This is a genomic window from Eubacterium sulci ATCC 35585 (assembly GCA_001189495.1).
In the GTDB taxonomy this organism is placed as follows: domain Bacteria; phylum Bacillota; class Clostridia; order Peptostreptococcales; family Anaerovoracaceae; genus Eubacterium_B; species Eubacterium_B sulci.
In genome coordinates this window covers 1,384,117-1,499,459 of sequence record CP012068.1, presented here as the reverse complement: position 1 = coordinate 1,499,459, position 115,343 = coordinate 1,384,117, and the positions used below count along the sequence as shown (strand labels likewise).

98 protein-coding genes, 1 tRNA gene, 1 other RNA gene, 8 pseudogenes and 1 other annotated feature (2 of these 109 only partly in view) are annotated in these 115,343 nt (G+C 38.1%); of the genes and pseudogenes, 83 read left to right on the top strand and 25 right to left on the bottom strand.

What is annotated here, in order from left to right:
* Both ADJ67_06960 and ADJ67_06955 read right to left on the bottom strand, forming a co-directional pair.
* Positions 1-522, bottom strand: the 5' portion of a protein-coding gene (locus ADJ67_06960) for a glutamine amidotransferase (GenBank protein AKT47395.1). It extends 96 nt beyond the left edge of the window; 522 of the gene's 618 nt are visible here — the first part of the coding sequence; its start codon is at positions 520-522; its stop codon lies beyond the left edge, outside the window.
* Between the two features lie 172 nt (positions 523-694).
* Positions 695-2,365 (bottom strand): recombinase, encoded by a 1,671-nt coding sequence (locus tag ADJ67_06955; GenBank protein AKT47394.1) that lies wholly within the window; start codon positions 2,363-2,365, stop codon positions 695-697.
* A 60-nt stretch (positions 2,366-2,425) separates the two neighbouring features.
* Between ADJ67_06955 and ADJ67_06950 the strand changes: the two are divergent.
* The 23 genes and pseudogenes from ADJ67_06950 (at position 2,426) to ADJ67_06840 (ending at position 20,232) form a co-directional block, all read left to right on the top strand.
* Positions 2,426-3,160, top strand: a pseudogene (locus ADJ67_06950) (ABC transporter).
* Between the two features lie 2 nt (positions 3,161-3,162).
* Positions 3,163-4,680, top strand: a complete 1,518-nt coding sequence (locus ADJ67_06945) for an ABC transporter (protein AKT47393.1) — start codon at positions 3,163-3,165, stop codon at positions 4,678-4,680.
* Entirely contained in the window at positions 4,670-5,374 is a 705-nt protein-coding gene (locus ADJ67_06940; protein AKT47392.1) for a cobalt transporter, read from the top strand. The genes ADJ67_06945 and ADJ67_06940 overlap by 11 nt, the downstream gene beginning before the upstream one ends.
* Positions 5,375-5,384: 10 nt before the next feature.
* Positions 5,385-5,969 (top strand): hypothetical protein, encoded by a 585-nt coding sequence (locus ADJ67_06935; protein AKT47391.1) that lies wholly within the window; start codon positions 5,385-5,387, stop codon positions 5,967-5,969.
* Between the two features lie 105 nt (positions 5,970-6,074).
* Positions 6,075-6,428: pseudogene (locus tag ADJ67_06930) on the top strand (hypothetical protein).
* Between the two features lie 135 nt (positions 6,429-6,563).
* Entirely contained in the window at positions 6,564-7,835 is a 1,272-nt protein-coding gene (locus tag ADJ67_06925) for an ATPase AAA (protein ID AKT47390.1), read from the top strand.
* Positions 7,836-8,239: 404 nt separating this feature from the next.
* Positions 8,240-8,530: a hypothetical protein gene (locus tag ADJ67_06920; GenBank protein AKT47389.1), complete on the top strand. Its 291-nt coding sequence runs from the start codon at positions 8,240-8,242 to the stop codon at positions 8,528-8,530.
* A gap of 36 nt (positions 8,531-8,566) precedes the next feature.
* A complete protein-coding gene (locus ADJ67_06915; GenBank protein AKT47388.1) occupies positions 8,567-8,986 on the top strand; it encodes a hypothetical protein in 420 nt (139 codons plus the stop codon).
* 109 nt (positions 8,987-9,095) lie between these two features.
* Positions 9,096-10,016 carry a hypothetical protein gene (locus ADJ67_06910; protein AKT47387.1) on the top strand — a complete coding sequence of 307 codons (921 nt, stop codon included), beginning with the start codon at positions 9,096-9,098 and terminating at the stop codon, positions 10,014-10,016.
* Between the two features lie 78 nt (positions 10,017-10,094).
* On the top strand, positions 10,095-10,637 hold the full coding sequence (locus ADJ67_06905; GenBank protein ID AKT47386.1) for an isochorismatase: 543 nt from the start codon (positions 10,095-10,097) through the stop codon (positions 10,635-10,637).
* A gap of 14 nt (positions 10,638-10,651) precedes the next feature.
* A complete protein-coding gene (locus ADJ67_06900; protein ID AKT47385.1) occupies positions 10,652-11,917 on the top strand; it encodes a hypothetical protein in 1,266 nt (421 codons plus the stop codon).
* A 36-nt stretch (positions 11,918-11,953) separates the two neighbouring features.
* Positions 11,954-12,442 carry a hypothetical protein gene (locus tag ADJ67_06895; protein AKT47384.1) on the top strand — a complete coding sequence of 163 codons (489 nt, stop codon included), beginning with the start codon at positions 11,954-11,956 and terminating at the stop codon, positions 12,440-12,442.
* A 61-nt stretch (positions 12,443-12,503) separates the two neighbouring features.
* Positions 12,504-12,920, top strand: a complete 417-nt coding sequence (locus ADJ67_06890; protein AKT47383.1) for a hypothetical protein — start codon at positions 12,504-12,506, stop codon at positions 12,918-12,920.
* Positions 12,921-13,165: 245 nt separating this feature from the next.
* Entirely contained in the window at positions 13,166-14,104 is a 939-nt protein-coding gene (locus ADJ67_06885; GenBank protein ID AKT47382.1) for a Fic/DOC family protein, read from the top strand.
* Between the two features lie 139 nt (positions 14,105-14,243).
* Complete coding sequence (locus ADJ67_06880) at positions 14,244-15,074, top strand: hypothetical protein (GenBank protein AKT47709.1); 831 nt, start codon at positions 14,244-14,246, stop codon at positions 15,072-15,074.
* A gap of 10 nt (positions 15,075-15,084) precedes the next feature.
* Positions 15,085-16,236, top strand: coding sequence for a hypothetical protein (locus ADJ67_06875; GenBank protein AKT47708.1), 1,152 nt, complete (start codon positions 15,085-15,087; stop codon positions 16,234-16,236).
* Between the two features lie 172 nt (positions 16,237-16,408).
* Positions 16,409-16,657, top strand: coding sequence for a hypothetical protein (locus tag ADJ67_06870; protein ID AKT47707.1), 249 nt, complete (start codon positions 16,409-16,411; stop codon positions 16,655-16,657).
* Positions 16,658-16,675: 18 nt separating this feature from the next.
* A complete protein-coding gene (locus tag ADJ67_06865) occupies positions 16,676-17,365 on the top strand; it encodes a hypothetical protein (protein ID AKT47381.1) in 690 nt (229 codons plus the stop codon).
* Between the two features lie 54 nt (positions 17,366-17,419).
* Positions 17,420-18,091, top strand: coding sequence for a 1,3-beta-glucan synthase regulator (locus ADJ67_06860; GenBank protein AKT47380.1), 672 nt, complete (start codon positions 17,420-17,422; stop codon positions 18,089-18,091).
* Positions 18,092-18,112: 21 nt separating this feature from the next.
* Entirely contained in the window at positions 18,113-18,454 is a 342-nt protein-coding gene (locus ADJ67_06855; protein ID AKT47379.1) for a hypothetical protein, read from the top strand.
* A 53-nt stretch (positions 18,455-18,507) separates the two neighbouring features.
* Entirely contained in the window at positions 18,508-18,828 is a 321-nt protein-coding gene (locus ADJ67_06850; protein AKT47706.1) for a hypothetical protein, read from the top strand.
* 29 nt (positions 18,829-18,857) lie between these two features.
* The gene (locus tag ADJ67_06845; protein ID AKT47378.1) at positions 18,858-19,235 is read left to right on the top strand and encodes a hypothetical protein; all 378 of its coding nucleotides are present in this window, start codon (positions 18,858-18,860) and stop codon (positions 19,233-19,235) included.
* A gap of 109 nt (positions 19,236-19,344) precedes the next feature.
* Positions 19,345-20,232 carry a hypothetical protein gene (locus ADJ67_06840; GenBank protein AKT47377.1) on the top strand — a complete coding sequence of 296 codons (888 nt, stop codon included), beginning with the start codon at positions 19,345-19,347 and terminating at the stop codon, positions 20,230-20,232.
* Between the two features lie 88 nt (positions 20,233-20,320).
* On the opposite strand, the gene ADJ67_06835 is transcribed toward ADJ67_06840, so the two are convergent.
* The gene (locus ADJ67_06835) at positions 20,321-21,907 is read right to left on the bottom strand and encodes a hypothetical protein (GenBank protein AKT47376.1); all 1,587 of its coding nucleotides are present in this window, start codon (positions 21,905-21,907) and stop codon (positions 20,321-20,323) included.
* Between the two features lie 552 nt (positions 21,908-22,459).
* Here ADJ67_06835 and ADJ67_06830 point away from each other — a divergent pair.
* The 10 genes from ADJ67_06830 (at position 22,460) to ADJ67_06785 (ending at position 32,956) form a co-directional block, all read left to right on the top strand.
* Positions 22,460-22,852 (top strand): hypothetical protein, encoded by a 393-nt coding sequence (locus tag ADJ67_06830; protein AKT47705.1) that lies wholly within the window; start codon positions 22,460-22,462, stop codon positions 22,850-22,852.
* A gap of 202 nt (positions 22,853-23,054) precedes the next feature.
* Entirely contained in the window at positions 23,055-23,687 is a 633-nt protein-coding gene (locus ADJ67_06825) for a membrane protein (GenBank protein ID AKT47375.1), read from the top strand.
* An 8-nt stretch (positions 23,688-23,695) separates the two neighbouring features.
* Positions 23,696-24,772 (top strand): teicoplanin resistance protein VanZ, encoded by a 1,077-nt coding sequence (locus tag ADJ67_06820; GenBank protein ID AKT47374.1) that lies wholly within the window; start codon positions 23,696-23,698, stop codon positions 24,770-24,772.
* 55 nt (positions 24,773-24,827) lie between these two features.
* Positions 24,828-25,178, top strand: coding sequence for an ArsC family transcriptional regulator (locus ADJ67_06815; protein ID AKT47373.1), 351 nt, complete (start codon positions 24,828-24,830; stop codon positions 25,176-25,178).
* A 229-nt stretch (positions 25,179-25,407) separates the two neighbouring features.
* Entirely contained in the window at positions 25,408-27,225 is a 1,818-nt protein-coding gene (locus ADJ67_06810) for an ATPase (protein ID AKT47372.1), read from the top strand.
* Positions 27,212-28,546 (top strand): hypothetical protein, encoded by a 1,335-nt coding sequence (locus tag ADJ67_06805; GenBank protein AKT47371.1) that lies wholly within the window; start codon positions 27,212-27,214, stop codon positions 28,544-28,546. The genes ADJ67_06810 and ADJ67_06805 overlap by 14 nt, the downstream gene beginning before the upstream one ends.
* A 227-nt stretch (positions 28,547-28,773) precedes the next feature.
* Positions 28,774-29,436: a membrane protein gene (locus ADJ67_06800; GenBank protein ID AKT47370.1), complete on the top strand. Its 663-nt coding sequence runs from the start codon at positions 28,774-28,776 to the stop codon at positions 29,434-29,436.
* Positions 29,437-29,722: 286 nt separating this feature from the next.
* Entirely contained in the window at positions 29,723-31,180 is a 1,458-nt protein-coding gene (locus tag ADJ67_06795; protein ID AKT47369.1) for a hypothetical protein, read from the top strand.
* A 99-nt stretch (positions 31,181-31,279) separates the two neighbouring features.
* On the top strand, positions 31,280-32,392 hold the full coding sequence (locus tag ADJ67_06790; GenBank protein AKT47368.1) for a hypothetical protein: 1,113 nt from the start codon (positions 31,280-31,282) through the stop codon (positions 32,390-32,392).
* A gap of 18 nt (positions 32,393-32,410) precedes the next feature.
* On the top strand, positions 32,411-32,956 hold the full coding sequence (locus ADJ67_06785) for a GNAT family acetyltransferase (GenBank protein ID AKT47367.1): 546 nt from the start codon (positions 32,411-32,413) through the stop codon (positions 32,954-32,956).
* A 119-nt stretch (positions 32,957-33,075) separates the two neighbouring features.
* Here the strand turns inward: ADJ67_06785 and ADJ67_06780 are convergent, their stop codons facing one another.
* The gene (locus ADJ67_06780) at positions 33,076-34,359 is read right to left on the bottom strand and encodes an O-acetylhomoserine aminocarboxypropyltransferase (GenBank protein ID AKT47366.1); all 1,284 of its coding nucleotides are present in this window, start codon (positions 34,357-34,359) and stop codon (positions 33,076-33,078) included.
* Positions 34,360-34,691: 332 nt separating this feature from the next.
* Here ADJ67_06780 and ADJ67_06775 point away from each other — a divergent pair, with 332 nt between their 5' ends.
* From ADJ67_06775 to ADJ67_06725, 11 genes are all read left to right on the top strand, one after another.
* Positions 34,692-35,546 carry a hypothetical protein gene (locus ADJ67_06775; GenBank protein AKT47365.1) on the top strand — a complete coding sequence of 285 codons (855 nt, stop codon included), beginning with the start codon at positions 34,692-34,694 and terminating at the stop codon, positions 35,544-35,546.
* Positions 35,543-36,220 carry a hypothetical protein gene (locus tag ADJ67_06770; GenBank protein AKT47364.1) on the top strand — a complete coding sequence of 226 codons (678 nt, stop codon included), beginning with the start codon at positions 35,543-35,545 and terminating at the stop codon, positions 36,218-36,220. Before ADJ67_06775 ends, ADJ67_06770 begins: the two co-directional genes overlap by 4 nt.
* A gap of 37 nt (positions 36,221-36,257) precedes the next feature.
* Positions 36,258-38,555, top strand: a complete 2,298-nt coding sequence (locus ADJ67_06765) for a homocysteine methyltransferase (protein ID AKT47704.1) — start codon at positions 36,258-36,260, stop codon at positions 38,553-38,555.
* A 207-nt stretch (positions 38,556-38,762) separates the two neighbouring features.
* Positions 38,763-39,875: a hypothetical protein gene (locus ADJ67_06760; GenBank protein AKT47363.1), complete on the top strand. Its 1,113-nt coding sequence runs from the start codon at positions 38,763-38,765 to the stop codon at positions 39,873-39,875.
* A 45-nt stretch (positions 39,876-39,920) separates the two neighbouring features.
* Complete coding sequence (locus tag ADJ67_06755; GenBank protein AKT47362.1) at positions 39,921-41,414, top strand: gliding motility protein; 1,494 nt, start codon at positions 39,921-39,923, stop codon at positions 41,412-41,414.
* 17 nt (positions 41,415-41,431) lie between these two features.
* Positions 41,432-42,169 carry a conjugal transfer protein TraX gene (locus ADJ67_06750; protein ID AKT47361.1) on the top strand — a complete coding sequence of 246 codons (738 nt, stop codon included), beginning with the start codon at positions 41,432-41,434 and terminating at the stop codon, positions 42,167-42,169.
* A gap of 30 nt (positions 42,170-42,199) precedes the next feature.
* Positions 42,200-42,832: a hypothetical protein gene (locus ADJ67_06745; GenBank protein ID AKT47360.1), complete on the top strand. Its 633-nt coding sequence runs from the start codon at positions 42,200-42,202 to the stop codon at positions 42,830-42,832.
* 65 nt (positions 42,833-42,897) lie between these two features.
* Complete coding sequence (locus tag ADJ67_06740; protein AKT47359.1) at positions 42,898-43,158, top strand: hypothetical protein; 261 nt, start codon at positions 42,898-42,900, stop codon at positions 43,156-43,158.
* A 54-nt stretch (positions 43,159-43,212) separates the two neighbouring features.
* On the top strand, positions 43,213-43,473 hold the full coding sequence (locus ADJ67_06735; protein AKT47358.1) for a hypothetical protein: 261 nt from the start codon (positions 43,213-43,215) through the stop codon (positions 43,471-43,473).
* 65 nt (positions 43,474-43,538) lie between these two features.
* A complete protein-coding gene (locus ADJ67_06730) occupies positions 43,539-44,273 on the top strand; it encodes a membrane protein (protein AKT47357.1) in 735 nt (244 codons plus the stop codon).
* A 47-nt stretch (positions 44,274-44,320) separates the two neighbouring features.
* Positions 44,321-46,420, top strand: coding sequence for a hypothetical protein (locus ADJ67_06725; protein ID AKT47356.1), 2,100 nt, complete (start codon positions 44,321-44,323; stop codon positions 46,418-46,420).
* A gap of 61 nt (positions 46,421-46,481) precedes the next feature.
* On the opposite strand, the gene ADJ67_06720 is transcribed toward ADJ67_06725, so the two are convergent.
* The 3 genes from ADJ67_06720 to ADJ67_06710 all read right to left on the bottom strand — a co-directional run bounded on the left by ADJ67_06720 (position 46,482) and on the right by ADJ67_06710 (position 49,850).
* Positions 46,482-47,975 (bottom strand): hypothetical protein, encoded by a 1,494-nt coding sequence (locus ADJ67_06720; GenBank protein AKT47703.1) that lies wholly within the window; start codon positions 47,973-47,975, stop codon positions 46,482-46,484.
* A 107-nt stretch (positions 47,976-48,082) separates the two neighbouring features.
* On the bottom strand, positions 48,083-48,541 hold the full coding sequence (locus ADJ67_06715) for a hypothetical protein (protein AKT47355.1): 459 nt from the start codon (positions 48,539-48,541) through the stop codon (positions 48,083-48,085).
* A gap of 37 nt (positions 48,542-48,578) precedes the next feature.
* Positions 48,579-49,850, bottom strand: coding sequence for a virion core protein (lumpy skin disease virus) (locus ADJ67_06710; GenBank protein ID AKT47354.1), 1,272 nt, complete (start codon positions 49,848-49,850; stop codon positions 48,579-48,581).
* A gap of 376 nt (positions 49,851-50,226) precedes the next feature.
* Here ADJ67_06710 and ADJ67_06705 point away from each other — a divergent pair, with 376 nt between their 5' ends.
* The 11 genes and pseudogenes from ADJ67_06705 (at position 50,227) to ADJ67_06660 (ending at position 61,766) form a co-directional block, all read left to right on the top strand.
* Entirely contained in the window at positions 50,227-51,588 is a 1,362-nt protein-coding gene (locus tag ADJ67_06705; protein ID AKT47353.1) for a pyridine nucleotide-disulfide oxidoreductase, read from the top strand.
* A 21-nt stretch (positions 51,589-51,609) separates the two neighbouring features.
* The gene (locus ADJ67_06700) at positions 51,610-52,968 is read left to right on the top strand and encodes a pyridine nucleotide-disulfide oxidoreductase (GenBank protein AKT47352.1); all 1,359 of its coding nucleotides are present in this window, start codon (positions 51,610-51,612) and stop codon (positions 52,966-52,968) included.
* A gap of 94 nt (positions 52,969-53,062) precedes the next feature.
* A complete protein-coding gene (locus ADJ67_06695) occupies positions 53,063-54,010 on the top strand; it encodes a transporter (protein ID AKT47351.1) in 948 nt (315 codons plus the stop codon).
* Positions 54,011-54,041: 31 nt separating this feature from the next.
* Positions 54,042-54,980: a glycolate oxidase gene (locus tag ADJ67_06690; GenBank protein AKT47350.1), complete on the top strand. Its 939-nt coding sequence runs from the start codon at positions 54,042-54,044 to the stop codon at positions 54,978-54,980.
* 255 nt (positions 54,981-55,235) lie between these two features.
* Positions 55,236-55,979 (top strand): annotated as a pseudogene (locus tag ADJ67_06685) (hypothetical protein).
* Between the two features lie 66 nt (positions 55,980-56,045).
* A complete protein-coding gene (locus ADJ67_06680; GenBank protein ID AKT47349.1) occupies positions 56,046-56,270 on the top strand; it encodes a hypothetical protein in 225 nt (74 codons plus the stop codon).
* A 286-nt stretch (positions 56,271-56,556) separates the two neighbouring features.
* Positions 56,557-59,136, top strand: a complete 2,580-nt coding sequence (locus ADJ67_06675) for a hypothetical protein (GenBank protein AKT47348.1) — start codon at positions 56,557-56,559, stop codon at positions 59,134-59,136.
* Between the two features lie 88 nt (positions 59,137-59,224).
* Positions 59,225-59,334: non-coding RNA, Hfq binding sRNA (locus ADJ67_08215), on the top strand.
* A gap of 3 nt (positions 59,335-59,337) precedes the next feature.
* A complete protein-coding gene (locus tag ADJ67_06670; GenBank protein ID AKT47347.1) occupies positions 59,338-59,802 on the top strand; it encodes a transposase in 465 nt (154 codons plus the stop codon).
* Between the two features lie 298 nt (positions 59,803-60,100).
* Positions 60,101-61,186 carry a membrane protein gene (locus tag ADJ67_06665; GenBank protein ID AKT47346.1) on the top strand — a complete coding sequence of 362 codons (1,086 nt, stop codon included), beginning with the start codon at positions 60,101-60,103 and terminating at the stop codon, positions 61,184-61,186.
* A gap of 1 nt (position 61,187) precedes the next feature.
* Positions 61,188-61,766, top strand: coding sequence for a hypothetical protein (locus tag ADJ67_06660; protein AKT47345.1), 579 nt, complete (start codon positions 61,188-61,190; stop codon positions 61,764-61,766).
* A gap of 124 nt (positions 61,767-61,890) precedes the next feature.
* On the opposite strand, the gene ADJ67_06655 is transcribed toward ADJ67_06660, so the two are convergent.
* On the bottom strand, positions 61,891-62,601 hold the full coding sequence (locus ADJ67_06655) for a hypothetical protein (GenBank protein ID AKT47344.1): 711 nt from the start codon (positions 62,599-62,601) through the stop codon (positions 61,891-61,893).
* Between the two features lie 8 nt (positions 62,602-62,609).
* On the bottom strand, positions 62,610-63,620 hold the full coding sequence (locus ADJ67_06650) for a hypothetical protein (GenBank protein ID AKT47343.1): 1,011 nt from the start codon (positions 63,618-63,620) through the stop codon (positions 62,610-62,612).
* A 242-nt stretch (positions 63,621-63,862) separates the two neighbouring features.
* Here ADJ67_06650 and ADJ67_06645 point away from each other — a divergent pair, with 242 nt between their 5' ends.
* The 7 genes from ADJ67_06645 to ADJ67_06615 all read left to right on the top strand — a co-directional run bounded on the left by ADJ67_06645 (position 63,863) and on the right by ADJ67_06615 (position 76,160).
* On the top strand, positions 63,863-64,516 hold the full coding sequence (locus ADJ67_06645) for a hypothetical protein (GenBank protein AKT47342.1): 654 nt from the start codon (positions 63,863-63,865) through the stop codon (positions 64,514-64,516).
* A gap of 160 nt (positions 64,517-64,676) precedes the next feature.
* Positions 64,677-67,322 carry a hypothetical protein gene (locus ADJ67_06640; protein AKT47341.1) on the top strand — a complete coding sequence of 882 codons (2,646 nt, stop codon included), beginning with the start codon at positions 64,677-64,679 and terminating at the stop codon, positions 67,320-67,322.
* Positions 67,323-67,513: 191 nt separating this feature from the next.
* Positions 67,514-68,401 (top strand): hypothetical protein, encoded by an 888-nt coding sequence (locus ADJ67_06635; protein AKT47340.1) that lies wholly within the window; start codon positions 67,514-67,516, stop codon positions 68,399-68,401.
* A 251-nt stretch (positions 68,402-68,652) separates the two neighbouring features.
* A complete protein-coding gene (locus ADJ67_06630) occupies positions 68,653-71,208 on the top strand; it encodes a type I restriction-modification protein subunit M (protein AKT47339.1) in 2,556 nt (851 codons plus the stop codon).
* A 1-nt stretch (position 71,209) separates the two neighbouring features.
* Entirely contained in the window at positions 71,210-72,406 is a 1,197-nt protein-coding gene (locus ADJ67_06625; protein AKT47338.1) for a hypothetical protein, read from the top strand.
* A gap of 18 nt (positions 72,407-72,424) precedes the next feature.
* On the top strand, positions 72,425-75,577 hold the full coding sequence (locus ADJ67_06620) for a DEAD/DEAH box helicase (GenBank protein AKT47337.1): 3,153 nt from the start codon (positions 72,425-72,427) through the stop codon (positions 75,575-75,577).
* Positions 75,578-75,602: 25 nt separating this feature from the next.
* On the top strand, positions 75,603-76,160 hold the full coding sequence (locus ADJ67_06615) for a type I site-specific deoxyribonuclease (protein ID AKT47336.1): 558 nt from the start codon (positions 75,603-75,605) through the stop codon (positions 76,158-76,160).
* Here ADJ67_06615 and ADJ67_06610 read toward each other — a convergent pair.
* Both ADJ67_06610 and ADJ67_06605 read right to left on the bottom strand, forming a co-directional pair.
* Positions 76,152-77,078, bottom strand: a complete 927-nt coding sequence (locus ADJ67_06610; protein AKT47335.1) for an integrase — start codon at positions 77,076-77,078, stop codon at positions 76,152-76,154. The genes ADJ67_06615 and ADJ67_06610 overlap by 9 nt on opposite strands.
* Positions 77,078-77,590, bottom strand: a complete 513-nt coding sequence (locus tag ADJ67_06605; GenBank protein ID AKT47702.1) for a restriction endonuclease subunit S — start codon at positions 77,588-77,590, stop codon at positions 77,078-77,080. The genes ADJ67_06610 and ADJ67_06605 overlap by 1 nt, the downstream gene beginning before the upstream one ends.
* Before the next feature lie 190 nt (positions 77,591-77,780).
* Here ADJ67_06605 and ADJ67_06600 point away from each other — a divergent pair.
* The 10 genes and pseudogenes from ADJ67_06600 (at position 77,781) to ADJ67_06555 (ending at position 88,124) form a co-directional block, all read left to right on the top strand.
* Positions 77,781-78,014 (top strand): annotated as a pseudogene (locus ADJ67_06600) (hypothetical protein).
* 20 nt (positions 78,015-78,034) lie between these two features.
* Complete coding sequence (locus ADJ67_06595; protein ID AKT47334.1) at positions 78,035-78,301, top strand: hypothetical protein; 267 nt, start codon at positions 78,035-78,037, stop codon at positions 78,299-78,301.
* Positions 78,302-78,629: 328 nt separating this feature from the next.
* The gene (locus ADJ67_06590; GenBank protein AKT47333.1) at positions 78,630-79,223 is read left to right on the top strand and encodes a TetR family transcriptional regulator; all 594 of its coding nucleotides are present in this window, start codon (positions 78,630-78,632) and stop codon (positions 79,221-79,223) included.
* A gap of 1 nt (position 79,224) precedes the next feature.
* Positions 79,225-80,961 (top strand): ABC transporter ATP-binding protein, encoded by a 1,737-nt coding sequence (locus ADJ67_06585; protein AKT47332.1) that lies wholly within the window; start codon positions 79,225-79,227, stop codon positions 80,959-80,961.
* Position 80,962: 1 nt separating this feature from the next.
* Positions 80,963-82,684 (top strand): ABC transporter ATP-binding protein, encoded by a 1,722-nt coding sequence (locus ADJ67_06580; protein ID AKT47331.1) that lies wholly within the window; start codon positions 80,963-80,965, stop codon positions 82,682-82,684.
* A 154-nt stretch (positions 82,685-82,838) separates the two neighbouring features.
* Positions 82,839-84,395, top strand: coding sequence for a heme ABC transporter ATP-binding protein (locus tag ADJ67_06575; protein AKT47330.1), 1,557 nt, complete (start codon positions 82,839-82,841; stop codon positions 84,393-84,395).
* 12 nt (positions 84,396-84,407) lie between these two features.
* Positions 84,408-85,094 (top strand): DNA alkylation repair protein, encoded by a 687-nt coding sequence (locus ADJ67_06570; GenBank protein ID AKT47329.1) that lies wholly within the window; start codon positions 84,408-84,410, stop codon positions 85,092-85,094.
* A gap of 23 nt (positions 85,095-85,117) precedes the next feature.
* Positions 85,118-85,960, top strand: coding sequence for a hypothetical protein (locus tag ADJ67_06565; GenBank protein AKT47328.1), 843 nt, complete (start codon positions 85,118-85,120; stop codon positions 85,958-85,960).
* Between the two features lie 197 nt (positions 85,961-86,157).
* Positions 86,158-87,207: pseudogene (locus ADJ67_06560) on the top strand (hypothetical protein).
* Positions 87,204-88,124, top strand: a complete 921-nt coding sequence (locus ADJ67_06555; GenBank protein ID AKT47327.1) for a LysR family transcriptional regulator — start codon at positions 87,204-87,206, stop codon at positions 88,122-88,124. Before ADJ67_06560 ends, ADJ67_06555 begins: the two are co-directional and overlap by 4 nt.
* A gap of 69 nt (positions 88,125-88,193) precedes the next feature.
* On the opposite strand, the gene ADJ67_06550 is transcribed toward ADJ67_06555, so the two are convergent.
* The 10 genes and pseudogenes from ADJ67_06550 to ADJ67_06505 all read right to left on the bottom strand — a co-directional run bounded on the left by ADJ67_06550 (position 88,194) and on the right by ADJ67_06505 (position 96,422).
* Positions 88,194-89,735: an iron hydrogenase gene (locus ADJ67_06550; protein ID AKT47326.1), complete on the bottom strand. Its 1,542-nt coding sequence runs from the start codon at positions 89,733-89,735 to the stop codon at positions 88,194-88,196.
* Positions 89,736-89,890: 155 nt separating this feature from the next.
* Positions 89,891-90,247 (bottom strand): hypothetical protein, encoded by a 357-nt coding sequence (locus ADJ67_06545; protein ID AKT47325.1) that lies wholly within the window; start codon positions 90,245-90,247, stop codon positions 89,891-89,893.
* Entirely contained in the window at positions 90,237-91,634 is a 1,398-nt protein-coding gene (locus ADJ67_06540; protein AKT47324.1) for an ATP F0F1 synthase subunit beta, read from the bottom strand. The genes ADJ67_06545 and ADJ67_06540 overlap by 11 nt, the downstream gene beginning before the upstream one ends.
* The gene (locus tag ADJ67_06535; GenBank protein ID AKT47323.1) at positions 91,627-92,577 is read right to left on the bottom strand and encodes a hypothetical protein; all 951 of its coding nucleotides are present in this window, start codon (positions 92,575-92,577) and stop codon (positions 91,627-91,629) included. Before ADJ67_06535 ends, ADJ67_06540 begins: the two co-directional genes overlap by 8 nt.
* Positions 92,570-94,084: an ATP F0F1 synthase subunit alpha gene (locus tag ADJ67_06530; protein ID AKT47322.1), complete on the bottom strand. Its 1,515-nt coding sequence runs from the start codon at positions 94,082-94,084 to the stop codon at positions 92,570-92,572. The genes ADJ67_06535 and ADJ67_06530 overlap by 8 nt, the downstream gene beginning before the upstream one ends.
* Before the next feature lie 12 nt (positions 94,085-94,096).
* A pseudogene (locus ADJ67_06525) lies at positions 94,097-94,321 on the bottom strand (hypothetical protein).
* Between the two features lie 220 nt (positions 94,322-94,541).
* Positions 94,542-95,063 (bottom strand): ATP synthase F0 subunit B, encoded by a 522-nt coding sequence (locus ADJ67_06520; protein ID AKT47321.1) that lies wholly within the window; start codon positions 95,061-95,063, stop codon positions 94,542-94,544.
* A gap of 27 nt (positions 95,064-95,090) precedes the next feature.
* Positions 95,091-95,306, bottom strand: a complete 216-nt coding sequence (locus tag ADJ67_06515) for an ATP synthase F0 subunit C (protein AKT47320.1) — start codon at positions 95,304-95,306, stop codon at positions 95,091-95,093.
* Positions 95,307-95,317: 11 nt separating this feature from the next.
* Positions 95,318-96,064 (bottom strand): ATP synthase F0 subunit A, encoded by a 747-nt coding sequence (locus tag ADJ67_06510; protein AKT47319.1) that lies wholly within the window; start codon positions 96,062-96,064, stop codon positions 95,318-95,320.
* Positions 96,048-96,422: a hypothetical protein gene (locus ADJ67_06505; GenBank protein AKT47318.1), complete on the bottom strand. Its 375-nt coding sequence runs from the start codon at positions 96,420-96,422 to the stop codon at positions 96,048-96,050. The genes ADJ67_06510 and ADJ67_06505 overlap by 17 nt, the downstream gene beginning before the upstream one ends.
* Before the next feature lie 312 nt (positions 96,423-96,734).
* On the opposite strand from ADJ67_06505, the gene ADJ67_06500 reads away from it, so the two are divergent.
* Both ADJ67_06500 and ADJ67_06495 read left to right on the top strand, forming a co-directional pair.
* Positions 96,735-97,748: a hypothetical protein gene (locus tag ADJ67_06500; protein AKT47317.1), complete on the top strand. Its 1,014-nt coding sequence runs from the start codon at positions 96,735-96,737 to the stop codon at positions 97,746-97,748.
* A 27-nt stretch (positions 97,749-97,775) separates the two neighbouring features.
* Positions 97,776-98,102, top strand: a complete 327-nt coding sequence (locus ADJ67_06495) for a hypothetical protein (GenBank protein ID AKT47316.1) — start codon at positions 97,776-97,778, stop codon at positions 98,100-98,102.
* 16 nt (positions 98,103-98,118) lie between these two features.
* Here ADJ67_06495 and ADJ67_06490 read toward each other — a convergent pair whose 3' ends face one another.
* Positions 98,119-98,718, bottom strand: a complete 600-nt coding sequence (locus tag ADJ67_06490) for a phosphoserine phosphatase (GenBank protein AKT47315.1) — start codon at positions 98,716-98,718, stop codon at positions 98,119-98,121.
* A 119-nt stretch (positions 98,719-98,837) separates the two neighbouring features.
* Positions 98,838-98,913, bottom strand: a tRNA-Lys gene (locus ADJ67_06485).
* Here ADJ67_06485 and ADJ67_06480 point away from each other — a divergent pair.
* The 4 genes and pseudogenes from ADJ67_06480 (at position 98,911) to ADJ67_06465 (ending at position 102,111) form a co-directional block, all read left to right on the top strand.
* Positions 98,911-99,141 (top strand): annotated as a pseudogene (locus ADJ67_06480) (hypothetical protein). The gene ADJ67_06485 and the pseudogene ADJ67_06480 overlap by 3 nt on opposite strands.
* A gap of 73 nt (positions 99,142-99,214) precedes the next feature.
* Positions 99,215-99,346, top strand: a binding site (FMN riboswitch).
* A 189-nt stretch (positions 99,347-99,535) separates the two neighbouring features.
* Positions 99,536-100,153, top strand: a complete 618-nt coding sequence (locus ADJ67_06475) for a membrane protein (GenBank protein ID AKT47701.1) — start codon at positions 99,536-99,538, stop codon at positions 100,151-100,153.
* Between the two features lie 218 nt (positions 100,154-100,371).
* Positions 100,372-101,640 (top strand): aminotransferase, encoded by a 1,269-nt coding sequence (locus ADJ67_06470; GenBank protein ID AKT47314.1) that lies wholly within the window; start codon positions 100,372-100,374, stop codon positions 101,638-101,640.
* A gap of 24 nt (positions 101,641-101,664) precedes the next feature.
* On the top strand, positions 101,665-102,111 hold the full coding sequence (locus tag ADJ67_06465) for a hypothetical protein (GenBank protein ID AKT47313.1): 447 nt from the start codon (positions 101,665-101,667) through the stop codon (positions 102,109-102,111).
* A gap of 323 nt (positions 102,112-102,434) precedes the next feature.
* On the opposite strand, the pseudogene ADJ67_06460 reads toward ADJ67_06465, so the two are convergent.
* Together ADJ67_06460 and ADJ67_06455 are read right to left on the bottom strand one after the other, a co-directional pair.
* Positions 102,435-103,364 (bottom strand): annotated as a pseudogene (locus tag ADJ67_06460) (hypothetical protein).
* Between the two features lie 373 nt (positions 103,365-103,737).
* Positions 103,738-104,988, bottom strand: coding sequence for a hypothetical protein (locus ADJ67_06455; protein ID AKT47312.1), 1,251 nt, complete (start codon positions 104,986-104,988; stop codon positions 103,738-103,740).
* A gap of 442 nt (positions 104,989-105,430) precedes the next feature.
* Here ADJ67_06455 and ADJ67_06450 point away from each other — a divergent pair, with 442 nt between their 5' ends.
* The 5 genes from ADJ67_06450 to ADJ67_06430 form a co-directional block, all read left to right on the top strand.
* Positions 105,431-110,068 carry a hypothetical protein gene (locus ADJ67_06450; GenBank protein ID AKT47311.1) on the top strand — a complete coding sequence of 1,546 codons (4,638 nt, stop codon included), beginning with the start codon at positions 105,431-105,433 and terminating at the stop codon, positions 110,066-110,068.
* 379 nt (positions 110,069-110,447) lie between these two features.
* Positions 110,448-111,626, top strand: a complete 1,179-nt coding sequence (locus ADJ67_06445) for an S-adenosylmethionine synthetase (protein ID AKT47310.1) — start codon at positions 110,448-110,450, stop codon at positions 111,624-111,626.
* 154 nt (positions 111,627-111,780) lie between these two features.
* Entirely contained in the window at positions 111,781-113,097 is a 1,317-nt protein-coding gene (locus ADJ67_06440; protein AKT47309.1) for an aspartate kinase, read from the top strand.
* 26 nt (positions 113,098-113,123) lie between these two features.
* Positions 113,124-114,470: a quinate 5-dehydrogenase gene (locus ADJ67_06435; protein AKT47308.1), complete on the top strand. Its 1,347-nt coding sequence runs from the start codon at positions 113,124-113,126 to the stop codon at positions 114,468-114,470.
* 11 nt (positions 114,471-114,481) lie between these two features.
* On the top strand, positions 114,482-115,343 hold the 5' portion of the coding sequence (locus ADJ67_06430; protein ID AKT47307.1) for a transporter. 608 nt of this gene lie beyond the right edge of the window; 862 of the gene's 1,470 nt are visible here — the first part of the coding sequence; the start codon lies at positions 114,482-114,484; its stop codon lies off the right edge, out of view.

The following is a 115,343-nucleotide window of genomic DNA, read 5'->3' as shown; positions in this document are numbered from 1 at the left end:
TAACTTTTCAAAGATATATTTTGCCCAAAGCAACGAACCAGCGGAACTTGCTGTTATTAAATTATCATCAGCTACAGCAGCGACATCTTTATAATATTGCTCTCCATTATAATTCGATGACATACCTGTTAAGAAAAACAAAGCATTACTTGTATGGTATTGTGTGTCTAATATTCCCACATTTGCAAGTCCCAAAGTTGCTCCGCAAATCGCTGCAACCAATACCCCTTTTTCTATTAAGCTTTTGGCTACTTCAAGAATAGCTGTCTGTTCTGTACTGCCCCAAGTATCTGCACCAATCAGCAACAATGCCGCTGCTTGATTTTCGTCTAATTCATCTAATGTAATATCGGGAATCAAAGTCATACCACCAGCAGTTTTTATAGGCTTCCTAGAAGTAGCTACGGTACATAATTCATATTCTTGTTTTGGCAACATTTTTTGTAGTGTAAATCCTTGTAAAAAGTAGCCATTCTCCCAGTCTGCCATCGTATCTAGTAAATACATATATATTTTCTTCATTTCTTACTTGTCTCCTTTAAAATTATTTTTAGTGAATAATTGAAAGGCTTCCTCTGTAATGAAAAATAATATACCATATTTTTCTAAACCTTTTAGAACATATATTTAACATGGCTATCTCCTCGTCAAATTCTAATTTACTTCACTCAATATTTATAATATTATACCACTTTTAAGCCATTTTTTCTATATCTACTTTCTGTGGCACTTGACAGTTACCTATAAAGTTAAAGTACACATCAACTTGTTGTTTTCTATATTTGCCTTGTCTTCCTCCTGTCGCTTCGTAGACTACAACTTTTTCTATATACTCATTTATCATTGGTACTGTAAGTTTTTCAATATCTGTATATTTTTCTATCATCTTTAAGAATTTATCGGTATCAACTTTTCTCTGATGATAGCTTTCTATTTCTTGTTCAAAATACTGTATTTGCTTTTCTAAGTCTTGTTGCTCCATATCATAGGTATTAAATAATCTGTCAAAATGTTTTACAGGAATTTTACCAAGTGCGTGGTCTTCATACAGCTTTGTAATGAGTGTTGTTAGCTCTGCATTTCTTGATGACAGTTTTTCTAACTTTTCTTTATCCTCTTGATACTTTTCTTCTCTTTTTTCGTCGGATAACTTGTTCATCACTTTTAGAAACTCTTGCTTTTCTTCTTTTGCAAAGTCTGTGATTTCTTTGATTGATTTTAGGAGAATTTCATTTACTGTTTTTACTTTGATGTAGTGCATACTGCAAGAGCCTTTTCTGTGTCTGTAATGTTGACATACAAAACAATAATCGCAATCGTACTTCTTTTCTTTATGTTCTGCCGGCTCTCTATAGCTTAGCTTTCCTCCACAGTCGGAACAGATTAAAAGCCCTGTGAATGGGTGTGAGGTTGTACCATACTTTGGACTTCTTCTCACTGTTTTTCTTAACCTTTGGGCGTTATTCCATGTTTCTTCGTCAATGATGGCTTCGTGGGTATTTTTGAAGATAATGAGTTCATTTTCTTTTGCCTTTCTTCTTTTTTTGGTTTTATAGTCTAAACTAATTGTCTTTCCTAATACAGTATGCCCCATATATTCTCTTTTTTCTAAGATATAACCTACTGTGGTCGGTGTCCAAAAATATGGGTCTTCTATTCCTCTTTTCTTTGAGCTATGGTTATTTTCGGGATAATGGGTTTCTGCATAGGCTGATGGGATAAGGACTTTGTCTTTGGTTAGTATATCTGCTATCTGTGTTACTCCATATCCCTCTATTACAAGCCTGTAAATGCGTTTTACGACCTTTGCACTCTCTTTATCGACAAGTAGCTCCTGTTTGTTCTTTGGGTTTCTGTAATAGCCGTATGGTACGCTTGGAGATACTCTTTTCCCCTCTTCCATTCTTGCCCTGAAGATAGATTGTATTTTTCTTGATGTATCTCTTGCATACCATTCGTTCATGATATTTAGAAATGGGGTAAAGTCGCTTTCTGCTTGTTTTTCACTGTCTATTCCGTTATTGATGGCGATAAACCTTACTCCCTTTTCTTTGAAAAGTATTTCGGTGTAAAAACCTACTTTGAGGTAGTCTCTGCCAAACCTACTCATATCTTTTACTATCACAGTAGATACTTTGTTTTCTTCTACTGCTTTTATCATTTTTTGAAATCCCTCTCTATCAAAGGTTGTTCCGCTTACTCCATCATCGGTATAGTGATAGATATTTACAAAGCCGTTTCTTTTGGCATAGCTTTCAAGTAGTTGCTTTTGATTGGTGATGGAATTGCTTTCTCCTTGCATTTCATCATCTCGACTTAAACGCTCATAAAGAGCTGTTTGTCCTGTTCTTTTCGTATTTGACATGAGAATTACCTCCTTTCCAAGTTTTTGTTATTTTCTCTGTCCCTAAAAGGTTAATCCTTTCCGAAAGATAATGATATAGCTTTTGAAAACATAGATTTTTCATATGAAAAAGATGAATTTAAAATGGAAAAATTGAGCTTTTCTATTGCTGAAAAACGGGTGACAGCCTTAGTTGGAGAATCAGGTAGTGGAAAGACTACTATAACCAACTTGCTTTTAAGATTTTATGATGTGCATAAAGGAAAAATTACACTCGGAGGAACTGATATAAGGGATATTCCTTATGATGAGCTTTTAGATCGTATTAGTATTGTCATGCAAAATGTTCAACTGTTTGATAACACGATTGAAGAAAACATTAGGGTAGGTAAAAAAGGAGCAACGAAAGAAGAAATCACCCTCGCTGCAAAGAAAGCAAGGATACATGATTTCATTATGAGTTTACCAAAAGATTATGAAACTGATATTGGAGAAAATGGTGGGATTTTATCAGGTGGACAAAGACAAAGAATATCTATTGCAAGAGCTTTTCTAAAGGATGCACCTATTTTAATTCTTGATGAAATGACAAGTAATGTTGATCCTGTAAATGAATCTTTGATACAAGATGCCATTACAGAACTTGCAAAGAATAGAACTGTACTTGTGGTGGCTCATCATTTAAAAACCATTCAAAAAGCTGACCAAATTCTCGTATTTAAAAAAGGAAATTTACTTGAAAAAGGAAAGCATGGGGAACTTCTTGAGAAAGATGGTTACTACACAAAATTATGGAAAGCTCAGTACGAGGTATAATCATGATTTTGTTAAAAGATGTTTCTTATGAATGGGAAGATGGACGAACGGCTTTAAAAAATATCAATCTTGAAATTAAAAAAGGTGAATTTGTTTTAATTTCAGGGAAAAGTGGAAGTGGTAAAAGCACTCTTGGAAGTGTAATGAATGGTCTTATCCCACATTATTACAAAGGCAAAATGAAAGGAGAAGCCTTTGCGTCAGGAAAAGATATAAGCAAATTATTACTTCATGAAATAGGGCATATTGTAGGAACTGTATTTCAAGATCCAAGAAGTCAGTTTTTCACGACAACTACAGATGAAGAGATAGCTTTTGGTCTTCAAACTATCTGCAAATCAAGAGATGAAATCAAACAGAGAGTAGAAGAAGTATATGTAGAGCTGGATATTGAGGAACTGAAAGGAAAATCTGTTTTTGAATTATCAAGCGGACAGAAACAAAAGATAGCTATTGCAAGCATCTATGCGATGAATCCGAAAGTTTTAATTTTAGATGAACCTTCAGCAAATTTGGATATGAAAGCAACATTTGACCTGTTTTTAATTTTGGAGAAATTAAAGAAAAAAGGAACAACGGTTGTTCTAATTGAACATCGTTTGTACTATGTAAAGTCTTTATTTGACCGTTTTCTTTTGATGAAAGATGGAGAAATTACGAAAGACTTGAGTCGAGAAGAAGTTATCCATCTTGAAGGGGAGTTTTGGGATGCAAATGGACTAAGAACTCTTGAATTAGAAGAATATAGGGTAAGTGAGAAGAAAGATTCTTATCACTTAAATGATGAAAGTATTAGTGGAAAAGGCTTAAAATTTTGTTACCCAAGTGCAACTAAGGTTGGAAATAAGCAAAAACAGTACATCTTAAATCATCTTGATTTCAATATGGAGTGCGGAAAAGCCATTGGTCTTATCGGCTTAAATGGTACCGGGAAAACTACCTTTGCAAGAGTGATTTCAGGACTTGAGAAGGTAAAAGAGGGAACAATATGGGCGAGGGAAGATAAGTCGCTTAATCATAAAGATTTAATGGATATGTCATATTTTGTCTTTCAAGATTCAGACTATCAGTTGTTTTCGGAAAGTGTACTTGATGAAATGCTACTTGGTATTTCAAGTAAAGATAAAAAAGAAAATACTCAAAAGGCAAAGTCTATTTTGAGTGTACTTGGCTTAGACAAATACATTGATAAGCATCCGTTTGCTTTATCAAGAGGAGAAAAACAAAGATTGACAATAGCTTGTGGAATGATGAAACAGGCAAAGATTTTCATCTATGATGAACCAACATCAGGTTGTGATAAAGACTCAATGCTTTCCGTCGCAAAACTGATTGAAGAACAATTGAAAATTGGGACAACAGTTTTGGTAATAAGTCATGATTTTGAGTTTTTAGCAAACACAGTGAGCAAGCTATGGGTAATGGGAGATGGAAAAATAGAAACTGTTTTAGATATGAGTGAAAGTAATAAATTTCTCATATTAGACAAAATGAGAGGAGGTAGAGAGCTTGTCAGATAGAAAAACTGTAGATCCGAGAATAAAACTTACTCTACTTCCAATTGCCTCCTTTACGAGCTTTTTTATAAGCGATACAATTCTACTTTTTGTACTAATTGTTTTTGCCTTTTTTCTATATTTATATAGCGGGATGTGGAAAAGAGCGTTACGCTTTATCTTGTTTTTTGTGCTTTTATACTGCATAGAGTTAGGGCTTGGAAAATTTTGTGAAGCAAGTATTGTATTTGCAATATATATGTTTATTTACTTTGCATCAAGAATGACCTTAATCGCTATGTTTGGTGGATATATAACAAAGACTACAAGTGTAAGTGAAATGCTGGAAGCGTTAAATAGAATGAAAGTACCAAGAAGCATTGGTATACCTTTTAGTGTTTTGCTTAGGTTTGTACCAACTATAAAAATAGAACTCAAGGCATTAAAAGAAAATATGAAGATTCGAGGAATCGTAACAAGCAGATTTTTCCCGTTGCTACATCCAATTAAATATATTGAATATACGCTTGTTCCACTTTTAATGAGAATGATTAAGATTTCAGATGAACTGTCAGCTTCAGCACTCATTAGAGGACTTGATAGTGATGAGAAGAGGGTAACATTAACAGAATTGCGGTTTAGGAAAACAGACTTAATGATTGGACTATTAGGAGCTTTGATGATTGCTCTTGTGATAGTAATACAGAAAATTTATTAGGAGGATTTTTATGAAAAACAAATTGAATGGTCGTGATTTTATTACAATCGGAATCTTTAATGCAATTGGAATTGTCATATACATGGCAGTAGCATTTGCTATGGCAACAACAGTTATTGGAGGATTTATTGCTTCAGGAGTTAGCTTTATGGTGGCTGCTACTGTTTATATTCTTATGGCTGTAAAAGTTAAAAAGAAGGGTGTATTTACAATATCAGGAACGCTTCTTGGTTTAATTGCGTTGTCGGGAGGACATTTACCTCATGCAGTCTTTGCTGTAATCGGTGGAATTATATGTGATTTGATTATAGGAAATTATGAGAGCAAGGGACGAATGATTATTGGGTATGGGACATTTGCATTAGCAGATTTTTTAGGAACAGTAATTCCTGTAATTTTATTCGGGACAGCTTCTTTTGTGGAAAGAGCATCAAAATGGAAAATGAGCGAAGCACAAATAAATGAAGCATTATCTTATTTCAAAGTTTCCTGGGCAGCAGGATTTGGCTTGATAACTTTTGTTCTTGCTTGCATAGGAGCATATGTTGCAACAAGGATACTCAAAAAACATTTTGAAAAAGCAGGAGTGATTTAATCAATCTTTCGTTTGTGATGGCAGATGTCACAAAAGCACGACTGTCGAATAGGGATTTGAGCAAAATTCAAAATGCTTAAATGGGGATTTAAGGCATATTACGCTTTACGTAAACGGGGATTTGATATTTATGATTTTGCCGACAGTTACAGAGAAGAAGAGATTGATACAGAGAGTTACACCATAATTGAACCTGCAATGAATTTCTTTGAGAATTTACAAGTTCCAAAGAGGCTTGCACATTACGTAGAAACAATCTATATGGACGGCGGTAATGATGTGTATATGAATATTATTCCGCAATGGGACGGAGAAGATGAAAGCTTTGATCTAAATGAAATAACCTTAACAGAGCTACAGCAATTTCCAAACCTAAAGGAAGCAACTCTTATGAGCAGCAATTTTGACAAGGTGAAGGATGTTTTTGATGTAGCAAACATAAAAGTGGAATTACTTTAATAAAAATTAGACAAATACTTTAATAAAAATTAGACAAATACTTTAGTAAAAATTAGATAAATACTTTAACAAAAATTGGACAAATACTTTAATAAGCGGTAAAATATATACAAATAATGGGTATGGGAGGAATTCATGAAGGAGTATTTACCTAGGATCGCAGATAAATTGTTAGAAGAACGATTATACGCAAAGGGTGCAGTTTTAATTGAAGGTCCTAAATGGTGTGGAAAGACAACAACAGCGAAACAAATGGCTAAAAGCTTTATATCTATGGATCGTCCTGATATGTCAAAACAATATCAGCAAATGGCAGAGCTTTCTCCCAATACTTTACTTGAGGGAGAAACACCAAGACTAATTGATGAGTGGCAAATAGCACCAAATTTATGGAATGCTGTGCGTTATGAGGTTGATAATAGGGATGAATTTGGTCAATTTATTTTAACAGGTTCAGCTGTACCTAATGAATTTGATGATTCTATGCATACAGGTACAGGAAGGATATCTAGGCTTTTGATGAGACCTTTGAGTTTATATGAATCAAAAGATTCGAACGGTGATATTTCTATCAAAGATTTATTCGAAGGCAAAACCATCTCAGCTATTAATGAAACAAGTCTTGAAGAAATCGCTTTTTTTATTTGTAGAGGTGGATGGCCAAAAGCAATCGGTTTAGATGAAAAGCCAGCTTTATTTCAAGCTATAGATTATTTTGATTCTGTTGTGTCTACTGATATTAGTAGAGTGGATTCTATAAAAAGGGATAAAGAAAGAGCTAAGAGATTACTTAAATCCTATGCAAGACATGTCGGTACGCAAAGTTCTCTAGAAACTATTAGGCAAGATCTGTTAGCGAATCAGTCAGATACATTTAATCAGGTAACACTTTATTCTTACTTAGATGCCTTAAGAAAAATATTTGTTATAGAAGATTCTCCGGCATGGAACCCAAATTTAAGGTCGAAAACATCCATACGAACAACAGATACAAGATACTTTTCGGATCCATCTATTGCAACTGCAGCATTAGGTATAGGCCCTAACGATCTTCTAGATGATTTAAACACTATGGGTTTTTTATTTGAAAACTTATGTGTTCGTGACTTAAGAATTTATGCAGACTATTTAGATGGAACAGTTTATCATTATAGAGATAGGTACGGATTAGAATGTGATGCAGTGATTCATTTAAGAAATGGAGCTTATGGACTTATCGAAATTAAACTTGGTGGCGATAAATTAATTGAAGAAGGTGCTGAAACTTTAAAAGATTTAGCATCTAAAATAGATACAAAAAATATGTCCAAACCGTCATTTATGATGGTGTTGTGTGCAAAAGCACCTTTTGCTTATAAAAGAAATGATGGTGTTTATGTTATACCTATTACGGCTTTAAGGCCGTAATGATTGCTAGATAAGAGACATCTAGGAGATATGCTAGCGCATACACAGTACAGCTGAAGGTTGAATAGGATACAGTAAATAATCACCTAAACTCTTAATAATCGCCTATAAGTTTGCTATAATTAGGCGAAATAAAAATGAGGTAGGCGAATGAGATTTTTTAACTATGAAAACCCAGCAAAAAGTAAGCTGGTTAGGTTGGCATGAAAACAAAGAAGATCCTGTGCCATTTATAAAATATATTCTTAGAACCATATTAGCTGCTTATACTGATTTTTAGGAAAGGCGACAATCGAAAATATGCTTAGGAAGTTGACTGTGGAAGGGTACATTGAAAGGCATGGCAAAGGAAGAGCAACCTTTTATGTAAAAAAGCTAAATAATTAGGTTTTGAAGGTGAAATAATGAGTTTATATGATAAATTATTTAATCAAATAAAGCAACTTTCTACTAATATTACAGAGGAAAATTATTGTGCATACCACGAGCAGGGATATGATATTTTGATTAAAATAAAAGATTTAGGTATTGAGCAAGAGCAGGCATTCAAGCTACTTTTAAAGTATCACAACAGTTTAGAGGATGGCTTGTCTAAAGAGTGGATTGCAGATCTGCTAGATTGTATATGCGGGTGGTGTGGTCCGCACAAATACATTTGGGGAAATAGAGAGAATAGCAACCTTGATTTGCGATAAATTCTAGTTTATTAATTTGAAATTATGAGGAATAATATGGATTTTATACACGATAGAACAAGCAATATACTTTTCAGCCTTCATGATAGTAGGGTGAAAAAAATCAAATATCACAACAAAACTTTGACATTAAAAGTTAATAAAATATATGAATTTGTGGAAGGCGAAGAAAGATCGTACCCAGGTGAAATATGTTTTAAAAAATGTGACATCGACATGTGCGATGTTTTGATATTTAATAAAACTTTGGGTGAAGGTCGTTTTTATGGAAAGGCTATCGAATTACAGCAATTTGTAAATGAGTACGAAGGCTCGGAGTTTGAAATAATCACAGAAGGCTATTTTGGCAACACAACAACATATACAGGCTGGCTTTGGGAAGAGGGTAAACCACCAGTGTCAGCAATTATGTATATTTGGAATAGCGGCGATATGGTGTACCGCGTCGAGAAGTAAATTATAGATTTATAAATTCTTGTATCATACACACAAAAAAATTATATAATGAGTTTAATCGCAACATCAAAGCAAAAATAACCATCTTGATGTAGGGGGGATTTATTTCATGTATATTATAGATTTTTTTAAACGTACGGTGAGGAAATCAAATATTCCAGTATTTATATACTTGGTACTAAATATTCTTGTTATCGCAGTAATACTAAGCATTGTCTTAGAAAATGGAACTATACCGTTTTGGAAGGCCCTGTTAATAGGAATTGTGTTATATCTAGTTTCCTTACTAATCGCATTATCACCAGTCGGAGAGTGGATCTTAAGATTACAGACGGGCTGTAAGAAAATCAAAAGCGATGAGCATAGAGACTTTATAGAACCAATTTTTAGAGAGGTCTATGATAAAGCGAAGAAGCTTGATCCATCGATTTCAGATAAGGTTAAGCTGTACATGAATCATGATGAAGAACCGAATGCATTTGCAACAGGAAGAAAGACCATATGCGTTACGGAGGGGATGCTATATATGCCGGTTGATCAGATTAAGGCGACACTCGGACATGAATTTGGTCATTTGGCACACAAGGATACTGATTTAATTCTAGTTGTAGCTGTCGGAAACCTTATTGTGAGTGCGTTCATCCTAGGATTTAGAATTGCCTTAGAGTTTTTCCATCTATCATTTGCCTTTTTTTCAATTTTTACTGGTGGAGCGAAAGGGGCATTTGCAGCTTTGATGAATACTATTTATCATTTAATGATGACTATAGTTGTAATAGGGTTAACATGGATTTGGACAAAGATTGGCGTTCTGCTTGTTATGAAATCCAGCCGTGCAAATGAATATGAGGCAGATGAGTTTTCATTTAGGCTTGGTTATGGAAATGAATTATGTGCCCTTTTGGAGTCGTTTAGTGGCACTAATGCAAATGGACTTTTTGCAAACTTAGTAAGCAGCCATCCTGATAAGAACGATAGGATTGCAAGGATTCAAGAGCTAATGAAAGCAGGTTATTCATCTTCGATATAAAGTTTACCGATTGATAGAATTTATTAAATACAAATCCAGTTTGAAGAAATAAAACATATAAAGGAGTATGAGTAAATCATGAAAAATATTCTTATCATTATTGATATGCAGAATGGTTTTGCAAGGACCGAACAGATGGTCAAACTTTCCGAACGCATTAAAGTTCTTTTAAAAAGAGATTTGTTTGACTCAGTAATAGCAACTCGATTTCTCAATAATGACAAAAGTATGTTCGAGAAAATGTTTGGCTGGTATAGGTTGAAAGCCGAAGATGAAAGACAGATCATTTCAGGAATAGAGGAATATGTTGATTGTTATGTAGATAAATATATTTACAATTGTGTGACCCCAAGCTTTATTCAGAGGCTGTGCCAGTTAAATGATGGGGAATATCCTAAAAAGGTTTTTATTATAGGAGCAGATACTGATTGCTGCGTTTTAACAATAGCAACTGCTTTGTTTGAAAATAATATAAGACCTATAGTACTAACTAAGTACGTTGATTCAAATGGTGGCTCGGAATCCCATAAAGCTGGATTACTAGTTCTGAAGAGGCTAATAGGTAAAAACCAGTTGGTTGATGTTGACCCAGCTTCAAGGGAAGATTTAGATATTATATAGAATAGAGGGCGCTAATGAACCAAATTATAGATGCTGATAAAAGAGATATCATTTTAGATGGCGACAAAGATGTAATAATCCCACAAAGGTATATTCCTTTTGACTTGGGGTGTAGTATAGATGAGGAATACAAACATAAAATCAAGACATACCTTGAGGAATCGGATTTTAAATTGCTTGAGATTCCAGGTCTTTTAGGCTGTATTTCGACGGATGCTATTTTAAAAGTTGAGATTTCTACTGCATTGAAACTTTACATTTTTTCATATGGAATAGGGGTATTTGTGTTTGAAGATAATTTATATCAGATAGACAATAAATACGCTGTTGGATATTGCGATTACAGGAAACAGGCTCATAAAGAAATATTGGAATTCAAGCATGGAGAAATTTCAGATCAGATAAAAACTATTATATCTGAATTGAGAACAATGGGATGCTCTAAAAAAATACATATTAGACCATCAGCAAGCGAGACTTGGGAAAGCAATGGCCTGTCATATGTAATGACAGTAAGTTACATTTTGAGCAAAGACAATAAAAGAAAAGACTATGGAATATTGATGGAAACAGACAAGAAAAATCTCCATATAATGCTTCAACCTAGCATTGCCCACAAGGAAGATACAATGGCTATGTTAGAACTAGAAGAAAAGGACCAAAATTTTGATCCGTATAATTTTGAAGTTGAAAATAATGATGAACCAAAAAACTGGATAAAATCTGAAGACTGTGCGATTTACGTCAGTTGGGCAGCAGTAGTTGTTTATCTTAAGAATTTTCGTGGGAAATACACGGAAATAATGGAATGCCTAGAGGTGGACTTACAAGCAATGTGGTTCTTTACATATTGTCAGTATCTCAATCTGAGAAAGTGTATGGAAAGTAAAAAGATTACTTCCGCTCAGTTAAAGAAGGAAAAGTATAATTTTCAGAGAAAATACAATGAATTTATAGGCGATAATGATTCCTCTATCTCGGTATATATTTATGAAATTCGTGGCGAGTTAATAAAAACTAGTGGGATAAATCGTGAAAAGGAAAACTATATAGAATATATCAATTATTGCATAGATGAAACAGAAAGCCGTGAAGGGGAGAAACAACGTAAGTATTCCGTTATGAATGAGGTTTTATTATTTATTATCGCATTTGTTCAGATTGCCCCAATGTTGTACTCAGGAATGACAGGTGGGTGCAGTAATTTGAAGATGTGGCCTATTATATCTATGACTTTTTTTGTTATTATAGCGGTTGTTTTTATCATAAAAAAAGACTAATTTTATAAATGATTTGTTTTGTAGGAGAATGTTGATATGAAAGAATGCCTTGTAATTATTGATATTCAAAAAGGGTTTTTAATGGAAGATACATCTTTTATTCCAAGTAAAATAAAGGAATTGCTAGAACATAGAAAATTTGAAAGGGTGGTAGCGACACGTTTTGTTAACACTGAAGATAGCCCACATTACATTTTTACTAATTGGAAGAAAATGATGGATAAAGACTCACAAAAATTGGATCCATTTATCAAACAGGTAGCAGAACGGGTTTTTGATAAGAATATTAACACCTGTTTTACCGATGATTTTTTGAGATATCTAGAGAATGAACATATAGAAAAATTGTGTTTTGTCGGAATTGATACCGACTGCTGTGTGATGAAATCTGCCTTTGATAGTTTCGATAGAAAAATTCCTTTTGAAGTTCTTACTGAATATTGTGCAAGCACTGGCGGAATAGCAATGCATGATGCAGCATGTCAAATAATGAGAAGATCATTAGGTGAAAACTCAGTAAAGTAAAAAATTGTATAAGACGGTCTTTAATTAAATTAGTTTTTGTAATACGGGGAGTTGCAGGAGAATGTATACAGGGAAAATAAGCATAGAAAACAAAATAATTGATAGTGAACATTATTTCAAAATAGTTTATTGTCCTGAGATAAAGGAATATATGCTATGCGTTTATGTTGCTTGGATTGCCGGATATGACAGGTACTATAAAATCGATGAAGGCGATCTCTCGCTTTACGAAACAGACCGGGATGAGTTTTACGCAAAGTATGAAAAAGAAATCAATGCGAAAATAACAGAACGAGTGATGGGTTCAGCTGCATTAAGAGATTATGATCCTAACTATTTGCCGGATGAAGTACTCAAGACATTGGATGGGTATCCTCCATTTGATGGATATGTTTATAAAGATGGAATACTTTATGCGAGAGTAAAGATAGGAGATACATTTTTCATTATTCCGCCGATTAAGGGTGAAAAGCTTTGATTGATTATATATAAAAATGAATTAACAAGTATTAGAGGGGTTTGAAATTGAATTCGATCCTCTTTTTTATTTCACTGAGCGTTTACTGTCAGGGAGATATATTTATGTAGATGTCGAGACACTAAATATTTAATTGGGGAACAAATATTGCTAAATAAGCTATAAGAAATTCCCTACATGTTATTGAACTTTGGGGAACAAAATGGTATAGTTACAATAGGAAATGTTCCCCAAGGAGTGAAATAATGGCTATAAAATATAATGAAATACAAGAATTGCTTAGAAGTCGTGCTGATCTTCATGCCAGATTAAATTTGATGCCTTATGATGGCACCCCTGAAATTAAAGAACGTGGTGATGGAAAGTATCTTTATATAAGAAAGCGTGTAGCAGGTAAGCTGGCATCAACTTATGTAGGAGTATATACCGAAGAACTTTATAATCTACTTCTTCGCAATGCTAGAGAAACCCGTGAAATAAAAAAGCAACTTAGACATATAGAAAAGCAACTGGCTGCAGCTGGATATTCAGATGATGAACTGCCTGCTGATGTAATAAATAATATAGCGTTTGCAAGAGTGAATATGAAGAATAATATCTACGACCAGGCTGTGCTAGAGGGGGTAGCCACATCTTTTCCCCAAACAGAAGAAATTATAGATAATGGAAAAGTTAGTGGGATGACTGCAACTGATGTACAGAAAATCTTAAATTTAAAGCATGCATGGGAGTTTATTTTAGATAAAGATGTAATAGCAAGCAAATCGGATTATTATATGCTTAGCTATATTGCAAGACTTGTTAACGAAGGATTTTTTGCAGAAGGGGGTCGAATCAGAGGTGTTCCTGTGACAATAGGTGGATCATCATATATCCCACCAATACCTAATGAGATAGATATTAAAGACGAAATAACAGAAATCATTGATGATGATGCGGATGCAATTGATATCGCAATTAAGTTATGTCTTTATTGCATGAAGACGCAAATTTTCCTTGATGGAAATAAGAGAGCATCTGTTATTTTTGCTAATCACTATTTAATATCTCATGGAGGAGGATTTTTAGTTATTCCAGAAAAAGAAGTTCCGGAATTTAAAAATTTGCTGGTAAAGTATTATGAGGGAGAGGATATATCCATTATTTCTGATTTTATGAAAAAGAATTGTTGGAAAACTATGTAGTTATAAAGATGGAATACTTTAGGCAAGAATAAAGACAGGAAATACATTTTTCATTATCCCGCCGATTAAGGGTGAAAAGCTTTGATTGATTACTGAGGATATTGAGCTGCTAAAGAAAAATTATGAGGGAATAGGCATTATGGCAATAGATGGAGTGAAAATTATAGATAGCGATACAGCTTGCGACATTTATAATTACGTTACAGAAAGTTATAAGGACGGACTAAGTTCAGATAAAATCATAGAGAAAATTTTGGCGGATGAAAAGGATTATTGCATAGATGATTTTTATTCCGAGATTTATTGGACGGCGCTTGCATATTCTCTATGGAAGATAGGGCATTTACCGGGTGACATAAAAAAGAAAGCCTTGGAAATCATAGAAAAAGGAGCAAATGAACTCTGGCTTGAAATAGATGAAAAGGCATTAAAGCAAAGACAAAAGAACCTGGATAAATTAGCCATACAACTAGAAACCGAAAATCCTAAGCCAATCAAGGTACCAAAGTCAAAGATTATAAGAAAACCGTACTTTAAAACAGGGGATGTACTTGCGATAAAATTTGATGATGAGTATGGCGTTGGCTTTGTATCTTCAGTAGATGAAGGTCCGAGAAGATTAGAATATAATTTGGCTTGCACTCGTTTACTGCAAAAAGAAAAACCAAGCATTGACGATTTCCTAAGCAGCAAAATTGCTTGTGGCAAGCAGGACACATCCTATTGCCTTAAGACGGATTGTTGGTTTAACCATAAAGATTTAGGGCAGCTCATAGATAGATTTGAGAAAATAGGGCGAGTGGAATTGGAAGATTATGTTTTAGGAACTCTCACTCCTGCTTCAACACTGGATGACATATATAATCAAATTACTCTTAACAAAAAGACTTGGAACCTCAAATTCAAAGATACGCGTGAACTCATAAAAGCTTTTGAGACTGATGAAAGGACCGTAGTTAATGACAAATAAACCTACATACATACTCTTTGATGATGTACTTAGAGATCATAGCTTAAGAAGATACTTTGATATATGCATCAAAGATATACAAGAAGGAAAGGCCCACAAGTCGCGCACGAGAGCAAAAGCAGGCTATCCTTCATGGCCGTGCTTTAGAGTAGAAGGCAAAGAAATTCTAGTATCAGCGATTCTCGAATACTACCTATATGACCTTCATTGCAATGGTTTTGTAAGCAAGAGTGCAGAGGAATTTACGGACAAGATGAGAACCCTATGCGGCTGGCAATGGGATGTTGAAAGAGTGCTTAGAAAGTGGATAGAGAGAGTCGTAATAAACCCATTTTTCTATGATGAAAGCGACAGTGAATATGAGCATAAGTGGGTGCTAAAGCCAGAGGAACCAGGATATACTTTGTCTGAGGAACAACTCAAATTTGCATGTTTTATCGCGGTGTGTTTCACTAAATATGGAGCAAGCTTTGATAAGAGTTTTACTAAAGAAATCTTTGATTTAGTCACGACACTTGGAAGTAAATTCCCTGTACAGATAAAGAAAAACGGCAGTGGAGCTTTGCCCAAAGAAATCGCAGAATGCAAGACAAAGGAATTTTCTTGCACTGCTAATGACGCTTTTGCCACAATAAAAATATCGGTAAAAAATGAATCTGAGGAAAGCTATAGTAAAATCCTAGATTACCTTTGCAATTTGCTGGAGTTTGGATTTTCGCATAGCTATTCTATAGAATTCAAAGGGCAAAATAAGATATACCTTCCTATCAAAAAGCTACCTAAGAAAGGTGTAAACCAGCTCTTCGCTAACGCTATTCTTTACCCTAAGCTCCATGATAAAATTGAACGATACGCAAAGCTAGCGATGAAAGAGTTTGAGTGGTACCTGAACCTTGATGGCGAATACTCCGCGATGCCGGGAAGCTTTGCAGTATTTGCATTAGGACTGCATGATGAGAAATATCACAAGCTTGCATGCGATTATTTATCCCTTTGTGACGGGGAACACCAAAGCATTCAGGGTGAATTTGTTCTTGCCTACATAGAAAAATTCGGATTCACGGAAAAGGGCCTTGAACTGTACAAGCTATGTAAGGCGAACATACAGGAGCTTCCAAAGAAACTGATAGCACTATATAATAAATTAGGAGCTCAGAAGTAAGGTGAAAAGTTTGCTAAATGACGATAATGTAATTGGATGTTTATATGCTCCACTAGCGATGATTCTTTTGCTAGGAATTATGATTTATTTTCATAGGAAAAAATCATTTAAATATGTATATGTGTTTAACATATTCCTATATCTAATAGCAATAGTTACATATTTCATCATAATAGCTCAGCCGATTGGGCTGGGATATGAAAGCCCGATAATTACGGCTGTCAAGTTTATTTGGCTGATATCAATATTTGGTGCCTATGTATTATCAATATCGTCGATAGGTGTTTTTGTTGTTGAACAGGCGCAGAGGCATATGTGGGCTAAGGTTATTCTGGGACTTGTTGGAGTAGCAGCAGTTATCGGTGTCATAGTTGCTGCAGGATACGCTGTATTGATTATCAAAGTGATAGGTACTTTCTAATATAGTTTAGAGGTTATTATGGAACAAATTTATGAAGCAATTGAATTGTTTTTAGCAAATCCACAAAATGTAGAGCAGTTTTATGAAAGTCAGGCACTTATAGAGATTGATTGGCGTGAATATGATGAGGATATTGTAAAATATTTTAATAAGGCAATAGGCAATACGATTTCTGTCCGTAGGGAGGACAATAAAAAGCCGTATGGGGATGATATAATTTTAATCTATAAGGATAAAAGCATGATAATCCCATATCAAGAAAAGATGGATAGAGATACAACGATAAAATCGATAAATGAATTAATCAAAGATGATTTTTCGATTCGCCTGCTTGTCGACAGTGCTGAAGATGATACTCTCTCATTTTGCGTTCTGCCAAATGAGCAATGGGAGATGTTAGAAAAGAAATTTGGGAAAAATAAATTAAACAGGTACTTTATCAAAGTTACACCTAAGATTAAAATGTTTGATTTGCAGTATGACGTGGTGGAATATTCAAGGCTCAAAAGGATGAATCCGGGCGCATCGTTTTTTAATATAGTTTCATATCTTGAGATAGAAAAGAGAGAGAAAAACTTAACTGAGCAAAGACATAAGGGAGAAATAGAGCTGAAAGTGTATTTGCAACAAAAGAAGGAAATAAGCTCTGAAAAAGAGAAGTTTATTTCAGAATATGGTTTAAAATTACCTGAAACGAAGTCGGTATAGATCAATATAAATTTCAATGAAATGTTTTAGTAAATATCCGAAGGAGCTTAGCTTATGAATACCATCACAAAAGAGATAATATTAGAGAGACTTAATCGTTTTAAGAACAGAGTCGACGAATTGGGTGGAACTACAAGCAAAATAATTTGTAAAGAAGTTGCAACAGAAAAAGAAATACTGGAACTTGAAAAGGAATTAGGAAATAAGCTACCAGAAGACTTCAGGTGGGTACTTCTTAATGTATCGTCGCATTTAGAATTTTTCTGGAATCTCTATCGTGAAGACGAAGAACTTTTAGAGTTGCCAAAAGAGTTAGTAGAAATTTTTTCGGGCAATTTGTACTTCGGAATTGATACTATCCTTAGCTGTGAAGAAAGCAGAAAGGGATGGATCGAGATTTGTTATCCTGATTACAATAATCCATATGACAAAATCTTTCATAATAAATTAGCTTTCCAAAAAGTAAGTAATGGCGATTTATTTGCTATTGATTTGGAAGAAGAAAGCCACGGAAAAATCGTGTATTTAAGCCATGACGGAAGCGATATGCATGGCTATGTAATGGCAAACACATTCCAAGAGTTTTTGGATGAATACACCAAAATCGGGTGCGTAGGTGGTGAGGATTGGCAGTGGGAAGCTTTTACAAACAATCGTGCAACGCCAATAGATGGTAGCTGCGAAAATGCAAAGAAATGGCTTGAAATAATGTTTAAATGTAACTAAACTTAGGGGATAGGTAAAATTATGATTACAGGTGTTGATTACATCTTATATACTGATAAAAGTCAGGATGCTCTTATAGAAAAAATAAAAGAAACTATCCCATTTTGGGAAAATCCATACTTCGTTATTGATAATGAAGATGAAACAACAGATGTTTATATTTCCCGAGATGAGGAGATGTTTCAGCTAATGGACGAAAAAGGCTTTTATGCAGATGAACTTTCTGGAGAAGGTCCATTTTTACTAATAATTAATAAGCAATATTCATCAAAGCTAAATAGGATAACGCTAGTGCTAGCCGAAGAAGTTGATGAATCCAAATTTTCCAAGCAAGTATGGGGCTGGATCAAATCTATTTTGTAGAAAGCATAACAAACCAATATAATATTATATATAGAGCGAAATTAGGTAAGGAAATGAATGGAAAAGATTTTGTAAAACTGTGTTTTGAAGAAAAAGAAAATAGTTTAAAACAATACTTTGATGACAGCTACAAAACAGATGTTGGAAAAAGAATAAATACACTGATAGAGAGTGGAGCAAACAAAGAAGAACTGTACGAACTCATTAACCTGATCTTGAAGGAAACTTATTATACTATACTCATTGCTTTAGATGGGGAAGCATCATTAGGAGGAAAGCAGCTTAGCTATGAACTACTTAATCAGGACGGGAATGTTATCAACCAATGTGGAGAGATTGAAGCAGAAGCATATAGGTATTTTATGGAAGAATAGATTCTATAATTACGAGTTTTGAGGTGAAAATGATTGCTGAATGGATAGAGAGAAAAAAGCGAAAACATAATTGCAAAGTGCATTTTGGAAGTGACAGCATCAGAATGAAAGACTGCATAGTTGCCCCCGTTCATATGATTTCAGATGAGATTTATGATAATCAGGAGCTTGATTTTTATGTTGAAACCAAATACGATGTCTATCTTCTTCGCATTATAAATAAGGAAGATAGCCGAGGGATTATCTGCCCTGCAAAACGCGATGGAATTATATATATCATAAGTAATTTGCCGGTTAGCAGGGGAAATATTACCATGCAGGTTAAAAGAGCGTTAAACAGTGTAGAAAAATACGGGTTTCCGAATTTGAAGAATCCTAAATTTGAGGTTGAATTTGATATCGAGTGAGATGTGTTAAGTAAAAGCAATGATTTGAAATATTGCTACTTACTGTTTTTTCTTGTTGTAATATTTAAGTGATTAATTGGATTAGAATAAAAAGATACGGAGGAAAGCTATGGGTACATGGAGTGCAAGCATTTTTGGTAACGATACATCTCTTGACACCAAAGATGAATTTTTTGAAAGGTATAATCAGGGAGAAGAGCCTGAGGATATAAAGAAAGACCTGCTTTTAGATATAGATGATGAAGATAGATTTAACGTGATGTTTGCTCTTGCGCAATGTATGTGGGAAGTAGGACAACTAGATGAATCGTTTTTATCTGATATAGAGAAGGTCATAGAGAGCAAAGAGGATTTGGCTGTTCTTGAAGAACTTGGTGCTGATAAGTCGTTCATTAAGCAGAGAACTGCACACTTAGAGAAATTCCTTAAGAAAATCAGCGTCAAAAAAGAAAAGCCGAAAAAGAGGGTTGCTCCACCAATTCCTGTGGAAAGTAAATACAGAAATGGTGCGGTAATGGTGTTTCAATACGAGGATGGAAGGTATGGGGCATTAATCGCTGTAGATAGCAAATTTTACGACAAGGAAACATTCTATTCCTATGTGCAAACAGATATTAAAATGTCAGGAAAGCCTACAATTAACGATGTACGAAAGGCGAGAATTATAGACCCAAGCTTTCATAGTAAGGAATACAATTCATTTCGTGATCCAGCCTACTATTATTCTTTTGTGTACTGCATTTCGGGCTATTTAAAGAGTACGGGAACAAAAAAATTCGAAAAGTACAACGATTCTTTTTTTGAAATTATCGGATATTTATCCGATTGGGGTGATTGCTGCAGCGGAACCTTTGATTGTTTCGATTATTATAGACAAAAGACGAGTGACGAATTTAAAATAACTGCCCAAGAAGAGCTCACCAAAAGGTTTAACACTAACGTACGCACAAAGATGACAGTCGACAAAATTGATAAGGAATTTAGATGTAGAATATAAACCAAAACCAAAAAGACTGTGAGATAAATCAAATCTCACAGTCTTTTGTCTTATTCTAAATTTTAAAAGGAAGTCTAGCTAAATGCAATTAGTTAAATCTTTTGTATCTATATATAGCAAGTCCTAGTGTTGCAAATGATGTAAAGAAAAGAACTAGGCTTGCTGCTGAGGTTCCGTCATATGTATTAGGTGATAAGTGAGCCTTTGCAGCTGTTTTGGCTGGTGCTGACGGATTTGTTGGGCCAGCAGGATTTGCTGGATTTACTATAGTATTTGGTGAAGTAACCTTAACCTTAGTCGTTACAGATATTGTTTTTCCATCTGCTAGTGTATAAGTGTAGGTAACATGGTAAGTACCAGCAACAGCAGTATTTACATCTGATGTGACAGTTAAATCAGTATAAGCAATTGGGCTATTGTCTATTGGATTTACTGCAGAAATCAGATTCTGTTCAGCGTCAAAATTATCACCAACATTTAGGCTTACCTCTTCAGGTGCCTCTAGAACTTTGATAATCTGTGCGTAGAAATTCATGTTGTAGTCTGAAACACGCACTGGATTTCCATCTGCATCTTTAAGATTAACTGAACCATTATTATAGTAAGCATATATTGGCAAAAGTGTATTGTTAGATCTAACTAGAGTTGTATATCCATCATTATGGATAGCATTAAATATATCAAGTGTTGAAATCGAGTAAGCAGAGTTGCTAGTCAATACTCCGTCGGCAGGAGAATTCTCATAAGTGCTTAGTACCTGCATTAGGAAGTTATTGAACTTAGTGTTGCTAGATGTTGCATTAGGCATTAGGTCCTGAACCTTATTTTCAGCAACTGTGTATGAGCCATCACTGTTTCTATAAGTAGCTAAAATCTTAGTGTCGAGAACCGAAGAAACTAATTCGTTTCGGGTGATTCCTTTAAGAATGATTGTAGCAGTTTTGTAAACTCCGCCAGATGTGTTTCCAAATTGGAAGGAATATGTATCCTTAGCACCCTGTTTTGGTGTAACTTTTAGAGGAACATTATATTTAACCACTTCATTTGGCTGAAGATTTCCTGAAACATTGATTCGAACGAGGTCATTCCAGCCATAGCCAGCTGGAAGTCCACTAGCTAGGACGCTAGCGCGAGTAACGGTTGTTGAGCCACTTGCGGCGTTATTAAACTGATACTCAATGTTTAAATCAGATCTTGTAGATGCATCAAATACATCATTACCCTGAACTCTTGCAGCATCGACTGACCATTCATCTGGATAGTTTGTTGCTGTAGGAACTCTTCCATTGTTATCTAATCTAAGCGAAACATTTGCTGCGCTAGTAGCAGAATTTGTGTTTGTAATATTAGCATGAAGCACGATATCTGTCGAATTAACATCTATTAGATCTCCTGCATTAGCTACAGTACTATATATGTAAGTGGAAGCAGGGATGGTTCCATAAGGCTGGTCTGTTGCCTTGCTAGAATTGCTTGTAACACCATTAAGGTTCGCACTTATATACCCATCTATGTTGATGCCGCCACTAGTCTGTGATGTTTGGCCAGACTGATTTAGCTCGTTTTGATAGATTGGTTTGATTGTCTGCGATGTAGCTTGAACTGTTATACTTGAAGCAAACATAGCTAGTAAAAGACTGCATGTCGTTAGACAAGCCAAGAATTTTTTCTTCATAATCCCCTCCTGTAGATAATACTGCAACACAACATTGCAGAATAAGATATATTGAATATTTATAGCTTAATTATTATACTCAAATAAATAGCATTTTAAAACTAAAATTGGTAGGTCAATAGGTTATTTTTTTTAATGATATATATAAATTAATGTTATAATAGTGGTTACTTTTGATGTAAGCTTGTGGTAAACTATAGCTAATTCGTAGGATTAGAGTTGATAATTTAAGGAGAAAATCAAATGAAGAAAATAGTTTTGTGTATGCTATCACTGCTAATGGTACTTACAGTAGTAGGATGTAAGCAGGATGAGAAGACAGATGAAACCACAAATGTTAAGCCAAACAAAGAAGTAGAGAAAGAGGACGAAGGAACAAAAAGCGAAGTGACCGCTGATAACTTCATGTCTTTCCCAGAGACAAAGGCAAAGAGCTTCAAGTATAAGATAACCAACAGTTCAAAAGGAGAAGGTTGCATTATCGAAAAATGCACTTCTAAAGACAATGTAATTAGAGTACCAGATAAGATTGAAGGAAAGCCGGTAATCGCGATTGATAAATTTGCACTATCAAAGTTAGATAATTGTGAAGCAGTTATACTACCAGATACTGTTCAGTGGATAGATGAGGGTGCAATCAGTGGCAATGAAAATCTAAAATACCTATACCTTGGCAAGGGACTAAAGGATGTAGGTATTAAGGCTTTGTCAGATAATCGAGTTCTAGAATCAGTTGAATTTCCAGATGGCGTAGAGAGATTAGGCTCAGAAGTTTTAACACAATGCTATGCGATAAAGAAGGTAGTTATTCCTGCAAGCGTTACTGATGTTACAACTTCATTCATGGATTCACTTCCAAAAACTTCAGGAGTTGAAATCTATGCACCTAAGGGTTCAGAAGCTGAAAAAGCAGCACTTAATGCTAATCTTAAGGTTGTAAACTAGAGAGAATAATGAGAAGATGATGAAGGCGTGGGTTATATTAAGAAGCCCGCGCCTATTTATTTTAGAAACGGAAAGCGTCATAAGATATAAGATAAAGAGAAATATAAACTCGCAATCTGTTCATTTTTGCAGAAAATATATGTTATAATTATGTACCAAATAGTGTATAATGCACAAATGCAAATATGAGAGGGAAAATCATATGAATCCATTTTTACTTGTAGCATTAAAGCTTTTAACCGGCTTCTTTGCAATGGTTATAATCATAAATATATCAGGCAAAGGAAACCTAGCCCCAACCTCTGCGAGCGATCAAGCCGTAAATTTTGTACTAGGTGGAATCATAGGTGGTGTACTTTACAATAACAATGTTAAGATACTTACATTTGTTGCGATACTCTGTATCTGGTGTGCTCTTGTACTAGCCCTAAAATGGGTGAAGAAGCATAATGTAACGGCAAAGCATATTATAGATGGTAAGGCACTAATTATCATAGATGACGGCGAAATAGATGTAGATAACTGCAGAAAGTTAGGACTATCAGCTCACGACGTAGCGTTTAAGCTTCGTACAAATGGCATCAATTCATCAAAGAATGTAAAGAGAGCCGTAATCGAACAAAACGGACAGCTAATTGTAATACAGGAAGGAGAAGAAAATCCTAAGTTCCCAGTTATAACAGATGGGCAGGTACATTCAGACATACTCGAAATGATTGGTAAGAATGAAGAGTGGCTTATCGAAGAGCTGAAAAAGCAGGGCGTAGATAAACAGAGTAAGGTATTCCTAGGAGAATATGTGGATAATACCTTGATATTAACGACATATAAATAGAGGTTTCGATGGTATATATACTTTCAATTAAACTAGCTATGCTGTTTTTTCCGGCTTTGGCATTTGTGATTACACTTCCGTACATGATTGCAAATTATCGCAAATATGGTTCGGTGAATAAGCTGAGAACATTAATTGTATACTCTTTTGCTTTATATTTACTGACAGTTTACCTACTAGTAATTCTGCCATTGCCTAATCGAGAGAGCATACATTCAAGATATACGGACATGTTAAACCTTGTTCCATTTGCCTTTGTCATAGACTTTATCAAAAGTAGTCCGTTTGCATTATCAAATCCAGCAAGCTGGATTATGGCGCTTAAGCATCCCTCATTTTATGTGCCGGCATTTAATGTTTTAATGCTAATTCCATTTGGAATTTACATGCGCTACTACTTCAAATGTAGCTTTAAGAAGACCATGCTTTTAACAGCTCTTCTTAGCCTATTCTTTGAATTAACACAGCTATCGGGACTATATTTCATATACTCAGGGCCATATAGACTAGGTGATATAGACGACATAATTCAGAATACGACGGGTGGATGCCTTGGATATCTAATCGGATGGTTTGCAGTAAAGATCCTTCCTTCAAGAGATAGAATCGATGAGAAATCCCTAGAGCTAGGGACACGCGTTTCAGGAATCAGAGTTTTACTTTCGCTTATAATAGATATTTTGATTGTATTTATACCATATTCTCTATCAAAGACAGAGATTCCTTTGTGGCCATTTATTGGCGGATATTTTGCCTTGATTCCACTGCTAAATGGAAAAACTTTTGGCAGTGCATTGCTTAGGTTTAAGATAGAATTTGATAATTTCAAGTGGCTACGTACGATTATAAGAGGAGTATTACTAACTGCATATTTTATATTAATTCCTCAAGGTCTACTATATCTTACAAATGAGTTTAATAAGCATGCAGATGATTTGCTATATTTGTGTCTACTTGTAATTACCTTACTTATTCTACTACTATATGCATTGATTACAATTGCATGCGTGTTGCTTAGTAAGCGTTTAATATTTGACCGCCTAGTAGGTACTAAATACAGAAGCACAATAAAAATTGATAATTAGTATACTCAAGTACAGCCCGCCAAAAGAGGTGGCGGATAAGAAAATGGAGGTAGAAATGTTATTTGTATATTATCCAAGATGTTCAACATGCCAGAAGGCCAAGAAATGGCTAGATGAAAATAATCTCAAATACACAGAGCGTCACATCGTAGAAGATAACCCAACTTATGAAGATCTAAAGGATTGGTATTCTAGAAGTGGATTGCCACTAAAGAAGTTCTTCAACACTAGCGGACTTCTATATAAGGACATGAAGCTCAAGGATAAGCTTCCGGGAATGTCTGAAGATGAGCAGCTAAAGCTACTTGCGACAAATGGAATGCTAGTTAAGCGTCCAGTTCTTGTAAACGGTGACACTGTTCTACTAGGATTTAAGGAAGCAGAGTGGGCAGAGAAGCTGAAGTAATAGAATATAGACCTTAATTGTTGAATTATCCCTTAAAATATGGCATATTTTAAGGGATAAAATATTTATAAATCAAAATATTAGAGAACTTCTCCCTTGTTCATTTAACTTAATCGAAATAAATGGAGAAAGCCTATGGATGAATGGGATTATTTCGCAATATAAAGAAGATAAAAAATAGGTTAGAATAATTAAATTAATCTATGTTGCATCTGAATTGGAGGTAAAAATGTCTAAATCAGAAAATATACCACAGGAGAAATATATACTAACTATTACGGCTGAGAATGTAGTCTCTACAGACCCACGGTTCACAATGGATAACCTTAGTCTAGGAGATAACTATAGGCCTCTTGATGCCTATTACGAAAAGGGAGATGGTGATATAATAAGGCGTAATTACGTTAGAGGCGAGAGAAAAAACACCAATCAAACATTGCCACGTATTGCCTGCCAGGTATTTGAGAAGCAGCTTTCGACACTGTCTGTTGAGGATAAGGAGAATTTCCCTATATGTAAGTATAATCCAAACAGCAGTATGATTAGAGGTATTTTTAGGAGCGTAGATGAATTCAAAAAAAGTCGAAATACTATTGAATATCTGACCTATGGTTATGATGAGGGTCGCCAGTTTGTAATTTACTGCTGGAATATATTCACAACCATCCTTTTCGTTAAAGAGTGCCTAAAACGATTCGGCGATCCTGGTGATAAGTTTGTTCTAGTATATCGTGACAAGGAGGGAGTACCACCTCCACCACCAAATAAAGGAAAATATCGCAATCCTTTCTCCTCGATGCTTATCGAATCAAAGAATTTAATCTTTAGAGGAGCACCTGGTACAGGTAAATCATACCTTGCTAAGGAAATTGCGGCAGACATAATAAGCAATGGAGAGTTTGATGATTGCGATAGTCTTTCCGATGAACAGAAAAAGCAAGTAGAATTTGTACAATTTCATCCTAGTTACGACTACTCTGATTTTGTTGAAGGACTTAGGCCTAAACTAAATGAAGATGGAACTATGGGTTTTGAACTTAAGGATGGAATCTTTAAAAGATTTGTAAATCGTGCAAAGAAAAATTATGAGGACTCTCTGAAATCCAAAGAAACTATAGAAAAGGAAATCACAGCTCAGGAAACTTTGACAGATTTTCTCTCAAACATAGAGTTTGGAGTGGACACTTTTAAAACGGTTAACGGCAATGAGTTTACAATAACTGGTGTTGATGAAAGTCATATTAACATTTCAATTCCAGGAAATCCTACAGTAAATAAGCTCACTTTGAGCATAGATGATATGAGGAAGATGCTGGAATCTGGGCATGAGTTTGAGAAAGTAAGAGATATTACGGAATTCTTTGGAAAAACTTTTTCGACACAGGCATACTCATATAACTTTGCAATCTATAAGGAAATTAAGGCGAAGAAGGGTATAGCACCTAAAACAAATGTAAAACCGGAAGAACTAAAGAAATATATATTTATTATTGATGAAATTAATCGTGGAGAGATTTCAAAGATATTTGGAGAACTATTCTTTGCAATAGATCCCGGATATCGCGGTAGTGTAGGTGGAGTATCCACACAGTACTCGAATTTGCATTCGAATCCAGATGACAAGTTCTATATACCTGAAAATGTATATATTATCGGAACGATGAATGATATAGATCGTTCTGTTGACAGTTTCGATTTTGCTATGCGCAGACGTTTTCGTTTTGTTGAACTTAAAGCAGACGATTGTCTTGATATGCTTGCAGTTATAGAAAATGAGGATATTAAGAACGAAGCAATCAAGAGGATGACAAGGCTAAACAAGGAAATTGCAAGTGTTGAGGACTTAAATGAGAATTACCAAATTGGTGCAGCATACTTCTTAAAACTCAATACTATTGATTTTGATAAGCTTTGGACGGATTATATACAGCCTCTTTTACAGGAATATATACAAGGAATGTACGATGAGGAAGTCATAATGAATAGGTTTGCTACAGCATACGGTTATAAAAAGCCTATCAAAGGTGATATTGATGAAACTGCTTAAAATTAAGGATAACTCACAGCAGAAAAAAGATGTATTTTTTGACATAGGAAAACTTACGGCTAAGCTTGCTGACAAAACATTGGAGCAACTTGAATCTGAGGGAGTCTTTGTTTTTCCGGATTTTCTAAAGGATGCGGAAGATATAACTCGTGACCAAATGATAATCCAAAGCGCTAATGACACATATCGCTCAGGGAATGTTATGGGGTTCTTAGGCTTAGGAGATGAACGTCTTATTATTGAATCGCGCTTTTGTGGAGATAAGGAGGATTATTTCTTTCAATATCTTCTCAATAAAGTTATTGACTTTCCCAATCTTTTAAATTTAGAGTCTGATGTAAATCAAGAAAATCGCTTGTTCAATTTTTTGATGTTCCTATTCCCGTATTATCTAAAAAATGCAATGCGGAAAGGTTTGTTCAAAAAATACCTTAGATATAGGTATAATGATGGTAATGTTAAGGGCTCGATTGATATCGCAAAACACGTTGAGAAGAACACGCCATTCACTGGGAATATAGCATATAACCAGCGCGAATTTTCGTATGACAACAGTTTAATGGAATTAGTTAGGCATACCATAGAGTTTATTAAAAGTAAATCATATGGAAAGCAAATACTAACGAAGGTAAAGGATGAGGTTAAGCTAGTAATTGATGCTACGCCTAGATATAAATTATATGACAGGAAGTGCATCATCGATGAAAACAAAAAGTATCCTATACGTCATGCATATTTTAGGGAGTACCTTGCTTTACAGCGACTATGTCTTTTGATTCTTCAACGTCAAAAGCACCAAATTGGGATTGGCTCAAAACAGATATATGGAATTTTGTTTGATGGGGCATGGCTATGGGAGGAATACATAAATATACTCATTCAAGATTCTTTCTATCATCCAATGAATAAAATGGGAAAGGGTGCTCAGAAACTTTTTAATAGGAATAGGGGTCTAATTTATCCCGACTTTATAAGCAGAGATGATGAAAACAGGGTAATTGCAGATGCGAAATACAAACCGATAGGGAATATAGGAAACCAAGATTATTTACAGGTGCTTGCATATATGTTTAGGTTTGATGCTAAGATAGGGTATTACCTTTACCCTGAAGCCGAAGGCTCTGATGATTCTGTTTTATGGATGAACAAAGGCTCAACCTATGAATCAAATGTGACACAGCGAGATGATATCTGTGTCATAAAACATGGACTGAAAATTCCTGTAGATGCGTTTGACTATGATGAATTTAAGACGAGAATGAGTGATTGCGAGCAGGAGTTTGTAAGCCGATTCTCTATGATTAATGTTGGGTACAATTAGTTTTGCAGCAGTACTACAAATTTCTTATTTAGGGTTGACGCAAAATACATTATAAAAGATGCAAATTTACTTATAGTACTAGGGCACAGATCTAAGCACTGAAAATAATGACATAGATATTATTTGAATTATGGTGTATGTTTCAACATAAAAGTATGTTAATGTAATTTACTAAAGTACTTTTTTGATACAATAATATATCGTTTAAAGGTTGGTGATAAGCAGAAATGAAAAAACAAGTATCAGAATCTATACCTTGTGGCATTCTCCTTGCCCTTTCTGGTGGATGTATGGATGCATACTCATATCTTTTCAGAGGGCAGGTTTTCTCGAATGCGCAGACGGGCAACATGCTTTTGATGGGTGTGAATATAGCTGGGGGAAATTTTGCGGTAGCATCAAAGTACTTTTGGCCAGTTTTATTCTTTGCAATCGGAATAATTGTATCTGATGTAATCAATACGAGGAAGAAATATAAGATGGTTCACTGGCGTCAAATATCTGTTATGCTAGAAGCAATCATTTTAACCTCTGTAATTTTCTTGCCAGAGTTAGCTAATGACCTTGCAAACTCTTTGTTATCATTTGCTTGTGGAATTCAGGTGCAAAGCTTTAGGGCAATACATGGAAATAGCATTACGACTACAATGTGTATTGGAAACTTTAGGAGCGGGACAGCAAATCTTGACCGTTTTATTGTGACTAAAGAAAAATCGTACCTTAGAAAATCACTACTCTATTATGGAATAATAGTATCTTTCATAGTTGGTGCGATAATTGAAAGCTTTTTGATTCCTATACTCGGCACATATGCAATACTCTTTTCGACAGTGCTTTTAATCATTACGCTTGTAATAATGTTCTACGAGGGAACAGAAGATCATTGCTAATTTAGGCTCATAATGAGATATAGAAACTCTTTTTTTAAGATGGTGCTAGCATAAAACACCATCTTTTTTTATTGGATTTACTATAATTATTCGCTTTAATGAATATCTAAAAAGAGAGACTATTTTATACGTATTTATTCAATGTAAAAATAGTAAAAAAATATTGATAAATTGTGTGCGAACATATATAATTAGCGTGAATAACAAAAGTGACAATTTTTGTTTTAGAATGAGTAAACTTTGTTTACAATACGGTTATTATGAAAGGAATACGAGGAGAGGTGTTATGATTAGCATTTTCAAAAGCCTTAGAAAGCCAGTGGGAGCAGTTGTACTTATGCTATCAATTGTTCTGATTCCAGTTTTCTCAGGTTTGTCAATTCAGGCGGATGCTGCTGAAGTATACCAGGCTTATACAAAGTCAGGTGAGTATCCAGCAAGTGATCATCTAAAGAATCCAATCTATGTTAGACCACAGGGCTCAAACGATAAAGGTGATGTAGCTTACTGCTTCAATGACCATAGAGCGTTCCCAGAGAGCTTAAACTCCCCAAGAAAGACTCTTTACACTAAGGAACTAGGTACTGCAGCTAGCTTTGGAGAGCTTGCTGATACTGAGAGAGTTACGGGCGAAGATCTCTATAATGCTTTGATAAGAGTTATCTACGATGGTTATCCAAGCAATAACTCAGGTATCAAAGAAAGATACGGCCTAACGGATGGACAGTTTAGACAGATAACTCAGTATGCTGTTTGGTACTATACTGACACATTCAATATGCCTAATAGAGATACAAGTGGAAACAACTTTACACAGAATGAGAAGGACGCATTTAATGATCTAGTAAATAGCACAACAGCTATTCCGGCAGGAACACAGCTAGATATCTATAGATCTCAAGATAATGCATACCAAAACCTATTGAGCGGACATTTTCAGGCAGCGCCAGCTCCACAGCCAACAACTAAGGAAGTTGAATTCAGCAAGGTTAAGGCTGGTGGAACTGAGCTAGCAGGCGCACAGATTCAGATTTTCAAGGGAACTCAGAAGGTGGATGAATGGACAAGCACTACGACAAGCAAGAAAATCATGCTTGAGCCAGGTCAGTACAGATTCCATGAGGAAGCTGCGCCAGCAGGATTCCTTGCAGTAACAGACTTTACATTCACAGTAAATGCAGATGGAACAGTAACATTAGGAACAATCGCACAGGGCGAAACTGTAGTTGCAGCAAATGGAAAAATCACAATAACTGACAATGCTAGACCAGCACCTACACCAACATCAAAGCAGATAGAATTCAGCAAGGTTAAGCTTGGTGGAGCTGAGCTTGCAGGAGCACAGATTCAAATCTTCAATGGAACTCAGAAGATTGAAGAGTGGGTAAGCGGAACAACAAGCCATATGGTTATGCTTGAGCCAGGACAGTACAGATTCCACGAGGAAGCTGCGCCAGAAGGATTCCTAACAGTAACAGATTTCACATTCACAGTAAATGCAGATGGAACAGTAACACTAGGAACAATCGCTCAGGGCGAAACTGTAGTTGCGGCAAATGGCAAAATCACAGTAACTGACAATGCAAAGCCAGCGCCACAGACAGAACCAAAGAAACCAACACCAAAGAAGCCAAAGACTCCAAATACGGGAGATGTAAATGATGCTTCACAGTATGCATGGCTAATGCTATCATCTGCAATGCTAGTAGCAGTTGTCGGATATAGACGTAAGCAGTCAAAATAGGATATAAGGTAACTAAATATTGACAAAAAGCTGGGTATATTTGCCCAGCTTTTTTGATATAATAAATCAAGTGTATTTATAATATAGGAAGCAAGAAAAATGTTAAAAGAAATTAAAGCCTATTGGCATGAGCTGAAAACTGAATATGAGAACAGATATGGGGAAGAAATTCTAAGAGACTATGATAAATCAAAGGAATATCTAGAGAAAATGCGAAGCTATCTATTAGCAAAGCAGGAAGAGTTCCCATCAAATGTTGACATCATATGCACTCTTGCATCCGTCAATCTTGAGCTTAGACACGGTGACGAAGCTTATGTAGAGTTATTAGAGAATTTCTTGCGTGATTTTGATAATACTTTAGATCTTAAAGATAAAGCGAGAATCTATACGAATATCGCTTTTGTTGAAGATTATTCCCAGAAGGCACTCGAGTATCTGAACAAAGCTAAGGATTTGAAATCGCCATTTGCTGAGACATATAAGGCGCTTGGACTTTACAATTTCTCAGAGTATGAATATTCTAGCAACCTTGAAAACCTTGAGCTTAGTCGTGAGTTTTTTGAGATAGCTAAGAACCTAGATGAGAGCTACGAGAGCGTGCTTGATTATGCAGTTACTCTTTATGAGCTTAAGCATTATGAGAAATCCAAAGAGACATTCTTGGAGCTATATAAAGTTTATCCTGATAGAATGTGGCTAAGGCTTTGTTTGGCATACTCCGAGGTGTATCTAGGAAATAAATACGACGCATTGAATTACCTAGACCAGATATATTTAGATAGCGACGATGGATATTATTTGAATACGGATGATATAGCTGATTTTCAAATCTTCGACGCTTACTATGTGCTCGAGGAATACGATAAATTCCTCGACTATTGCACCGAGGATATTGACGAGGATTATTACATAGTGGACTGTGATTACTTGTTTTATGTTTTGTGGAAAGAGGGAGAGCTTAGGCGATTTGCAAAGCTAGAAGAAAATAATCGCGCTTATTTAGAGCAGGCACTCAAGGAATCCTTTGAAGACGAATACGACAGCGAGGAAGAAAAGAAGGAGACCATCGAAAGCTGGGAAGAGGAACTGAAAAAGTTCAATGAAATGATAAGGCGCATCAAGGCAGGCGAACCAAGACCAGAGGTGAGGCTAAAGCTATACCCTGAGTATTCCTGTTTTATGGTGGATTGCGTTAGGCATAAATTTTGATGTATGGGAGATTGAATTATGATATTAGAAACTGAAAGATTGATACTTCGTCCCTTAACTGAGACGGATGCAGAGAGCATATTTGAATATGCAAATGATCCCGATGTTGGTCCTGTGGCAGGCTGGCCGGCGCATCAAAGCGTGCAGGAGAGCAGAGACGTCATTAGAGAGGTTTTGAGTGGCCCTCAGTGCTATGGAATCTGCCTTAAGGATGATAATAAGGCGATAGGGGCAGTTGAGCTGATTTTAAAAGAGCATACTGCTTTGACAGATAGAGACGATGAGTGCGAGCTAGGATACTGGATTGGCAAGCCGCTTTGGGGTAATGGTTATATGCCTGAGGCAGCAAAGCGACTTATTCAGTATGGATTTGAGGAGCTTGGCATGAAAAAGATTTGGTGCTCTTATTTTGATGGCAACGAAAAATCAAAGAGAGTTCAAGAAAAATGTGGATTTGTATATAGCAAAACTAGAGAAAAGCTTGAGGTTCCTCTGTTGAATGAGGTTAGAACAAGCCATACAAACCTACTTACGAAGGAAGACTGGCAGGAACAACATATGTAGATTAGAGCTATAGTGCACAAAATATATAGAAACAAAAAGGCACAGCCACAGGATAAATTAATATCTAAGGCTGTGCTTTTCTATATGATTTTATAAGTGTTTGGTATTAGGCTAGTATATTATTTTACTGCAGCAAAGCCGTTTTCTAGATCTGCTAGAATGTCGTCGATGTGCTCTGTTCCTATCGAAAGTCTAACAGTTCCATCGTTAATTCCCTGAGCCTCAAGGGTTTCCTTTGAAAGCTGAGAATGTGTTGTTGTAGCAGGATGAATAACTAGAGATTTTAGGTCAGCTACATTTGCAAGTAGTGAGAAAATCTTTAGATTATCGATGAACTTAAATGCCGCGTCCTTGCCGCCTTTGATGTCAAATGTGAATATCGAACCACCACCATTTGGGAAATATTTTTTGTATAGGGCATTTTGCGGATGGTTATCTAGCGATGGGTGGTTTACCTTTTCTACGAGAGGATGCTTTGATAGATACTCTACAACCTTCTTTGCATTATCCTTGTGTCTGTCTAGTCTTAGGGATAGAGTTTCAACTCCTTGAAGAAGCAAGAATGCGTTTATAGGTGAGATTGTAGCACCTGTATCTCTCAAAAGAACCGCGCGTATATATGTGATGAAGGCAGCAGGGCCAGCAGCATCTGTAAATGAAATTCCGTGATAGCTTGGGTTAGGTTCAGAAACGGAAGCGAATTTGCCGCTCTTCTTCCAGTCGAATTTTCCGCTATCAACGATTACTCCGCCAAGAGTTGTTCCGTGTCCACCGAGGAACTTTGTTGCAGAATGTACAACGATATCTGCACCGTGCTCTATTGGACGGATTACATAAGGAGTTCCAAAAGTGTTGTCTATTACAAGAGGTACGTCGTGCTTATGTGCAAGCTTTGCGATTTCCTCGATATCAGGAATGTCACTGTTTGGATTTCCAAAAGTTTCGATGAAAACTCCTCTTGTGTTTTCCTGGAATGCTTTTTCGACTTCTTCTAAATTATGTATGTCAACAAAAGTTGTTTCGATACCCTGTAATGGCAGGGTGTTAGCAAGCAGGTTATATGTTCCACCGTAGATGCTGCTCTGCGCTATGATATGTCCCTTAGGAGCCGCTAGTGCTTGGATTACATATGTGATTGCAGCTGCACCAGATGAGAGTGCTAGTGCTGCTATGCCGCCTTCTAGAGCTGCAATACGCTGCTCAAAAACGTCCTGTGTTGGATTTGTAAGTCTGCTATAAATGTTACCTGGATCAGAAAGCCCAAAGCGCGCTGCAGCGTGCTCTGCATTGTTAAATACGTAAGCAGCTGTTTGATAAATAGGAACTGCTCTTGCTCCCGCTTCCTTTTCTACCTGCTCCTGTCCTGCGTGTACCTGTAATGTTTCAAATTTATATTCACTCATGTTTGCACCTCTTTCTATCTTTTCAAAATTACCTTTATACCTAATTTACTGGCGCCTGTCCGGATCACAGCGCCTTACCGTGATATGAGAATACACCTATTTTTATTTCGTGTCTAATACTATATGAATATGGTTAGCTATAATCTAAACCTATAACAAAACAAAAATAGTTTTGAATAGCTTACGCGTGTGTATTATAAAGAAACAATATTGCATTAAAGCCAATTATAGCTTGTAGCTATATCTGATAATAGATTTACACAGATTGACAGTGTTTTTTTATATTGGTATAATTTGTTCAATTTTAAAGGTTTATTGAGAGGAGATTTCCTATGAAAATATCAGACATTATAAAAGAAAAAGGCTTCGCGGCATCACTAGAGGTGTTTCCGCCGAAGAACGATTTAAACATAGATACTGCAATTCCGCTTTTAGATGAGCTAAGCACACTAAAGCCAGATTTCATAAGTGTAACCTGTGGTGCTGGTGGAACTATACAGTCAGACAATACAGCAAAGCTTTGCGCACATATAAAGGAAAACTATGACACAGAACCAGTTGCTCACTTTACATGTATAACATCAACAAAGCAGCAGGTTGCAGATCGTCTAGCACTTCTTAAGGAAAAGGGTATCGAAAACGTACTTGCTTTGCGTGGTGATAGACCTATCGAGGGACTATCAATTAGCCCAGAGTACACATACGCTAAAGAGCTGATCAAAGAAATTAAGGCTGAGGACTTCTGCGTAGCAGCTGCCTGTTATCCAGAATCACATATAGACTGCGGTGACCTAGATGCAGAAATCGAGCATACAAAGCAGAAGGTTGAGGCAGGTGCGAGCTTTTTGATAAGCCAGCTGAGCTTCTCTTCAGATATCTTCCTTAACTATCTATCAAAGCTAAGAAATGCAGGAGTAGATGCACCATTCCTTGCAGGAATAATGCCTATTCTAAGCAAAGCGCAGGTAGAGCGTATGATCTATATGTGCGGTGTATCGCTTCCTGGAAACATAGTTCGTATACTTGCAAAGTATCAGGATAACAAAGAGGATCTAGAGAAGGCCGGCATCGAATACGCATGCAGTCAGATTGAAACTCTCAAGAAAGAGGGCGTTGACGGAATACACATTTACACAATGAACAAGCCGCATATTGCGAAGGCGCTCATGCAGGCAGCTAGACAATGATAAAAATAGATAAGATTAATATGCCCGAGGTACTTAGATACCTCGGATACAAGGGACAGGATATAGGGGGAGATCTGCAAGGTATCATCAATGAAGCGGCAGATGAATGTCTTGCAAATATTAGACCCTCATATATGTATAGACTTTTTCCTGTAACGATAGATGAAGATACGATAAACTTCACGGGATCATCTTTGAGCCTTAAGAGTAAGAACCTAGCGGACAATATCAGAGGTTGCACTATGTGTGCACTTCTCTGCGCAACCATAGGTTCTGCTTTTGATAATAAGCTTAGATTGCTTCAGGCGACTGCGCCAACAAAGGCGGTAGTCTTTAACAGCTGTGGGTCAACACTTGCTGAGCAGGTAGTAGATGCAGTTGAAGCAGAAATTTTGGAAACAACCGGAATGAAAAAACACGGATATAGATTTAGTCCAGGGTATGGTGACCTTGATATTTCGGCTCAGCAAACTTTGTTCAGACTTCTAACTCCAGAAAAGTATACTGGTGTAAATCTTTCACCATCGAACATTCTAATTCCAATAAAGTCGGTATCTGCAATTCTAGGCCTTTCGGACGAGGGCAAGGTAGCAAAACCACAAAAGTGCGGGATCTGTAGCTTGAGACAGTCCTGTGAATTTAGGAAAAGAGGAACAATCTGTGGAAATTCTTAAGCATATTCAAAATGAACATTTAATATTTGATGGTGCTATGGGCACAATGCTGCAGAAAAGTGGCTTAGAGATAGGTGGAATACCAGATCTACTGTCTTTGACAAACCCAAAGCTCATTCAAAGCATACATAGAGAGTACGTAGAGGCAGGATGTGACTGCATAACGACAAATACCTTCGGTGCTAACAGACTGAAGATAAAGGATACAGATATAGCGACTCTAGTGACTGCTGCTGTAGAAAATGCAAAGGCAGCAAATCCAAAGTATGTAGCGTTAGACATAGGCCCTATAGGTCAGCTAATGGCACCTCTAGGGACTCTTTCCTTTGAGGAAGCCTATGATATATTCAAAGAGCAGCTAGTTGCAGGAGAAAAGGCAGGTGCTGATCTTGTCATCTTTGAGACCTTCTCAGATCTCATGGAGCTTAAGGTTGGTATTCTCGCAGCAAAGGAAAATACAAATCTTCCAGTGTTTGCAACTATGACATATCAGGATAACGGTAGAACCTTTGTCGGAGTTGATCCAGTCTCTGCAACTATAAGTCTTCAGGGACTTGGTGTAGATGCACTTGGTGTAAACTGCTCTCTTGGTCCAGACGAACTGATTTCGATTGTAGGAACAATACTTGAGTACGCTACAGTTCCTGTTATGGTACAAGCAAATGCTGGGCTTCCAGATATGCAGGGTAACTACGGCTATAGCAGTGACTCCTATGCTGAGAAGATTGAGCAGATGGCAAAAATGGGTGTACGCATTCTTGGAGGATGCTGTGGAACAACTCCTGAATTCATCCAAAAATCAAAGGAGAAAATCAAAGAACTCAAGCCTATTACAACTTCACCAAAGCGTGTTACCGCAGTTTGCTCAGCAAGCAGCACCGTGATTTTAGACGGCGGGGTGTATCTGATTGGTGAGCGTATAAATCCAACAGGAAAGCCTAAGCTAAAAGAAGCGCTCAAGAAAGAGGACTACGACTATATCCTGAATGAGGCCATAACTCAGGCTGACCTAGGTGCAGACATTTTGGATGTCAATGTGGGTCTTCCAGAGATTGATGAACCAAAGCTTTTAAAGAAGGCTGTTATGGAGCTTCAGTCAGGTATTTCTCAGCCACTGCAGATAGATAGCACGGATGCAAAGGCTGTCGAAGAGGCTGTTAGAGTTTATAAGGGTAAGCCTTTGATTAACTCAGTCAACGGTGAAGAGGAGTCCATGAAAGCGATATTTCCTATCGCAAAGAAGTACGGTGCATGTGTTTTAGGCCTATGCCTTGATAAAAATGGAATTCCAGAAACTGCAGAGGGACGCTTTGAAATTGCGCAGAGAATCTTAGATACAGCTTTGAGCTATGGAATACCAAAAGAGGATATTTTGATAGACTGCCTAGTTCTAACTGCAAGTGCTCAGCAGGAGCAGGTTGTGACTACGCTAGAAGCTATCAAGCTTGTAAAGAGCAGACTAGGTCTAAAGTGCGTGCTTGGTGTAAGCAATGTATCATTTGGGCTTCCTAATCGTCCGCTTTTGAACTCGGTATTTCTTGCAGCAGCATTTGGTGTGGGACTTGATGCTCCTATCATCAACCCATGCTCAAAGGAAATTATGGACACTGTGAACGCTTTTAAGGTTCTAAACAATCAGGACAAGGGCGGAAGCGATTTCATCGCTAAATATGGCGGAAATACGCCAGAGCCACAGAGCTTCCCGTCAAGTGGTGGCAGTATCGACCTTAAGGATGTAATCATAAAAGGTCTTAAGGAACAAGCAGCTCCCCTAGTCGAAGAGATGCTAAAGACCAAGGATGCTATGGAGATTATAAACAATTACTTCATTCCAGCCTTGGACGAGGTCGGAAGAGGCTATGAGACTGGTAAGCTTTTTCTCCCACAGCTCATGCTCAGTGCAGAGACCGTCCAAAATGGCTTTGCAGTCATAAGCAAGGCAAACACAGAAGCTGAGGTTAAGAGAGAAAAGGTTGTTGTTGCAACTGTAGAAGGTGATGTGCACGACATAGGCAAAAATATAGTAAAGATGCTTCTTTCAAATTATGGCTATGAAGTAATTGATCTTGGTAGAGATGTCCCTGTTGACGATGTTGTGGAAGCAGTCAAAAAATACCAGCCTAGCATTGTTGGACTAAGTGCGCTAATGACAACGACTGTTAAGAATATGCAGAGAACCATAGATGCCTTAAAGGAAAACAATCTAAATTGCAAAACCATGGTAGGTGGTGCTGTGCTTAATGAGGATTATGCCCAGATGGTAGGTGCTGACTACTACGCAAAGGATGCAAACACATCTGTCAAAGTAGCAGAGAAAGTATCAGAAGAAGAATAAAGAAATTAAGACCTATTAGAGCTATGCATGTGGCAGACTTTGGTAGGTCTTTTTTATTATATTATATTATTTTATAACTTATATTTTTAACGAATACCAATATAAGCTATAAAAGGGTACACTTTGTGAATTACTATATGTTAAAATATAAAAGATTAAAACTTAAAAATTTTTAGTTGCATAGTTAAAGCTATATTTGGTGAAGAAATGGATTTATTAGATTATCTAAAGTGGAGAAACGATGTTAGTCTTCATACAGCAAGTTTAAATGATATAGATAATGTTATATTGTCATACATATCATATATTGACTTTGGAGAGTTATTTGGAGAACAAGAGAAGGTTTATAGTATTGAAGATGCTTTTAAGCTTTTTTGCAAAAGATATTCCCTTGACGAATTAAGAAAAAATGCAAAGTTTAGCAAGAAAGCTCCGCTGCTTCTTGAAGAAATGGTTTCAGGAGAACGTTTTAGAGGAACTAAGATTGCATATTACGCAGATATTTTTGACAAAGAAAAAATCAAACAGTTTGCAGCTGTTGTACTAATACTTCCTGATGGTACAAATTATATTTCATTTCGTGGAACTGACAATACTATAACAGGCTGGAAAGAGGATGTTTTTATGAGTTTCACCTCAGAGATAGAAGGTGCAAAGGAAGCAGCGTGCTACCTAAATAAAGTATCTAAACATTTGGATGGAAAACTTATTTTAGGAGGTCACTCAAAAGGAGGAAACTTCGCAATGTATGCTGCTAGCTTCTGCGAGGATCACATAAAGGATAGAATCACAAAAGTATATAATAATGATGGTCCAGGCTTTAGAGATGAGGTTATACACGCTGATGGATATAAGCAGATTTCATCAAAAATCTGTAATATAGTTCCGCAGACATCTATAATAGGTCAGCTGCTTACAAATCTTGGAGAACAGAAAGTTGTAAGAAGTAACGCAACAGGTATCATTCAACATGATGCTATGACCTGGGAAGTAACAAAGGATCATTTTGTAGAAGCAGAGCTAGATGCCCTAAGCAAATTTGTAAGAACATCACTTGGGTCTTGGCTAGAAAAGATGGATGATGAAACAAGAGAATCTATTATTATGACTGTATTTTCAATGATAGAAGAGACAGAGGCAGAGACTTTTAAGGAATTTGGTGGGTCGATATTTAAAAACACCAAAATTGTGCTAAAAGAATATACGAAGCTTCCTAAATCGAAAAGAATAGAAATAATGAACGCGTTTAGCAATCTGATTCAAGCAGGAGGGGAAACTATTTTTGATAATAGACCGAGATTTCCTCGCAAAGAAAGTTAATATAAGAGTTTGCATTCAGAAAATATAATATCAGGAGAGGTTTATATGATAGCAAAAGCTGGAGATATCTATTGCGTATATAACAAGTCGCTAAAGAAATACACTGCTTGTCAAGTGACAAAGATAGATGAGAGTGGGAAGAAGCCTCAGGCTATTATTATATCACTTGATTGGGCCTCCGATGAGCTTCCTAAAGAGGAAGAACTAGCTTTGATGAAGCCACTATATATCGATTACATGTACTGGGGCGGAACTTTCAACCTGAAAAAGGTTGATGTAAACGTGCCATCAAACTATGTTTACGTTGCTAATGTTAAACCACTGAATAACGAGGATACAGGCACATATGGCGGCTGGAACAGCGGTGTTGAGATATATAATCAGTTTAAGTGGCTAAAAATTCCAAAAGAGCAAAGGGACGCCTTCAAGGCAGCAGATGCAAGTAGTGAACATGTGGAATTTGAGGGTAATAGAAGAAGACTAGGCACCCACAGTGAAAACGATAATTGGCATGATTTTGATGATGCACTGAGTCTGAGAGTCTTTCCTTGCCTATCTTCACTTACGGTTACGAAATGGCACAAAAATTTATTTGAGTATTTGAATTCGAATCCATTTATTAGAGAGCTAGTTATTGAGAATCACGGTAAATCAGGTCTTGACTTTTCGAAAACCACAATCGATAGGCTTTCTGTTGATATGACGGGACTTGAGGAGTTAATCCTAAATGACGATTTAAGCATGCTATTTTTGCTTGGAGAAGTAAAGGATGGATGCAGGATAACTTCACCTAGCTTTGGAAGTGATTTGATTTTATATTGTGATGGTTCTCTTCCTAAGATTCAGGGAATAGAAGGATTAGAAAAACTCTACATAAGAACAATAACAGAACTCGATATTGCTGATATTTTAAGAGCATATCCAAAGCTTAGAGAACTAAGGCTCTGGGGAAAACCTGGCAATCTTATTAACTTTGACAAAGTTTCGGAGTTCAGCGATTTAGAAGTCCTTACAACCATGGATCTATTCGGCTTTACAGCGGACGAAGTGCCAAAGCCAGAGAAACTACAAAAGCTATACATGCTTTGGATGGATAGCCTTCCAGAAGACGCAGCAAAGGAAGTTAAGAAGCTATACAAAAACCGCAAAAGTGAAGGCCTAGACCTTTGGATTACAAAGCCAAGAAAGGCTGAGTGGCTTGCGCAGAATCTGGAGAATCCTTTCCGCTCCTGGGATGGTGAGGAACATATCACGCCTGCAAATGCAAAAAAGGCGGCTGATATATACAGAAAGACTAGAGCTGCAATGGTAAAGCTAATTGAGGCTCCAAGTAAGGACATTGAAAAGGATGCCGAAGCCCTAGTGAGAGATTATACCGAGGGATTCAACAAGATGGACAAAAAGAAACCATTTATTGACACCGTTGAAAGAGATGAGGTATTCACAGCACTTGATGGAATACTTTCGCTGATACCTGATGAGCTTGACGTTGACAAGGATAAGCTAATAGACTTGTTTGATCAGCTAAAGGAATTTTAGTAGTATTTAAGGGGATTATGAGAAAAGAATTATCTAAGAATCAATTACAAATCATAGCAATCATAGCTATGACCATAGATCATTTGACATGGCTATTTTTCCCAGGGACTCAGAAGCTCTGGTACGTAATGGCCTTGCATGCAATAGGAAGACTTACAGCTCCAATCATGTGGTATTTTATCGCCGAGGGCTGTTACTACACCAAAAACCATGTTAAGTATATCAAAAGGCTATTTTGCTTTGCTTTGATATCACACTTTGCCTTTACTTTAGCGTTTGGAATTCCAATAATTCCATTCACAGACGGGGTATTCAATCAAACTAGCGTGATGTTTCCGCTGAGCATTGCGGCTCTTTTAATCTACATAAATAAGAAAGATGACCTAAGCCCTATCATAAAAATTATTGCTATTGTCATTGCATGTGTAGTTGCCTTTCCAGCAGACTGGTCTTCTATTGCGGTGATGGTACCGTTCTTCCTATATGAGAATAGGGGAGATTTCAAAAAACAGTCTATAGTAATGACTATCTTCGTGTGCGTATATGTTTTGATATACTTCCTATTCCTAGATAAGGCCTATGGATTGTTACAGTTCTGCACGCTTTTGACGCTTCCATTGCTTTATAGATACAAGGGATCAGTAGGCAAGTTCAAGATGAATAAATGGTTTTTCTATATCTACTTCCCAGCACACATGGCTATTGTAGGTATTTTAAGACTTGTGATATGGGGAGATATTCCTTTAGTATTCTAAGGTGAATTTTGATAAAGTGGAGAGGTACTTATGATATACACAAGCGAGATTCTAAATCAAGCCTTGCAAGAACTTGGCAGTACTGATATTAAAGAACGTAAAAAAGCATCGAGTCTATTTATGAGGGCAGCCTGCAAGGAACTTGGAACTAAAGATACAGGGACTATAAAAGAGTGGTTTGTTTTGAATGGCGAAAAATACCTTTTGACCATCAAAGCAGAAACAGATCCGGAAATTATCTGGACGAATATCTACACGCTTCAGAACTTCTGTGCAAGATACATAAAGCTGAGTCATCTTTATAAGTTTAAGTCGGAATTTATTACAGATGATGAAGTAGGCAGTTTTGAAGAGGAATGCAAGGTGTATGTCCGCTCACTACTTGGTAAAAATCAAAATTCCAAAGTGATGCAGGCTATAGCTTCGTTCTTTTGGATATATAATGAGGAGTTTGTCTGGGATATCTTTATCGAAGTATTAAAGAAGAAAAAAGATAAGCTCACCTTATCGCATATTGGAATTGCTATCAGGCAATGCGTCACTCTATCAAAGGAAGAGGAAGGTACAGAGTATATCTCAGACGGGCAGCGCAAGGCTTTGATTGAACTTCTAAAATCAAAGGATATACTGCCAAGAGAGATTGCTTTGTTAGAAAGTATGTAATTTGGTATAGAAAATGTTATTATATAACAGATAGATTAAACTAGTTAATGTATTGGAGGAGAGATATGTCATATTTTTTACCGGTATTTATGCCTGCCATACTGTGTATGGTAGTAGCAGTCATATGTTTTATTATTAAAGCCGTGAAACTGGGCACAGCTAAAGAAAAGTATAAAGGCGATTACATGCTTATCGGAATGGTTATTGGAATGAGCTTTGGTTCTTTAATTGGTATGATTATAAGTCCTAAATATGGATTATCATTGGGTCTATCCATAGGTACAACAATGGGCATGTGCATTGGTATGATAATTCATAGAAAATAAGGTTTTAGCCTAATGCCGCGCGGGAATAACAGACTATTTTATTGGAGGAGAGATATGTTACAATTCTTGCCGTTCTTTTTTTTCGGTATTCCGCTTTTGCTCTTTGGACTTGTATTTTTGTTTTTCAAAGTTTTTGGGCTAGGCGTTAATAAAGAAAATTCTAAAGGTGACTATATGCTCCCTGGAATGATTGTTGGGATGTCCATAGGCGCTTTGATAGGAATGTTTATATATCCAAAGTATGGGATAACGCTTGGTCTGTCAATTGGTTTGACAGTGGGAATGTATATAGGAATGCTTATTCCAAGGAGATAGAGATGAAGTTAAAATGCATATAGCGAAGGCTATATGAGGCATCTAAGAGGAGATTTGATAGACTTATGATTATTAATAGATATATAATAGCATATTTTCTTTTCAGTGTTTTGGGATGGGTATGGGAGAGCATCTACTGTACAGCCAAGGAAAAGAAATGGCAGAATAGGGGATTTCTATATGGTCCACTTTGTCCGATATATGGGGCAGGTGCAATTATTGGACTTCTTTATTGGGATTTAAATGCTAGTGGAATAATTCCTGACCTATCATGGCTTGGGGTATTCATTGCGGGCTTCATTGTAAGCATGATATTAGAATATCCTACCTCATATATTCTTGAGAAGAAGTTTAATGCTAGGTGGTGGGACTATACTACAGTTCCTCTAAATATTAATGGACGAACCAGTGTGCCAACTTCGATAGGATTTGGACTAGGTGCGATAGCAATAGTTGAGTTTATAATACCGCCTTTTGATGATTTTTATGACAAGATACCGCTATTTTTAATCGCAGTGCTTCCAGTTATTTTTGTTGCAATATATTCATGTGACATAACTCTTACAGTTTCGCATTTGACTAACTTCCAAAGAAATGTTGCAGAGCTAGAGGAAAGCTTCCAAAATAGGATGACGGAGAGAGTAGATAATCTATTTGAAAAGCATGGAAGAGTGTATGGAAACACGCTTAGTAGAATCGCTTCGTTTAGGATGAGCGAATCACGCAATGGCATAGCTGAGAAAATCGTAGAAGCACGACGCGAGTTAAGGAAGCTGAAAACAAATATTGAAAGCAAGTAATGATTAGTTAAAATATAAATTAAATATAGTAAGATTGGAGAGAGAACATGGAGAAAAAAAGAGGATATAGAGCATTATCATGCATACTAGCGTTTGTGATATGCATGCCGATGGTTTTTTCTGGGAAGGCATACGCTGTTGAGATACCGGATAGGAATACGGCGATGGCAGAAAACTACTGGACAGAACTAGAGGTAAGAGGAATATCAGGAGAAGGTCCAGTTCCTCTCGTGCGAGGCGCTATTTCTTTTGGTAATCTGTTTGAGAATCTGAGACTTAATGTAGCTAGGCCTGCACAAAGTGTGGGTGTTTACAAGGATTTTAATACAATAACATATGTTAACGGAGTAGATGAATTTGATAAGTATTCACGTCCAGAGCTTGTAACCAATGATGGGCCTAACGGTGACCCTAATTATCAAGATAACAGATATCATAATCCATTTAATTTTGATTTCTACAGGGACTTTATCAGGGATAGAGAACAGTTAAATGTGTATGGGGATATATCTATCAATGGAAACACTGGAGATAGAGCAATAGCCACATATAAAGTTGGTGACAAACTCAATGTAGAGATGACTTTGGATTTGAGCAATCTCTATAAGTGGGAAATAACAAGATATTGGCAGATTATTAATGGACCTAATTCTGGAAAGAACTGGCAAACATATGGAACAGATGGACATGTTGGATCTCATTCAGCTGTATACTTTAAATTGCGTTTACCAGAGGGGATAGGTATACCGTATAATTACAATAAAGAAGATGATACATACGAGACGGCTGTAAAATACAGCATCGAAGGCTTCCCCGATATTCGTGGGCATATTGTATTTGATAGTGAAAAAGATGGTGGTGGAGAGATCAGTATTCCTATTTCACCTAGACTAGGTAAAATGAGAACTATGCCGGTTAAGGATTACTTTAACTATTTAAAAAGAATTGGTGTAGTAAAGGTGAAAATGGAAGGGCTTGTGATAAAATCAGATGTACCTAAAAACGAAAACCTAACATTTGAAGGAATCATTACAGGCAATAAAAGTACAGCATTTTTCCCAACAAGTGTTAATAATATAATTCCAAGATATGAGGGAAATCATGATAACTATGTATATACTAGCCAATTTTTTGCAGCCAAGCAAAGTAATATAGGTAGGGATAAGGCCGCCCAGCCAGATAAACCAAATCTTATGTCTTTTACATTCCAGGTAAAAAACCCAGGCGTACAAGAAGAACCTATACCTGATAGTGTGAAAAGAATTGCTGGTGATGATAGGTACCAGACTTCACTTAGGATAGGACGTGAGCTAAAGAAAGTCATGAAGGTAAAAAACTTTAATGCTGTGGTTGTTGCCAATGGAGATAATTATGCAGATGCACTTTCAGGAGCCTACCTTGCAAAGGTTAAGAATGCACCACTGATATTGGTCAACAAAAATAATGTGAATCAAGCGCTGAACTTCATATACGATCATCTTAAGCATGTGAAAAAGGGACAAGCTAAGAGCACAGTTTACCTACTAGGAGAATCTGATGTAGTTCCAGAAGTTATGAGAACAGAACTTGAGAGCTCCTTTGATATAAAGAGGATAGCAGGACCTGACCGTTTTGATACAAATTTAGCAATATTAAAGGAAGCTGGAGTAAATAATGAGGAAATACTTGTTTGTTCAGGTTTAGGATTTGCAGATAGTCTAGCAGCTTCAGCAACGGGACGTCCTATACTGCTTGTAGGAAAGACACTTTCGCCAAAGCAGATGGCATACCTAAAGAGTATAAAATCAAGAAATTATACTCTCATCGGTGACAGTGGCCCAGTTAGCAATGCTGTAGAAACTAGCCTAAAATCCATCGGAAAAACTCAAAGAATTTATGGTGATGATAGGTATGAGACTTCTGTAGCTGTAGCAAAGCACTTCTTTAAGAATCCAAAAACAGCAGTTATTGGATATGGAGATAACTTCCCAGATGGACTTTGCGGAGGAGTATTAGCAGAGAAGCTTGGAGCTCCACTCCTTCTGATAAATTCAAGAAATGCAGATTTTGCAAAGCAGTATGTTAGGGAAAATTCAATAAAATCACAGATTGTACTTGGAGATAGCGACCTTATTTCAAATAAGACGGTTAATTACATAGTTAAATAAGAAGCAAACAAAAGGACCACTCATGCGAGTGGTCCGAATTTGTTTTTGATAAGTCTTTGAACTAGTTAAAGTCGTCAAACTTGTTCATTATTCCTTTGATCTCAGATACATTACCCATAATGGATGTTAGGCCGGAGTTCTTTATTTTTTGGACGAAGTCATTCGAGTAATTTCCGTGTACCTGTTCGTTGTTTGCCCCTCTTATACTTGAGCTTTCTAGTCCATTACGACGCTCTAGATAGTCATCGACCATGGACATATTGCTCATCTCGTTAGAGGTTTCTTTTTCGTAGGTGTGACGTGCCCCAGAGTTTCTATACTTTGAATACATTAAAGCAAAGAATATAATTGCTGGAGCCATTAGGGCAAAGCGATATGGGCTCTCCACATTAAATGGATTGCGTCCTAGAGTTACTGCAAGGAATATACCTAGTACTTCTAGTATGATTGATACAATCCAAAGCTTGGTCATGTTGATAGGAACACTTCCCATAGTTTCCTTAGTTCTAGCGTTTACAGCTACATAGTGGAGAAGTTTCTTACTTCCCTTAACCTGCATGTAGCTATAGAGCCATACTGGTAGGTAGGCAGCCTTCCATGATTCACCCTTTACTGTAAAGTTATCATCTTCCCATGCAACTCCTCTATCATAGTCTGACAAGGTTTGGTTTGCCGCTATTCTAGCGATATCATTTGCCTGAGTATGAACTGTGTTTCTAATCTGATCAATGTTTACATCACGCTTTTCTGATGTGTAGCCGCGTAGATAATTTGCATTGTATTCTACGCAGTTTTCTGTATCAAAAGGCATTATCGAGTTGATGATGTTAGTTGTCTTTTCCTTTGACGCAACGTTTAGCTTATCTGCGCTTGACTCGATTGTGAGGTCATCTATAGTTATATCAAAGTCACGCTCAACATGGTATGCATCTGCATCATAGCGCTTTTCCTCATCATCGCCCCTCTTTACAGTGTACTCTCTAACGAGAACTTCTCCTGTTCCTGAAAGGTGTGAATGTCCGTTGATATCAACGACCATATATGGGAAGTAAACACCGCAGATGTTGTTTGTCGTAAATTCCCTGGTAAAGGTAGGGTGAGCAAAGAACTTCCTCTTTCCAACAAAATCCTTTATCTTAGCCTGAGCCTCTGCCTTTGATACGCTAAATGGAAGCACCATATCTGGAATAGCTCCATTAGGTATGCATGAATTGATAGATAGCATGTTTCTGCACCAGTGGCATCTAGCCTGAGGTGCTGAAGCAGTATCTATGACTACTTCTGCTCCACAGCTCTGGCACTTAAGAGTCATAATATCCTTTGCGTCAGCTGCTATGTCGGAAGCTCCCTTTGATAGCTTAACGCCCTCTAGTTCTGAGATGTTACCATCATCCTCTGTGAACTCTGGTTCGAAGATGTGTCTACAGAAGTTACATCTGAGCTTACCTGTCTTTGGGTTTAGCTCTATGTCGGTGGAACCACACTTAGGACATTTGATTTGGCCGTCGTGACGTTCCTCCTCGGCTTCTGTTACCTTAGCATCGGCCTGGCCCATGCCATCGTTAACAAGATTTTCTTCAAAAGTTCTATCTTCCATTAGTTTGTCTCCTTGGATATGTACAGGCGATTTACACATAGTAATCCGCCTGTGTTTTGTTAATTTTAAAAGTCGTTATCAATAGTTGAATCTTCATCAGACTCAACAAAAGCCTCTGTGGCAACTGCAGCTATGCCTCCTAAGATTATGAGTACGGCACCAACTAAGCCTAAATAAAAAGCTATACCATATGTGATTTGTATATTAGAAGTTAGGTTTATTGACTTTATTAAACTTTCTTCAATTAAGCCAACAATTACCCAAAGTATGCATTGAATCGCTCCTAATATGATTACTGGAATCTTCTTCTTAAGTATGATCGCTAGAGTAGCGCTAGCAGGGGCTAACATGAAAATTAAAGCTAGTAATTCATTGCCTCTTGAGCGATAGTCATCGTAGATTGATTCAGCGTCGACTATCGACAAAGCAGAGTAGCTCATCTCATATATAGGAAGGAATATTGCAATGATACTTAGTACTGCACCTATGAAAACAATTGTCTGTATAATCTTGTCCTTATACATATAGTTTATCCTTTTACAAAGTGCTCAGTGCTATATACTAAAGTCCTAGAAGCTGCATTTTTATTCTGTCAAACTCTTCCTGTGAGAGTACTCCTGCATCAAGAAGCTTCTTCATCTCGATTAGCTTTGCAGTTGTATCTTGCATCTGAGGCTGCTCTGGCTGAGCCTGCTGTGGCTGCTGCTGGTACTGTGCTTGCTGGTCATATCCCTGCTGAGGAGCCTGCTGATACTGTTGCTGTGGCTGCTGTCCAAAGTTTGGATGATATGAGCTTGGATTGTTAGGCTGCTGTACTCCGTTCATTACATTTCCGGCTGCACCAACACCCATTCCCATGAATGCCATTCCTGAACCACCACCGTTTTCTCCAGCTGCCTGAAGACCTCTTGCAACAGACTGCTGCATGAAGGAATTACCACGAGCGCCAGCAAGTGCATCAGCACGCTTAACGTCCTTAAGCATTTCCTTAGTATCTTCATCGTATTCGATGGATAGGATAGCAGTCTTTACGATTTCAAGACCTCTGTCCTGTCTCCACTGATATGCACCGTCAACAGCACTAGATAGTGACTGCGCAAAACCGATCTGGTCTGACTGAATCTTGGTGATACGGTTTCCCTTTGATGGGTCGTTAGTATACATTGAGAATGCTGCTGATAGACAACCTACAACCTCGTTGAAAAGCTGTTCTCCAGCTGGATTATCCATATCTGAGAAATCAAACTGAGGAGCATTCGGTAATAGGTATTCTACAGGGACAAAGTTCTTTACGAACAAAATAGGATCAACAATCTTTAGTGTATATGTGCCTCGTGTAATCGCACCAACCTGTGTTCCAAAGTATGCGTCATCCCAGTAAATCTCTGACTGTGTGCCGAACCTGTTGTTTGGAATTTCCTTTAGGTTAACATAGAATACTAGCTGCTGAGCTGCAGGTATTCCGCCAAACTTAAATCTTTCCCATGACTGCTTAACGATGGAATCGATGATTCCGTCTCCAGCAAAGATTGACTTAGAGTTTACTGAATCAGTTGTGAACTCGTATCCACCTGGTTCTGTGATTATACCTGTAATAGCACCATCCTGAACAGTGATAAGAGCTACTCCCTCAGGAACGATAATCTTGCTTCCGTTAGAAATTACATTTATGCTACCCTTAGTGTTTTCGCCTCTACCGTTGTTTGTTCCCATTGGAACTCCTGGAAATACACCAGCAGTAGCTGATACGCCTGGCATAGGACCATAAAAGTCCTTCCACTGATCTGCAAATGTGCCTCCTACAGCACCCTTAATTGCTTGAATAAATCCCATGATTATTCCTCCTAAATATTTGAATTACGTTAACTTCTATGTTTTGTGAGTTCTAAATCCACAATCCCACTATTATTACTATTATATTATCAAATCGGGCAAAATAAAAGCATATTAATTTCAAATCTTTAATCATACTATGGGAAAATACATAGATGCATCTGTTTTCAATAAAGGGGAAATATATGAAAAAATCCCCTTAACTCTGTATATTTGTATGCTTATCAAAGCAACTCATGCCTTGGAAATAAATTATATGCAATTTATTTGTGCACATTTTGATTATTTATAGCTATAAATGGATATAATATAGGTAACAATGTATCAAATAATTCTGGGGGCTTCTTTAAATGAGCTCCAAATGGAGGTTTAAACTATGAATAGAGTAGATAATATAATCATCGGCTTCGGTAAGGCCGGAAAGACACTAGCAGGATATCTAGGAAGCAAGGGCGAGAAGACCGTTTTGGTAGAGAAGTCACCTTTGATGTACGGAGGAACTTGCATCAATGTGGGCTGCATTCCGTCAAAGTTTCTCGCAACCAGTGCTGACCGAAAGGCATATAGCCAGCTAGGAGATGAGGAGTACTACAAGCAGGCGGTCGAAAACAAGAAGGCTTTGATATCAAAGCTAAATAAAGCAAACTATGACAAGGTCGCAGGAGTTCCTAATGTAGAGGTTATAGATGGTCTTGCATCTTTCAAGGATGAGCATACTGTAAGTATCAAAACTGAATCAGGCGTTCAGGAGCTTTATGCTGAGAGAATTTTCATAAACACAGGCACGACACCTTTTGTTCCTGAAACCGAAGGTCTAGAGATTAAAGGCAGAATTCACACAAGCGAGACCATAATGAACCTTGAGGAATTCCCACGCAGCCTAGCAATATCAGGAAGTGGATTCATCGGTCTTGAATTTGCTGCAAGCTACGCAAAGTTTGGAACGAAGGTAACTATCATAGATAGGGGAAGCAAGGTTCTTCCAAGAGAGGACGAAGATGTTGCAAACGCAGTATTTGAAGCATATAAGGGTCTTGGAATTGAGTTTATCTTTGATGCAAATATAGAAAAGGTAGAGCAGAATGAAAGTGAAGTTAAAATCTCATACTCATCAAAAGGTGAAGCACATGAGCTTAGCGCAGAAGCTTTCCTAGTTGCGACAGGCAGAAAGGCGAATGTCGAAGGTCTAAATCTTGAAGCTGCAGGAATTGAGACATCAGAAAGAGGATTTATTAATGTAAATGAGCATCTGCAGACCAATAAGCCACATATCTTTGCAATGGGAGATATAAATGGCGGACCACAGTTCACCTATGTTTCGCTAGACGATTTCCGAATCGTGAAAAGCTTCCTAGAAAGCAATGGTAGCTATACTAGAGAAAACAGACAGCCTATTGCATTTTCAGCCTTCCTACATCCAACATTCTCAAAGGTAGGATTAGGAGAAAATGAGGCCATCAAAGCAGGATATAAGATAAAGGTCGCAAGCCTTCCAGTAAGTGCAATTCCAAAGGCAAAGATTCTTGGAGATCAGACAGGTCTATATAAGGCAATAGTGGATGCTGACACGGACAAGATTCTCGGCGTCGTTCTATACGGTGAGGAATCACATGAAGTTATAAACACTGTGGTTTCAACCATGCTTGCAAATCAGCCATATACAGTGCTAGCAAATCAGATTTTCACACATCCAACCATGGCAGAGGCGCTAAACGACCTATTTGGCTTGATAAAATAAACCTCATAAGGGAGGAATACTATGAACAAAAAAGTAGATAACATTATAATCGGCTTCGGTAAAGCCGGTAAAATACTAGCAAACTACCTCGGCGACAAGGGTGAAAAGACCATTCTAGTAGAGAAATCGCATGAAATGTGTGGAGGTGGATATATAAACTATGGATGCTTTCCATCAAAGTTCCTCGCTGGCAGGGCATACAAAAAGCCGGAAGGGGAAATGAAGGACGAGGAGTACTACAGAAATTCTGTAGAAACCAAGGATGAGCTCATCGAGGAGCTAAATCAGGAAAACTACGAAGAGGTAATTAGCAATAATGTAGAGGTTATCTTTGGACTTGCCTCTTTTAAGGATGAGCACACTGTAAATATCAAAACTGCTGAAGAGGAGTGCGATGTTTATACTGAGCGTGTTTTCATAAATACGGGAGCCTCTCCTTTTGTTCCTCCAATAGAGGGACTCAAAATCGAGAAGAGGATTCACACAAATGAAACCTTAATGGATCTCGAAGAATACCCTGAGACTCTCGCAATCCTTGGAGGAGGAATCATTGGACTTGAGTTTGCAGCAACCTATGCAAAGTTTGGATCAAAGGTAACAGTCATTGACAAGGCCAGCAGGCTTCTTCCAAAAGAGGATGCTGACGTTGCTGAAGAGGTTTTTAAGTCATACAAGGACCTCGGTGTTGACTTTGTCTTTGATGCAGATGTTAGTAAGGTGGAGCAGGACGAGAGTTCAGTCCACATTTTATACTCATCAAATGGAGAAAAAGGTGAGCTCAGAGCAAACGACTTTCTCGTTGCGACGGGAAGAAAGCCAAATGTTGAAGAGCTAAAGCTTGAAAACGCTGGGATAGAAAGCTCAGATAGAGGCTTTATAAACGTAAACAAGCATCTTCAGACCAATAAACCACATATCTTTGCAATAGGAGATGTAAATGGCGGTCCGCAGTTCACATATGTGTCCCTAGACGACTACAGAATCGTAAGAAGCTATCTAGAGGACAATGGTAGGTATTCTAGAGAAAACAGGCAGCCTATGGCTAATGCAGCCTTCCTGCATCCGACATTCTCAAAGGTTGGCCTTACAGAAACTGAGGCTCTAGAGGCAGGGTATAACATCAAGGTATCAAAGCTTTCTGCTTCAGATATAATCAGAGCAAAGATTCTCGGTAATACAGCAGGTATTTATAAAGCTGTTGTCGATGCCGATACAAAGCAGATTCTTGGCGTAGTTCTATTTGGCGAGGACTCACACGAGGTAATAAATTTAGTTGTCATGGCGATGATAATGAAGCAGCCATACACAATGCTAGCAAATCATATGTTTACGCATCCTTCGATGGCAGAAGCGCTCAATGATTTGTTTAGTATGATATAATTTAATAAGTAAATATCTTTGATTTGTGACTTCTAGTGGATGCTAGAAGTCACTTAGCGATTTTGAGGGATAAAGAAAGAATTAGAGGTGTAAAATGCAAGCGATTGCAAAACTTTTTCCCGTGTTTTTCGTCCTTTTGATGGGGCTATGCGCGAGAAAAAGGAACTGGATTAGCCATGAGCAAAATGATGGGATAAAGTCACTGGCTCTAGGAATATTATTTCCATTTTTGATTTACAATATAGTGGCGGATGCGAGTCTAGATAAGCAAATAGGCGTAGAGATAGTTTATCTTATAGGTATTTGGGTTTTGGTATATTTCCTAGGAAGGATTTTCTGCAGGATAATGCCTAAAGAACTATCTGAGCTTTCTCCGTTTTTACTTTTGACATGTGAAGGCGGAGCTGTTGCGCTTCCGCTATACATAAGCGTGGTGGGCTCGGCATACGCGGTAAACCTCATTCCTTTTGATCTAGCGGGAATACTGGTTAACTTCATATTCGTGCCTACAGTGCTACAGCTTAAGCAAAGCAATAAATTTCAGCTTTTACCACTCATCAAAAATGTGGTGTCGGCGCCCTTTGTAATAGCAGCTGTTCTAGGCTTTATTACAAATTTAACGGGGCTTCAGGACATGCTTTTGAAAAATGAGATATTCGGGCCTCTTTACGAGAATACAATAGCTACGCTTACAGCGCCTATTGCAGCTTTGATTTTGTTCAGCCTTGGATATAGCATCAATTTAAAGAAATCCTACCTAATGCCACTTGTTAAGCTAGCAGGTATAAGGATTTTATTCTGCACAGGTATTATAGCTTCGTTCTTTTTACTCTTTCCATCAAAGATGGCAAATCCAATATTCTCATTCGGCGTGCTGCTGTACTTCTACTGTCCAACGGGATTTCCAGTACCGCTACAGATAAAGGATATTTTGGATAACGAGGAAAAAGAGGAATTTGTTTCAGCCTTCATTTCGATGTTCCTATTGATTGCGCTGGCTGTATATGTTGCTTTGAATTTCTACTTTAGAGGAATGTTTTAAAAGCGGGTAAATCCTAAGAAAGAGGAGAATTATGGAAAATAATAAGTGGCCAGGAAAGCCTGGTGTAATACCGGTGACTAGTGGTAAGGCAGATGATGCCAATGTATATAATCGTGCCTTCCTTGATGGAATACATGTAGAAATGCGTGTGATAGATAGCACAGAGGTGAATACTGAGGTTGAGTTTTTCGGAAAGAAGTACGCTTCTCCAATAATGACACCGGCGTTTTCTCACCTTAACAAGGTTATGGATAATGGCCAAACCCCTATGGAGGAATACAGCCTAGCAGCTAAGGAAATGCAGACGCTGAACTGGGTTGGCATGGAGGATGACGAGAGCTATCTTTCTATCATTGAACAAAATGCGGACACCGTTCGTATAATTAAGCCATTTGCTGATAAGACAAAGATACTATCAGAGATTGACTTTGCGGTAAAATGCGGTAGCACGGCAGTAGGAGTTGACATAGATCACGTGCCAGGAACAAATGGCAAATACGATGTCGTAGACGGTTTTCCTATGGGAATGGTAAGCCTCCAGGATCTAAAGGATTATGTGAGCTATTCAAAGCTTCCTTTCGTAGCAAAGGGAGTTCTATCGGTTCAAGATGCACTAAAGGCTAAGGAAGCTGGATGCGCTGCAATAGTTGTTTCTCATCACCATGGTAGACTTCCGTTTGCAATCGCACCACTGCAGGTTCTGCCTTTGATAAAGGATGCGCTAGGTGATTCTGACATGAAAATTTTTGTAGACTGCGGAATGGATACGGGTTATGATGCATATAAGGCCCTTGCTCTTGGTGCAGATGGCGTTTCGGTAGGAAGAGGAATACTCTCGCCGCTTCTAAAAGAGGGTAAGGACGGCGTAGTTAAGAAGATGAAGAAGATGAATGAAGAACTTCAGGAAATGATGATGTACACCGGAGTGAAGGATGTTAAGCACTTTGATAAAACCGTACTTCATTACTAATTAGAATCTAGCTCATGCTTTTGCGAGGCGATAACTTTGACTAAGAAGCACAGAAATAAATCGGCAAATAAATATAATCATAAATCAAAAGGTGGAAGACGGTCGCTTTTAGTGACCCTTCTACCTTTAATTTTTTGCGTTATCTTTGTAGCTGCATTTATCTTTGTAGTTTTAACAGATGTGCATCTGCCTATTTTTGAGAAAGACTTAGCAAGTAGCTCAGGAGAGGGAGAGAGTTTCCCGGAATATAAGGGCGAGACGGTATCAGCTGAACAGGGTGAAAGCTTCGTGTACGATAAAGAAAGCGGGAGCGTTTCATGCGGTACATATCGCTTTGATGAAAAGGCTAAGCCGTACACGGTTATCGGAAATGGCAGCGCGCATGTGTATAACCTGATATTTACATCAAAGGATGGTATCTATATTTACAACCAGATTAAGAAAAAACAAGTCCGTATTGGGAAGAACCCCTTTGAAGGGAGGCTCGAAGTCTTGTCAAAGAGTGTTTTTAACGATAATGAAAACCTATATTTTCTAAGAGCATACGAAAGAGATTGGATAAATAGGAGATGGCTATCAGGTTATACTAGAGTGTTTTTATATTCATGGGATACTGAAGTAGTCTCTTTGGGAAGCAAGGATGGCTGGGAAAAGTTAAAAGACTTAGGAGAGACGACGGGCTCTATATGGAGAAAAAACGGAAAGTACTATTACTTTGATGAGCTCGGAAACTCCCAAGGCGTGTATGACACTGTATTTGAAATTAGAGATGATGTGGCTCTTGAAGAGCTTACTGATTCTAAGAATGATATTGATGGAGATAAGATTTCAAAGATGCAAGCGGGTAATAAGCTGAAGCCTGTTTCTGGAAGGGTAGTACTTAAGGCAAGCGTCAGATACCGTGGATATTTTCTTATTATCATGTTCTTTTCTCCTTTTATCCTTGCGCTAGGAATTTATACGAGCCGCCGCAGATACAAATACCGGGAAAAGACGTAAAAAAATGTAGAAAAATGGATTAAAACTGATATAATATTGAGTCAGAGAGAATTTTAGGAGGTTAAGATGGAAAAGAAAAGAATTGATTGGATTGGATTACTCTTTGGCGTTATCTGGTTTGTCGCATCACTGATTATTCTAATCATGTACTTTACAGGAAGCCTAAACGGAAGCTTTTCAGTACCAAGAATCATAGCTTGGGTATATGATTTGCTAGGAGTAGTTCCAGGTGCACTCATTCAAATGGTGCTTAGTGCTTTGCTGATCTTATTTAGTGTAAGAAGAAAGTAATCATACATTTATAGTGATAATTATTAATCAATTTGTAATTAAAACTGCGTGCAAAATAGTGCGCAGTTTTTTACATTAAATCATCTGTCATTTTGAATATATCGCTACTTTTTCACACAAATTGCTGTGATAGTGTGGAATTTAATATAATTATATACATTTGTATAAAAATTATTAAATTTAGTGTGTTTTACTTGATTACAGATGGTGAATAATATATATTGATATAGAGATGTTAATATCGCTAGAGCTTTGCCAGCGATATGATTAAAAGGGGAGGGATAAAGTGAAAATTACTAAGAAATTTATTGCTTTGATAGCAGTAATAGCAGTTACACTTGGGCTTTTTTCAAATATTGATGATGCAAGTGCAACTACATCTAAAGATGGTTATAACATAACCGTTTCAAACATTCAGGTTTCGCCAGGTCAGGTAGACGTTGGTTCGCTTGCTTCACTAAAGTTCGATTTTAATATCGAAACACAGTCAGGTAACGCAATGAAGCCAGGAGATACGATCAATCTTTCTACAAATATTGGAACGATGTTCGGAAGTCTCCCAAGCTCAGAGATTGCAATTTTCTCTGATAATGGACAGCAGATTGCTACAGCAGTAGTTACAGGTACAGAGGTCAAGATTACACTAGGTGCTGATTTCCCAGCAGACAGAAACTTCTTGACAGGAAGTATCTATACGGGAGCACGCCTAAAGGCTCTAGATAACGGAGCAACAGATGGAAATCCTGTGACTAAGGCTCTTACAATCGAAGATGCAAATGCAAACGTAACATTTAAGGTTAAAGCTGCAGCTCCTGGAACAGGAACTGGTGGAATTGGTCCAAGTCCAGGTGCTAGAACAATCAACAACAGATTGATAGAGAAGCAGGGATGGACATCTGGATACGATACAGCACACATCAAGCTAATCGGAAACCAGTTAGGTTCGCTCAGACTTTTCAACACATATAACAATATCGATAACACTTTTGGAACATATCAGGAGCAGACAAATTTGATGCTCGTAGATAAGATTCCGCATAATGGTGTAATTGATATCGATACAATTTCATTTACGGCTGTTAGATATAACTGGGCTGAGGTTCCAGCAGGTGGAAACCCACACTATGCACAAGCAGCTGCGGGAGCAATAATGCCTGTTGAATCAGGAAGTAACTGGCTTCCTGTATCACAGTATTTCACGCAGATTACGCAGAGCTCTTCAGATACATACGATAGCTTCTATGCTAAGATTAAGGCTCAGAAGCTAAGCTATGGTGTGTTTAGAGACCCAGCGACAGGTGGAGATACTTTCATAGCTAATCTATCAAATGATTCACTTAAGTACACTGACCTAGAACCAAATCTAGGTGGTATGAACAAGATTAAAGACATCTATGGTCCAAACGGACCTTCACAGGGTAACATAGTTACATTCTTTGCTGAGTTCGACACTCACTATCCAGAAATCACAGGACTAGAGAACGTAACTAACAAGGGTGAGATTTCATCAGATCAGGCAAGCGATAATGCTTCAGTTACTTACACAATTGATAAGTCTGCGGGAAGCGCAACAGTAGCAGCAGGAACAATTCGTGTAAAGGTTGTAGATGAGATTGACAACACAACTCCTATAAAGGGAGCTGAGTTTAAGATTCAGACAAAGCTAAACGGCAAGTGGTCAGATTACTACATCAGAGGCCGTAAGGCAATCGCAAAGTCAAATGCAAGTGGAGAAGCTGTTATCACAGGCCTATCAAGAGGCGACTATCGTCTAGTTCAGACATCAGCACCAGGGGCATATAAGTTTGATAACAATGTATTTAAGCCAAACCCAGCATATACAACATCAGGTTCACTAAATGCAACTGAGGGAACATTCTCAATTCAGAATGCAACGCAGCCAGGATTCTCAGCAATCGTGCCAAACTACCAGAAGGTAGATGCAAAGATCAAAGGAAGCAAGGAATATGTTGATCAGGATAATACAGCTCTAACAATACCTGCAAATACATTTGAGGTAACACTAGCTCAGATTCCAACTGAAACATATGATGGTGTAACAATGCCACAGGCTCTTACAGAAGCTGTAGGAACAGACGGAAGCTTTGAATTTGACAAGATTGAGTTCAAGAAGCCAGGAACATATAAGTTCAAGGTTTCAGAGAACAGAGCAAATCCTCTAGCAGGCGTGGTATATGATACTACAGAGAAGGAAGTAACTGTTACAGTAACAAATGATAACGGAACACTTAAGGCTGTAGTAAATAGCGAGCCAGCATTTAAGAATGTATTCAACTATACAACTGCAAACTTCAAGGTTAAGAAGGCTTTGACAGGAGATCAGGCCCCTACGGCAGAAGAGTTCAAGTTTGAGCTTAGCGCGGTAGGAACAACTGCAGTAGGTGTAAACGATGTTCCAATGCCTGCAGGTTCAGTACTTGATAAGAAGGTTATTTCAGTAAATGGCGCAGGTGATGTAGACTTTGGCGATATCAAGTTTGAGGCAGTTGGTAAGTACACATACAAGGTAGTTGAGCTTAATACAAATGCACTTAACTACACATATGACGCAGCAGAGTACACAGTTATTGTTGATGTAACTACTGATGCTGATAACAAGCTTGTTGCAACTGTAGATATCCAGAAGGATGCTGCAGCAGCTAATGATATTGAGTTCACAAACAAATATGAGGTGCCAGTTGTACCCGTTGCACCAGTTGCACCAGCAAATCCTACAGCACCAAAGACATCAAACAAGCCTAACACAGGTGATGATGCAGGAAACCTAATCATGATGCTCAGCATGTTTGCTGCTTCAGCAGGTCTCCTTGGAGCAGTTAGCTACAAGAGAAAGCTAAATAAGTAGAACTATTTCCTAGTAGCAGAGGCGAAAGGAAGAAGTAAATGTAAATCAAAGCACTTCGATATGTTCGGAGTGCTTTTTGTAATAAGAAAACCCCGCGTTGGACGTGGGGTTCAGTGTACGCTACGCGTTTGACCAGAAATCCTCTCTCCGTTAGGATATAATTGCGGTCTGCCAACTGCAAAATCCTAGGAGGAGGAGATCATGGGTCTTAACGACATAAATAGTCTATCGCATTCGAAATGGAATTGCAAATACCATATAGTATTTGCACCAAAGTACAGAAGAAAAGTGTTTTATGGACAGAAAAAAGTAGCAATAGGAAAGATTTTAAGACAACTGTGTGAATGGAAAGGGATAAATATTATCGAAGCTGAGGTATGTCCTGACCATATACATATGCTGGTTGAAATACCACCCAAAATGGCAGTTTCAGGCTTTGTAGGGTACTTAAAAGGTAAAAGCAGTACGCTAATATATGAGCAATTCGGCGAACTAAAATATAAATATAAAAATAGGTCGTTTTGGTGCAAAGGATATTATGTAGATACGGTTGGAAAAAACACGAGCCGAATTGCGGAGTACATAAGAAATCAACTTGAAGAAGATAAGTTGGGAGATCAATTAAGTATAGCCGAAGTTGGATATTTAAGTAAAAAGAAAAAGTAAACTAAGTGAACGCAGTTGGCAGAAGCGTTTACGCGTTGGACGCGTAGCGAGGAGCAAGGGCTATGCCCGAATGTGAAAAACCCCACGTTCAACGTGGGGATGGTTTTTCTATAATAAAGATCCTCACTAAACAAAGGTATATTTGTTTATGATAAAGTCCGATGCAGACTGTTGAAAGCGTAGAAAAAGAGAAGATATCAGCGCGTTTTAGGGGTCGACTCTATGCTCAAAATCATATATAATTGGAAAGGAAAATTGGAAGTTAGTAAGCTTTGACGAAGCGCGTATGTGCTAGGAAATGGAGGAGTATTTGAAGGATAAGAAGCTTGGGGCAGTTATATATGCGGTTTTAGCTGCTGTTTTTTATGCGATTAATACTCCTATATCTAAACTCTTGCTAGATCATGTTCCTTCAGTTTTTATGGCTTCGTTTTTATACTTTGGTGCAGGTATAGGCGTTGGTACCATGTACTTATTTAATAGAAATAGAGTTAAGGAGGAGAAGCTAGAGAAAAAGGATTTGCCTTATACTCTGGGAATGATTATCCTTGATATCGCTGCTCCTATATTCCTGATGATTGGAATAAGGCTGGGACATGCTTCAGATGCTTCGCTTCTTGGAAACTTCGAGATTGTTGCAACAGCCATGATTGCGCTTCTACTTTTCAAAGAAAAGGTTTCAAGAAAACTATGGATGGCGATAGCGCTGATAACAGTTTCTAGCATAATCCTATCAGTAGACGGAGAGAGTGAATTTAGTTTCTCGTATGGATCAATTTTCGTCTTACTCGCAACACTTTGTTGGGGAATGGAAAATAACTGTACGCGAAGCATTTCGGATAAGAGTACATATGAGATTGTAACAATAAAAGGACTTGGCTCAGGCACAGGATCTTTCATAGTAGCTATATTAATGGGAGAGAGCTTGCCAGAGATAAAGTATGTTTTCTTTGCAGGAGTGCTAGGCTTTATTGCTTATGGACTTAGCATTTTTACATATATTAGAGCACAGAGATATTTAGGGGCGGCTAAGACTAGTGCGTTTTACGCCATTGCACCGTTTATAGGGGCGGCTTTTGCCTTTGCCTTGCTTGGGGATGAGCTTACTTGGAAATACTTAATTGCTTTAATAATAATGATAATCGGAACAGCTTTTGTTGTATCTGATTCGCTAGTTCAAACGCATAGCCATGTTCACAGCCATTTGATAAGGCACACGCACGATGGTTATACGCATACACATTTGATAGAGCATGGACATACTCATAGGCATATTGGAGATTCGGAAAAGCATGAGCATGGGGCAGATAAGAGTTTTGAAGAGAGCGAAGAGCATCGCTTAGATCATAAGCGTAGATTGAGTAAAAAGGAAGATGAGGATTAGGATGAAGAAGAGATACCTTTTTTGTGTACTTATACCAATTGGATTAATTTCGTTGGTTCTAGGAGTAATGGGAGTTATTAGCTTTTTTAAAGCAGGTGTCATTTATGAGGTAGCATGCGATAGAAGTGAGGGAACTATGCTAATTCCTGCAAAAGGCACTTATAGCATTTGGCTCAGTGGTCCAAATAGCAGTGTCAATAGTATTGCACCTTCAAAGCCAAGGCTAGTAAATGATGAAACAGGTAAGGAAGTTGAGCTATCAAACCCACTAGGAGAGTCGACTGTAACTGTAAATGGAAATACAAGAGTAAAGATATATACTTTTGAGACTGAAGCTGGTAGCTATACAATTTCGGCAAAGAATGAAGCAGGATCAGAAGATGGAAAAGAAACGCTTGGAGCAAGAGTAATCGGAAGAGAATATGCAGACTATAGCAGCTTCACACTTCAGGTGCGTAATAGCACAAACTTTATATTCATAGCCCTAAGTGTAATTTTGATTATATTAGGTGGACTTATGATGCTTGCTGGAGTGATTTTACCGATAGTACTTACATTAAGTGCTAGAAATAAAATTTAATTAAAGTGCGGATTTGAAATATGTGCTTATATTATTAAAAAAATGGCGCCCAAAGAAAGTTTTGGACGCCATATTTATTTTTGATTGCTGTAGTTTTGACTTATTTTCATCCGGAGTTTGCTAGCTATATTGCAAATGAGTAGTCCCAGCAAAGTATGCCCAGTATCATTAGGTGAGCTGGATAGAAGACATAGAAGAACCACTTGTTGAAAGCGGCCTTGCTTCCCGGCTTTCCGTTATAGGCATAGATGATTGGAATTACTAGTACTGTACCGAGCTGCCAAATTTGATATTGCCACGGCTCGCCATGTTGCAGTGCGAAGTAGACGCTAGCTGCAAAGGTTGCTAGGCTGACTAGCAAATATCCTATGGCCTGTCTATCCTTATTATCTTTGTTGAAATAGATGGATAGAGTGAACATCGGTGCTAGTATTATCCAGTCTGATAGCATTGAGAGGAATAGAAGCAATACTACAGCGACTACTCCTGGTATTTTGCCTATAGTCTTTAAATTTTCGATTACAGCCATTATTGCAAAAGCACAAGCCAAGGTGAATATGACATTACCCATAGGTCCGGTATAGCTACCGAAACCGAAATACGAAAATGGTAGCTGAGATATAAGGGCGAAAACGAGAAGTCTTATAAAGTATTTTTTTCGATTTGATGTATGTATAAAGCCTTGCGCTAAAACAAAGCACATGGATGGAGCTGCAATTCTACCAAATAGTCTCATTACCATGTAAAGGGTAGAGCTAGATGGCAAAAATGCATAGGCTATGTGGTCACAAAGCATTGATATTACTGCTAAATACTTTATCTGATTTATGTTCATTTGTCTTGTTATCTTTCTTGTTTTCTGAGTTTGATAGATAGGACAAAGCAGATGCAAAGCAGTGATGTGCTAAACATCATGAACCAAGCTGCAGCATCTGAGCTATCGCCTGTGTTTACAGGGCTAGCCTTAACAGTATTTGCAGGCGGGATGCTTGGGCTTGCGAGTTTGGTATTAGTCAGCGTTGTAACTGAACCATCTGCATTTGTCTCTATATCGAGCTTGTATCCTGCAGGGACGCTGAATTCCTTTACTGTCCAGTTATAGCTATCATCTAGGTTTGTCCAGGTGTATGTCCATCCATTAGCTGCATTTAGCTCTACTGGTGCACCGTATGCTAGACCATCTTGATAAAGCTGAGCCTGAATAGATGTCTCAGAACCATTTTTCCAAACCTTGTTTACAGTGTGGCTTGTGTAGTGGACGGTTTTGTTGTTGAATAGGAAATTAAGGTGCGCTCCCAAAGGAAAAACTCTAGTACCATTTTCGTCTAGGGTAAATAGACTTCCAAATGCATCGTAGGTTTTTCCTTCTACCTCATAATAATCGATTTCATTTTTGTAGAAACTGCCATCAGGATTGATAATTGCTCTATAATGCAATCTGATATTGTATATCTTAGGGTCGTATTTCATATCAGCTATTCCCGTAGGGATTTGTTTTAATGTAAAATCTCTATATCCAGGACCTTGTTCTGGAACTTTAAATTGAATATATATCTTGAAAATATTATATAATTGTAATTCAATGTTACTTCCGTCGCCGTATCTGTTTACAAATGGTTCAGGAACTATACTGTCAATACTTTTATCGTAGCCAATCAGATTTCCTTCTGAATCTCTAAGCTCAAAATCGAACCTTCCCAAATAATCTGGTGCAGGTGCGGAACCATCAACTGTTGCTACAATCTTTGTGTAATTTGGAACTTCGTAGCTAGCAAATACACTTCCTAGTGCGAGTATATTAACAAGCGCAAGCGTGCATAAAAGCAAGCTTATTTTTCTAATCTTCTTATTCATTAAATATCCCTTTCTTAATATAAATCTAATCCTTAACATTTCCTTCTTTTGAATGTTCTATAATTGTATCATAAAACTCAAAACAAATATACTAAATAAATAACTCGATTATACAAATTTCTTAGATGTTGATTTTTACATAATTTTGCTCTATATTTATATTATAATAAAAGGCTTAGGTAGAGACCAATTTGGTTTTACGGATAGTCCAATTGTTATCTATATATCAAAAGGGGATTCCAATGATGAGAATATCAAATAGAACTAGTAAAAGCGTAAGCGCTAGTAAGCATCGTCTTACTTTGATTTTAATAATAGTGGCTCTTACTTTTACAGCTATCCTTTCGGGGTGCGCGAGGAATGGTGACATATCGAAGAAGCTTCAGGCAGATGGATTTAATATTCACATCTATAGCGATGATGACATTGAGACAAGAGAGCAATTTGATGAACTTAAGAAGGATAAGTACTTTGTCAGGTTTGAACTCAGCTCTTCAGGTCCTTTTTACATTGAACTTGCATATGAATCAGGAAAGCTTAGAAGAATAATTTGCGACAATGGCTTTGATGACAGCAGCGGTGCTTTTTATGTCATAGATCTTGAGAAATCTACTGAGTACTACTGCGCTTATTATCTTCAGGATTACGATGCACCGTCGGAATATTATTACAAGATGGTAAAGGGCTCTATGAAGGATGTTATTTACTTCTTTGAACCTGAGAAAAAGCTAAACAAGGAAGACGGAGAAAAATATATTGGCTTTGTTAAGGAGTATTTGAATAAGTACGGACTTGATAAGGAAAACCTGTTAAACTTGGGAAAAGAGACTAGGTATTTTAGGGATTATTTGCCGAAAAGGGATGAAATTCAAGACGGTGAGGATGAGAATAATTAAAATTTTGAGGACGAAATTGACGTCCTCTTTTTATTAATAAAAATTTGTATAAAAATATGATAAATAGTTTACAATTTGCTGAAGGTTTAGGTTATAATAAGGCAAAGGCATTAATTTGATTGTAAAATCAATTATTTATTTAGAAAAGCGAGGTTAAGAAATGAGCAAAAGAAAATCGTGCGTTTCAATCCTGCTGACATTGGTGCTTGTTATATCAACATTCACCCTTTTTGGCGTGAGATCTGAAGCAGCTACCGTGACGGTAACAAGCGTTGCGGAATTGCAGCAGGCGATTAACAACTCTTCAGGCGAGACAGAAATAGTATTAGCGAATGACATGCAGCTAACTGCGACAGTTACAGTGCCAGCAGGTAAGAGCATTACACTGCAGGGCGGAGTGACTTTGACAAGAACATCAAGTGCAATTGCCTTTGATATCAAAGAGGGCGGTAGCCTTACATGGCAGGATATCAAGCTTGATGGAAATGCTAAGGACACAAACTATAAGAGTGCTGTAATTAACAACCAGGGAAAATTGACAATTAATGGTGGAGAAATCAAGAATGTGAGATCAAACAGTGCAATGGTAGGTATTGTAACGGCAAAGGGCCCTAATGCAGTGCTTACAATGAACGGTGGATCAATTCATGATAACTACATGAGCAACCAGTTTACGAATGTTGTTAAGATTACAGAGGGCGCTTCATTTTTCATGAATGGAGGAGATATCTCAAACAACACTCTAGAGCATGGCGGAAGCAGTGGTCTAAACTCAGCTGTTGGAGTTGAAGGTATCAAGGGAAGCTCTACTATGGAGATGACAGGTGGTACCATCACAGGTAATACTGCAGAATATGGTGGAATACTAGTTGGAACATATAGTACAAACTACACAATGCAGAATAACTTCAGTAATCCAGCACACTACTATTCAACAGGTACTCTGAACCTAAAGGGTGGTACTATCTCTAATAATACAGCAGCAGTACTAGGTGGCGGTATAGCCGTAAACGGTACAGGTAAGCTAACCATGGATGGTGGTACAATCAGTGGCAACAAGGCTCCGTTCGGTGGTGGTATTGGTGTAGTTGACTATCTAACTTCAGCTGATGGAAGAAGATTTGGTGAAGCACGCTGGAGAGGCTTCTTCCCAGCGAGCGTTACAATCAATGATGGTCTTATCACAGGTAATGAGGCTACTATGACAGCTGTTACAAATCAGATTACAGACCCGAATGCTGAGAACGGAGTTGGTGGCGGTATCTATGTTGCTTCCAAGGAAGTTTACATCAATGGCGGCCAGTTCACAAACAACTCTGCTGGTAAGCAAGGTGGCGGTATCTATGTTGCCTCCGTGCCATACAAGCTTCAGATGGGTAAGACTCTCGTAACAGGTAACACTGCTACTAAGATAGGTGGAGGAATGTGGCTCTGCCCTACAGGAAGTGCAACAACAGCTGTTACAAACGGAGCATCATTCTTTGATAACAAAGCAGGTAACGGTGCAGAAAACAACGATACAGGCTCAGCAGGTGATGATGTAGCATCAATCAATAAGCAGGACCCAGCAACACAGACTTTGATTCTTTCTAACAATGGTCTTGATAACTGGCTTGTACACTGGTATGAAGACGGTAAGATTGACGAAGCTTACCTAGGTAACTCAGACGGAAGCCCAAGATATCCAAACACTGTTAGCCCAGTTGTTGACAGAGGAACTCTTGATGGAATAACAGAGAAGATTGCTCTTAAGGCGATTGTTTCTGATGAGGGTAAGGCTGCAGCAAGAAACGTAGCTAAGGTTATCGTTACAGGTAACACCGCGCCTCGTGGTGGTGGTATCGGATCAAACGGTGCAGTAGTATTTGGTAGAGATCCAGTTAACTACGACAAGGTTGACTTGACAGTATCGAAGAAGTGGGAAAACAGCAACACTAACCACGTTACATCAGTTACTGTTGGTCTCTTCAGAATAACAAAAGCTAACTTTGATGCAGTTGCCCTAACAAATGCAGACGGAAGCGCGCTTGATACAACAGGAATGAGCGAGAGCGAAATCTTCCAGGCAAAGGTTGACAAATTAATGACTTCTGGTGCTAATACATATGCACAGATTGACCAGGTTGCTTTGAGTAGTGCAAACGACTGGAAGTTCAAGTTCGTAGACCTACTCAAGTACGACATGGTAAACGATGCTCAGGACACAACAAATCCTAATATCTACTTCGTAAGAGAGATGGATACCGATGGAAACTGGGTGGCAAATGATGCAAATGCTACATTTGGAGCTCAGCAGATAAGAGCTAGCTACAAGGCTACAAAGAACGCTTCTGGCGCTTATGATCAGGTCATCACTAACGAAGAAGTTAAGCTCAGAGAAATTGAGGTTACTAAGAAGTGGGTTGGTGACAGAGAATCAAAGGTAGAAGTTCAGCTTTACAAGAACGGAAACCCTCTAGGAGCTAGCAGAGTTCTAGAAGGTGCTAATAACTGGAGAACCAAGTTCGATAACCTAGAGGTTAGAGATGCTGGTGCAACAGAGGACAATGTTTACAGTGTTCGTGAGGTTGGCGAGGCAAATGGTGCTATCAAGATTGGCGCAAAGCACTACAAGGTAAGCTATAGCGCAATTGACCAGGATGGTAAGATGACTATAACAAATACCAAGAATCCTACACCAAAGAAGGATAAGCCTCCTACACCAAATACTGGTGATGGCTTCGGAAGCGGCATGACAGCACTCTTTGGACTAAGTGCACTTGGACTACTCGTACTTGTTTACAACAAGAGAAGAAGATATCAGTAGTTAAGTAATTAAATAAATATAAGTAAATAAATAAACGTTAAGGCTCCTGCTACTTTAGATAGCAGGAGCTATTTGATTTAAATGCTACGAAAAGTAGCGATTTTATTTAAAATGTGAAGAAAGATTGCTTGTTTTGGAAATAGCTATTTGCTATGGTATGTGCATGTAAAACGAAAATGGAGGATAAATTTATGATATCAATGAGAATTAGAGAACTTAGAAAACAAGCAAAATTATCACAAGAAATGATGGCTGAAAAAATAGGGGTCTCTAGGCAGGCTATCACGAAGTGGGAAACAGGACTAGGCGTTCCAGATATTGAAAATCTAGTAGCAATTGCTGATTTATTCAAGCTTTCTTTAGACGAACTAATGGGCAGGGATATTGAGCATGAAACACTTGCAAAAGACTATCTATATGAAAGTGTTACAGAGTATGATATAGACGGCAAAAAGGACTTTGATATTAGCTTCATGGGGGCAAATAAGCTAAAGCTTTATGCATATGAAGGCGAAAAAGTTAAGGTGATTTTGCTTTCCGATACAATTTCCGATATTCAAAATGAATTAAAAACTAAGATTGACGACATCAAAAGAAAAATTGACATTGACATCAAAAGAGTTGGAAATTTATCGGAAACAGTTGCAAAGAACGAACTAACAATCAAAATTCTAATCCCACAATTATATATGGGTGAAGTAGATTTGAATGGCAATACAAATATACTTGAACTGAAAAACCTTGAACTTGATAATATCGAATTTGGTGGGAAGTCAAAAGAAATAACCCTGGAAAATATAAAAAGCCATATCGAAATTGATACAAATGAAGACGCAAAACTATATGTTAAAAATGTAGAGGGAGCGCTAGATATTAATCAGCTTTCAGCCACATCTAAACTATATATAGCATCTACTGATGAATTTGGATTTGTCACAAAAGGAGTACTAAATAAAGTTTTATGCAAGCAGGATACGCTAAATATAAAGGAGGTTTCTGAGGAGCCTAAACTAGTTATAGAACTTAATGGAATAAAAAGTGAATTATCTATTTGCCATATGGAAGACAGTATGCTGTAATGTCACATGTAATCTGTAATGATGATTTTGACCTTTTCGCTATTTAAATTTAAAATTGCAGCGAAAGAGGTTTTCTATAATTAAAAGTGAATATAGACCATGGCTCCTGTTACTTAAGATAGCAGGAGCCTTTTTCTTGTTTTAAACAGCAGCATAGAATATAATTGTAGATAGATTAACACTGGGATAAAGAGTAAGTTTTTTAACATGTTATTGAGGTATTGTTTACAAAGAATATGTGAGGATGTCTAATGAATAAGCAACAGCTAGCATCAAAGATTTGGGAATCAGCAAACAAAATGCGTTCTAAAATCGAAGCAAACGAGTACAAGGATTACATTTTAGGATTTATTTTTTATAAGTTTCTCTCTGACAAGGAGTTGAAGTATCTAAAGGAAAACGACTATGAAGATGCTGATATAAGAGAGCTAACAGAAGAAGATGAGGATGCAGTTAAGGATATTCAGACAAGCATAGGCTATTTTATATCATATGAAAATCTTTTCTCGACTTGGCTTGAGATGGGAAGCGATTTTGATGTTGATAATGTTAGAACTGCATTGTCAGCATTTACAAGACTGATTAGTGAATCACATAAGAAAGTCTTCAACAAAATATTTGATACCCTGCAAAGTGGACTTAGCAAGCTAGGAGACAGCTCCAAGTCACAGACAAAGGCTGTAAGTGATTTGATTTACTTGATCAAAGACATACCTATGGATGGTAAACAGGATTATGACGTTCTAGGTTTTGTTTACGAATATCTTATAAGTAATTTCGCTGCAAATGCAGGGAAAAAGGCTGGCGAGTTTTATACACCTCACGAAGTTTCAGTCCTCATGTCTGAGATAGTTGCAGAGCATTTAAAGGATAGAGATAAGATTGAAATATACGACCCTACTAGTGGATCGGGCTCGTTGCTCATAAATATAGGTAAGAGTTTATCAAAGTATATGGATAACTCAAACGGCATAAAGTACTATGCTCAGGAGCTCAAAGAGAATACATATAATTTGACTAGAATGAACCTCGTTATGCGTGGAATTATACCAAGTAATATATACGCTAGAAATGGAGATACACTAGAGGATGATTGGCCATATTTTGATGATGCTGACCCAATAGCAAGCTATGATCCTCTCTATGTTGATGCAGTTGTTTCAAACCCTCCATATTCACAGAACTGGAACCCATCAGGGAAAGAAATGGATCCTAGATATGCAGGATACGGAATCGCACCAAAGAGCAAAGCTGATTATGCTTTTTTGCTACATGACCTATATCATCTAAAACCGGACGGAATCATGAATATTGTACTTCCACACGGAGTGCTTTTCAGAGGTGGAGAAGAAGGTGAAATCAGAAAGAACCTCATAGAGAATAACAAAATTGATGCTATTATTGGCTTACCTTCTAACATCTTCTTCGGTACAGGAATACCAACCATTGTTATGGTTTTGAAGCAAAAAAGAACGAATGACGATGTTTTGATAATTGATGCATCAAAAGGATTTATAAAAGAAGGCAAGAACAACAAGTTGCGTGACTCTGATATTAAAAAGATTGTCGATACATTTAAAAACAGGTTGTCAATCGATAAATACAGCAAAGTAGTATCTAGAGATGAAATCAGACAAAATGATTATAATTTGAACATACCTCGCTATGTTGATTCATCAGAAAAAGCAGAGAGCTGGGATATCTATGCGCTAATGTTTGGTGGAATCCCAGAAAATGAACTAAGCGATTACAATGAGTATTGGAATGCTTTTCCAACTCTAAGAGATGACCTATATTCCAAAACAGGAAGCTCGTATTATGGTCTAAATACAGATGATGTTAAGGAGACCATTAAAAATAACAAAGATGTGAGAGCCTTTATAGAAGAGTACAAGAATGCCTTTAACGGATTTGATGAAGCCCTTGAGAATATCTTGATTAAAAATATCGAAAGTATCAATATTTCAATGGCAGAAATACTGATAGGCGATGAGATCTTTAGGAGAATTAAGGATAAACCTCTTGTAAATGCATATGAAGCATACCAGCTCTTTAGTGATGAATGGAGTACTGTTAGTGTCGATTTAGAAATAATACAGACAGAGGGCTTTGAAGCTACCAAAAAGGTTGATCCTAATATAGTATCAAAGAAGAAAGACGGAAAAGATGTTGAGGTTCAGGATGGTTGGGCTGGTCATGTAATTCCATTTTCTTTGGTGCAGGATAAAATTCTTTATGCTGAGAAGAAAGCTTTAAGCGATAAAGAAAATCGTCTTTTGGATATAAAATCACTGTACGAAGAGCTACTAGAAGAGTTTAACGAAGATGAAAAAGAAATGGATTTCATCACTGAGGATAGGGACGCCTTTGTAAATTCAGAGGTAATAAAGGCATCAAAGAACAAGGAATTAGAGGAGGAAACCTTAGCAAAGCTTAAGAAAGTTGTAGATATAATCGACGAAGAAAAGAAGCTGAAGAAGGAAATCAAAACTCTTAATGCCGAACTAGAAAATGAGACAAAGAAAAGAATAGAAGAGCTAACAGACACAGAGGTAATTGAGCTACTAAAGGATAAGTGGATTACTCCAATAGTTAAAGGGCTAGATGTAATACCAAATAGAATTATTGAAAGCCTATCATCAAAGATGGAATCCCTCGTGAAAAAATATGAGTTAACATTCTCAGATGTTGAAAAGGAAATCGCCGAAACTGAAAAAGCTCTAAGAGATATGCTTGATGATATAGAGGGTTCTGAGGAGGATCTTCTTGGACTTAAGGAGCTAAAGAAACTACTTGGGGGTAATTAATATGACAGAAAACAGAAAAACTCCTAAGTTGAGATTCAAAGGTTTTACAGATGCTTGGGAACAGCGTAAGTTGGGAGAGATATTCGAAGAATACTCTGTGAAGAACCACGAGGAGTTACCCGCTCTTATGATTATTCAAGGTTGTGGCACAATACGAAGAGATGAATCTGAACGCAGTTTGTTATATGACAAAGCAAATTTATCTAATTATAAGATGGTAAATGAAGGGGATTTTATCGTCCATCTTCGTTCCTTTGAAGGTGGTTTGGAAATGGCAACAAACATTGGAATAATAAGTCCTGCTTACCATACATTTCATGGTGAAAATACAGATTCAAGATTTTATTATTCGTATTTTCGTTCAAAAAAATTTATCGATATTGACTTAAAACCTCATGTATATGGAATCCGAGATGGTCGTAGTGTTGATGTAGAGGGAATGAAAACAGTAAAAATTCCTTTTACAAGTTATGATGAACAAAAAGCAATTGGAATGTATATTAAGCGCTTCGACAACCTTATCACTCTTCATCAGCGTAAGTTAGAACGATTGAAAAATGTAAAAAAATCTATGCTTGATAAAATGTTCCCTAAAGATGGTGAAGTTGTTCCTGAAATAAGATTTAAGGGATTTACTGATGCTTGGGAACAGCGTAAGCTGGGGGATATAGGAACAATTACGACTGGTAGCACACCATCAACATCTATTCCCGACTACTATTCAGATGATGGAATCATATGGGTTACTCCGACGGATATAAGCGAGAACATAACATTTAAAAGTGCAAGAAAGTTGAGCGAATTAGGTCAACAGGTTGGACGTGTTGTTCCGAAAAATACCATACTCGTAACATGCATTGCGAGTATCGGAAAGAACACAATGCTTGGAAATACGGGCAGTTTCAATCAGCAGATTAATGGATTGACGCCAAACGAAAATAAATATGAGCCTTATTTTCTTTTGATAGAAAGTGAGATATGGTCTGCTCAAATGAGGAAGTCGGCAGCAGCTGGAACAATGCAGATTATAAATCGTACAGAGTTCTCAGGACTCGAAACTTGGATACCAAAATTAAATGAACAGAAGGTAATCGGAACATATTTCCGCAACCTTGACAACCTTATCACTCTTCATCAGCGTAAGCTAGATAAATTAAAAAATATAAAAAAATCCATGTTGGATAACATGTTTGTATAATTTTGCGGAGGAAAACCGATGATATTTAGTAAAGAAGCTGACTTTGAAGAGGCTCTGATTAAAGTTTTAGTAGAGCATGGTTGGGAGAATACTATACTGAAAAATCCAACGGAAGATGATTTGCTAAGAAATTGGGCTAACATCCTATATGAAAACAACAGAGGCATAGATAGGTTAAATGATTATCCTTTAACTGATAGCGAAATGAAGCAAGTTTTAGATCAAGTTATTTCTTTAAGAACTCCACTTAGGCTTAGTGGGTTCATTAATGGTGGTAGCGTTTCTATTAAAAGAGATAATCCAGATGATGTAAATCACCTAGGTAAGGAAGTAAGCCTTAAAATATATAACAGGCGTGAAATTGCTGCTGGAGAAAGTCGCTATCAGATTGCGCGTCAGCCTGTTTTTAATGCTAAATCAAAAGTGCTAAATGATCGTAGAGGGGATTTGATGCTTTTGATCAATGGTATGCCAGTTGTTCACATAGAGTTAAAAAGGTCAGGTATACCAGTTTCACAGGCGACTAATCAAATAGAAAAATATTCGTATGAAGGTGTATTTACTGGATTATTTTCTTTAGTACAGATTTTTGTTGCAATGGAACCAAATGAGACCAAGTACTTTGCAAATCCAGGACCCGAGAATAAATTCAACTCAGATTTCTATTTCCACTGGGCGGATTTTAACAATGAGCCTATTAATGATTGGAATGTCATAGCTTCAACTTTACTATCTATTCCAATGGCACATCAACTAATAGGTTTTTACACAGTAGCAGATAATGCGGATGGAGTATTAAAGGTTTTACGTAGTTATCAATACTATGCTGCGAATGCAATATCCGATAAGGTTTCTAAGATTCAGTGGGATGATAAAAACCAACTCGGTGGATATATTTGGCATACAACGGGATCTGGAAAAACTATGACAAGCTTTAAGTCAGCGCAACTAATTGCAAGTTCTAAAGACGCTGATAAAGTGGTTTTTCTAATGGACAGAATTGAGCTTGGTACTCAGTCGTTAAAAGAATATAGAGGCTTCGCAGAAGAAAACGAGGAAGTACAGGAGACTGAGGATACATCCGTACTTGTTAGTAAATTAAAGAGTGATAATCCTTCTAATACCTTGATTGTCACATCTATTCAAAAAATGAGCAATATCAACAAGGAAAATGATGGACTTAAGGATGCCGATATTAAGAGAATGAATACTAAACGAATAGTATTTATTGTAGATGAATGCCATAGATCAACATTTGGAGAAATGCTTACAAGCATCAAAGAAACCTTCCCAAAGGCTATATTCTTTGGGTTTACGGGGACTCCAATACAAGATGAAAATCAAAAGAAGTTGAATACAACATCAGATATTTTTGGCAATGAATTACATCGCTACAGTATCGCAGATGGAATAAGAGATAAGAATGTTCTGGGTTTTGATCCATATAAAATACTAACTTATAGAGACAAGGACCTTAGAAAAGCTGTAGCATTGGATAAAGCTAAAGCAAAAACAGAAGACGAGGCAATTAAAAATAGCGAAAAATCAAAGATATATTATCACTATATGAACGATGTTCCTATGGCTGGCTCATTTGATTCAAGTGGTAAATATAGAAAAGGTATAGAAGACTATATACCTATGGCTCAGTATACGGGAGAAGAGCACAAAAGTAAGGTTGTTGAGGATATCGTTGAAAATTGGACAACTCTAAGTAGGGGAAATAAACTCCATGGAATCTTTGCGACTAATAGCATTCCGGAAGCAATAGACTACTATAGACTATTTAAAAAAGCAGATATCAATTTAAAAGTTACAGCCTTATTTGATCCTAGCATAGATAACGAAGAAGGATTTGCTTTTAAAGAAGATGGATTAGTGGAAATCATAGAGGACTATAATGTCAATTTCTTTCAAGCAGATCAGTTCAGTTTGGCAACTTGGCCCAAGATGAAGAAGGATATATCAGCAAGGCTTGCACATAAGACACCATATCAGAGAGTGGGAACTACACCAGAAAAACAAATCGATCTCTTAATTGTCGTTAATCAGATGCTTACTGGATTTGATTCAAAGTGGATTAATACACTATACCTTGATAAGATAATAGAATATGAAAACCTTATTCAAGCATTTTCTAGAACAAATCGTCTATGCCGTGAAGATTTGAAACCTTTCGGAACTATAAAGTACTATAGAAAGCCTCATACAATGGAAAGAAACATAGATGCGGCAGTAAAGCTTTATTCAGGTGATAAGCCATTAGGTTTATTTGTGAATAAGCTAAATCGTAACCTAGAAAAGGTTAACGAGATTTTTAGTGATATAAAATATCTATTTCATAATGCTGGCATCGTGGATTTTGAAAAGCTTCCTGATGATGTAGCTGAGAAAAGAAAGTTCTCTCAGCTTTTCAATGAGTTGAAAAAGCATATTGATGCAGCAAATATACAGGGCATGACTTTTAGTAAAAAAGAATATGAATTTACAGATGAAGATGGTCGTGGGTATACTGTTTCATTAGAACTTGATGAAAACACATACTTAATATTGGTACAAAGATATAAAGAATTAATCGACCCAGATGGTAATTCTAATCCTCAAGGTACATATGATATAAAGGGATATATCACAGAAATTGATACAGATAAGATTGATGCTGACTATATGAATTCAAGGTTTGAAAAATATCTTAAGCTTCTCCAAACAGACGATAATTCTAACTACCAAGTTCAGCAAGCAAAGGAACAGTTGCATAAGACTTTTGCTACGCTAAGCCAAGAAGATCAGAAATATGCAAATATTTTCTTACATGATATTGAGAGGGGAGAGGTTAAGGATATATCTCTATCTTTCAGAGAGCAGATTGTAAAGTACAAGACTAAGGATAAGGATACGCAAATCCAAAAGCTAGTAAAAGCCTTAGGTGTTGATGAAACAAAATTGAAAAATATGATTGAAAAACATCCAGAAGAAGCAAATTTAAACGAATTCGGAATGTTTGATGACCTAAAAAGTACCGTTGATAAATCAAAGGCTAAGGAGTACTTTGAGAAATTAGATGAAACGGAACTAACAAAGGTGAAAGTAAATCAAAAAACATCAAAACTGCTAAAGGAATTTATCCTACGTGGCGGATTTGATATCTATCTAGGGAAAAAAGAAAATTAATGATTAGGCCATATTCTTCGCGAATATGGCTTTTTCTTGGGAACAGTGTAAGCTGGGGGATATTGTTGATAGAGTTGTTCGTAAGAATATAAATAATGAATCAACTTTGCCACTGACTATCTCGGCCCAGTATGGATTGGTAGACCAAGTCACATACTTTAACAACCGTGTTGCAAGTCGAGATGTGAGTAAATATTACTTGGTTTTGAATGGTGAATTTGCCTATAACAAAAGTACCTCCGATGGTTTTCCGTTTGGTACAGTAAAGAGGCTTGACTTGTATAAAAAAGGTGTATTATCAACACTTTACATCGTTTTTAACATAAAAGGTAAAGCAAAAACTAATAGCGATTTTTTGACAGTTTTCTTTGATACTGACAGATGGCATAAAGGTGTGTCTGAACGAGCTGCAGAAGGTGCAAGAAACCATGGACTATTAAATATATCTGCAGAGGATTTCTTTGATATTGATTTATATTTGCCCAAATCAGAGGAAGAACAAGCTTTTATTGGAGCATATTTTAGGAGTCTTGACAACCTTATCACTCTTCATCAGCGTAAATCATTTGACATTTTAACTTAAACTAGAAAGTGAGCGCATTACGAGATCAATATCCTTATTTTCTAGCTCATGAATAATGTGAAGATATGTTTTTTGTGTGGTTGTCATACTAGAATGACCTAGTCTTCTAGCAACACTAGCGATTGATACCCCTGCGAACAGTAGAAGTGAGGCATGTGTATGTCTGAGTCCATGAACTGAAATAACTGGGATTTCAGCATGTAAGCAATGTCTTTCTAGTGCATTATTTACGGTTGAGTTAAATACACGCGATTTGATGAATATGGGCTCGTCTTTTGGTAACCCCTTGAGTAATTCAGAAAACTGTACGATGAGCTGCCAATCAATCTGGATTTTTCTTATAGATGAACGATTTTTAGTTGGAAGGAATCCACTATTTCCTTTGTAATCCCAGGTTTTGCTTATTGATAGAGACTGATGAGGAAAATCAAAATCACTTGGCGTAAGTGCTAAAGCTTCAGAGAATCTTAATCCTGTTTTTGCAACAAGTAGAATAAACCAATCCCAATTTATATCGGTTGCTAAGTTTAAATCTTGCAATAACTTATGGAGTTCAAATTGATTAAGATATTTTGTTTTCTTTACGCGTGGTATTTTCCCTTTTATAATTGCTTTTCTAGTTGGATCTCTTTCAATAAGCCCCTCATCAACAGCATCTAATATTGCACCTTTAAGTTGGTGGTGAAAATCCATTGTTGTTTGTCTTTCGTGAAATTCTGCAAAGTCATTGAGAAGTTGCTGGTAGGTCAGCCTATTTATTTCATTAATTTTCAATTCAGGGATTAATTTTTTTACCCATGTGCTTGTCAAAATATATTTGTCCATTGTAACTTTACGGATTGCGCCAGATTTATATACGTCTATCCATTGGGAATAATATTCGTGAAATAAATCGGTATTTTTTGTATCATTAAGCATTACTTTCTTATCCTCCTTATATAATATTGTGATTTACGCTGATGAAGAGTGATAAGCTTATCTAGGAGCTTAAAATATTCTCCTATAAGTTCCTGTTCATCAACAGATTTCGGCAACAGTATATCAAATTTAGTAAACGTTGAAATCCAATGACGCTCATGACTAACAGGTAAGTAACTGATATTTTTTAGAACATTATAAGCACAATACACATTATCTTTCGTGGTGCTTAAAGTAAGAAGTTTTATAGCAGAACTCTTGACTTTGAACGGAAAATCCACATAGTGTGATGATGTTGTAAAGTCATCAAATATAATTACTGGGTTTCTCTGATTTGCTTCTTTTATGCCAAAATGTTCATCAGTATATCCTAAAATAAAGCTTTGACCTGCAGTCAAAACAGGGATTTTATTTTTATCATCATACTCAGTATTTTCTACAATATACGTCTGGGGTTGCTCATATTTAAACACATCCCCCAACTTACGCTGTTCCCAAGAATTTGTGCTTATAGAATATAATAATAAATTTCTATGCAAAGAAAAATGCAATCTGTTTATATAGACGAGTGTCTAAAAAGCATTTCGAAGCACCGAGGGTCCACGATATTGACAGAATTTTTTACATATGATAGCATCTAAATATAATTAAATATTAATAATCTCTCGGAATTCCGAGTGATTATGGTCAGCGTAGTTGACAATGGACGCTGATAATTTGCAAAAATTGATAGACTATTTAGGGGGAAATCTTCCATTTGATGAAGATGAACGTTATATATTGGTATATAAGTTTTCGAGAGATAAAAGATTTGATGCGTTGTTAGCTAAGGCGGATACTCTTGTTTGTGTACAAACAGGTGAGGATGAGATAATAGAGTATATTAGGCTACATCCGGAGAAATTTATTTTTGAATGGTATCATTATGAAGATTAACCCGGTATTGGAGGCAGAAAATGTGTAATTGTTGTGAGAAAATTACTTTAGTTCAAGACTTTAAGTCTCCGAAAGACTATGAAAAAACTATGGCTTACATTGGAAAGCTGATAGAAAAAGACGGTTTTCTGCTAGTAGATGGCACCTGCCCTGTAGATGGTTATAAGCGTGATGGGTACTGGGTAGATGACATTATCTACCATGTCATTGAATGTCCTAAATGTGGGCAGAAATTTACCAGTGTTGTAAATACATATAGAGGTGGAGGGTCGTTTAAAAAGGGCTGATGGAGAATTTTGAGATATTTGAAGAGGCTTGCAAGTATATTTTAGCTAAAATGGGTGAGTTTAAGGATGCTCTGAGTACTAAAGTGAGTTCATTAGAAGGTAGCGATATTTTATATAAAGAAGTAAAAACCTAAAAGTGGTGATAATTTAAGGGGAAATAGCATTATTAAGGGAAAGCATCTACATAGTAGGTGCTTTTTTGATGTCTCAAACTAAGGATGCACTAAAATATAGATTGAAAAAATTAAAAAACCACTTGTTAGATATAACTAACTTATGTATAATAAAGATACCGACGGACGCGTCGGTTAAAATAGGAGGTATTCATATGTGTGCTGCACGTAGACTTAGTGAGTCTGAAAGAAAAAATGAAATTATGAATTCTGCTGTCGATGTAATAACCCAAAAAGGTCTGGAAAATGCAACGATGGAAGAGATTATTGCTGGTACTAGTTTATCAAAAGGTGGTGTCTACCACTATTATAAAAACGTCAACGAGATTTTTAAAGACATTATGATCTCAGGAATTGAATATAGAAAAACAATTATAAAAGAGCATATGGATGAGTGTAAAAAGGGTCACGAAATGGAATTTATAGCAAAGCAATTTGTTGATAAAATCATAGATGATAACCCTTATATGCCACTTTATGTTGAGTTTCTTATTGCAAAGAAAAGAAATCCTGAGCTAGAGAAAATGATGCAGGAGCTTCAGGAGCTGACTAGCGATAGGTTTAGCACGGACATGGGTGATGAATTAGGGTGGTCATTTGATGTAAACATATTTAATGTTTCTACTGATGTAATGAATGCACTTATCCTTGCATCTAATATTTTAGGAGCTAGAGATAACTTCACAAAAAACAGACATTTTCTAGAGAGGATGTTTCTCAGTATATTTAAAGAAGGAAAGGAGAATTGATATGGACATATATAAGAAATCGTTTAGATACGTACCCGAGTATAGGGTGTTTGGTTATTTAGCAGTCCTAATATCTGCTATTTCGGCATTTATTATGGTGCTTGGATACCATTACATATATAAATTCTTTGATGAAGTTATAGTCAAAGACAACCTTGAAAATGCAAGCGTTTATGCAATAAAGATTGTAATCTATTTGACTTTAGCGGCTATATTATACCTAATCTCTGGGTTAGCCTCACACAAGCTAGCTTTTAGGTTAGAGACCAATCTTAGAAAAAGAGGAATCGATGGCCTAACAGATTCGAGCTTCAGATTCTTTGATACTAATCCGTCAGGTCAGATTAGAAAAACAATAGATGATAACGCAGCGATGACACATACTGCTGTTGCGCACATGATCCCTGATAACTCGCAGGCATTTTTGACACCTATACTTGCAATAGTTCTAGCCTTCTCGGTAAGCATTAGAGTAGGGATAATCATAGTTATTTTGACCCTTGTAAGTGCTCTAATACTAAAAGCTATGATGGGTAATTCTGAGTTTATGAAGGTATATCAGGAGGCACTAGACAAGCTCAGTTCAGAGACAGTAGAGTACATAAGAGGCATGCAGGTTGTCAAAATTTTTGGGACAAAGCTAAACTCATTCAAAGCTCTTGACGAGTCTATAAAAAACTATTCGAAATATGCATATGACTACTCACTTTCCTGCAAAAAACCATATGTCATATATCAATTGATTTTTCTCGGTTTAATTGCAATTATCAGCATACCGCTAAGTTTTTTCATTACAGGTATGGGAAGTCCTAAGAATTTTACTGTTGAGCTGATTATGATATTTTTTATCAGTGGTGTAATAATGGTTTCTTTCATGAAAATCATGTGGGCGAGCATGAATATTTTCAATGCTAAATATGCAATTGATAATCTAGAAGCCTTGTATGACAAAATGCAGGAGGATAGGTTGACATATGGAAGCAGAACACGTTTTGATAACTATAATATAGATTTTAAAAATGTGACATTCTCATATGGAGAAAATACAGTAATCGAAAACCTCTCGTTCTCGCTTCTCGAAAAGCGAACTTACGCACTCGTAGGACATTCAGGTTCTGGTAAATCAACAATAGCAAAGCTGCTATCTGGATTTTATAGGCTTGATGCTGGAACAATCAAAATAGGAGGATACCCTCTTGAGGAATATACTAAGGAAGCAATCATACGCAATATTTCATTTGTGTTTCAAGATAGCAAGCTATTCAAAAAGTCAATATTTGACAATGTTGCCATAGCAGATGAAAGTGCGAATCGAGAAGATGTCATGAAGGCACTGAGTTTAGCTGGTTGCGACGAGATTTTAGCTAAGTTTAAGGATAAGGAAAATACAATTATCGGCTCAAAGGGGGTTTATCTTTCGGGAGGAGAAAAGCAGAGAATTGCAATTGCAAGAGCCATTTTGAAGAACTCACCTATAGTAATAATGGATGAGGCGAGTGCCTCTATAGACGCTGATAACGAGTACGAATTACAAAAAGCTTTTAAGAATCTCATGAAGGACAGAACAGTAATCATGATTGCCCATAGACTAAGTAGTATTCAAAATGTTGATGAAATAATAGTTTTGGAAGGCGGTAAGGTGGTCGAGCGTGGAAGTAATGATTCCTTGATTGAAAAGCAAGGAATATATAGCAGGCTACTTCGTCTATATGAAACAGCAAATGATTGGAGGGTGTAAAATGAAAAACTATTTTAAAAGAAGATATGCCCTATCCGAGCAGGGTGCAAAAAATGTTACTACTGCATCTTTAAATTGTACACTTACTTACTTTGCAAATCTTGCACCTATGTTCATTTTAATGATAGTGTTCGATCAGCTGATTCTGGGGAATGTGCATGCTACTTGGCAATATATCTGCATGTCAATAGCTACACTGATAATAATGTATTTACTCCTATCAAAAGAGTATGTTAGCCTTTATAACGCTACATACAAGGAGTCTGCAAAGTTGAGAACAGATATCGCTGAGAATCTTGCAGACTTACCACTTGCTTACTTTTCAAAGCATGATCTATCAGATTTATCTCAAACCATCATGGTCGATGTGAATTCGATTGAACATGCCTTGAGCCATTCAATACCTAAGGTTGTCGGTATGTGGATTTTCTTTCCTATTATGGGTCTAATGCTTGTAATTGGAAACTGGAAGCTTGGACTTGCAACAATAATTCCTACACTTGTGAGCTTTATAGTAATTCCGTTGAGCAAGAAGAAAGAAATCACAGCTAACAGTAAGTACTACAAGGTTTTGAGAGAAAACTCTGAGCTGTTTCAGGAGACCATTGAGCTGCAGCAAGAAATAAGCAGCTTTAATCAATCTAAGAATGTTAAGGAAAATCTCTATAAAAAGATGGAGGAAAGTGAGAAAATTCACTTCAATGTCGAGATGATGTCGATGGTTCTTGTTGCGATATCTACACTTTTTGCATATATCAGTGTAGCAGTGGTAATACTTGTCGGAATAGAACTTCTCATGCGTGGTGAAATTTCTTTGTTATACCTCGTGCTCTACATTATAGCTGCCATAAAGGTCAAGGAAATCTTTGATATATCAAAAGAAGGTATCCTCGAAATGTACTATATTGAGCCAGCAGTAAGACGCATAAAAGAGATTAAGAATGCTGTATTGCAGAATGGTAAGGATGTTAAGCTTTCTAACTTCAACATTGAGTTTAAAAATGTATCATTTGCGTACGACAATGACACACAGGTATTAAAAGACGTGAGTTTTACAGCAAATCAGGGCGAGGTTACTGCTCTTGTAGGTGCATCTGGCTCTGGAAAAACATCCATTTTGAGATTGATATCAAGATTATACGACTACGATGGTGGAAGTATCTTGATAGATGGAAAAGACATCAAAGATATATCGACGGATTCTTTATTCAAGGATGTTTCAATTGTATTTCAGGATGTGACCTTATTTAATACAAGTGTTATGGAAAACATCAGACTTGGAAGAGAAGATGCAAGCAATGAAGAGGTAAGGAAGGCTGCCGAGCTTGCTAATTGCATGGACTTTATTGAAAGGCTTCCTGAAGGCTTTGATACTGCTATAGGTGAAAATGGCGCAGAGCTTTCTGGTGGTGAGAGGCAGAGGCTCTCGATTGCAAGGGCATTCCTCAAGGATGCACCAATACTGATTTTAGATGAGATTTCAGCTAGTCTTGATGTTGATAACGAGAAGAAGATTCAAGAGAGCCTAAACAAGCTGATTAAAAATAAGACTGTAATTATAATATCTCATAGGTTGAAATCCATAGAAAATGTTAACAAGATTGTTGTAATAGATAATGGTGTTGTTGAAACTTCAGGCACACATGATGAACTAATGAATAAATCAAAGGTATATAAAAACCTAATTCAAAAAACTAAGCTTGCAGAGGAGTTCAATTATTAGGAGAAAGAAATAGAAAATATCAAAAGGCAGCCAAAAGGCTGTTTTTTGTTGTAAAACATATGAGCCTTTGGATGTCTGTGCAGCCATAAATCTTGAAAATTTGCCATTTATATGGTATCGTTTATAAAAACAGCTAACAGTTAGGAGATGCCAGATGAGCATTATGACAGTGAAAAACCTATCGCATGGCTTTGGCGATAGAGCTATATTTAACGACGTTTCCTTCAGACTTCTCAAGGGCGAGCATATAGGCCTCATAGGAGCAAACGGCGAGGGAAAGTCGACTTTTATGAACATAATCACGGGCAAACTTATGCCAGATGAGGGAACGGTGCAGTGGTCCAAGAATGTGAGCGTAGGCTATATGGATCAGCATGCTGTGCTCAAGAAGGGCATGACCATCAGAGAGGCGCTAGCAGGGGCCTTTGACTCACTCTTTGATATGGAAAAGCAGATGAATGAGCTTTATGAGCAGATGGGAAGCGCTGACCCTGATAAGATGGATGAGATGATGGAGGAAGCTAGCGTTCTTCAGGAGCTTTTGATGGCGCACGACTTCTACAGCATAGATGTCAAGGTGGACGAGGTAGCAAGGGCTCTTGGACTTATGGAGCTAGGTCTTGATACCGATGTTTCTGCGCTTTCTGGTGGACAGAGAACCAAGGTGCTTCTTGCGAAACTACTTTTATCAAAGCCAGATATCCTTTTGCTCGACGAGCCTACAAACCATCTCGACAGGGAGCATATCGAATGGCTGAGAAGATATCTTGAGTCATATGAGAATGCTTTCATCCTCATAAGCCACGATATACCGTTTCTGAATAGTGTTGTAAACCTTATCTACCACATGCATAACAAGAATCTCGATAGATATGTCGGAGACTACGATAAGTTCATGGAGGTATTCAAGGTTAAGCAGGAACAGCAGGAGGCTGCCTACAAGAGACAGCAGGCAGAAATCGCAGAGCTTAAGGACTTCGTTGCCAGAAACAAGAGCAGAGTTGCGACTAGGAATATGGCGATGTCTAGGCAGAAGAAACTGGATAATATGGAGCTGATTTCAAGACCGACTGAGGCACCTGAGCCTGAGTTTGATTTTAAGGAGAGCAAAATCAGCGGCAAGGTTATATTTGAGACTAAAGACCTAGTCATAGGCTACGATGAACCGCTCAGTAAGCCTTTGAATCTATACATGGAGCGTAAGCAGAAGATAGTAATCGAGGGTGCAAATGGCATCGGAAAGACTACTTTGCTTAAGAGCCTTCTTGGCCTGATACCAGCGGTGTCTGGAGAGGCTAAAATGGGCGATTCTATCGAACTTGGCTACTTCGAGCAGGAAAGCTCTGGTGATGGAGAAAAGACCTGTATAGACGAAATCTGGCAGGATTTTCAGGCATGGACTCAGTTTGAGGTAAGACTTGCTTTAGCAAAGTGTGGTCTTACAACAAAGCACATAGAGAGTAAGGTAAAAGTCCTCTCAGGAGGAGAGCAGGCAAAGGTAAGGCTTTGCAAGCTGATTAACAGACCTTCCAACCTACTTGTGCTAGACGAGCCGACAAATCACCTTGATGTTGCAGCAAAGAAAGAGCTAAAGCGCGCACTTCAGGAATATAATGGCAGTATTTTGATGGTATGCCACGAGCCTGAGTTCTACGAAGGACTTGCCACGGAAATTTGGGACCTTTCAGAGTGGACGACAAGGCTGATATAAAAGGAGAGTTTCATGACTACCGCTGAAGATATCAGAAATAGACTTATGGATCTAAAGGATGAGGAATATAAGGTCTTTAATTCAAAGCTAATTCCAAACGTCGACGAAAGCCTTGTGATCGGCGTTAGAGTTCCTGCGCTCAGGAAGCTCGAAAAGGAGCTTAGAACTGAGGATTTAGGAGACTGGCTCTCTGACCTTCCTCACAAATACCTTGAAGAGAATACTTTGCACGGAATCGTAATTTCAAATATGAAGTCTCAGGAGGATTGTCTTTTTAGACTTGAGGAATTTCTTCCTTATGTCGATAACTGGGCAAGCTGCGATATTATGAATCCTAAGGTTTTAGCAAAGGATAAAGAGCGCTTTCTCGCTTGTATCAGGTCATGGATTAGATCGGAACATCTTTATACAAGTAGATTTGGCATGGAGATGCTGATGAGCTATTTCCTCGATGATGAATTTAAGGAGGAATATTTTGAGCTTCCAGCTAGTGTTAAAAGCGAGGAATACTATCTTAACATGATGATAGCCTGGTTCTTTGCAACTGCCCTTGCCAAGCAGTGGGAGAGTGCAATAGTTTATCTAGAAAATAATAGACTATCAAAATGGACTCATAATAAGACCATACAAAAGGCGATAGAAAGCTATAGAATAAGCCCTGAGCAAAAGGAATATCTAAGAGGACTAAAGATAAAGTAAAACCTCAGGAGAAGGTGGAAACTATGGACATAAAAAAAATATATCTAGTTTATTTTAGCCCAGGCGGAAATACGGAAAAAGTAGTAAAGCTCATCGGAACAAAGTTAGCTGGTGAGCTAGACGCTGAAGCATACGCAATTGACTTCACATCACCTGAGATGAGAAACGCGCAGTACAGCTTCGATGAAGATGCACTTGTGATTTTCGGTATGCCAACCTACGCTGGAAGAGTTCCAAACAAGCTCCTGGCTTTTCTTCAGAATGGTTTTAAGGGGAATGCCACAAAGGCAGTTGCTGTTACCACATTCGGAAACAGAAGCTTTGACAGCTCTTTGACTGAGCTATCGCTAGAGCTATATCAAAACGGATTTGATGTCTTTGCAGCAGCTTCATTTGCCTGTCAGCATCACTTCTCCAAAGTAATAGGAACGGCAAGACCAGACAATGATGATATAGCTGAAATAGAAAAATTTGCATTAAGCATAGCGCAGTGGCTATCAAAATCGGAAGCAAATAGCATAGAACAAAGAAATATACTTGCTGAATCCGAAGTAAAGCCTTACTATATTCCACTAGGTGAGGATATGCAGCCTGCAAAATTCCTAAAGGCGGTGCCAAAGACGGTAGAAGCCTTATGTGATGGCTGCGGAGTCTGCGTCAAAGCCTGTCCAGTAGCTAGTATTTCTTCAGATTATATGACGATTACAGGGCCATGCATCAAATGTCAGGCCTGCGTTATAAAATGCCACAGTGGAGCAAAGTATTTTGATGATGAGGCGTTCCTATCTCACGTAAGAATGTTAGAAACAAACTATACCAAAAGAGCAGCAAACTTTGCCTTGATTGAAAAGACTGCTGAAGTGTGATAGATTATTTCTGTAGTAAATTAAACTACAGTTAATGGGAGGGATTAATGAAGTTACCTGATAGAAATGAAAAATATCAACAGATACTTTTGTATGTACTACTTGGAGCATTTAGCATCTTAGTTATGCTCTTTTTGCTGCTTAATATCGGCGTGATAGTGCCAAAGGGAATGAGTTTTATTTCGACATTTTTCTCGCTGATTTCACCATTTATAGTCGGACTTGCAATAGTTTATCTGCTAAATCCAATTGTAAACCGTATAGAAAAGATACTTTACAAAAGCTTTGGAATCATTTTAAAAAGCAAGAAAGACAAGCTATCATTTAGAAGCTTATCAGTCTTGATTACATACCTTATAGTTGCAGGATGCATTTTCCTGATTCTATCTGCAATCATATCATCTATTGCTAAAGAAATACAATTAGCTGATACCGATAGCCTCAAGAACATAGCGCTTTCGCTTCTAAACTCAGGCAAGGAGTTCATCAAAGCTGTAACGAGCAAGCTTGATCAGTTTGGCATCAAGTCTGCAAATCTAAGCGAGTATCAGCATAAGCTGATTAGCTGGATAAATGACAGCACTACAAGTATCGCAAGCGGTGCCTTCTCGTTTGTATCAAATGTAGGAAGCGCAATATCAAAGTTCTTAATCGCTATGGTTCTATCAATATATGTGCTTATCGACTTAGATAATCTGAAAAAATACTGGCAGAAGGTTGCGGGAGCACTGCTAGGAAACCGCAGCTATGGTGCCGTATCAACTTTCCTTAAGGATGCAGACTACTGTTTCTCAGGCTATATCAAAGGCCAGTTCCTAGATGCCTGTGTAATGGCTGTACTAGTTAGTGTAGGACTTTCAATAGTAAATGTAAAATACAGCATCTTAATAGGTATCCTAACGGGAATTGGAAACCTAATCCCTTATGTAGGACCAATATTTGCCTATGGCGGAACAACCCTAGCTTGCATAGTTGATGGGGACTTCAAAAAGATGGTAATCGGACTTATTGTGGTTTTGGTTATCCAGGGACTAGATGGAAACTTTATAAATCCTAAGCTATTATCAAACAGTATTTCGGTAAATCCTATACTTGTAATTATAGCTCTTTTGATAGGAGCATCACTTGGAGGACTTTTAGGAATGCTAACAGCGGTTCCGATGGCAGCCCTATTGAAGAAAGAATTTGATAGATTCATAGCTTGGCGCGAGGCCAAGAAACTAGAAAAGTCAGGAGAAGTACAATGACGCTGACACAGATAAACTATGTTATAAAAATAGTTGAATGTGGCTCCATGAACAAGGCTGCTGAGCAGCTTTATGTGGCCCAGCCATCTTTGACGGGTGCAATCAAAGAGCTAGAGAAGGAGCTTGGCTTTAGCCTATTTAATCGTAGTGGTAAGGGCGTGAGCCTAACACCTGATGGCGTAGAATTTTTGATGTACGCAAAGGAGGTCTATGGTAGCTACGAGACCTTGATGGAAAAGTACGGCGATGGCGCAAAGATAAAGAAGAAGTTTGGCGTTTCGACTCAGCACTATTCTTTTGCGATAAAGGCATTTGTAGAGATGGTAAAGAGCTTTGATACGGCAGAATATGAGTTTGCAATTCGAGAGACTCAAACTAGAACTGTTATCTCTGATGTTGCTAATCTCAGAAGTGAGATAGGACTCCTTTATATGAGTGACTTTAATCGCAAGGCTTTGATGAAGCTACTTAATGCCTCAAATATAAGCTTTACCAAGCTCATAGACTGCGATGCCTTCGTATATCTGTGGAAGGGTCATCCCCTAGCCAATGAAAAGTCGATTAACTTCGACCAGCTAAAGGACTATCCTTGCCTTTCTTTTGAGCAGGGGGAGAACAGCTCGTTCTACTTTGCTGAGGAAATTCTAACAACAAACGAGTATCCTAGAACCATCAAAGCTAACGACCGTGCAACCATGCTGAATCTAATGATAGGCCTAAACGGTTACACGCTTTGTTCAGGAATCATTTGCGAGGAACTAAATGGAGATGACTATATAGCTGTTCCTTACGAGGATAAGCAAAATCCGAACAGCGTTATGGAGATTGGATATATCAAGAAAAAGGGTGTAAGCTTAAGCCATACAGGAGATGAATACATAGAGCATCTCAAGAAATATCTAGGTGTTACAGAGTAGTCCTAAAATATGAGCAAAACAAAATCGGTGCCTTGCAGCACCGATTTTTTGTTATCTTAATGTGAATTTCTATTTAGCTGATTCGCTATCAGTACCCTGATTTTCCTCAACGATTCTTAGGTAATCTGAGTATTCACTATCTAGTGGATTCTCGTACGGAGCTTCCTTAGTTGTCTTAGCAACTGCGTTGTTACCCTTTGTTAGAGAAATCATTGTTCCAGCACCACCGACGCATCCGCCTGGGCAACCCATTCCCTCAAGTAGGTATCCATCGTACTTACCTTGCTTAGCAGCCTGAAGAAGCTTACGGCAGTTTGCGAGACCGTCAGCGTTTGCAATCTTCATTTCTCTTTCTGGCTCTAGCCTAGAAATTACCTGAACTACAGCGTTAGCTACACCACCGCTTACGGCGAAGTTTCTTCCTGCTGAGCTTCCGGTTGCTGTTTCATTTTCGTCAACCTCTACCTTCTTAGGATCGATTCCTCTTGAGTCGAACATTCCGATTACTTCCTCGAATGTAAGAACGAAGTCGATATATGGTCTGATATTTTCTCTTGTTGCCTCAATCTTCTTAGCAGCGCATGGTCCGATGAATGCAACCTTACATCCTGGGTGCTGCTCCTTAAGAACCATACCTGTTAGTGTCATAGGTGTAAGAGCCATTGAGATGTGTCCCTGTAGCTCTGGGAATAGCTTTTCTGCCATGCCTGACCATGATGGGCAGCATGATGTTGCAAGGAAAGGAATCTCTGCTGGAACGTTCTCTAGGAAGTCGTGAGCCTCCTGAATTGTACAAAGGTCAGCACCTACAGCTACATCAAGTACATCTGTAAAGCCAAGCTCTCTAAGAGCAACCTTTAGTTGTTCCATTGTGATACCGTTTCCGAACTGTCCCGCAACAGCAGGTGCAACTGCAGCATATACTGGTGTATCGCTTTTGATTGCTGTAATAGTCTGGAATAGCTGTGCCTTATCTACGATAGCACCAAATGGGCAGTGTGTTAGACACATTCCGCATCCTACGCACTTATCTTCGTCTATGTCTGCGCGACCGTATTCGTCTGAGCTGATTGCATCCATTCCGCATACAGCAGCACATGGTCTTTCCATCTTGATGATAGCATTGTATGGACAGGCAGTTACGCATCTTCCACACTTGATACAATTGTCCTGGTCGATGAAAGATTTACCGTTGATAATATCAACAGCATTCTTAGGACAGACTTCAGTACATGGGTGAGCAATACAACCCTGACACATGTCAGTAACCTTGATGAGCTTCTCTGGGCACTGATGACATGCAAACTTGATGATGTTGATCAGTGGAGCCTTATAGTAGTTTTCGCCCTTTACGATTTCGTCAATACCTGTTGTGATTGAGATGTGCTCTCTTGCTGGCTGAATATCTAGTCCAAGAGCTGCACGAATTCTTTCTCCGAGGATAGCTCTCTCTAAGAATACGCTCTCTCTGATTGATGCTATTTCGCCAGGAAGAATCTCAAATGGAATTTCTACGATTTCACTAAGATCACGATCTTCGTACGCAAGATTTGCTACTGCAGAGAAAACCTGACGGCGCAAATTATTAATTCTTGTGTATATGTCACGCATGTTTAAAAACCTCCGATGTATAATGAATACAATTTTACTTATAAATTAAATTTAAACCCTACATATCATACTATATTTTCATGTGCATGGGAACCCCATTTTAAATAATTTTGATAGGAATTTAACAATGATAAAATTCGATTGTATCAGAATACTTAAACGCTGATTTCTAGTGCGTCTGGAGCAAAGATAACAACAGTATTTTTTGAAATATTTAGATAGGCATTTGAGGCTTTGAAATACTTTTTTTGCGTGCCTTTTAACCCTGCCGAAGAAGCAGGATTTTTTGCATCAAAATTTGGACCTGAGCTTGAGACGGAATCAGCCCTTTGAGTAGGTGGCTCGTTAATGCTGATTACTCCGTCCTTTATGCTCTTTGTCGTATCGCAATGATGGGGCATGAAACATTCCTGCCCCTCTGCATCTTTGATTGTCAGCGAAAGAACATCGCCTGAGTATATTATTTTCTTGTCTGTCTTTATCTCTAGGAGCATGGTATGGCTATTTTTCATTTTCGTACCTTTGTACCACTTCTTCAATTTCTCCTGCATAGAGGAACATGGACTCTGGAATATGGTCGTATTTGCCGTCGAGTATCTCGCGGAATCCTCGGATTGTTTCTGCTAGAGGAACGTATTTTCCTTGCATTCCTGTAAACTGTTCAGCAACTGCAAATGGCTGAGAAAGGAATCTCTGGAGCCTGCGGGCTCTTGCAACTGTCAGCTTATCCTCTTCAGAAAGTTCATCCATTCCAAGGATGGCGATGATGTCCTGAAGATCTTTGTATCTTTGCAAAACTGCCTGTACATCTCTTGCTGTATGATAATGCTCCTCGCCCAAGATGAGCGGATCCATGATTCTAGAGGACGATTCGAGCGGATCAACGGCAGGGTAGATTCCAAGCTCTGTAATAGCTCTCGATAAAACTGTTGTTGCATCGAGGTGAGAAAATGTCGTTGCCGGTGCTGGGTCAGTAAGGTCATCAGCAGGAACGTATACAGCCTGAACTGAGGTTATGGAGCCATTTGATGTGGATGTGATTCTCTCCTGAAGCGCACCCATCTCGGTAGCTAGAGTTGGCTGATAGCCTACAGCTGAAGGTATTCTACCTAACAAGGCCGATACCTCAGAGCCAGCCTGAGTAAATCTGAAAATATTATCTATGAACAAAAGAACGTCTTGGTGCTCTCTATCCCTAAAGTGTTCAGCCATAGTGAGGCCTGTTAGGGCGACTCTCATTCTTGCTCCTGGTGGCTCATTCATCTGTCCAAAAACCATGGCGGTTTTGTCTATTACACCAGACTCTTGCATTTCGTTATATAGGTCATTTCCCTCGCGAGTTCTCTCTCCAACACCTGCAAATACGGAAATTCCTCCATGCTCTTTGGCTATATTGTTAATTAGCTCCTGAATGAGAACTGTTTTTCCAACTCCTGCACCGCCGAAAAGTCCAACCTTACCGCCCTTGGTGTAAGGTGCGAGAAGGTCTATAACCTTGATTCCTGTCTCATATATCTGTGTAGAGGTTTCCTGCTGAGAGTACTCTGGAGAAGGAAGGTGTATAGGTTTTTTCGGTGCATCATCTGGTGCTGGAATTCCGTCTATTGGCTCGCCTAAAACATTGAAAAGTCTGCCCAAAACATCATTACCAACTGGAACCTCGATAGGTGCTCCTGTGTTTATAGCCTTAAGTCCGCGCTTCATACCGTCGGTAGAGGAAAGGGCAATACATCTAACCGTGCTATCGCCAACATGCTGAGCAACTTCAGCTACAACAATATGATCTTCCATTTCAATTTTGATAGCATCAAGAAGCTGTGGCATCTCGCTATCTTCAAACTGAATGTCTATTACCGGACCTATAATTCGTTTTACAATTCCTGTATTCAAGTTATTCACCTATTTTCTTTTGGACCTTTTTCATCTTCTGTGATTCGTGGCCGACTATGATTTCTATCATCTCGCCAGTTATTGCGTTTTGACGAGCGGTGTGATATTTGTTCGAAAGAGTCTCTATCATCTTGAGCGCGTTGTCGTTTGCGTTCTTCATAGCAATACGCCTTGCTGCGTGTTCGCACAGCGTTGCCTCAGCGATATACCTAAGTATTTTCATCGATAGATAAGACCTTGCTATTTCATCAAAATATGCATGGTCATTATCGTGCTCAAAGAAGCTTGTATTACCTATATCACCATCTCCGCCTGGACCTATCTTTTCGAGAGGAAAAAGAAGCTTCGTGTCGATATCAAAGGCTATCGGATTTCTGTATTTAGTGTAGACTATTTTAATCTTTGATATTTCGCTTTTGCGATAGATCTCAAGCACTGCTGATGAAAGCTTTAGAATTTGATTAAATGTTAGCTCATGTGCATGATCAGCGTATATATCGGAAAATTTCTCTACCTCAAAGATATCAAGACCGTGCTTAATGCAGTAGTTAAAGCCCTTATCACCTAAAGGCACAAAGACAGTACCCGCATTTTCATTCATCTCAGCAGCATGCTTTATCAAGCTCGAGTTATATCCTCCACATAGTCCCTTACATGATGTAATCAAAATGCACAGCTCCTTGACAGGATCCTCGCAGGAGTGTGGCACTATACCTACCTCAAACTGCCTCATATCTAGGCGCTTTTCGTAGTAGACCTCTGGCGCTATGTCGCAGGTTAGAATCTGAGCGAATTTTGATATCAAAGGTTCAATGTGATCCTTTGCATAGGTCAGATGGTCTGTGGATTGCTTGAGCCTGGCAGCTGAGATGAGCTTCATGGCACCTGTTATCTTCTCGGTGTTTTTGACGCTGTTTATATGTCTCTTAATCGCCTGAATTTGCTCAGCCAATATATTTACCTTCTTTCTTGCATTCCTCTATGCCCTGTATCAAAAGTTTTTCCGTTTCAGCAGACATATTGCCTGTAGCCACGATCTCCTGGCTTATCTCTGGATATTTCATAGCCATAAACTCATATAGACTATCCTCAAAGGAGGCTATGCGCTCTAGCTCAATATCATTTAGGTAGCCGTTTATTGCAGCGTATATTATCATGATTTGGTTTTCGACTGAGATAGGGGAGTACTGTTTCTGCTTGAGTATCTCCATTAGTCTCTTGCCGCTCTCAAGACGCTTTGTGGTATCTGAGTCTATATCTGAGCCAAACTGAGCAAAGCTTTGAAGCTCGCGAAACTGGGCGAGAATGAGCTTCATTGTACCTGAAACCTTTTTCATCGCCTTAATTTGGGCATTTCCTCCGACACGGGAAACAGATATTCCTGCATTTACTGCTGGAATCTGACCAGAGAAAAAGAGATTGCTCTCTAGGAATATCTGTCCATCTGTGATGGAGATTACATTTGTTGGGATGTAGGCAGACACGTCACCTGACTGGGTTTCTATTATTGGAAGGGCTGTGATTGAGCCTCCTCCAAGTTCGTCAGATAGCTTAGCAGCACGCTCCAAAAGTCTGCTGTGCAGATAGAAGACATCTCCTGGGTAGGCTTCACGTCCTGGTGGTCTGCGGAGCAATAGGGACATGGCTCTGTAGGCCACGGCGTGCTTTGATAGGTCATCGTAAACTATCAAAACGTCCTTTCCCTTGTGCATAAAATACTCTGCAATTGCACAGCCTGAATATGGAGCGATGTACTGTATTGGAGCAGCTTCGCTTGCGGTAGCAGAGATTATGATGGTATGCGACATTGCATCGTGGTCCTCTAGAGTCTTTGCAATTTGTGCAACCGTTGACTTTCTCTGACCTATGGCAACGTAGATGCATATTACGTTCTGCTTTTTTTGATTTATTATAGTGTCTATGGCGATTGCGGTTTTACCGGTTTGCCTGTCTCCGATAATCAGCTCTCTTTGACCTTTGCCTATCGGTATCATGGCGTCTATGGCTTTAATACCAGTCTGAAGAGGCTGGTATACTGAGCGTCTGTCGAGAACTCCTGGAGCATCGCTTTCGAGGTGCCTTGCCTCGCTACAGATAATCTTTCCCTTATCGTCTATTGCGCTTCCGAGAGGATCGATTACTCGTCCAAGAAGCTCTTCGCCTACTGGGACCTCCATGGCTCTACCTGTAGGTCTAACTATGTCTCCCTGCCTAATTCCGCGGTCTGAGCCTATGATTACAGCGCCGACCATGTCGTCGTCAAGGTTCATGGCCATTCCGTAGCTGCCATTTGGGAATTCTAAAAGTTCACCAGCAAAGCAGGATTTTAGGCCGTCTATATGAGCAACGCCGTCGCCAACCTCGATAACCTGACCGAAATCGGTTATCTCAAGCTCTGAGGTAAAGCTTTCTATTTTGTCCTTTATATTACTTAGGATTTCATCAGTATTAATTTTCATGCGCATCTCCAATTAATTAGAATTAGTATTGTAAGACAGGTGCAGGCGCATATCCTCCATACGCTTGCGTATCGAAGCATCTATAAGCTTATCGTCGATGGAGATGATGAAGCCACCGATGATTTTTTCGTCTATGCGATTTGTCAAAACACAGTCCTTTTTGATAAGGTTAGAGGTCTGTATTTCCATCCTCTGAATTGTTTCACGGTCAAGAGGTATAGCCGAGTAAACTATACCTTTGATTTTGTTTTCTTCTCTTTTATCAAATATGCGAAGACCCTCACTTAGGGCTTCGATAAAGGCATACATTTCCTCTTGTTCGTGCAGGGTGCGCTTTTCTAATGCGTAGGTATGTAGGTCACGATACTCACCATTAGTCTCTTTGATGAGATTGCGTAAATCTCGTAGGCTTTCTGTGGCTCTATCTAGCTGCTCGCAGAGTGCCTCTAAATTATTGCTATTTTTCTGTTTCACTGTTTGCCTCTGATCTACTGATTATTTCATCTATTACTGAAGCCTGAGCATCGGCGTCAAGCTTGTTCTCCAAAATCTTTTCAGCGACCTGAACTGCAAGTTCGCTGGCTTCGTTGTGGATTTCTTTTCTCGCCGCAGCTTTTTCTCTTTCAATCTGAATTCTTGATTTCTCACGAATGTCAGCAGCTTCTTTGCGGGCTTCGTCTAATACAGAGTCTGCCTGAATCTTTGCGTTTTCCATTGCACCTGCAATTATTGTACGCTTTTCTTTTTCGGCACCAGCGAGTATTTCGTTGTATTTATCAAGTTTTTTGCGGGCTTGATTTTCGGCTTCGTCTGCCTTTTGGAATTGCTCCTCGACCTGTGCTTTTCGTTCATCCATGAACTTCTTTACCTTTTCGAAGAAAAAATGCTTTAATATCAAAATGAGAACTAAAACAGTAATAACCGAAAAGATAAGATTCCAGTTTATAGTAAGCAGGTCTTGGTGTTTATTAATATCCAAAGTTCGTGCCTCCTTCAGGAATTTAAGTTACAATTTATTGCTTAGCATTATAGCAATTACAAATGTCAAAATACCTATGGTCTCCATGAGCGCCATGCCTACAATCATAGCGGTCTGAATCTTGCTTGTAGCTTCAGGTTGTCTTGAAATACCTTCCAGCCCCTTGCTCAATCCAATACCCTGGCCTAGGCCAATGCCAAGTGCTGCAAGTCCCATTGCTAAACCGATTCCAATAAATTCCATTGATTCTCCTCCTAAAGTTCTTCTCTATTTTCATTATTGCTTACTGTAGCTGTAATCTTCATAGCTGCGGCAAGATTAATAACGGTCAAAATTATAAATATAAAGGTCTGAATTGCCGGCTCTGCTATGTCAAAGATAGCATTCAGAGGTATAACTGTGATAGCGCGTAAAAATGGCACATCGCTGAAAAAATTACTGAGCTTTGTCATGAGGTGCATCCATAGCTCGACTATGATGTAGCCTCCTAAGATATTACCGAAGATACGAAGCCCAAGCGAAATAGGGAGGGAAATTTCTTCTAAGATTTTGAGTGGCAGCATGAAGACATATGGTTCGCACATGTGCTTTAGTCTGCCTCTAAAGCCGTGAACCCTTGTTGAATTAAAAATGATCATCACCATCGTCATAATGGATAGTGCAAAGGCAACATTAAGGTCTGCAGTTATCGGTCTTACACCGAAAACACCTAGTGAGCTTGCACAAAATACGAAGGCAAGAAGAGTACCTATATATGGGGCAAAGTTAGAATTAGCTTTTCCCATATGTTTTTCTGTGAACTTATAAACCCATTCGACTATAAATTCCGCAAAGACCTGCTTGCCACGCGGGACAGTCTCAAGCCTACTACCTAGCCATATTCCCAGTATTGCGAGAAAGGCGGCTATCAAGATTCCGAATAGGGTACTTTCGGTAATGAAAAGCTTACCGTCGCCAAAACTAAATATTATCCTGGCACCTAATTCATTTATGTTTAACAAAACAAAGGCCTCCTTTTAATCCGAATTCAACAAAGATAACTAAGCTAAAGCCTGTGATGACTATAGCGAAGAGGAGCACGGACTGAAAGCCTATCTGCGTACAGACCCATGCGCCAAATATGTAGATGAGCAACCTGAATATCATAAACTGTACCGCAAGAAGACGATTGAAACTAAACAACCATCGAACGGTCAAATTTAGAAGAAACCAGTTTGTGAGTGCTATCAGATATCCGATTAATATACCGCCAATCGCTAGAATTAAATTTGACGAAATTATCAGACATATAATAGTGCAGATAGCACAATACAGGCTGAACGGTATTAAAACACCTAAAGCATTACGATTAATATTCATATTTGATTAATGCATCCTATATTTAATATAGGATTCCTGAATTACTTTGATAAAAAAGTTAACTACAGAAACAACGGAATTAAATTTGTTTTTCGCGCTAAAATGATGCGCGTTTTTTAGAATAAAACAAGTATTAAACTTAATACAATTTTAACATAGCAGAAAAGAGGTGTAAAGAATAAATACTCTGAAAAGCTTGTATACATTAATGATTCGTGCACAAGTATGTAAATATTGTAAAACAATTTCAAAATGTGGTAGACTAGATATGAATTTTGATGGACGATAACTAGGTCAGAGAAAAGGTTACAGATGGAAAAATTGGTTTTTATCGGAATGCTAGTGTTCTTGGCATTTGTGTTTATTGGAATATTGTTTTGGCTGCGTTTTAGAATGAAGAACACCTTTGAGAACGGTGTTCCAGTGTACGATGCCCCAGCAAATAATCAGACTAGGACGAGTAAGCTAAGCGTAGGAGAGTATGCAGTTCACATAGTTTTAATACTAATTAGCGCTGTAATTGCCTTTAGGGTCATGAGCATGTTCCGTCATGGGGCGGCGCCAATTGGTGCTGCTATAATCACGCCTTCTATAATGTCGCTTTTCAATGCACGAAGGAGAACCGGGAAATCTTGGATAGGTATCGTTGCAGTGCTTATGGTATTCGTGTTTTTGATGTTTGTATATATAATTATAGGTCTACCTGATAACGCACCTCCACTTAAAATTGACGGAACGGAAATTCATCTTACAGAGACTAAGATTTCGGATTTGATAGACAAGGGGTTTGAAATCTATGTGTCAAATGATAGACATGATTATCCTAATTATAACGAGCTTTTGACAACGGGAAGCTATTCTAAATACCAAGGATCTGGGGTTAGCGTACCAAGCGGCTTTAAGTCATATGACTCCGCAGTTACGCGATCTACCTATCTTCTTGTAAAGAAGAATGTAGTTCTCGGATGTATAGGTGTATACGGAGATAAGAGGAAGAATACGGAGCTGAAGGACTGTGTAGTTACGCAGGTTTGCTTTGACTCTGAATGCACAGCTGTTGCCAAAAAATATGGAATTTCATATAATATAGATGGTATAGATTTGCTAAAGAAGCTTGACGAAAACGAGTTCACGAAAGTATTTGGGAAAAAAATATGGCTGACTCCAAGCGAGCCAAGAGATGAATATTTGGGTCATTATGGCGTGCAGTGGGGAGCAGGTAACAATGAATTCTTTTGGAATCATTATTTTATGAATTTAGAACTTGATTCGAATAATGATATAGTTAATTTTAATTTTAGTTCTAATATTGCAGCTGAGCGATAGAAGAATTAGCAAGGATACTTAGATAAAATGAAAAATAAAAAAACGCTAAACAAGACAAAGTATGCCATTTATCTTCTTGTTGTCCATCTTATATGCATACTTTTCACTATAAGCAAAATAGTGATACCTTCATGGGGTCACTGGTTAGAGACGACACGCTTTCTTTGGACAAGCTTTCCTACCTATGTATGCGTATTAATAGCCATTTTCCCAATGGTATGTTTTTGGCCATATTTGATTAGTGCAGATTTTAAGCCGGGTACAGCAAAGACCTTGCTTGCGACTTTTGGTCTAATAGTAGGTAACGTGACTCTGATTTTGATATATACGACTATTTTGCACAAGGTATTATAGGTATAAAAAAATCCCTTTATAGGGATTTTTTGATTGCTGCAAGCAGCTCGTCATATTCTTCAAATGCTGGAACCTCTGGGTGATCCTTCTTAATTGAGTCTGTGGTTCTGAATAGGAATCCGTACTCGCTCTGCTTAATCATTCCTAGGTCGTTAAAGCTGTCACCTGATGCGATTGTCTCACAACCTGCAAGCTGAAGCGTCTTTACAGTGTTTAGCTTGGAATCTTCTAGTCTCATTTTGATTCCTGTAATCTTGCCATCTGCTGCAACCTCTAGCTCGTTACAAAACAGAGTAGGGTATCCGAGCTTCTTCATCAAAGGCTTTGCGAATTCACTGAATGTGTCACTGATGATTACAACCTGTGTAAGCTCTCTGAGCTCGTTTAGGAACTCGATAGCACCTGGAAGAGGATCTATCTTTTCAATTGTATTTTGAATCTGCTCTAGTCCGAGATTATTTTCTGCCAAGATATCGAGTCTGTATTGCATGAGCTTGTCGTAATCTGGCTCGTCTCTCGTTGTTTTCTTAAGTGCCTCTAGGCCTGTTTCTTCAGCAAAGGCAATCCAAATCTCAGGAACGAGAACGCCTTCTAGATCTAAACAAACTAACTTCATAATTAAATTCTCCTTAGTAAATAACAAAAAATATTGTAGGAATTATAGCATAATATAAATATTTATGCAAGGGCAGGCCTAGCTAAATAAAAAACCTCGGAACTAAATTCCGAGGTTCTTGGTGCGTCATCAGGGGTTCGAACCCTGGACACCCTGATTAAGAGTCAGGTGCTCTGCCAGCTGAGCTAATGACACATATTTGCTTGTCTAACGCAAGGAATATATTACCACAAGGAAATGGGCTTGTCAACGACATTGAGCAAAGTTTTTAACAAAGTTTTTATTCAGATACTAAATCGTTCAATTTTTACGGTCTGCTCCGACAATGATTTTCTTATTTATTTAATGTTGACATTTAAGTTCATAGGTAAAGCAAAGATATTTTATGGAAATTCATGCATAGTTTTTACTCGAAAAGGTTGACATCTAGTTGTATGGGTATTAACATGATAGTGTTGCACAGGCAATAGATGTGCAGCGAGTAGATAATTGAATGCAACTATCTTTGAGGCAGGTGAGAGTCCTGACCGGTGGTATAGTCCACAAACCTTTTTAGGCTGATTCGGTGAAATTCCGAAACCGACGGTATTCCAACATTTGATATTGGCTTGGTTCTGCGAGTTAATACAGCTAGTTGGTTAGTCCGGATGGGAAAAGATGGAATGGATAGATATAGGCTATTTTTGAGTCGGGCGTCATCAGTTCCATCAATTGATGGTAGCTCGGCTTTTTTATGTTCATTTCTTGCCAATGAGCCTTGAGAAAACCGAAGCAATATATTTTGGAGGTATCTCAAATGGAAAGAGATGAAAACGTAATGAATTTAAACAAAGAAAAACACAAGGTATTCACAACAAAAAATATGATTCTTGTTGCGATGTTTGGAGCTATCAGTATGGCTCTTATGATGGTGGATTTTCCTATTCCGATTGCCCCTGGTTTTATGAAGTTTGACTTTGCAGATTTACCTGCTATGCTAGCAACTTTCATGATGGGACCTATAGAGGGTATACTAGTATGTATAGTAAAGCTTGCACTTAGACTTATGATAAGGGGAACAGAGACTGCTTTCGTTGGAGAGCTAGCTAACCTTATCGCAGCTATAGCGTATATGGTTCCTGCCGCACTCATATATCATTTTAAGAGAACTAAGAAGGGTGCAGCTATTGCTCTAACAGTCGGAACAATTACAGTAAGCATAGTATGTGTACTTAGCAACCTATTCTTCATATTCCCAGCATACTCCAAGCTATATGGAATACCAATGGATGCAATTATAGGAATGGGACATGCGATAAACTCACATATTAATAGCTTGGGTTCACTTATGATTTTATCGATACTGCCATTTAACCTAATTAAGTTTGGTGTGGTATCTATAGTGACATTCCTAGTGTATAAGAGACTTAAGCACCTGATTTTCAAGGATGCATAAGATATGTATTCTCACAGTGTCTAAAGCTGAGATTAAGTAAATTAGCCTAAAGTTTTGATTTAGGAATTATAATAATGTGTATAAACCGATAATACTAGTGTAATTATGCTAGGCTTATCGGTTTTTGATTGTAAAATGTAAAAAACTAGAAGTTTTCTATTGTAGAAAGGGCTATAATGCTATATTATTAAAAGGAAATTTATCGCTCGGAGGAATTCATGAGATATAGTGAAATGTCAAGAGAAGAGTTGTTAGATGAAAAAAACAGACTCGAAATAAAGTTCAAGGCACTTAAAGAAAAGAACCTTAATCTTAACATGGCAAGAGGAAAGCCTGGTAAGAGTCAGCTTAATCTCGTAAGTGGGCTTTTGGATATTTTGGTAGAACCTTCTGAGTGCGAACTCGGAAATGTAGACATAAGAAACTACGGTGAACTTTCGGGAATGCCTGAAGCTAAGAAGTACTTTTCGGAGATTCTCGGCGTTAAGGAAAACGAGTGTTTCATTGGTGGAAACGCGAGTCTTCAGCTAATGTATATGGCTGTTAGCGAAGCGTTTACAAATGGCCTTCTGAATAGCGAAAAACCATGGTTTAAGCTGGATAAGATAAAGTGGCTATGCCCTGTTCCTGGATATGATAGGCACTTTAAGATTACCGAAAAACTAGGCTTTGAGATGATAAATATACCTATGCTAAAGACGGGTCCTGATATGGATCTTGTTGAGGAGCTGGTTAAGGATGAGAGCGTCAAGGGTATGTGGAACGTGCCTAAGTTTTCAAATCCGCAAGGCATAATATATAGCGAAGAAACCGTGAGAAGACTAGCAGCACTCAAGCCTGCAGCTAAGGACTTTATGCTAATGTGGGACAATGCTTACTGCATCCACGAATTTGATGGGGACTTTGTAGAATTTCCAGATATAATTGGACTCTGTAAGGAGTATGGAAATGCAGACATGGCATATGAGTTTGCTTCAACATCAAAGGTGACATTCCCTGGAGCCGGTATATCGGTTATGGCATCAAGCGAGGCGAATATCAAATATCTGACAAAGAGCTTCGGTGTTCAGGTTATAAGCTTTGATAAGGTTAACCAGATAAGGCATGTCAAGTTCCTTAAGGATAAGGCAAATACTCTCGCTTTGATGAGAGAGCATGCTAAGATTATGAAGCCAAAGTTTGATACGGTCATCAAGTATCTAGATAGAGAAATTGCTCCGCTTGGAATTGGCAGCTGGGTGGTTCCTAAGGGAGGATACTTTGTGAGCTATGAAGCTATGGAACATACAGCAAAGCGCGTGCTCGAGCTTGCTAAGGAGGCTGGTGTTGAGATGACGCCTGCGGGAGCAACATTCCCATGCGGAAAGGATCCTCAAGATAGCAATATCCGAATAGCACCTTCGCTTCCTCCAGTAGAAGAGCTTGAGGATGCCATGGATGTATTCTGCGTTTGTGCAAAGCTTGCAGCATTAGAAAAATTAGTCTAATCTTTTATATTTGAGAGGGGTACAATGAATTACATAAAGATAAGATATAAGTTTGATATACTTATTACAAAGATATCGTCTTTTGTAGAGATCCTTGCAGCGATTATAATTGTAATTGTTGCAGCAGGGGTACTTATCAGAATCTGTATAGGTCTGATTGAAGACGGTGGATTTACTAAGATGTCAACAGAAGAGTTTAACAGGCTGCTTGGCGATCTTCTAGTAGTATCTGTAGGTATAGAGTTTGTAAAGCTTTTGATAAGGCATAGATTAGAGGATGTCATAGACGTTATGATGCTTGCAACTGCTAGGCAGATGGTGGTTGAACATTTACCGATGACTTCAATGCTCGTAGCGGTTTGTGCGATAGGAGTATTGTTTGCAATAAGAAGATTCTTGTTTATGGGAAGTGATTTAAACTTCTTCAAAAAGAAGTCTAATAAAACCGAAGAAGAAACGGAAACAAAATAGAAAAAGCAAAGGACCTGACAGTAAAATGAACTGCGGGTCCTTTTTCGTATGTGTGTTTATTTGTTTATAATCTCAACAAAGCTCAAAGCTCTATCAGAACTTGGGAAGACTGCGCGAGCAAAGTTCTTGCCTCCGCCGCCTTTGCCTTCTAGGGAAGGAGCGTATTCCTTTACGAGGGCGCCGCAGTCGTTTTTGCTTGAGAATATGAATACCGTGTTTGTGATATCGTCTATGAGGAAAAGAATATCGTCTATTTCAGGACTCATTGCATTTCCAATCTCCATTATGTCGTTTGAATCTAGGAAATTATACTGCCTTATTCTATCGTTAGACTCTTTCAAATCCAAAATTTCACGTCTTATGAATTCCTTGCTTAAGTGGTAAAGCCTATCTTTGATCTGTCTTGCTTTTTCCTTTTGGGTTTCATATTTTGATAAGAGATTAGTATGGCTTGCTGATAGGTCGTTTTCTAGCTTTGTCATTATATCAAAACGAGTATCGTAGTGAGCTAGAGCTCTTTGTCCTGCTTCGAAGAAGATGCGAAACATACCCTTGTTAGGCTCAATCTTATAAATCTTGACCATCCCAACCTGACCTGCTGTTGATGGGTGGGTTCCGCAGCATGCGACGGAGTCTGCTGGATTAGAGATGTCTCCTATTGTTACAATCGTTATATCATTTTCTAGGCTTAAAGCCTTTCTTAGAGGCATTTTCTCGGCCTCCGCCTTAGTATCAAAGTGGTAAGCAGAGACTTTGGTATTTCCCCATATAACCTTATTTGCCTCTAGTTCTGCCTGCATGGCCATTTCCCAGTTGATTTCACTATAGTTCTCGTCAGCTTCAAGACTTATATCAATAGTCATATAGTCTTCTCCCATATGGAAGCCTCGGTTGACTCCGCCAAAGAGTCTAAAGAAGATTCCAGAAAGGATGTGCTCTCCGCAGTGTCTTTGCATGTTATCAAAACGTCTATCCCAGTCTATCTCTAAACTAACAGTGTCTCCGGTCTCAATACTAGCATCGCATCCCTTTAGAATGTGGTAGACGATATTTTCTTTTTCAAAGACATCTATTACTTCAAATCCATTTATTGTTCCTAAATCACAGCTTTGGCCTCCACCAGTAGGGAAGAAAATAGTGCTATCCAAAACCAGGCAACTTGTATTTTTTGAATGGTTCTTATCAAATTGTAAAACTACTGCGTCAGCAATGCGTCTATATACATCGCTTTGAAAAAGTTTGATGGTTTTCATAAAAAATCCTTCCTTTTTTGCTAGATAATTTGTTTTTTTTAACTGTCAGGCTTTCAAACTATGAACGCTCTACCATTTTTTTCCTAAAGAACAAAACTTTTATTTTTTTTATTATAAAATCTGTGGATAACTTGCTATTGACAAAACAGAAAAACAGAATACTCGTTGAAATATAGCGGTTTTCTTTTAGAAACTTATCCACAGGCAATAAAGGACAAAATTGTATACGATTTTTGTGTTTGCTGTGGATAAGTACTCATATTGTTGAAAAATATGGATTTACTTATGTTGAAAACCTTTGATGGAAAAACGAACAAAGGTTGACATAAAACATATTCAAGGAACTGAGTAAGTTTTTTTAAAAAAACACTACTTAACCCTTATAAAATTCTATAAATTCCCTAAAATCATCCATACCGCTATCGATGAAAGGACCTATAATCTTATCGTCGAATTTAAATCTCTCGATTTTGCCAAGCTTATCATTTCCTCTAAAGTAATCGGATAGGAATAGCACTTTTGATATTATATCGGTATCGCCTGGCTCTGCTGAGGAGACTATAGCTTCTTTTCCATCGATGAAGAATACACTTCCTATTAGATCAGCATCCAGTCTAAAGTGAGGACTGCACACATGGTCGTTATTGTTCCTATATATCATGTATAGCATGCCGTTTTCGTGGGAGTGAGAGTTCACAGTGTGGAATGTCTTGCTTATGAGCTTTGAAAACTCATCCTGACTGCATTTGCACTCTGCTGTCAAAACATAGTCTATTCGGCGAAGCTGCATAGCAGATTCCCAAACAGTGATTTCCATACAAGAAATTACTTTAGCCGACTTAATCACATCTTTCACAACACGAACTTCAGTAATTATGAGGTAAAAAAGACCATCGTCTTCGACTAGAGATTTACATATATACTTTCTTGGACCTGTCTTTTCCACATCATTCTTAAAAAGAGTGGATGGATTGTTTATTTTGAGCCCCTTAGAGAATTCTTCGTATGGGGAAGTTTCGCCATCAGTACTATAAAGGAAGTCATCTGAACAAAGTATGCTAAGAGGAGCCTTATCCTTTCCAACACTGCGCATAATAAAGTAGTTGACTAGCTCATCATCTGACCTTAGTCTAATACATACCTTTGAAAGCGCAGAGATATATGTTTCTTTGTCATCGTCAGCACCTTTAATGGCCTCGCGAAACTGCAGGTAGTCTTCGGGAAACTCAGCACCATATTCTTCGGTTATTCTATCTGCACTTGCTATCAGTGCCCAGCTTTCTTCGGCACTAATTTCGACCCATTCGCCGCCAAGAGCGCCGAACATGGTATTTGCATGAGCTTCTATTTCCTCCTCAGAATCTGTAAATAGTCCAACATAGTCTGCTATGCCATACTCTTCATAGTCGAGGATAAAAAGCTGAGTGAAACGGTGGCCAATCATGTTATATGATAGCATGAGCCCAACCACCCCCATAAGCCTAGTATTAGTTGCCTTAATCTCAAAGCAACTGTTTTTGAGCGAAGCCCTAAGTTCGTCAACCAAAGTAGGAGGCTTGGTTTTCAAACCACCTTCAATAACTGAAAATCTTGGGATGCTACTGTTTATATTATCTTTTTTCAAAAAAATACCTCTTGTTTTTTTATATAATTATAATCGCTTGCACAACAAAATGCAAAGATGCTTATAGTGTACTCAAAAGGTGTATTAGAAGGAAAAATTAGATTTGACTGATTATGGTGAATGTGCTAAAATTTATCTGTTGTACATTATGAGTTCTATCAGAAAGGTTTGAGATTGCACCTTAGGAGATAGCTAAGAGGGAACTCGGTGTAAATCCGAGACGGATTCCGCCACTGTAAATGAAGAGCAGCATTAGGGCAAGCGCAACCATTGGATTTTATCCGAGAAGGTTAATGCTGTATTGAGACATAAGTCAGGAGACCTGCTCGTAATCGAGATTTAAGTGCAGGAAGGCACTTAGTTTATTTTATTGCGGGAAAACGGACTGCAGCTTTTATTTATGTGCTGCGGTCTTTTTTATTGCAGCAGAAAGGAAGAACAAATGGCATACAGAAAACATGGATACAAGAAATTGCTCGCCTTATTGCTGAGCGTTTTCATGATCCTATCGTTGATTCCAACATCAGCTTTTGCTCAAGTACGTGATGCAAATAAAGAAACTGATGGTATCGATGTACAGTTTTCATTTTCACATGATGAAAACTTTGTCGTAGCAAAGAATCATGGTGGCTTATCGAGTAAGCCCATGGCAAAGGAAAGAGTAAAACTAAAATACTTTGATTTAGCAAACTATGGATTAGAAAATTTCTATTTCCATAATGGCTCATACGGTAAAGATGATGAGGTAAAGGGTACAGCAGAAACTGCAAAGGGTCACATTACCTTGCTTCACCTCTACATATATATGGCAGAGGTTTACTACCTAGGCATTGATCCTGATAATGTAGGAGAAGGTGCCCTTAGGGATCATATAGGAACAGAACTCTTTTCTATGAGTGGAAAAGCAGGAAGCATGTATTTTACAGGGTTTCTAAACTTTGATAGCAATCTCAACTACTATGTAAATGGCAAGTTTCCGCAAGCTTCAGAAGGTTGGGGAGCAACGGCAGATCAAATTGAGTTAAATGATGGCGATGACGTTCAGATAGGACATTTTTCAAACACTAACTTCTATGGTAGCAAGCTAGCCGGATTTAATGCACTTAATTGTAAGTCAGAGGTTAATGCAGGTGAACTACTAAACATAACTGCAGAGCGTCATTGGCAGGACATAATGTCTTCAGAAAGCTCCGGAACAGGAATTTTCCAATCAAATGTCAAACAGCTAAAGGTAATAAAAGCATCTGACTTTACTCACGAGAAGCTTAGCGAATGCAATGCACTAAAGACATTAGATAAGAATGAAGATGGTAGCTTTGATCTAGATACGGCTGGTATGGCTACTGGCAGATACTATATCGCTATGGAAGGTCAAATAGATCCAGAGCAGGATAAGGTTGTATCAACACCGGCGGTAGCTATTTTAGATGTAACCGGAGCTGAGGAAGAACAGCCTGAGGAAAAATTCCCGATTACAATAAAAGGCTTGCATTCAAGGCAGATTAAGAGCGGAAAACTCTACACTTTCAAAAATGGTGTTAAGGGAGACAAAAACCTTCTGGAAGGCATCGGTACATCGCCGGATAACTGGGCATTGCAGTATAAGACGGAGCTTCCGGCAGGAGACTACTGGTTCGAAGGCTATGGTCCTAACGATGAGCTGAACGGTGGCATAAAGCTGAGTTTCACAAAAGAAAATAACAGCGTAACTCTGCATAGAATATGGGACTTCAATATAGGAAACTCAGGATGGGTGCAGGACAAAGACTATAAGCTCGATGTCAAGGTGAGCGGAAATGATGGAACTCTCAGAACTATAAGCTTTGGTAAAAATGAGAATAATAAGCTTTCATTCCTATATATGGATAGGGATACAGTAGAGGCAAGTCTGACACCTATAGGAGATAAGGCGAAAACTCATACTAGTACTAAGGTCGTAAAGACCGCAAACGAGACAAACAGCAACACCGATATAAGTGCTACCATGCCTGAAATCACAGATCTAACGATAATTGCACCAAAGGGTTCAAAGGTGTCAGCAGGTTATGGTGATGGTAGAAATTACTATAAGTATAACTTCGTAGAGCCTGAAGTTACAGAAACATCAAATGGAGTTGTAGCAAGATTCAAGATGGCTAAAGGCCAGAGCAAGTATTTCTATCGTGTACAGAATCCTAAGGGTGTTACATACTGGGCATTTCCAAAGAACTTTAATGTTACAGAACCAATCGAAGTTACAGAAAAGGATTTGCATATCGGAGATAGCAGCTATCAGAAGGATACTGTTTACAGATTCAATAAGAATGTTCACGACATGGCAAATGTCTATATCAACATAAATCAAAAGGGTTTCCTTGAGATGGCAGAGGGCGGAAGCTATGAACTAAACTGTGTTAGAAACTGGCAGCCTATAGAAAACTTCATGAACAGCAAAATTGCAATTCCAGACTTCCACTACGAGGTAATAGACGAGAACGGAAATGCTTCAGATGTAGTATCAGTAACAGCAAATAAGAATAATTCGGCTGTAGCAAAGATCAAAGCAAATCATAGCGGAACAGCAATTGTACTCGTAAAATACGATGCAGTAATACACTCAGAAGCTCAAGGAGGAACTGACTTCTCAGCAATCTGGCCAGAACTAACTGGTGTGTTTATGGTTAAAGTTGGCAATAACGATTCATCAATACAGACAAATATGAATATCAATCGTGGGGTCAAGATGATGCCAATCGATGCAGAACATGACACAATTTACTATCTAAAAGGTGAAAATGGTGCAAGCTATTCGTTTAAGCCAGAAGCTGGTAGCACAGTGACTGTCAACAGAAGCGTAGTGGAAGAAAGCCTTAAGTATAAAGGATTCACTAATGATGGTGTTAATACAAATGCAAGTGGTGAAGTTACAGTATCAAAGTTAACAACGGGAAGACATATCATTAAAGTAGAAAAGGATGGTAAGACAACATATCAAGTAATAAATGCAAGAGAGATGAACTATGAAATCCTTGACACAAATGGAAACAAGATAACGGATACAACAAAACTGAAGGCTGGAGATAAGATAAATATCCAGTTCAATGGTCTTTTAAATCCAGTGGAAAAGCTAGCAGGTGTATATAACAGAAATACAACAATTTCATATAAGGATAAGAATGGGAAATCATACAAATCCGTTCCTGGAAGTCCTTTCGGTGTTTACGACTTTAGTGGAAATCCAAAGCAACAGCTAGTTTCATTGACTATTCCAGATAACATCGAAGGAGATGAACTTGAGCTAGTTAACGGTTGCCTAGAGAGCAATGGATTTGGAAGTAATCCAGGATCACATAGAAACCTAACATATTCACAGGGATTGAACCCTAATTTGAACGCAGATACTGTATCAGGAAACCTTAGCAGCTTGCCAAATATTAAAATTAAGCTGGCAAAGAAGTGCAAGGTGGATTTTGTCGGAAGCGGAATAAAGGATGTCGAGGGCGAAAACCCAAGATATTGCTCACAGGGAAGTGAATTAAGCTTTAAGATCAATAAGAAAGAGCTATATAAGTACACAGTAAGTGTTGATGGCACAGAGATTATACCAAATGATCAAGGTGTTTATGAGATTACAGCTAAGCTTACAACCGAAGAGGAACTAACAGTATCGATAGAAAAGACAATCGACGAGGATGCTCTGAATAAGAAGATTGCCGACATAGAAAAAGGTAAGGCGGATGCAGAGCTAAAAGCAGCAGAGGCAGAGAAGGCTCAAAAAGCAGCAGAGGCAAAGGCAGCGGATGCCGAAAAAGCAAAGAATGCAGCTGAAGAAAAGTTAGCAAAAGCTGAAGAGGATAAGAAGCAGGCAGAAGAAAAACTTGTTCAGGCTGAAAGTGAAAAGAAAAAGGCTCAAGATAAGCTTGCATCTGCAGAGGCAGAAAAGGATAAGGCTGTAACTAAGGCAGAAAAAGCAGAAGCAGAAAAGAAATTAGCTGAAGCAAAGGCTGAAAAGGCAGAGGCCGATAAGAAGGTAGCAGAGGCAAGGGCTGAAAAGGCAGAAACTGCTAAGAAGGCAGCAGAAGCAAGAGCAGAAAAAGCTGAAGCTGAACTTAATAATGCTATTGCAAAGGCAGAGAAAGCAGAGGCCGATAAAAGAGCTGCTGAAGCAAAGGTTAAAGAGCTTGCAGAAGAGGTTGAAAGATTAAAGAACGATAAAGATAAGGGCACAGAGAGAATTGCAGGAGAAACTCGTTTTGAAACTTCAATGGCAATAGCGGATAAGCTAAAAGAAAAACTTGGTGTGGAGAAGTTCGATAATATTGTAATTGCAAACGGTGATAACTTTGCGGATGCACTTTCGGCTACATATCTTGCAAAGGTAAAGAATGCTCCTGTTTTGATAGTAAATAAGTCAAGTGCAAATGACATAAGTGCTTATGTAAAAAAGAATGCATCGGAAAATGCAAATATCTATATCATAGGAGGAGAAGATGTCGTATCAAAGCAAATTGCTGATATGATGCCAGGAAAAAAACATAGACTTGAGGGTGGCACAAGATTTGAAACAAATCTAGAGGTTCTTAAGGCATCTGGTGCTCATGGTGAGGATATCGCGCTTTGTAACGCATACAATTTTGCTGATGCACTTTCGGCATCAGCAGCAGGTAAGCCAATAATGCTAGTAGGAAGCAAGCTAAGTGATGATCAGATAGCATACTTAAAAACTCATAACGGCAAGAAGTTCTATTTGATAGGTGGAAGTGATGTTGTTAGCAAAAATGTTGAAAATGCAGTATCAAAGCTTGGCAATGTTGAACGTCTAGAAGGTTCAGATAGGTTTGCTACATCAAGAGTAGTGGCTGAAAAATTCTTTGCAGGAGAACACAAAAAGGTATACTTAACATATGGTCTTAACTTTCCAGATGGCCTTTGTGCAGGTGTATTATGTGCTATTGATAATAGCCCTCTACTTTTAGTAAGTAATAGCAATTTATCTGAAGCAGCTGCGTATATATCTAAGGCAAAGGTTCAAAAGTGCTTTGTATTGGGCGGAGATGATTTGATTTCGAGCGAAGCTGCTAACAAATTACTTAAGAAATAGACTTATATTCCTAATATATAGTTAAACCCAAATACTCCACAAGTCTTAGCTGACTTTAATATGTGAAGTGCAGCACAGAGAGGGCACGAAATAAACTTCGGCCCTCTTTTGCTTTGATTTTGCGTACTTAATATATTAAAATCTCATTTACTTTGCCTTGACAAATTTGTTAAAATCTGTATACTTTGGGTATAATCCTTATCAAGAGCGGCGGAGGGAATAGGCCCTGCGATGCCCGGCAACCTATGTGCTGATAGGCACGGAAAGGTGCTACATCCTACAGATAACAGTCTGAAAGATGAGGAATGAATTGTGAGTTCAAACCTTTTCTTTTTGAGGAAAGGTTTTTTCTTTTGATAAGGTGAGGAAAGGAGCAAAAATGAGAAAGCTATTTACTTCAGAGTCAGTAACAGAAGGACATCCAGATAAAATCTGTGACCAAATTTCAGATGCGATTTTGGACGCAATTATGGAGCAAGATCCACAGGGAAGAGTTGCCTGCGAAACAACTACAACAACAGGATATGCAATGGTAATGGGTGAGATTAGCACAAACTGCTATATTGACATCCCAAAGATCGTTAGAGGTGTAATCAACGACATAGGATATAACAAGGGTGAGTATGGTTTTGATGGAAACACATGCGCAATTCTATCAGCTATCGACGAACAGTCGTCAGATATCGCTATGGGCGTTGACCACGCACTTGAGTACAAGGAAGGTACTCTCAATGACCAAATTGAGCAGGTTGGTGCAGGAGACCAGGGACTTATGTTCGGATATGCTTGCAACGAGACACCAGAGCTTATGCCTATGCCAATTTCACTAGCACACAAGCTAGCTCTAAAGCTCACAGAGGTGAGAAAGAGCGGAGAGCTTTCATACCTAAGACCTGACGGAAAGAGCCAGGTTACAGTAGAGTACGATGGACATCAGGTTAAGAGAATTGATACTGTTTTGATTTCAACACAGCACGATCCTGATGTTAGTCAGGAGCAGATTCATAAGGATATCATTGAGAAGGTAATCAAGGCATCAATTCCAGCAGAGCTTCTTGATGATGAGACAAAGTACTTCGTAAACCCTACAGGCAGATTCGTAATCGGTGGACCTCACGGAGATTCAGGGCTTACAGGACGTAAGATCATCGTAGATACATACGGTGGATTTGCAAGACACGGCGGTGGTGCATTCTCAGGTAAGGACCCAACAAAGGTAGACCGTTCAGCATCATACGCAGCTAGATATGCAGCTAAGAACGTAGTTGCCGCAGGACTTGCAGACCGCTGCGAGATTCAGCTTGCTTATGCAATCGGTGTTGCTAAGCCTGTTTCCATCATGGTTGATACATTCGGTACAGGAAAGCTCGACGATGAGGAAATTGCAAAGATCGTAGAGAAGAACTTCGACTTCCGTCCAGCAGCTATTATCAGAGATTTGGATCTAAGAAGACCTATCTACAGAAAGACTGCTGCATATGGACATTTCGGAAGAACAGATGTTGAGCTACCTTGGGAAAAACTAGACAAGGTAGATGCCCTAAAGGCAGAACTATAATTGAATTGACAACAAGATTAAATTGACAGACTAGAAAAGTTCGATATATGGGTATTTTACTCATATATCGAGCTATTTTATTTGCATTGAGAATTGTTTTTGATATAATATATAGATAGCTCAAAATTGGCTTATCAAAAGGAGAATTTTACACATGGGAGTTAAGGTAGCTAAGTTCGGTGGCTCTTCCGTTGCCGACAAGTTTCAAATCGAAAAATTAAAGGAAATCGTTACAGCTGATAAGGACAGAAGATACGTCATTGTCTCAGCGCCAGGTAAACGTTTTGATACAGATACAAAGATGACGGATATCCTATATCTTTGTCATACGCACAGAGAACATAACTTCCCGTACAACCAGCTACTTCAGGTTGTAGAGGATAGGTTCACTGCTACTGCTGCAAACCTAGATACAAAGGTTAATATCGCTAAGGAGTTTGATATTATCAGAGAGAATCTAGAGAAGGGTTGCACGCCTGACTATATCGCAAGCCGAGGTGAGTATTTGAGCGCTATGCTAACAGCTGACTTCCTAGGCTACGACTTTGTCGATACGCAGGAGCTCATTTTGTTTTCTGATAACGGTAAGATGCTCGAAGAGGAGACAAATAAGGCTATCAAGGAATGCTTAGATAAGCACGAATATGCAGTTCTTCCTGGCTTCTATGGCTCATATAAGTCATCAGGCAATGTTAAGACGTTCTCAAGAGGGGGCTCGGATATCACTGGTGCTGTAGTTGCTAGAGCTATAGGCGCAGAGGTGTATGAGAACTGGACAGATGTTTCGGGCTTTTTGATGGCTGATCCGCATATTGTGGATAATCCAAGAAGAATCGATAAGATTTCATACAAGGAGCTTAGAGAGCTTTCATATATGGGAGCTTCAGTTCTTCATGAAGATGCTATCTACCCGGTTAGAGTTGCAAATATTCCAATCAACATCAGAAATACAAATCTTCCACAGGACCCAGGCACAATGATTACTGCTGAGCCTGAGTATACAGCTGATAGTGATGTAATCACTGGTATTGCTGGCAAGAAGGACTTTACAGTTATTGCGCTATATAAGCATATGATGAGCACAGAGCGTGGATTTGTTAGAAGAATCCTTGCTATACTTGAGGACTTTGATTGCAGCTTTGAGCACATTCCAAGCGGAATAGATACGGTATCTGTAGTAATTTCTAATAGCTCTATCAAAGGCAGACTAGATGATATGGTAGATGCTTTTAGAAAGCAGCTTGAACCAGATGGAATAGAGTGCTTTGAGGATATGGCGCTGATTGCCACTGTAGGTCACGGAATGAACAGACGTAAGGGTGTATCAGCTAAGCTATTTGGAGCACTTGCTGATGCAAATGTAAACCTGAGGATGATAGAACAGGGATCAAGTGAAATCAATATCATCGTCGGAGTAGAGAATAAAGATTTTGAAACTGCTATCAGAGCGATTTATAACGCTTTTGCATAGATAGTGGAAGGAATGTAGGAATCCAGATGAATATAGCGATTATAGGCGGAGGAAAATTAGGCATCAAAGTATGCGAGGCGCTAGTTGGTGGAGATTATTCAATAACGATTGTTGACACAAATGACGCGCTGCTCGACAGACTTTCTCAGCAGTTTGACGTTATGACTGTAAATGAGGATGCCAGAGATATCAACGTACTAAAAGAGATAGGAATAAACAAGTTCCAGTACGTGCTTGTTGCAACTGGTAGGGACGAGACTAACCTTGTCATCGGTGGCTTCGCTAAGAAGCTAGGATGCCACAGGGTCATAGTCAGAGTTAGAGACCCAGAGTATATGAAGCACTTCGAATTCATTAGAACATCAATGGGTATCGACTACATCGTTAACCCTGATTTTGCTATTACTATGGAGATATACAAATATCTCTCAGAAAAATACACGCTAAACAACGGTGTTTTCACAAGCGGCCGAATTGCACTTATCGAGTTTAAGGCAAAGCGCAAGAAAGAACTCATCGGCCTTAAGATGCCTGATGTTAGAAGGCTTATGCCAGACATGCTGATTGCCGCCATATCAAGAAATGGTAAGGTTATCATACCTCATGGTAACGACGAAATCCGCGAAGATGATGCCGTTTACGTTGTCGGCGAAAAGAATGAAATCATGGAACTTAACAAAAAGGTTCATGTAAAGGGCAAGTATACAGATCTTCAGAAGGTAATGATTATCGGTGGAGGAAAGACTGGCTACTATCTAGCTCAGAGGCTTGCAGATTTTGGAGCTTCAGTTAAGCTCGTAGAGCAGAGCAAGGAAAGATGTCAGTACCTTTCAACAAGAATACCAAATGTCATGATTCTTCACGGCGATGGAACTGATATGGATATGCTTGAGGAGGAAAACATCGATGAGATGGATGCCTTTGTTACAGCAACTGGATACGACGAACAAAACCTACTGCTTGCACTAACTGCAAAGCAGAAGGGAATAGAAGATGTAATATCTAAGATCAGTAGAGAAAGCTATTCTGGACTGATTGAGGAGATGGGTGTTGACATGGTGCTTAACCCACTCGATATCACAGCTGCTTATATCTTCAGTATTATCCAGGGCGAGAAGAGAGTAATTTCATCCATGCTCGTTCAGGGGCAGGCTGAGATTATTGAGGTTGTAGCAACTCCAGGAATGAAGATGGTTGGAGATACTCTTCAAAACCTAAACCTTCCTAAGGGAGTTCTTATAGCTTCTATATATCGTCAGGGAGAGGTTATCATACCTGACGGAAATGCTAGAATCAAAGATGGAGATAGAGTGATTATGTTCTCGCTACTATCCGACATCGCAGATCTAGAGAAACTTATGAAGATTAGATAGTGGAGTGTTAGATGTCATCTAAGAAACACAGTGCTTTACTGAGAATGATGGGGGCTCTATTTGTAGTGCTTGGTATTTCCTTTATACCGACTGTAATAATAGCCCTTATCTATGGAGAATACTTTGAGGGGCTTTGCTTTGGCGGGACAATGGCAGCGTGCGGCATAGTAGGGCTTATTTTGATGAAATTTTTCAATCCAAGTGACCTTAAGCTTAAGCAGAGGGATGGCTTTTTAATAGTTAGTTTGATTTGGATTGTAAGCTCCATCATCGGCGCTGTGCCAATGGTTTTGACAGGTGCTATCCCAAATCCTTTTGATGCATTCTTTGAGCTATGCTCGGGTTTTTCGACCACAGGAGCTACTATAATGACAGATATAGAGTCACAGGCTAAGTCTGTGCTCTTTTGGCGTTCATTCACGCATTGGCTAGGGGGCATGGGTATAGTTGTGCTTGCAACTGCACTTCTTCCATCTATAGGAATAGGTGGACAAAATGTTGCGTCTGCTGAGACCCCAGGACCAACTCTAACAAAAGTAACTGCAAGGTTTTCAGATAACTCCAAGACACTATATATTCTTTATATAGGATTTACAGTAGTAGAATTTATTCTGTTAGTAGTCGGTGGAATGAGCGCATATGACTCAGCTATTCATACATTTGGAACCGTTGGAACAGGCGGGTTTTCAAACTATGCAGACAGCGTGGCACATTTTACAAGTCCTTATATTCAGTGGGTTATAATCATATTTATGGCGCTTTGCGGAATAAACTTTAACCTTTACTTCTTTATTCCTCGCAAGAGATTTAAGGATTTTTTTGCAGATGAGGAGCTAAGACTATACCTTGGAATTATCTTTGTTTTCTCCTTTG

Excerpts from the sequence above, each read along its gene's own strand:
- ADJ67_06705 (AKT47353.1), top strand. The coding sequence starts at position 50,227 with ATGAATAGAGTAGATAATATAATCATCGGCTTCGGTAAGGCCGGAAAG.
- ADJ67_06750 (AKT47361.1), top strand. The coding sequence starts at position 41,432 with ATGAGAAAAGAATTATCTAAGAATCAATTACAAATCATAGCAATCATA.
- ADJ67_06530 (AKT47322.1), bottom strand. The coding sequence starts at position 94,084 with ATGAAAATTAATACTGATGAAATCCTAAGTAATATAAAGGACAAAATA.
- ADJ67_06890 (AKT47383.1), top strand. The coding sequence starts at position 12,504 with ATGTATACAGGGAAAATAAGCATAGAAAACAAAATAATTGATAGTGAA.
- ADJ67_06775 (AKT47365.1), top strand. The coding sequence starts at position 34,692 with ATGAAAATATCAGACATTATAAAAGAAAAAGGCTTCGCGGCATCACTA.
- ADJ67_06810 (AKT47372.1), top strand. The coding sequence starts at position 25,408 with ATGTCTAAATCAGAAAATATACCACAGGAGAAATATATACTAACTATT.
- ADJ67_06545 (AKT47325.1), bottom strand. The coding sequence starts at position 90,247 with ATGAAAAATAGCCATACCATGCTCCTAGAGATAAAGACAGACAAGAAA.
- ADJ67_06470 (AKT47314.1), top strand. The coding sequence starts at position 100,372 with ATGAGATATAGTGAAATGTCAAGAGAAGAGTTGTTAGATGAAAAAAAC.
- ADJ67_06610 (AKT47335.1), bottom strand. The coding sequence starts at position 77,078 with ATGCTTAATGATACAAAAAATACCGATTTATTTCACGAATATTATTCC.
- ADJ67_06595 (AKT47334.1), top strand. The coding sequence starts at position 78,035 with ATGTGTAATTGTTGTGAGAAAATTACTTTAGTTCAAGACTTTAAGTCT.
- ADJ67_06445 (AKT47310.1), top strand. The coding sequence starts at position 110,448 with ATGAGAAAGCTATTTACTTCAGAGTCAGTAACAGAAGGACATCCAGAT.
- ADJ67_06620 (AKT47337.1), top strand. The coding sequence starts at position 72,425 with ATGATATTTAGTAAAGAAGCTGACTTTGAAGAGGCTCTGATTAAAGTT.
- ADJ67_06495 (AKT47316.1), top strand. The coding sequence starts at position 97,776 with ATGAAAAATAAAAAAACGCTAAACAAGACAAAGTATGCCATTTATCTT.
- ADJ67_06860 (AKT47380.1), top strand. The coding sequence starts at position 17,420 with ATGAATACCATCACAAAAGAGATAATATTAGAGAGACTTAATCGTTTT.
- ADJ67_06590 (AKT47333.1), top strand. The coding sequence starts at position 78,630 with ATGTGTGCTGCACGTAGACTTAGTGAGTCTGAAAGAAAAAATGAAATT.
- ADJ67_06500 (AKT47317.1), top strand. The coding sequence starts at position 96,735 with ATGGAAAAATTGGTTTTTATCGGAATGCTAGTGTTCTTGGCATTTGTG.
- ADJ67_06880 (AKT47709.1), top strand. The coding sequence starts at position 14,244 with ATGGCAATAGATGGAGTGAAAATTATAGATAGCGATACAGCTTGCGAC.
- ADJ67_06915 (AKT47388.1), top strand. The coding sequence starts at position 8,567 with ATGGATTTTATACACGATAGAACAAGCAATATACTTTTCAGCCTTCAT.
- ADJ67_06665 (AKT47346.1), top strand. The coding sequence starts at position 60,101 with ATGGAGGAGTATTTGAAGGATAAGAAGCTTGGGGCAGTTATATATGCG.
- ADJ67_06640 (AKT47341.1), top strand. The coding sequence starts at position 64,677 with ATGAGCAAAAGAAAATCGTGCGTTTCAATCCTGCTGACATTGGTGCTT.
- ADJ67_06780 (AKT47366.1), bottom strand. The coding sequence starts at position 34,359 with ATGAGTGAATATAAATTTGAAACATTACAGGTACACGCAGGACAGGAG.
- ADJ67_06845 (AKT47378.1), top strand. The coding sequence starts at position 18,858 with ATGATTGCTGAATGGATAGAGAGAAAAAAGCGAAAACATAATTGCAAA.
- ADJ67_06770 (AKT47364.1), top strand. The coding sequence starts at position 35,543 with ATGATAAAAATAGATAAGATTAATATGCCCGAGGTACTTAGATACCTC.
- ADJ67_06920 (AKT47389.1), top strand. The coding sequence starts at position 8,240 with ATGAGTTTATATGATAAATTATTTAATCAAATAAAGCAACTTTCTACT.
- ADJ67_06745 (AKT47360.1), top strand. The coding sequence starts at position 42,200 with ATGATATACACAAGCGAGATTCTAAATCAAGCCTTGCAAGAACTTGGC.
- ADJ67_06465 (AKT47313.1), top strand. The coding sequence starts at position 101,665 with ATGAATTACATAAAGATAAGATATAAGTTTGATATACTTATTACAAAG.
- ADJ67_06755 (AKT47362.1), top strand. The coding sequence starts at position 39,921 with ATGATAGCAAAAGCTGGAGATATCTATTGCGTATATAACAAGTCGCTA.
- ADJ67_06910 (AKT47387.1), top strand. The coding sequence starts at position 9,096 with ATGTATATTATAGATTTTTTTAAACGTACGGTGAGGAAATCAAATATT.
- ADJ67_06435 (AKT47308.1), top strand. The coding sequence starts at position 113,124 with ATGAATATAGCGATTATAGGCGGAGGAAAATTAGGCATCAAAGTATGC.
- ADJ67_06725 (AKT47356.1), top strand. The coding sequence starts at position 44,321 with ATGGAGAAAAAAAGAGGATATAGAGCATTATCATGCATACTAGCGTTT.
- ADJ67_06570 (AKT47329.1), top strand. The coding sequence starts at position 84,408 with ATGACTACCGCTGAAGATATCAGAAATAGACTTATGGATCTAAAGGAT.
- ADJ67_06825 (AKT47375.1), top strand. The coding sequence starts at position 23,055 with ATGAATCCATTTTTACTTGTAGCATTAAAGCTTTTAACCGGCTTCTTT.
- ADJ67_06735 (AKT47358.1), top strand. The coding sequence starts at position 43,213 with ATGTTACAATTCTTGCCGTTCTTTTTTTTCGGTATTCCGCTTTTGCTC.
- ADJ67_06575 (AKT47330.1), top strand. The coding sequence starts at position 82,839 with ATGAGCATTATGACAGTGAAAAACCTATCGCATGGCTTTGGCGATAGA.
- ADJ67_06680 (AKT47349.1), top strand. The coding sequence starts at position 56,046 with ATGGAAAAGAAAAGAATTGATTGGATTGGATTACTCTTTGGCGTTATC.
- ADJ67_06630 (AKT47339.1), top strand. The coding sequence starts at position 68,653 with ATGAATAAGCAACAGCTAGCATCAAAGATTTGGGAATCAGCAAACAAA.
- ADJ67_06805 (AKT47371.1), top strand. The coding sequence starts at position 27,212 with ATGAAACTGCTTAAAATTAAGGATAACTCACAGCAGAAAAAAGATGTA.
- ADJ67_06475 (AKT47701.1), top strand. The coding sequence starts at position 99,536 with ATGAATTTAAACAAAGAAAAACACAAGGTATTCACAACAAAAAATATG.
- ADJ67_06645 (AKT47342.1), top strand. The coding sequence starts at position 63,863 with ATGATGAGAATATCAAATAGAACTAGTAAAAGCGTAAGCGCTAGTAAG.
- ADJ67_06710 (AKT47354.1), bottom strand. The coding sequence starts at position 49,850 with ATGGGATTTATTCAAGCAATTAAGGGTGCTGTAGGAGGCACATTTGCA.
- ADJ67_06505 (AKT47318.1), bottom strand. The coding sequence starts at position 96,422 with ATGAATATTAATCGTAATGCTTTAGGTGTTTTAATACCGTTCAGCCTG.
- ADJ67_06490 (AKT47315.1), bottom strand. The coding sequence starts at position 98,718 with ATGAAGTTAGTTTGTTTAGATCTAGAAGGCGTTCTCGTTCCTGAGATT.
- ADJ67_06820 (AKT47374.1), top strand. The coding sequence starts at position 23,696 with ATGGTATATATACTTTCAATTAAACTAGCTATGCTGTTTTTTCCGGCT.
- ADJ67_06865 (AKT47381.1), top strand. The coding sequence starts at position 16,676 with ATGGAACAAATTTATGAAGCAATTGAATTGTTTTTAGCAAATCCACAA.
- ADJ67_06730 (AKT47357.1), top strand. The coding sequence starts at position 43,539 with ATGATTATTAATAGATATATAATAGCATATTTTCTTTTCAGTGTTTTG.
- ADJ67_06555 (AKT47327.1), top strand. The coding sequence starts at position 87,204 with ATGACGCTGACACAGATAAACTATGTTATAAAAATAGTTGAATGTGGC.
- ADJ67_06815 (AKT47373.1), top strand. The coding sequence starts at position 24,828 with ATGTTATTTGTATATTATCCAAGATGTTCAACATGCCAGAAGGCCAAG.
- ADJ67_06885 (AKT47382.1), top strand. The coding sequence starts at position 13,166 with ATGGCTATAAAATATAATGAAATACAAGAATTGCTTAGAAGTCGTGCT.
- ADJ67_06850 (AKT47706.1), top strand. The coding sequence starts at position 18,508 with ATGAATGGAAAAGATTTTGTAAAACTGTGTTTTGAAGAAAAAGAAAAT.
- ADJ67_06905 (AKT47386.1), top strand. The coding sequence starts at position 10,095 with ATGAAAAATATTCTTATCATTATTGATATGCAGAATGGTTTTGCAAGG.
- ADJ67_06650 (AKT47343.1), bottom strand. The coding sequence starts at position 63,620 with ATGAATAAGAAGATTAGAAAAATAAGCTTGCTTTTATGCACGCTTGCG.
- ADJ67_06565 (AKT47328.1), top strand. The coding sequence starts at position 85,118 with ATGGACATAAAAAAAATATATCTAGTTTATTTTAGCCCAGGCGGAAAT.
- ADJ67_06515 (AKT47320.1), bottom strand. The coding sequence starts at position 95,306 with ATGGAATTTATTGGAATCGGTTTAGCAATGGGACTTGCAGCACTTGGC.
- ADJ67_06720 (AKT47703.1), bottom strand. The coding sequence starts at position 47,975 with ATGGGCCAGGCCGATGCTAAGGTAACAGAAGCCGAGGAGGAACGTCAC.
- ADJ67_06660 (AKT47345.1), top strand. The coding sequence starts at position 61,188 with ATGAAGAAGAGATACCTTTTTTGTGTACTTATACCAATTGGATTAATT.
- ADJ67_06700 (AKT47352.1), top strand. The coding sequence starts at position 51,610 with ATGAACAAAAAAGTAGATAACATTATAATCGGCTTCGGTAAAGCCGGT.
- ADJ67_06840 (AKT47377.1), top strand. The coding sequence starts at position 19,345 with ATGGGTACATGGAGTGCAAGCATTTTTGGTAACGATACATCTCTTGAC.
- ADJ67_06925 (AKT47390.1), top strand. The coding sequence starts at position 6,564 with ATGAAGGAGTATTTACCTAGGATCGCAGATAAATTGTTAGAAGAACGA.
- ADJ67_06855 (AKT47379.1), top strand. The coding sequence starts at position 18,113 with ATGATTACAGGTGTTGATTACATCTTATATACTGATAAAAGTCAGGAT.
- ADJ67_06670 (AKT47347.1), top strand. The coding sequence starts at position 59,338 with ATGGGTCTTAACGACATAAATAGTCTATCGCATTCGAAATGGAATTGC.
- ADJ67_06450 (AKT47311.1), top strand. The coding sequence starts at position 105,431 with ATGGCATACAGAAAACATGGATACAAGAAATTGCTCGCCTTATTGCTG.
- ADJ67_06625 (AKT47338.1), top strand. The coding sequence starts at position 71,210 with ATGACAGAAAACAGAAAAACTCCTAAGTTGAGATTCAAAGGTTTTACA.
- ADJ67_06690 (AKT47350.1), top strand. The coding sequence starts at position 54,042 with ATGGAAAATAATAAGTGGCCAGGAAAGCCTGGTGTAATACCGGTGACT.
- ADJ67_06765 (AKT47704.1), top strand. The coding sequence starts at position 36,258 with ATGGGCACAATGCTGCAGAAAAGTGGCTTAGAGATAGGTGGAATACCA.
- ADJ67_06935 (AKT47391.1), top strand. The coding sequence starts at position 5,385 with ATGAAAAACAAATTGAATGGTCGTGATTTTATTACAATCGGAATCTTT.
- ADJ67_06740 (AKT47359.1), top strand. The coding sequence starts at position 42,898 with ATGTCATATTTTTTACCGGTATTTATGCCTGCCATACTGTGTATGGTA.
- ADJ67_06945 (AKT47393.1), top strand. The coding sequence starts at position 3,163 with ATGATTTTGTTAAAAGATGTTTCTTATGAATGGGAAGATGGACGAACG.
- ADJ67_06635 (AKT47340.1), top strand. The coding sequence starts at position 67,514 with ATGATATCAATGAGAATTAGAGAACTTAGAAAACAAGCAAAATTATCA.
- ADJ67_06655 (AKT47344.1), bottom strand. The coding sequence starts at position 62,601 with ATGAACATAAATCAGATAAAGTATTTAGCAGTAATATCAATGCTTTGT.
- ADJ67_06795 (AKT47369.1), top strand. The coding sequence starts at position 29,723 with ATGATTAGCATTTTCAAAAGCCTTAGAAAGCCAGTGGGAGCAGTTGTA.
- ADJ67_06760 (AKT47363.1), top strand. The coding sequence starts at position 38,763 with ATGGATTTATTAGATTATCTAAAGTGGAGAAACGATGTTAGTCTTCAT.
- ADJ67_06800 (AKT47370.1), top strand. The coding sequence starts at position 28,774 with ATGAAAAAACAAGTATCAGAATCTATACCTTGTGGCATTCTCCTTGCC.
- ADJ67_06580 (AKT47331.1), top strand. The coding sequence starts at position 80,963 with ATGAAAAACTATTTTAAAAGAAGATATGCCCTATCCGAGCAGGGTGCA.
- ADJ67_06835 (AKT47376.1), bottom strand. The coding sequence starts at position 21,907 with ATGAAGAAAAAATTCTTGGCTTGTCTAACGACATGCAGTCTTTTACTA.
- ADJ67_06440 (AKT47309.1), top strand. The coding sequence starts at position 111,781 with ATGGGAGTTAAGGTAGCTAAGTTCGGTGGCTCTTCCGTTGCCGACAAG.
- ADJ67_06790 (AKT47368.1), top strand. The coding sequence starts at position 31,280 with ATGTTAAAAGAAATTAAAGCCTATTGGCATGAGCTGAAAACTGAATAT.
- ADJ67_06550 (AKT47326.1), bottom strand. The coding sequence starts at position 89,735 with ATGCGTGACATATACACAAGAATTAATAATTTGCGCCGTCAGGTTTTC.
- ADJ67_06785 (AKT47367.1), top strand. The coding sequence starts at position 32,411 with ATGATATTAGAAACTGAAAGATTGATACTTCGTCCCTTAACTGAGACG.
- ADJ67_06895 (AKT47384.1), top strand. The coding sequence starts at position 11,954 with ATGAAAGAATGCCTTGTAATTATTGATATTCAAAAAGGGTTTTTAATG.
- ADJ67_06955 (AKT47394.1), bottom strand. The coding sequence starts at position 2,365 with ATGTCAAATACGAAAAGAACAGGACAAACAGCTCTTTATGAGCGTTTA.
- ADJ67_06715 (AKT47355.1), bottom strand. The coding sequence starts at position 48,541 with ATGTATAAGGACAAGATTATACAGACAATTGTTTTCATAGGTGCAGTA.
- ADJ67_06615 (AKT47336.1), top strand. The coding sequence starts at position 75,603 with ATGGCTTTTTCTTGGGAACAGTGTAAGCTGGGGGATATTGTTGATAGA.
- ADJ67_06900 (AKT47385.1), top strand. The coding sequence starts at position 10,652 with ATGAACCAAATTATAGATGCTGATAAAAGAGATATCATTTTAGATGGC.
- ADJ67_06695 (AKT47351.1), top strand. The coding sequence starts at position 53,063 with ATGCAAGCGATTGCAAAACTTTTTCCCGTGTTTTTCGTCCTTTTGATG.
- ADJ67_06585 (AKT47332.1), top strand. The coding sequence starts at position 79,225 with ATGGACATATATAAGAAATCGTTTAGATACGTACCCGAGTATAGGGTG.